This is a genomic window from Caballeronia telluris, assembly GCF_001544495.1.
Lineage (GTDB): Bacteria > Pseudomonadota > Gammaproteobacteria > Burkholderiales > Burkholderiaceae > Caballeronia > Caballeronia telluris.
In genome coordinates, this window is record NZ_FCNZ02000008.1 from 170,160 (window position 1) to 263,697 (window position 93,538).

The 93,538-nt window shown below is 64.8% G+C and carries 92 protein-coding genes and 4 tRNA genes (1 of these 96 running past the window's edge); 36 read left to right on the forward strand and 60 right to left on the reverse strand.

Annotation, left to right across the window (positions count from 1 at the left end; genetic code table 11):
* Window positions 1–811, forward strand: the 3' portion of a protein-coding gene (locus tag AWB66_RS12675) for a cytochrome c oxidase assembly protein (protein WP_087630636.1). It extends 47 nt beyond the left edge of the window; 811 of the gene's 858 nt are visible here — the last part of the coding sequence; its start codon lies beyond the left edge, outside the window; the stop codon is at window positions 809–811.
* Window positions 812–845: 34 nt separating this feature from the next.
* Here the strand turns inward: AWB66_RS12675 and AWB66_RS12680 are convergent, their stop codons facing one another.
* From AWB66_RS12680 to ltrA, 7 genes are all read right to left on the reverse strand, one after another.
* A complete protein-coding gene (locus tag AWB66_RS12680) occupies window positions 846–1,328 on the reverse strand; it encodes a GNAT family N-acetyltransferase (RefSeq protein WP_087630637.1) in 483 nt (160 codons plus the stop codon).
* A gap of 173 nt (window positions 1,329–1,501) precedes the next feature.
* Window positions 1,502–1,575 (reverse strand) — tRNA-Cys (locus tag AWB66_RS12685).
* 92 nt (window positions 1,576–1,667) lie between these two features.
* Window positions 1,668–1,743 (reverse strand) — tRNA-Gly (locus AWB66_RS12690).
* A gap of 59 nt (window positions 1,744–1,802) precedes the next feature.
* Window positions 1,803–1,878, reverse strand: a tRNA-Gly gene (locus AWB66_RS12695).
* Window positions 1,879–2,005: 127 nt separating this feature from the next.
* On the reverse strand, window positions 2,006–2,602 hold the full coding sequence (pgsA, locus tag AWB66_RS12700) for a CDP-diacylglycerol--glycerol-3-phosphate 3-phosphatidyltransferase (RefSeq protein WP_087630638.1): 597 nt from the start codon (window positions 2,600–2,602) through the stop codon (window positions 2,006–2,008).
* A 104-nt stretch (window positions 2,603–2,706) separates the two neighbouring features.
* Window positions 2,707–4,818: an excinuclease ABC subunit UvrC gene (uvrC, locus tag AWB66_RS12705; protein WP_087630639.1), complete on the reverse strand. Its 2,112-nt coding sequence runs from the start codon at window positions 4,816–4,818 to the stop codon at window positions 2,707–2,709.
* Between the two features lie 197 nt (window positions 4,819–5,015).
* Complete coding sequence (ltrA, locus tag AWB66_RS12710; protein WP_087630640.1) at window positions 5,016–6,716, reverse strand: group II intron reverse transcriptase/maturase; 1,701 nt, start codon at window positions 6,714–6,716, stop codon at window positions 5,016–5,018.
* A gap of 1,142 nt (window positions 6,717–7,858) precedes the next feature.
* Here ltrA and earP point away from each other — a divergent pair.
* The 4 genes from earP to AWB66_RS12730 all read left to right on the forward strand — a co-directional run bounded on the left by earP (window position 7,859) and on the right by AWB66_RS12730 (window position 11,969).
* Complete coding sequence (earP, locus tag AWB66_RS12715; RefSeq protein WP_087630641.1) at window positions 7,859–9,061, forward strand: elongation factor P maturation arginine rhamnosyltransferase EarP; 1,203 nt, start codon at window positions 7,859–7,861, stop codon at window positions 9,059–9,061.
* A 183-nt stretch (window positions 9,062–9,244) separates the two neighbouring features.
* Window positions 9,245–9,802: an elongation factor P gene (efp, locus tag AWB66_RS12720; protein ID WP_062633534.1), complete on the forward strand. Its 558-nt coding sequence runs from the start codon at window positions 9,245–9,247 to the stop codon at window positions 9,800–9,802.
* A gap of 261 nt (window positions 9,803–10,063) precedes the next feature.
* The gene (locus tag AWB66_RS12725) at window positions 10,064–10,399 is read left to right on the forward strand and encodes a BON domain-containing protein (RefSeq protein WP_087630642.1); all 336 of its coding nucleotides are present in this window, start codon (window positions 10,064–10,066) and stop codon (window positions 10,397–10,399) included.
* A 184-nt stretch (window positions 10,400–10,583) separates the two neighbouring features.
* On the forward strand, window positions 10,584–11,969 hold the full coding sequence (locus tag AWB66_RS12730) for a sigma-54-dependent transcriptional regulator (protein WP_087630643.1): 1,386 nt from the start codon (window positions 10,584–10,586) through the stop codon (window positions 11,967–11,969).
* Window positions 11,970–12,031: 62 nt separating this feature from the next.
* Here the strand turns inward: AWB66_RS12730 and nagZ are convergent, their stop codons facing one another.
* The 22 genes from nagZ to AWB66_RS12840 all read right to left on the reverse strand — a co-directional run bounded on the left by nagZ (window position 12,032) and on the right by AWB66_RS12840 (window position 31,949).
* A complete protein-coding gene (gene nagZ, locus AWB66_RS12735) occupies window positions 12,032–13,060 on the reverse strand; it encodes a beta-N-acetylhexosaminidase (protein WP_087630644.1) in 1,029 nt (342 codons plus the stop codon).
* A 22-nt stretch (window positions 13,061–13,082) separates the two neighbouring features.
* Entirely contained in the window at window positions 13,083–13,487 is a 405-nt protein-coding gene (gene acpS / locus AWB66_RS12740; protein ID WP_087630645.1) for a holo-ACP synthase, read from the reverse strand.
* Between the two features lie 13 nt (window positions 13,488–13,500).
* Window positions 13,501–14,268 (reverse strand): pyridoxine 5'-phosphate synthase, encoded by a 768-nt coding sequence (gene pdxJ / locus AWB66_RS12745; RefSeq protein WP_087630646.1) that lies wholly within the window; start codon window positions 14,266–14,268, stop codon window positions 13,501–13,503.
* Window positions 14,265–15,137 (reverse strand): DNA repair protein RecO, encoded by an 873-nt coding sequence (gene recO, locus AWB66_RS12750; RefSeq protein WP_087630647.1) that lies wholly within the window; start codon window positions 15,135–15,137, stop codon window positions 14,265–14,267. Before recO ends, pdxJ begins: the two co-directional genes overlap by 4 nt.
* A complete protein-coding gene (gene era, locus AWB66_RS12755) occupies window positions 15,124–16,023 on the reverse strand; it encodes a GTPase Era (protein ID WP_087630648.1) in 900 nt (299 codons plus the stop codon). The genes recO and era overlap by 14 nt, the downstream gene beginning before the upstream one ends.
* A 55-nt stretch (window positions 16,024–16,078) precedes the next feature.
* Window positions 16,079–17,197, reverse strand: coding sequence for a ribonuclease III (gene rnc, locus AWB66_RS12760; RefSeq protein WP_087630649.1), 1,119 nt, complete (start codon window positions 17,195–17,197; stop codon window positions 16,079–16,081).
* Between the two features lie 166 nt (window positions 17,198–17,363).
* Window positions 17,364–18,257 carry a signal peptidase I gene (lepB, locus tag AWB66_RS12765; protein WP_087630650.1) on the reverse strand — a complete coding sequence of 298 codons (894 nt, stop codon included), beginning with the start codon at window positions 18,255–18,257 and terminating at the stop codon, window positions 17,364–17,366.
* 66 nt (window positions 18,258–18,323) lie between these two features.
* Complete coding sequence (gene lepA / locus AWB66_RS12770; RefSeq protein ID WP_087630651.1) at window positions 18,324–20,114, reverse strand: translation elongation factor 4; 1,791 nt, start codon at window positions 20,112–20,114, stop codon at window positions 18,324–18,326.
* A 150-nt stretch (window positions 20,115–20,264) separates the two neighbouring features.
* On the reverse strand, window positions 20,265–20,522 hold the full coding sequence (locus tag AWB66_RS12775; RefSeq protein ID WP_087630652.1) for a glutaredoxin family protein: 258 nt from the start codon (window positions 20,520–20,522) through the stop codon (window positions 20,265–20,267).
* A gap of 10 nt (window positions 20,523–20,532) precedes the next feature.
* Window positions 20,533–22,098, reverse strand: a complete 1,566-nt coding sequence (locus AWB66_RS12780) for a DegQ family serine endoprotease (protein WP_087630653.1) — start codon at window positions 22,096–22,098, stop codon at window positions 20,533–20,535.
* Window positions 22,099–22,114: 16 nt separating this feature from the next.
* Window positions 22,115–23,167, reverse strand: coding sequence for a MucB/RseB C-terminal domain-containing protein (locus AWB66_RS12785; protein WP_087630654.1), 1,053 nt, complete (start codon window positions 23,165–23,167; stop codon window positions 22,115–22,117).
* 3 nt (window positions 23,168–23,170) lie between these two features.
* Entirely contained in the window at window positions 23,171–23,800 is a 630-nt protein-coding gene (locus AWB66_RS12790; protein WP_087630655.1) for a sigma-E factor negative regulatory protein, read from the reverse strand.
* 83 nt (window positions 23,801–23,883) lie between these two features.
* A complete protein-coding gene (gene rpoE / locus AWB66_RS12795; RefSeq protein WP_035925408.1) occupies window positions 23,884–24,483 on the reverse strand; it encodes an RNA polymerase sigma factor RpoE in 600 nt (199 codons plus the stop codon).
* Between the two features lie 96 nt (window positions 24,484–24,579).
* A complete protein-coding gene (locus tag AWB66_RS12800) occupies window positions 24,580–24,969 on the reverse strand; it encodes a hypothetical protein (protein WP_087630656.1) in 390 nt (129 codons plus the stop codon).
* 102 nt (window positions 24,970–25,071) lie between these two features.
* A complete protein-coding gene (gene fabF, locus AWB66_RS12805; RefSeq protein ID WP_087630657.1) occupies window positions 25,072–26,310 on the reverse strand; it encodes a beta-ketoacyl-ACP synthase II in 1,239 nt (412 codons plus the stop codon).
* 146 nt (window positions 26,311–26,456) lie between these two features.
* Complete coding sequence (gene acpP / locus AWB66_RS12810) at window positions 26,457–26,696, reverse strand: acyl carrier protein (protein ID WP_004197638.1); 240 nt, start codon at window positions 26,694–26,696, stop codon at window positions 26,457–26,459.
* A gap of 232 nt (window positions 26,697–26,928) precedes the next feature.
* Entirely contained in the window at window positions 26,929–27,669 is a 741-nt protein-coding gene (fabG, locus tag AWB66_RS12815) for a 3-oxoacyl-ACP reductase FabG (RefSeq protein ID WP_062633563.1), read from the reverse strand.
* A 37-nt stretch (window positions 27,670–27,706) separates the two neighbouring features.
* Complete coding sequence (gene fabD, locus AWB66_RS12820; protein ID WP_087630658.1) at window positions 27,707–28,639, reverse strand: ACP S-malonyltransferase; 933 nt, start codon at window positions 28,637–28,639, stop codon at window positions 27,707–27,709.
* 77 nt (window positions 28,640–28,716) lie between these two features.
* Window positions 28,717–29,706: a beta-ketoacyl-ACP synthase III gene (locus AWB66_RS12825; protein ID WP_087630659.1), complete on the reverse strand. Its 990-nt coding sequence runs from the start codon at window positions 29,704–29,706 to the stop codon at window positions 28,717–28,719.
* Window positions 29,706–30,872, reverse strand: a complete 1,167-nt coding sequence (gene plsX, locus AWB66_RS12830; protein ID WP_087630660.1) for a phosphate acyltransferase PlsX — start codon at window positions 30,870–30,872, stop codon at window positions 29,706–29,708. The genes AWB66_RS12825 and plsX overlap by 1 nt, the downstream gene beginning before the upstream one ends.
* A 129-nt stretch (window positions 30,873–31,001) precedes the next feature.
* Window positions 31,002–31,181, reverse strand: a complete 180-nt coding sequence (rpmF, locus tag AWB66_RS12835; protein ID WP_062633572.1) for a 50S ribosomal protein L32 — start codon at window positions 31,179–31,181, stop codon at window positions 31,002–31,004.
* Window positions 31,182–31,304: 123 nt separating this feature from the next.
* Entirely contained in the window at window positions 31,305–31,949 is a 645-nt protein-coding gene (locus AWB66_RS12840; RefSeq protein WP_087630661.1) for a DUF177 domain-containing protein, read from the reverse strand.
* A gap of 314 nt (window positions 31,950–32,263) precedes the next feature.
* Here AWB66_RS12840 and AWB66_RS12845 point away from each other — a divergent pair, with 314 nt between their 5' ends.
* Together AWB66_RS12845 and AWB66_RS12850 are read left to right on the forward strand one after the other, a co-directional pair.
* A complete protein-coding gene (locus tag AWB66_RS12845) occupies window positions 32,264–32,872 on the forward strand; it encodes a Maf-like protein (RefSeq protein ID WP_087630662.1) in 609 nt (202 codons plus the stop codon).
* Entirely contained in the window at window positions 32,869–33,588 is a 720-nt protein-coding gene (locus tag AWB66_RS12850; RefSeq protein ID WP_087630663.1) for an SAM-dependent methyltransferase, read from the forward strand. The genes AWB66_RS12845 and AWB66_RS12850 overlap by 4 nt, the downstream gene beginning before the upstream one ends.
* 51 nt (window positions 33,589–33,639) lie before the next feature.
* On the opposite strand, the gene AWB66_RS12855 is transcribed toward AWB66_RS12850, so the two are convergent.
* The 4 genes from AWB66_RS12855 to AWB66_RS12870 are packed head-to-tail and all read right to left on the reverse strand — an operon-like array spanning window position 33,640 to window position 36,715.
* Window positions 33,640–34,641, reverse strand: a complete 1,002-nt coding sequence (locus tag AWB66_RS12855; RefSeq protein ID WP_087630664.1) for a S49 family peptidase — start codon at window positions 34,639–34,641, stop codon at window positions 33,640–33,642.
* Window positions 34,642–34,679: 38 nt separating this feature from the next.
* On the reverse strand, window positions 34,680–35,057 hold the full coding sequence (locus tag AWB66_RS12860; RefSeq protein WP_087630665.1) for a Rieske (2Fe-2S) protein: 378 nt from the start codon (window positions 35,055–35,057) through the stop codon (window positions 34,680–34,682).
* Window positions 35,054–35,713: an HAD-IIIA family hydrolase gene (locus tag AWB66_RS12865; RefSeq protein WP_087630666.1), complete on the reverse strand. Its 660-nt coding sequence runs from the start codon at window positions 35,711–35,713 to the stop codon at window positions 35,054–35,056. The genes AWB66_RS12860 and AWB66_RS12865 overlap by 4 nt, the downstream gene beginning before the upstream one ends.
* A 3-nt stretch (window positions 35,714–35,716) precedes the next feature.
* Window positions 35,717–36,715: an RluA family pseudouridine synthase gene (locus AWB66_RS12870; RefSeq protein ID WP_087630667.1), complete on the reverse strand. Its 999-nt coding sequence runs from the start codon at window positions 36,713–36,715 to the stop codon at window positions 35,717–35,719.
* A gap of 932 nt (window positions 36,716–37,647) precedes the next feature.
* On the opposite strand from AWB66_RS12870, the gene AWB66_RS12875 reads away from it, so the two are divergent.
* From AWB66_RS12875 to AWB66_RS12900, 6 genes are all read left to right on the forward strand, one after another.
* Entirely contained in the window at window positions 37,648–41,055 is a 3,408-nt protein-coding gene (locus tag AWB66_RS12875) for an Rne/Rng family ribonuclease (RefSeq protein ID WP_087630668.1), read from the forward strand.
* 191 nt (window positions 41,056–41,246) lie between these two features.
* Window positions 41,247–42,356, forward strand: a complete 1,110-nt coding sequence (gene moaA, locus AWB66_RS12880; RefSeq protein WP_087630669.1) for a GTP 3',8-cyclase MoaA — start codon at window positions 41,247–41,249, stop codon at window positions 42,354–42,356.
* A 70-nt stretch (window positions 42,357–42,426) separates the two neighbouring features.
* Window positions 42,427–42,981 (forward strand): molybdenum cofactor guanylyltransferase MobA, encoded by a 555-nt coding sequence (mobA, locus tag AWB66_RS12885; RefSeq protein WP_327354413.1) that lies wholly within the window; start codon window positions 42,427–42,429, stop codon window positions 42,979–42,981.
* 130 nt (window positions 42,982–43,111) lie between these two features.
* The gene (gene moeA, locus AWB66_RS12890; RefSeq protein ID WP_087630670.1) at window positions 43,112–44,413 is read left to right on the forward strand and encodes a molybdopterin molybdotransferase MoeA; all 1,302 of its coding nucleotides are present in this window, start codon (window positions 43,112–43,114) and stop codon (window positions 44,411–44,413) included.
* Window positions 44,414–44,461: 48 nt separating this feature from the next.
* Window positions 44,462–44,737 (forward strand): hypothetical protein, encoded by a 276-nt coding sequence (locus AWB66_RS12895; RefSeq protein WP_087630671.1) that lies wholly within the window; start codon window positions 44,462–44,464, stop codon window positions 44,735–44,737.
* On the forward strand, window positions 44,737–45,216 hold the full coding sequence (locus AWB66_RS12900; protein WP_087630672.1) for a GNAT family N-acetyltransferase: 480 nt from the start codon (window positions 44,737–44,739) through the stop codon (window positions 45,214–45,216). Before AWB66_RS12895 ends, AWB66_RS12900 begins: the two co-directional genes overlap by 1 nt.
* A 5-nt stretch (window positions 45,217–45,221) precedes the next feature.
* On the opposite strand, the gene rmuC is transcribed toward AWB66_RS12900, so the two are convergent.
* The 5 genes from rmuC to pncB form a co-directional block, all read right to left on the reverse strand.
* Window positions 45,222–46,691, reverse strand: coding sequence for a DNA recombination protein RmuC (gene rmuC, locus AWB66_RS12905; protein ID WP_087630673.1), 1,470 nt, complete (start codon window positions 46,689–46,691; stop codon window positions 45,222–45,224).
* The gene (locus tag AWB66_RS12910) at window positions 46,688–47,668 is read right to left on the reverse strand and encodes a 2-hydroxyacid dehydrogenase (protein ID WP_087630674.1); all 981 of its coding nucleotides are present in this window, start codon (window positions 47,666–47,668) and stop codon (window positions 46,688–46,690) included. Before AWB66_RS12910 ends, rmuC begins: the two co-directional genes overlap by 4 nt.
* A 9-nt stretch (window positions 47,669–47,677) precedes the next feature.
* On the reverse strand, window positions 47,678–49,084 hold the full coding sequence (locus tag AWB66_RS12915; RefSeq protein ID WP_087630675.1) for a sodium:proton antiporter: 1,407 nt from the start codon (window positions 49,082–49,084) through the stop codon (window positions 47,678–47,680).
* Between the two features lie 5 nt (window positions 49,085–49,089).
* Window positions 49,090–49,761 (reverse strand): LutC/YkgG family protein, encoded by a 672-nt coding sequence (locus AWB66_RS12920; RefSeq protein WP_087630676.1) that lies wholly within the window; start codon window positions 49,759–49,761, stop codon window positions 49,090–49,092.
* Window positions 49,762–49,934: 173 nt separating this feature from the next.
* On the reverse strand, window positions 49,935–51,125 hold the full coding sequence (pncB, locus tag AWB66_RS12925) for a nicotinate phosphoribosyltransferase (protein WP_087630728.1): 1,191 nt from the start codon (window positions 51,123–51,125) through the stop codon (window positions 49,935–49,937).
* A gap of 324 nt (window positions 51,126–51,449) precedes the next feature.
* On the opposite strand from pncB, the gene fdxA reads away from it, so the two are divergent.
* Together fdxA and AWB66_RS12935 are read left to right on the forward strand one after the other, a co-directional pair.
* On the forward strand, window positions 51,450–51,773 hold the full coding sequence (fdxA, locus tag AWB66_RS12930; protein ID WP_062633607.1) for a ferredoxin FdxA: 324 nt from the start codon (window positions 51,450–51,452) through the stop codon (window positions 51,771–51,773).
* A 115-nt stretch (window positions 51,774–51,888) separates the two neighbouring features.
* Window positions 51,889–51,964 (forward strand) — tRNA-Asn (locus tag AWB66_RS12935).
* Between the two features lie 87 nt (window positions 51,965–52,051).
* Here AWB66_RS12935 and AWB66_RS12940 read toward each other — a convergent pair.
* From AWB66_RS12940 to AWB66_RS12950, 3 genes are read right to left on the reverse strand one after another with little or no spacing between them, the layout of a single operon-like run.
* Entirely contained in the window at window positions 52,052–52,636 is a 585-nt protein-coding gene (locus AWB66_RS12940; protein WP_087630677.1) for a LutC/YkgG family protein, read from the reverse strand.
* Window positions 52,633–54,024: a lactate utilization protein B gene (locus AWB66_RS12945; protein WP_087630678.1), complete on the reverse strand. Its 1,392-nt coding sequence runs from the start codon at window positions 54,022–54,024 to the stop codon at window positions 52,633–52,635. The genes AWB66_RS12940 and AWB66_RS12945 overlap by 4 nt, the downstream gene beginning before the upstream one ends.
* Window positions 54,021–54,764 (reverse strand): (Fe-S)-binding protein, encoded by a 744-nt coding sequence (locus AWB66_RS12950; protein WP_087630679.1) that lies wholly within the window; start codon window positions 54,762–54,764, stop codon window positions 54,021–54,023. The genes AWB66_RS12945 and AWB66_RS12950 overlap by 4 nt, the downstream gene beginning before the upstream one ends.
* Before the next feature lie 142 nt (window positions 54,765–54,906).
* On the opposite strand from AWB66_RS12950, the gene AWB66_RS12955 reads away from it, so the two are divergent.
* From AWB66_RS12955 to AWB66_RS12980, 6 genes are all read left to right on the forward strand, one after another.
* The gene (locus AWB66_RS12955; protein WP_087630680.1) at window positions 54,907–55,653 is read left to right on the forward strand and encodes a FadR/GntR family transcriptional regulator; all 747 of its coding nucleotides are present in this window, start codon (window positions 54,907–54,909) and stop codon (window positions 55,651–55,653) included.
* A 268-nt stretch (window positions 55,654–55,921) separates the two neighbouring features.
* Entirely contained in the window at window positions 55,922–56,410 is a 489-nt protein-coding gene (locus AWB66_RS12960; RefSeq protein WP_125469719.1) for a CreA family protein, read from the forward strand.
* An 82-nt stretch (window positions 56,411–56,492) separates the two neighbouring features.
* Window positions 56,493–57,314 (forward strand): helix-turn-helix transcriptional regulator, encoded by an 822-nt coding sequence (locus AWB66_RS12965; RefSeq protein ID WP_087630681.1) that lies wholly within the window; start codon window positions 56,493–56,495, stop codon window positions 57,312–57,314.
* 171 nt (window positions 57,315–57,485) lie between these two features.
* Window positions 57,486–58,154, forward strand: coding sequence for an AzlC family ABC transporter permease (locus tag AWB66_RS12970; RefSeq protein ID WP_087630730.1), 669 nt, complete (start codon window positions 57,486–57,488; stop codon window positions 58,152–58,154).
* Window positions 58,151–58,501 carry an AzlD domain-containing protein gene (locus AWB66_RS12975; protein WP_087630682.1) on the forward strand — a complete coding sequence of 117 codons (351 nt, stop codon included), beginning with the start codon at window positions 58,151–58,153 and terminating at the stop codon, window positions 58,499–58,501. Before AWB66_RS12970 ends, AWB66_RS12975 begins: the two co-directional genes overlap by 4 nt.
* Window positions 58,502–58,630: 129 nt before the next feature.
* Window positions 58,631–59,395: a DUF4088 family protein gene (locus AWB66_RS12980; RefSeq protein WP_087630683.1), complete on the forward strand. Its 765-nt coding sequence runs from the start codon at window positions 58,631–58,633 to the stop codon at window positions 59,393–59,395.
* A gap of 18 nt (window positions 59,396–59,413) precedes the next feature.
* On the opposite strand, the gene AWB66_RS12985 is transcribed toward AWB66_RS12980, so the two are convergent.
* The 3 genes from AWB66_RS12985 to AWB66_RS12995 form a co-directional block, all read right to left on the reverse strand.
* Window positions 59,414–61,582 (reverse strand): ATP-dependent helicase, encoded by a 2,169-nt coding sequence (locus AWB66_RS12985; RefSeq protein ID WP_087630684.1) that lies wholly within the window; start codon window positions 61,580–61,582, stop codon window positions 59,414–59,416.
* Between the two features lie 102 nt (window positions 61,583–61,684).
* Window positions 61,685–61,939, reverse strand: a complete 255-nt coding sequence (locus AWB66_RS12990; RefSeq protein WP_087630685.1) for a hypothetical protein — start codon at window positions 61,937–61,939, stop codon at window positions 61,685–61,687.
* Between the two features lie 79 nt (window positions 61,940–62,018).
* Window positions 62,019–62,426, reverse strand: coding sequence for a hypothetical protein (locus AWB66_RS12995; RefSeq protein WP_087630686.1), 408 nt, complete (start codon window positions 62,424–62,426; stop codon window positions 62,019–62,021).
* Window positions 62,427–62,733: 307 nt separating this feature from the next.
* Here AWB66_RS12995 and AWB66_RS13000 point away from each other — a divergent pair, with 307 nt between their 5' ends.
* The 4 genes from AWB66_RS13000 (at window position 62,734) to fumC (ending at window position 68,073) form a co-directional block, all read left to right on the forward strand.
* On the forward strand, window positions 62,734–62,955 hold the full coding sequence (locus AWB66_RS13000) for an RNA-binding S4 domain-containing protein (RefSeq protein WP_087630687.1): 222 nt from the start codon (window positions 62,734–62,736) through the stop codon (window positions 62,953–62,955).
* 222 nt (window positions 62,956–63,177) lie between these two features.
* Window positions 63,178–64,608 carry an MATE family efflux transporter gene (locus tag AWB66_RS13005; protein WP_087630688.1) on the forward strand — a complete coding sequence of 477 codons (1,431 nt, stop codon included), beginning with the start codon at window positions 63,178–63,180 and terminating at the stop codon, window positions 64,606–64,608.
* Window positions 64,609–65,085: 477 nt separating this feature from the next.
* The gene (locus tag AWB66_RS13010; protein WP_087630731.1) at window positions 65,086–66,651 is read left to right on the forward strand and encodes a phospholipase D family protein; all 1,566 of its coding nucleotides are present in this window, start codon (window positions 65,086–65,088) and stop codon (window positions 66,649–66,651) included.
* Between the two features lie 15 nt (window positions 66,652–66,666).
* A complete protein-coding gene (gene fumC / locus AWB66_RS13015; protein ID WP_087630689.1) occupies window positions 66,667–68,073 on the forward strand; it encodes a class II fumarate hydratase in 1,407 nt (468 codons plus the stop codon).
* Window positions 68,074–68,137: 64 nt separating this feature from the next.
* Here the strand turns inward: fumC and AWB66_RS13020 are convergent, their stop codons facing one another.
* From AWB66_RS13020 to AWB66_RS34025, 3 genes are all read right to left on the reverse strand, one after another.
* Window positions 68,138–69,685, reverse strand: coding sequence for a class I SAM-dependent methyltransferase (locus AWB66_RS13020; RefSeq protein WP_159462905.1), 1,548 nt, complete (start codon window positions 69,683–69,685; stop codon window positions 68,138–68,140).
* A gap of 180 nt (window positions 69,686–69,865) precedes the next feature.
* Window positions 69,866–70,399 (reverse strand): acyl-CoA thioesterase, encoded by a 534-nt coding sequence (locus AWB66_RS13025; RefSeq protein WP_087630691.1) that lies wholly within the window; start codon window positions 70,397–70,399, stop codon window positions 69,866–69,868.
* Between the two features lie 110 nt (window positions 70,400–70,509).
* Window positions 70,510–70,662, reverse strand: coding sequence for a hypothetical protein (locus AWB66_RS34025; RefSeq protein WP_200818980.1), 153 nt, complete (start codon window positions 70,660–70,662; stop codon window positions 70,510–70,512).
* 150 nt (window positions 70,663–70,812) lie between these two features.
* Between AWB66_RS34025 and AWB66_RS13035 the strand changes: the two genes are divergently transcribed.
* Both AWB66_RS13035 and AWB66_RS13040 read left to right on the forward strand, forming a co-directional pair.
* Complete coding sequence (locus AWB66_RS13035) at window positions 70,813–71,559, forward strand: ArsR/SmtB family transcription factor (protein WP_087630693.1); 747 nt, start codon at window positions 70,813–70,815, stop codon at window positions 71,557–71,559.
* A gap of 178 nt (window positions 71,560–71,737) precedes the next feature.
* The gene (locus tag AWB66_RS13040) at window positions 71,738–74,230 is read left to right on the forward strand and encodes a DUF6600 domain-containing protein (protein ID WP_200818981.1); all 2,493 of its coding nucleotides are present in this window, start codon (window positions 71,738–71,740) and stop codon (window positions 74,228–74,230) included.
* A gap of 78 nt (window positions 74,231–74,308) precedes the next feature.
* On the opposite strand, the gene AWB66_RS13045 is transcribed toward AWB66_RS13040, so the two are convergent.
* Window positions 74,309–75,280, reverse strand: a complete 972-nt coding sequence (locus AWB66_RS13045) for a thymidylate synthase (RefSeq protein ID WP_087630694.1) — start codon at window positions 75,278–75,280, stop codon at window positions 74,309–74,311.
* Between the two features lie 148 nt (window positions 75,281–75,428).
* Window positions 75,429–76,817 carry a sigma-54 dependent transcriptional regulator gene (locus tag AWB66_RS13050; protein WP_087630695.1) on the reverse strand — a complete coding sequence of 463 codons (1,389 nt, stop codon included), beginning with the start codon at window positions 76,815–76,817 and terminating at the stop codon, window positions 75,429–75,431.
* Window positions 76,818–77,324: 507 nt separating this feature from the next.
* Between AWB66_RS13050 and AWB66_RS13055 the strand changes: the two genes are divergently transcribed.
* Together AWB66_RS13055 and AWB66_RS13060 are read left to right on the forward strand one after the other, a co-directional pair.
* Entirely contained in the window at window positions 77,325–77,660 is a 336-nt protein-coding gene (locus AWB66_RS13055; protein WP_087630696.1) for a hypothetical protein, read from the forward strand.
* A 139-nt stretch (window positions 77,661–77,799) separates the two neighbouring features.
* Window positions 77,800–78,297, forward strand: coding sequence for a dihydrofolate reductase (locus AWB66_RS13060; protein ID WP_087630697.1), 498 nt, complete (start codon window positions 77,800–77,802; stop codon window positions 78,295–78,297).
* 75 nt (window positions 78,298–78,372) lie between these two features.
* Here AWB66_RS13060 and pmbA read toward each other — a convergent pair whose 3' ends face one another.
* The gene (gene pmbA / locus AWB66_RS13065; protein ID WP_087630698.1) at window positions 78,373–79,743 is read right to left on the reverse strand and encodes a metalloprotease PmbA; all 1,371 of its coding nucleotides are present in this window, start codon (window positions 79,741–79,743) and stop codon (window positions 78,373–78,375) included.
* Between the two features lie 241 nt (window positions 79,744–79,984).
* Between pmbA and yjgA the strand changes: the two genes are divergently transcribed.
* Both yjgA and mog read left to right on the forward strand, forming a co-directional pair.
* Window positions 79,985–80,605 carry a ribosome biogenesis factor YjgA gene (gene yjgA / locus AWB66_RS13070; protein WP_087630732.1) on the forward strand — a complete coding sequence of 207 codons (621 nt, stop codon included), beginning with the start codon at window positions 79,985–79,987 and terminating at the stop codon, window positions 80,603–80,605.
* Entirely contained in the window at window positions 80,586–81,209 is a 624-nt protein-coding gene (mog, locus tag AWB66_RS13075; protein ID WP_087630699.1) for a molybdopterin adenylyltransferase, read from the forward strand. Before yjgA ends, mog begins: the two co-directional genes overlap by 20 nt.
* Here the strand turns inward: mog and orn are convergent.
* Complete coding sequence (gene orn, locus AWB66_RS13080; protein ID WP_087630733.1) at window positions 81,206–81,829, reverse strand: oligoribonuclease; 624 nt, start codon at window positions 81,827–81,829, stop codon at window positions 81,206–81,208. The two genes, mog and orn, sit on opposite strands and share 4 nt — an antisense overlap.
* A 145-nt stretch (window positions 81,830–81,974) precedes the next feature.
* On the opposite strand from orn, the gene AWB66_RS13085 reads away from it, so the two are divergent.
* From AWB66_RS13085 to AWB66_RS13095, 3 genes are read left to right on the forward strand one after another with little or no spacing between them, the layout of a single operon-like run.
* Complete coding sequence (locus tag AWB66_RS13085) at window positions 81,975–83,243, forward strand: M48 family metallopeptidase (protein WP_087630700.1); 1,269 nt, start codon at window positions 81,975–81,977, stop codon at window positions 83,241–83,243.
* Entirely contained in the window at window positions 83,240–84,172 is a 933-nt protein-coding gene (gene rsgA, locus AWB66_RS13090; protein ID WP_087630701.1) for a ribosome small subunit-dependent GTPase A, read from the forward strand. The genes AWB66_RS13085 and rsgA overlap by 4 nt, the downstream gene beginning before the upstream one ends.
* A 28-nt stretch (window positions 84,173–84,200) precedes the next feature.
* Window positions 84,201–84,524, forward strand: coding sequence for a putative signal transducing protein (locus tag AWB66_RS13095; RefSeq protein WP_087630702.1), 324 nt, complete (start codon window positions 84,201–84,203; stop codon window positions 84,522–84,524).
* A 10-nt stretch (window positions 84,525–84,534) separates the two neighbouring features.
* Here AWB66_RS13095 and AWB66_RS13100 read toward each other — a convergent pair whose 3' ends face one another.
* The 6 genes from AWB66_RS13100 to rpsP all read right to left on the reverse strand — a co-directional run bounded on the left by AWB66_RS13100 (window position 84,535) and on the right by rpsP (window position 88,780).
* Complete coding sequence (locus tag AWB66_RS13100) at window positions 84,535–85,473, reverse strand: CobD/CbiB family protein (protein WP_087630703.1); 939 nt, start codon at window positions 85,471–85,473, stop codon at window positions 84,535–84,537.
* A gap of 124 nt (window positions 85,474–85,597) precedes the next feature.
* Entirely contained in the window at window positions 85,598–86,299 is a 702-nt protein-coding gene (locus tag AWB66_RS13105) for a CoA pyrophosphatase (protein ID WP_087630704.1), read from the reverse strand.
* An 88-nt stretch (window positions 86,300–86,387) separates the two neighbouring features.
* Window positions 86,388–86,774: a 50S ribosomal protein L19 gene (gene rplS, locus AWB66_RS13110; protein ID WP_087630705.1), complete on the reverse strand. Its 387-nt coding sequence runs from the start codon at window positions 86,772–86,774 to the stop codon at window positions 86,388–86,390.
* Window positions 86,775–86,915: 141 nt separating this feature from the next.
* A complete protein-coding gene (trmD, locus tag AWB66_RS13115) occupies window positions 86,916–87,686 on the reverse strand; it encodes a tRNA (guanosine(37)-N1)-methyltransferase TrmD (protein ID WP_087630706.1) in 771 nt (256 codons plus the stop codon).
* A 30-nt stretch (window positions 87,687–87,716) separates the two neighbouring features.
* Complete coding sequence (gene rimM / locus AWB66_RS13120; RefSeq protein WP_087630707.1) at window positions 87,717–88,427, reverse strand: ribosome maturation factor RimM; 711 nt, start codon at window positions 88,425–88,427, stop codon at window positions 87,717–87,719.
* A gap of 98 nt (window positions 88,428–88,525) precedes the next feature.
* Window positions 88,526–88,780 carry a 30S ribosomal protein S16 gene (gene rpsP, locus AWB66_RS13125; RefSeq protein WP_008342343.1) on the reverse strand — a complete coding sequence of 85 codons (255 nt, stop codon included), beginning with the start codon at window positions 88,778–88,780 and terminating at the stop codon, window positions 88,526–88,528.
* A gap of 278 nt (window positions 88,781–89,058) precedes the next feature.
* Here rpsP and AWB66_RS13130 point away from each other — a divergent pair, with 278 nt between their 5' ends.
* Complete coding sequence (locus AWB66_RS13130; protein ID WP_087630708.1) at window positions 89,059–89,565, forward strand: NINE protein; 507 nt, start codon at window positions 89,059–89,061, stop codon at window positions 89,563–89,565.
* A gap of 6 nt (window positions 89,566–89,571) precedes the next feature.
* On the opposite strand, the gene AWB66_RS13135 is transcribed toward AWB66_RS13130, so the two are convergent.
* Window positions 89,572–90,720 carry a PA0069 family radical SAM protein gene (locus tag AWB66_RS13135; RefSeq protein ID WP_087630709.1) on the reverse strand — a complete coding sequence of 383 codons (1,149 nt, stop codon included), beginning with the start codon at window positions 90,718–90,720 and terminating at the stop codon, window positions 89,572–89,574.
* Between the two features lie 68 nt (window positions 90,721–90,788).
* A complete protein-coding gene (locus tag AWB66_RS13140) occupies window positions 90,789–91,277 on the reverse strand; it encodes an Lrp/AsnC ligand binding domain-containing protein (RefSeq protein ID WP_087630710.1) in 489 nt (162 codons plus the stop codon).
* A gap of 153 nt (window positions 91,278–91,430) precedes the next feature.
* Between AWB66_RS13140 and AWB66_RS13145 the strand changes: the two genes are divergently transcribed.
* The gene (locus AWB66_RS13145) at window positions 91,431–92,723 is read left to right on the forward strand and encodes a D-amino acid dehydrogenase (RefSeq protein WP_087630711.1); all 1,293 of its coding nucleotides are present in this window, start codon (window positions 91,431–91,433) and stop codon (window positions 92,721–92,723) included.
* A gap of 209 nt (window positions 92,724–92,932) precedes the next feature.
* Here the strand turns inward: AWB66_RS13145 and AWB66_RS13150 are convergent.
* A partial coding sequence (locus tag AWB66_RS13150; RefSeq protein WP_200818982.1) for an electron transfer flavoprotein subunit alpha/FixB family protein occupies window positions 92,933–93,538 on the reverse strand: 606 nt, incomplete at its 5' end.

Genomic DNA, 93,538 nt, shown 5'->3' on the forward strand with positions numbered 1-93,538 from the left:
GACGGTCGTTATCGCCGTGCTGGTCGCGGCGATTCTGTTCGCGCGCGGCGCGCGGCATGCGCGGGTGTCGTTCGCGCGGCGCCTCGCGTTCTGGCTGGGTTTGGCGGGCATCTACGTCGCGCTGCATACGCGGCTCGATTACTTCTTCGAGCACGAGTTCTTCATGCATCGCTTGCAGCATCTCGTGCTGCATCACCTCGGGCCGTTCCTGATCGCGCTGTCGTACCCGGGCGCGGCGCTGCGTGCGGGCATCCCGTTTCGCTGGCGGCAGCGCTGGCTGATTCCCGCGATGAACACGCGCAGCGCGCGCGTCATGGCCGATGTGCTGTTCCATCCGGCGATCGCGGTGACGCTCTTCGTCGGACTGATCTATTTCTGGCTGCTCTCGCCGATCCACTTCAAGGCGATGCTCGACTGGCGGCTCTATCGCGTGATGAACTGGAGCATGGTGCTCGACGGGCTGTTGTTCTGGTGGCTCGTGCTCGATCCGCGACCCGCGCCGCCTGCACGCCTCGCGCCGGGGCGGCGCATCCTGCTCGTGATCGCCGCGATTCCGCCGCAGATCCTGCTCGGCGCATACATTTTCTTTACGCCGCACGAGCTGTATCCGATCTATTCGATCTGCGGCCGCGCGTTCACCTGGATCAGCCCGATGCGCGATCAGCAGGTCGGCGGCCTGTTGCTGTGGATTCCGGGATCGATGATGAGCGTGATCGGCGCGCTGATCGCGCTGCGTCACTGGCTGCGGCTGTCGGCGCGGGCGCGTCTGCGTGAGACGCGCGCGTCGCCTCTGACACCGCTCGAAGCTTAGTGAGTGAATTAATGACGTGAATCACGGACGTGAATCACGGACGACGCATCCAGACGTGCGGAATGTCGTCTTCGTCGTGGACATCGGAGATGGGCTCGAAGCCGAACGCCCCGTAAAACTTTTGCAGATGCGCTTGCGCGTGCAGCCGGATCGGCTGTTGCGGCCACTGCGTCAGGATATGGTCGAGCGCGCGTTCGAGCATGGCGTTGCCGAGCTTCATGCCGCGAAAGCCGGCGGTCGTCAGCACGCGGCCGATGCGGACGTCGGTCTCCGATGCATCCGGGTGCCCCGGCAAAAGGACGCGCAGATAGCCGGCGAGCGCCGGGCGCTTTTCGCCTGCGCCGTACGCGAAGAGATGCCAGGCGTCGAGGTCGAGGCCATCGACGTCGCCATAGACACAGTTCTGCTCGACGACGAACACGGCACTGCGCGCGCCGAGCATGTCGTAGACCTCGGTGGCCGAGAGTTCGCTGAATGGCTTCCAGCGCCAGTCGAATCGGGAAAGGGAGTCGGTCATGATGGGCTGCGGGACGGGCGTGCGGCACGTGGCCGCGAGTGGAAAATCCTGCGATTATGCCGCGCGATGCCAGCGCACGGACACCGGCACGGGCACGCATGCAAAATGGGACGTGCAAAAAGCGGACACGCAAAGCAAAAAGCCCCGACCGCGAGGTCAGGGCTTTTTTTACTTGGAGGCGCGAACCGGAGTCGAACCGGTCTAAACGGCTTTGCAGGCCGCTGCATAACCGCTTTGCTATCGCGCCGTAAGCGGTGTTGGTGCCGGTTGCGCTTCGAAGTGTTCTGAAGCATCAGTCCGGGCCACCAAACAAAAAGGGAAGCTCGGCTTCCCCTTGATTGGAGCGGGAGACGAGTCTCGAACTCGCGACCTCAACCTTGGCAAGGTTGCGCTCTACCAACTGAGCTACTCCCGCATTGTCCTGCACTTTCCTGCTGCATCGCCGCTGCGCCATACAGCGACGACTTCAAAACCTGGAGCGGGAGACGAGGCTCGAACTCGCGACCTCAACCTTGGCAAGGTTGCGCTCTACCAACTGAGCTACTCCCGCATGCTGCTTCTTTTTTGCCTTCGTTTTGCGCTTTGTTTCAGCGCTCACTCGACAGAAACGAGATTATGTAGAACCCTCGAAGCGGTGTCAATAGTTTTGTATGCACCCTTTTACGCTTCGACGCAATTTATAACGTGCCGCCACGTTCGCGGATCTGCGGCCACGCGAGTTTCATGTAGTAGAGCATCGACCAGACGGTCAGGAACGCCGCGACATAGATGAGCCACAGGCCCCAGACGCGCGTATCGATGACGAACTGCGTCCCGTAGATGCGCAGCGGCCCGTAGAAAAGCAGCATCGGGATGGCGACCATCTGGCACACGGTCTTGAACTTGCCGAGCTGATTCACGGCGACGCTCTTCGACGCCCCGATCTGCGCCATCCATTCGCGCAGCGCCGAAATGGTGATCTCGCGTCCGACGATCACGAGCGCGATCACCGCGTTCAGGCGCATCAGCTGCACGAGCACGAGGAGCGCGGCGGTGACCATCAGCTTGTCGGCGACGGGATCGAGAAACGCCCCGAACGACGACGTCTGGTTGAGCTTGCGCGCGAGAAAGCCGTCGAACCAGTCGGTGAGCGCGGCAAGCACGAAGATGACCATCGCGAGCAGGTTGCGGTGCTCCGGGCTCATCATCACGTCCGGCAGGTAGAAGATGCCCACGACGAGCGGAATCAGCACGATTCGCAGCCACGTCAGAAAGATCGGTAGGTTGAACGGCATCGGCTCAGGCGCAGCAACGTGTAAGGGAGGTGCCATTGTGCCGCTTGACACCTCATGTCACAAGGCAAGCGCCACGGCCGCCCCCGGCGGCCCGGCGCGGCGCTTCAGTGCAACTGCTTGTAGATCTGCTCGGCGAGCGCGTGCGAGATGCCTTCGACGCTCGCCAGGTCCTCGACGCTCGCCGCCTGCACGCCGCGCAATCCGCCAAAGCGCGACAAGAGCCGCTGGCGCCGTTTCGCGCCGACGCCTTCCAGTTCTTCCAGCCGCGACGTCTGGCGCGCCTTCGCGCGCTTCGCGCGCATGCCGGTGATCGCGAAGCGGTGCGCTTCGTCGCGGATCTGCGCGACGAGCATCAGCGCCGCGCTTTCCTTGCCGAGTTCGAGCGGCGCGCGGTGATCGGCAAAAACCAGCGTTTCCAGCCCGACCTTGCGCCCTTCGCCCTTCGCGACGCCCACCAGCATGCCACGATCGAGCCCGAGTTCCGCGAACACCTGCCGCGCGATTTCGACCTGACCCTTGCCGCCGTCGATCAGCACGATGTTCGGCAGGAGACCGCCCGCAGCCACCGGTTCGGCTGCATCGGGCGTGACGTTGGGATCGGCGGCGTCTTCGGGTTGCAGCGTCGTGGCTTCGTCGGCGGCGTTGGCTGCGGCCTGCGCGACCATCTTCTCGTAGCGGCGCGTCAGGACCTGGCGCATCGCGGCGTAGTCGTCGCCGGGCGTGATGCCGGTGATGTTGTAGCGCCGGTATTCGGCCGACTGCATCTTGTGATGGTGATACACGACGCACGACGCCTGCGTCGCCTCGCCCATCGTATGGCTGATGTCGAAGCACTCGATGCGCAGGTGCGCGAGGTCGTCCATTTCGAGGCTGAGCGTGTCGGCGAGCGCGCGCGTGCGGGCCTGTTGCGAGCCTTGTTCGGAGAGCAGACGCGCGAGCGCGAGCTTCGCGTTCTGTTCGGCCATCGAAAGCCAGACGCGCTTTTGTCCCTGCGGCTGGCGCAGGAGCGTGACCTTGTGCCCGGCCTGTTCGATCAGCAGATCGAGCAGTTCGCGGCTCGCCGGCGCGTGGCTCACGACCAGCACGGGCGGCACGCGGTTGCCGATGTAATGCTGCGCGATGAACGCTTCGAGCACTTCCGATTCGAGCGCGCCTTCGCGGCTCGCGGCCGGTTCGGGCTCGGACATCGCCTCCTGCTCGGGCTCGTCCGCCGCGACGCCAGGCAGCAACGCCGACTCCCCGACCCCGACTTCCTCGACGACGATTGGCGCCACGCCCTCGATCAGTTCGAGGTCGTCCGGGTTCTCGGCCTCCGCGGCGGTTTCGTCGCCGATGTCGAGCGCCGCTTCGACGTGCGCCGGGAAATACGCCTTGTCGCCGAGATGACGGCCGCCGCGCACCATCGCGAGATTCACGCAGACCTTCCCGCCCAGCGCGACAACCGCGAGGATATCGACGTCGTTGTCGCCGCCGACTTCGATCGCCTGCTGATGCAGCACGGTCGACAGCGAACTCATCTGGTTGCGCACGGCGGCGGCCTGCTCGAATTTCAGCTCGGCGGCAAAGCCGTGCATCTTCTGTTCGAGCTCCTTCATCACTTCGCCCTGCCGCCCGAGCAGAAAGCGCGACGCGTTGGCGACGTCGCGCGCGTAATCCTCCTCGCCGATCGCCCCGACGCACGGCGCGGTGCAGCGCGAGATCTGATGCAGCAGGCACGGCCGCGTGCGGTTGGTGAACACGGAATCCTCGCAGGTGCGCAACTGGAACACGCGCTGGAGGATCTGGATGCTCTCGCGCACCGCCCACGCGCTCGGAAACGGGCCGAAATACTGGTTTTTCTTGTCGACCGCGCCGCGGTAGTACGCCATGCGCGGAAACTGATGGCCGGTCAGCTTCAGATACGGATAAGACTTGTCGTCGCGAAAAAGGATGTTGTAGCGCGGCGCGAGCGCTTTGATGAGATTGTTCTCAAGCAACAGCGCTTCGGCCTCGGAACGCGTGACGGTCGTTTCGATCTTGCGGATGCGCGTGACCATCATCGCGATGCGCGGCGAATGCAGCGTCTTCGTGAAATAGCTCGACACGCGCTTTTTCAGGTTGCGCGCCTTGCCGACGTACAGCACGGCGCCGTCGGCGTCGTAGTAGCGATACACGCCGGGCAGGTTCGGCAACTGGGCGAGAATCTTCTTGGGGTCGAATGCGTCGGTGTCTGTCATGCAGCTAAACGAAGCGGAAAGTGCGCGGCGAGCGGGCCATGCCTGCCGTGAAACGGCTCTAGATCGGCGGTGGTCGGATGTGAAGCGATCGGCGCTGTCTGTCGGGTAGCCCGACTTTCTTGCGAAAGCCGGGCCCCCCGAGAACCGTACGTGCGAGTTTCCCCGCATACGGCTCAAATCTACAAACAAAGTTCTGTCTACGACAGAACCGGCTTAGTTACAACTAGTTTTCCAGCGTGCACTTGCCGGTGGCAGTGCGGGTGAAGCAGCGCCCGGTTGGACAAGGCGTCGGTGCCGCCATGCATCCGATATTCCAGATGATGGTCGTGCCAACCCGTCTCGTCCGTCAAGGCACAGCCACAATGCGCGCATAGCCCGCTTTGTGACATATATAGCGCGGCCCACTGCTTCCGGTAACGCATCCGTTCCCACATGCGCCCCTGCCGCAATGTCTCGCCATACTGCTCCCACTTCGGATCAAAAGGATTGAACTCGCCCTTGATCCTCGTGTGCCGTTTGATAGCTGTACCGCTAAGCTGGTACAACTCTTTCAGCCCCCAACTACCGTCCTCGCGCTCCGTGCGAACGGCAAACACCCAATTCCGGGCACCGACAGAGTGAAAGTACTTCTGCTTCACCCATACAGCGCTCTTCTGCGGATGCCTCCGCTTCGACCACCGCCAGAGCTTCCGGAAAATCAGATGCTCCATCCGGCTGTACGTCTGCTTGGCCGAGACCGGACGGTGATACTGCGCCCATCCGCGCAACATCGGGTTCAGCAGTTGGACTAGATCCTCCTGCTTTACCGTTTTGTTGCCGCTGATCGTTTCCGCCACCTTGCGATAAAACGCTTGCGCGTTTTTCTTGCTCGGCTTGATGAGCAGCTTTCCCGAGTACTTCCGGAAATTCCACCCAAGGAAATCGAAGCCTTCGTCAATGTGGGTGATCCGCGTTTTCGCCTCTGACAGTTGCAAGCCTCGAACAGCAAGGAATGCTTCCACCCAAGGCCTGACCTCGTTTTCCAGAATCTCTTTCGAGTCGCCGGTGATAACGAAGTCATCCGCGTATCGCACCACATTCACTTTCAGCTTCTTTGCCTTTGCGATCCCGAATTTCGCACCGAGGTGCGCAATCAGTTCACGCTCCAGCCCGTTCAGCGTCACGTTTGCTAGCGTCGGGGAGATGATGCCTCCCTGCGGCGTACCGGCTTCAGTCGCCTGTAGCTGCCCCTTGTAAATCAGGCCAGCCTTCAACCACTTCCGGAGGATTTCCCTGTCCATGGGGACATGGTTTTCCAGCCAATCGTGGTTGATGTGGTCAAAGCAGCCTTTGATATCCGCTTCCAGTACCCATCGGGACGAATTCCTCCGGGACGTGCAAGCTCGTACCTGACCCATAGCGTCAGCCGTTGAACGATTGATCCGGAACCCATACGAGTTCGGGTCGCTCGTCGACTCTGCTACCGGCTCCAAAGCCAGCAGATACAAGGCTTGCATCGCCCTGTCCCGCATGGTCGGAATGCCCAAAGGACGCTCCTTTCCATTGGCCTTGGGGATAAAAACTCTCCGTAATGGCAAAGGCTTATATCCGCGCCGCTTCAACCTGCCGATGGCTTCCCACCGGCTCTCAGGCGAGTCCCACAGTTCGCAATCGACTCCAGCCGTTCGCGCACCCTGGTTCTGCGTAACACGTCGTATCGCATACAGCTTCGCGGACAACGTGCGAGTCAGCATCCGTTGCAGGGCTTTCACCCTGCGCCAGTCACCTTCCCGCGTCGCCTTCGCAATTCGAATCTGCATCCCTCTCACGTTCCGCTCAACTTTCCGCCAATTGACGGCATTCCAGTTGACAGGCGCGTGGGAAAGCGCAGATCCGGTCTTTCGACCAGATACTTTCATGCTGCTCTCCTACTTGGAAAAAGTCCCCAGGCAGAAGGCGCATCTCCCCAGAGGGGCAGACACACCCCTCTAGGGAACAACAGACACCTCAATAGGAGCGCGTGCGCCCCTATCTCGGACAAACACCTCAGTACGGGCGCATGCACCCGTACCTGACCAAGTTACAGAGGGTAGTCAGCCGCCTTGCGACGGTAGACCAGACGGAAGTCTGCCCGCTTTCGCGTGGGATAATGTCTCAACCCCTATCCGTGCCATTACAGCCCGGCATTCGCTTTTTCCGTCCTCCCATACCCGCATGATCAACAACGTTCCTTACGGTCCGTCTGCCAGCCGTACAGCGCTGGCGACCATACGGGCTTACCACGTTCCCGGCATGTCACACGACTGACGTAGGTTCTGCCTATCCCCCGGTGGTGCTGTAACGACGTAGCCCAAATTCTAAGTGGGCTATCCGACCACGTACCGTTTTGGTTAGAGCCCGATGTTTCAAGCAGCTTTGGCTCCTCACTGGTAACGAGGTTTATCAGCAGTTCACTTACATTAACCTTATCAGCCAGCCTAGCTCCTCAACCCCCTCGCTGCTGGGAGTCTCCGAACAATCCCCTCACGGGAACGGTCCGCCCGATACCTCCGGGGGCTACATTGTCCGAGGAGCTTCACACCCCACCGTTGCCAGTGACGCATGTCCTCGTAGGCTACTGCTGGTCGTACAGCAGGTTCACTGCCCTCCCCCAAACTGCAGGTCGGGCCGAACAATGACATCCCGAGCTTTCGCTCGTATCGTGTAGCGGGTTCACCACACTAGGCGGCGAACGCTGCAAACAACACTCCGCTTTGTCAGCGGAAGTGAAGCCGCTGACTGGGCGGAATCTGGTGGTAACCAGACTAATGCAACACGTTCCACGGCCAAGCTGCGCCGCGGTTCGTTCCAACCAGGAAGTGGCCGAAACCACCCCTACTACAAGGGCGCGGCCCACAAGGGGGCCGCCTGCGGAGGGTAGAGCGACCAAGACCGAAGTCTCAGGCGATATCCCTCTAGTCGATGCCTCTTAACGCGAGGCCCACGGACACGAGCGTGCGTGTCGCACTAGAATCGCCAGTTTAGATCACTACGCGGCTCGTTCGCCGCGCGAGGCGCGTCCATGGTCACAGCCGCTCACTCCCCGCAAATCGCCTGCGACGTTTTCTGCGCGGTCATCGACAACTTCGGCGACATCGGCGTCTGCTGGCGCCTCGCGCGCCAGCTCGCCGATGAGCACGGCTGGCAGGTGCGCCTCTTCGTCGACGATCTGCGGGCTTTTCACGCGCTCTGCCACGCCGTCGATCCGGCCCTCGCGCGGCAGGAGGCGGCCGGCGTCGTGATCGAGCACTGGCACGAGCCGTCGCACGCGGGCGAAGTCCTGCAGATCGCCGATGTCGTGATCGAGGCGTTCGGCTGCGAACTGCCGCCCGTGTACGTCGCGGCCATGGCGCGGCGCGCGCGCAAGCCGGTGTGGATCAACCTCGACTATCTGAGCGCGGAAGATTGGGTGGCGGATTTCCATCTGCGGCCGTCGCCGCATCCGCGCTTCGCGCTCGTGAAGACGTTCTTCTTTCCGGGCCTCGGTCCCGGCACCGGCGGCGTGCTGAAAGAACGCGCGCTCGACGCCGGGCGCGCCGCGTTCGACCGCGATGCCTGGTGGCGCGAGCGCGTCGGCATCGCGCCGCCGGGCCCGGAACGCACGGTCGTATCGCTCTTCGCCTACGAGAATCCCGCGATCGACCCGCTGCTCGCCCAATGGCGCGACGGTGCGTCCCCAGTCGTGCTGCTGGTGCCGCAAGGGCGCATTTCAGGCGCCGTCGCGCGGTTTTTCGGCGGGCCGCAGTTCGCGGCGGGCGACGCCGCGGCGCTCGGCTCGCTCACCGCGCACGCCATCGGTTTCGTCGAACAGCCGCACTTCGATGCGCTCTTGTGGGCCGCCGATGTCAATTTCGTGCGCGGCGAGGATTCGTTCGTGCGGGCGCAATGGGCGCAAAAGCCGTTCGTCTGGCACATCTACCCGCAATCCGACGACGCCCATCTGCCGAAGCTCGACGCCGCCCTCGCCCACTACGCGGGCGGCCTGCCCGACGCCGCGCGCGAATCGGTCGCGCGCTTCTGGCATGCGTGGAACGGGGCAGGAACGCCGGACTGGGCGGATTTCTGGCGACATCGTTCGCTACTCGAAGCGCGCGCGGCGCAATGGGCGGCGGAACTCGCCGCCGTCGGCGATCTGGCCGGCAATCTGGCGGCGCACGCGGTCTCGCATCTCGCTGGCAATCTGCCCGCCGAACTGGCCGAAACCCCAAAAACTCAGTTAAAATAAGCGGTTATCCCACGGCTCGCGTCTTGCGAACTCCGTCAGCGTCGCCGGGCGATGCACAGAAAGCGCAGTTCCGCATCGTGCGGGCCGTCCAGATTTCCAGGCTCCCGCTAATTTGTCAGCGTCCGCAAGCAAAGCTTTGCCAGGCGCTGAAGTATTGAAAGAAACCACAGGACAGTTTTACTTATGAAGACCGCACAAGAACTCCGCGTTGGCAACGTCGTCATGATCGGCAACGATGCCATGGTCGTGCAGAAGGCCGAGTACAACAAGTCGGGCCGCAACTCGGCTGTCGTGAAGATGAAGTTCCGCAATCTGCTGTCGGCGGGGAACATGGAGTCGGTGTACAAGGCCGACGACAAGTTCGACGTCGTGCTGCTCGACCGCAAGGAAGTGAGCTACTCGTACTTCGCGGACCCGATGTACGTGTTCATGGACGCCGACTACAACCAGTACGAAGTCGAAGCCGAAATGATGGGCGACGCGCTCAACTACCTCGAAGACGGCATGCCGTGCGAAGTCGTGTTCTACAACGAGAAGGCGATTTCGGTCGAACTTCCGACCACGGTGGTCCGCGAGATCATCTACACGGAACCGGCCGTCAAGGGCGACACGTCGTCGGGCAAGGTGCTCAAGACCGCGAAGATCAACACCGGCATGGAACTGCAAGTGCCGCTCTTCTGCAGTATCGGCGACAAGATCGAAATCGACACGCGTACCAACGAGTACCGCAGCCGCGCCTAAAGGCGCACGATTCGGCGGCGCCGGCATTGCCCGCGCCGCGCGATGTCGCCGCAGTCCGCGAAGCAAAAAGAAAAGCGCCCGCCCGGGCGCTTTTTCTTTTGCGTGAAGTTTTGGCCTCCTTCAGGCAAACTTTACCGGGATCATCTTGAAAATATGGCGCGGTCGTCCGTCTGAACAACGACACGAGCGCTGTTTTTCCAGACGTTTCTTAATTGGCACGATTCATGCTATATCCATAAATCTCCTACTCGACGACGAACCATGCGAAAACAAAACAACGTCGCCGCCCGGCTTTTGATCGCCGCCGCGCTGGCCGCGCCTGCGATTGCGATTACTGCCGGGTGCTCATCGACATCGACGAGCGAATCAGCCGGCGAGTACTCCTCGGACGCCGCGATCACCGCGCGCGTCAAAGCGGCGCTGCTTGCCGACCCCGGCCTGAAATCGCTGGCGGTCAGCGTCGAAACCTATCGCGGCGTCGTGCAGTTGTCGGGATTCGTGAACTCGGAGGTGCAGATCGAGAAGGCAGTCGCCGTTACCCGCAGCGTGTCGGGCGTTCAGTCCGTGAAGAACGACCTTCATGTGAAACCGCAGTAGCGGGCCTCACTGAACGACGCGTAAAGATACGCGCAGGACGCAGGAGACCGAAGCGGCACTCGCGTGCTCGCAGCCGGATCGGACGTCGCGCCAGTGGGCGAGGACGCCCCGGCTGCCAGCCCGAGCGTCGCGCTGAAGTCCGGTTTCGAGCGATTACAGACCATTTTGATACGTTGTGTCCGCCATGCCACACGCACTGATTGTCGAAGACGATCCCAATAGCCTGTCCGGCCTGTCCGCGATCCTGGCGGCCGACGGCTTTTCCGTCGATACCGCGACGACGCTCGCCGAAGCGCGGGCCGCGCTCACCCGTTTCATCCCCGATGTCGTGCTGATCGACCTGAATCTGCCGGACGGCAGCGGTCTCGATTTGCTGCCGAGCCTGCCCGCGCAACCGCCGGACGGCGCGCTGCCCGTGATCGTGATGACGGGTAACGCGACCGTGGAAAGCGCGATCGAAGGGTTGCGGCACGGCATCTGGGACTATCTGCTGAAGCCCGTCAATATCCCGCGGCTGCGCAGCCTGCTTGCGCGCATCCCGCGTCCGTACGAGCTGACGGAGGAAGTCCAGGTGCTGCGCACCAGGCTGCGCGCGCTCGGCCATTTCGGCGCGATGCTCGGGCGCAGCAGCACGATCCAGCACGTCTACGACCTGATCGAGCAGACGGCGCCGACCGAAGCCGCCGTGCTGATCTGCGGCGAGCCGGGCACCGGCAAGAAGCTTGCCGCGCGCACGCTGCACGAGTTGAGCCGCCGTCGCAAGGGTCCGTTCATCGCGTTCGATTGCGCCATGTCGCGCGACTCCACCCTGCGCTCGATGGACAGCCTGCTGTTCGGCCACGAACGCGGCGCGTTCGCCGGCGCGGAGAATCGCGAGCCGGGTTTGCTCGAACAGTCGGGCGGCGGGACGCTTTTTCTCGAACAGATCGACGCGCTGCCCCACGCGCAGCAGGAAGCGCTCTTGCGCGCGCTCGACTCGCAGACGTTCATGCGCGTCGGCGGCAGCAACCGCATCATGACCGACTTCCGCCTGATCGCCGCGACGCGCACGCCGGTGCGGCAAGCCATCGACGACGGCACATTGCGCGAAGACCTGTATCTGCGCCTGAACGCTTCGTCGATTGCGTTGCCGCCGCTGCGCGACCGCGACGACGACATCGCCCTCTTCGCGGAGCATTTTGTCGAGGAACTGAACCGCGAAAACCATATCGTCGGCGTGACGAGCGGGTCGCCGAAGCGCATCAGCCCGTCGTTCATCCGCGAATGTCTGGCGCAGGAATGGCCCGGCAACGTGCGCGAACTGCGCGAACGCGTGCGGCGCGCGTATCACGCGTCGGGCGATGTGATCGAAACGCTTCACGCCGACGAGCACGGCGGTGCGGGCGGACGCGGCCTGAACGGCAGCAGCGTGCAGGTGACGGTCGGTACGGCGCTCGCGGATGTCGAGGACATGCTGATTCGCGCGACGCTCGACGCCGTCGGCGGCACGCGCCATCGCGCAGCGACGCTGCTCGGCATCAGCCCGAAGACGCTCTACAACAAGTTGCAGCGGATGAAGCTCGAACCCTGAGTGCTGCTGCGTCAGCCAGGAAAAAGCCACGGCATCGCTGCCGTGGCTTTTTTATCACCCGATCAGCCCAATGCGCTTCGCAACAGCGCCTTCGCCTGCTGGTAGTCGACCTGCTTGTGCAGCTTGTCCCAGTGCGGCGCGTTGCCGCGCGGACGCATTTTCTTCAATCGCTGCACCGACGCCTTCGACGGCTCGAAGCGCAACTGGTCGAGCACCTTCTCCGCTTCCTCGGGCTGGTTGCAGACGAGGACCATGTCGCAGCCCGCGGTGAGCGCGGCGTGCGCAGCTTCCGTCAGCGTGCCGCCCGCGCGCGCGGCTTCCATCGAGAGATCGTCGCTGAAGATCGCTCCGTTGAATCCGAGCTTGCCGCGCAGGATGTCCTGCAGCCACACGCGCGAAAACCCGGCGGGCTTCTCGTCGACCTGTGTGTAGATCACATGCGCCGGAATCACCGACGCGAGCGCCATCCCGAGCCAGTCGTAAGGCTTCACGTCGGCGGCGAGGATGTCGTCGAGCGGGCGGTCGTCGGTCGGCAGTGCGACGTGCGAATCCGCCGATGCGAAGCCGTGTCCCGGAAAATGCTTTCCGCAGTTCGCCATGCCCGCGAGCGCGAGCCCGTGATTCAGGCTCTTCGCGAGCATCGCGACGACGCGCGGATCGCTATGCAATGCGCGGTCGCCGATCACCTTCGACTGGCCGTAGTTCAGGTCCAGCACGGGCGTAAAACTCATGTGGATGCCGCATGCGCGCAACTCCGCCGCGAGCACGTAACCGAACGCGGTCGCGGCCTTCGTCGCGAGCAGGACGTCGCGGTCCCACAGTTCGCCGAGCTTGCCCGGCGCGGGCAACACGGTGAAACCGTCGGTGCGGAAACGCTGCACGCGGCCGCCTTCGTGATCGACGGCGATCAGGATGTCCTCGCGAATGTGGCGGATCGCTTCAGTCAGCGCGACGAGCTGCGCGCGGTCCGTGAAGTGGCGCGCGAACAGGATGATGCCGCCCGTCATCGGATGGGCGATGCGGCGGATGTCCGCGTCGGTCAGCGTGGTGCCGACCACGTCGAGCATGACGGGTCCAGGAGTGCGTTTCATCGAGTCCAAATGGGTGGTCTTGTCAGGAGGGGTCGGAAGTTTCGGCGATCACGAACGACACCGCGTAGTCGCGCTCGTCGCTCACGGTCACTTGCGCCGTGATGCCGCGCGCATCGAGCCACGCGGCCAGTTCGCCCGACGCGACGATCTTCGGCTTGCCGCTCGGCTCGTTGAGCGTCTGCAGCGCGCGCCAGGTCATCGGCCAGCGCATGCCGAGGCCGATCGCCTTCGAGAACGCTTCCTTCGCCGAAAAGCGCGTCGCGAGGAACGCGAGGCCGCGCACTTCGGAGCGCGCCTTTCGCGCGTGATAGATGCGCAGTTCGTCGGCGCCGAGCACTTTTTCGGCGAAGCGCCCTTTCGTGCGCTCCATCACCGCCGCGACGCGGCTCACCTGGACCACGTCGGTGCCGATTCCGTAGATCGCCATCGTGCGGCCCCGTTCAGCGTGCGGCCGCGAGGCGCGAGGCGACCATGATCGCCTTCATCTCGCGCACGGCGTTTTCCCAGCCGGCGAAAATCGCATGCGCGACGATCGCGTGGCCGATGTTCAACTCGACGATGCCTTCGAGCGCCGCGATCGGCTGCACGTTCGTGTAATGCAGGCCGTGCCCCGCGTTCACCTTGAGCCCGAGCGAATTGCCGAAGTCGACGCCGCGCGCGACGCGTTCGAATTCGCGCTGCTGCTCGGCTTCTTCGTGCGCTTCGGCGTAGCGGCCCGTATGCAGCTCGATGACCGGCGCGCCGGCTTCGTGCGCGGCGCGGATCTGCGTTTCGTCGGCGTCGATGAAGAGCGAGACGCGCGCGCCCGCGTCGGCCAACTGGCGGCACGCGGCTTTCACGGCTTCGAACTGGCCCGCGACGTCGAGACCGCCTTCGGTCGTCAGTTCCTGGCGCTTTTCCGGCACGAGGCAGACGTCGTGCGGCTTGATCGCGCACGCGATGTCGAGCATTTCCTTCGTCACCGCGCATTCGAGGTTCATGCGCGTCTTGAGGAGCGGGCGCAGCGTCTTCACATCCGCGTCGACGATATGACGGCGGTCCTCGCGCAAGTGCAGCGTGATGGCGTCGGCGCCGGCCTCCTCGGCCATGAGCGCGGCGCGGATCGGATCGGGATAGTTCGTGCCGCGCGCGTTGCGCAGCGTAGCGACGTGGTCGATATTCACGCCGAGATCGATCACATTCGACGATGACGACAGAAAGAAGCTCATAGATTTTGCAGGTCGATCAGGATCTGACGGGTGGCGAGCGGCGTACCGCCCAGATAGACGTTGAGCAAAAAGCGCATCAGCGTCTTGCTTTGCGCCGCCGTTTGCGGGCGGCTGTAGTCGTCCTCTTCCATGTCGAGGAGCGTCTGGCCGGCAATCACCGGCCATTGCGGCGGCACCTCGTCCGACGCCTCGCGCACGCCACGCTCGGGATCGAAGACGTATTTGCGCTCGGCCATGACCGGCTGACGCGTGATCGTGCGGTCGAGCGCCATCGCGTAGCCGGTTTCGCGCAACAGCACGCGCTCGAACGAACGCAGCACCTGCACGGGCGGCTCGTCGTGCGCGAGGCGCGAGAGCGTCAGCACATAGTGATTGAAAAGCGCGGGATGCGCGTCTTCGCGCGCGCAGAACTTGACCAGCAGTTCGTTGACGTAAAACCCGCACAGTAGCGCATCGCCCGCGAGCGGCAGCATGCCGCCGACCCATTCGGCCGTCGTCAGCGTGCGGACTTCGCCTCGGCCGGTCCACGAAAGCCCGAGCGGCTGGAACGTCTGCAGCACGCCGCGCAGCGCGGAATGCGGGCGCTTCGCGCCCTTCGCGACGAGCGCGACGCGGCCGTGATCGCGCGAAAACACGTCGATGACGAGGCTCGTCTCGCGATACGGATAGCTGTGCAGCACGAAGCCGGGCTGCTCGGCGATGCGAAAGTCGGAACGCGGCGCGGCGCGCGGACGTTTGGTTTCGGCGGACGAAGACGGCGAACGCCGTTTTTTAGGCGCCGCAGGCTTGGGCTCGGCGTCGAACGTGCCTTCTTCGAGCCGGTCGGAAGAGTCGGGGTTGCGGGTCACCCACGCCTCATTCGTACCCATAGGCGCGCAATCCTGCCTCGTTGTCCGCCCAGCCGCTCTTCACCTTGATGAAGGTTTCGAGATACACCGGGCCGTCGAAGAGCCTTTCCATGTCGAGCCGCGCCTCGGTGCTGATCTGCTTCAGCTTCGCGCCCTTCTGGCCGATGATCATCGCCTTGTGGGTGTCGCGTTCGACCATGATCGTCGCGAAGATACGGCGCAGGCGACCTTCGGTCTCGAACTTGTCGATGAGCACCGTGCTCGTGTACGGCAGTTCGTCGCCGGTCCAGCGGAACACTTTCTCGCGCAGGATTTCGGCGGCGAGAAAGCGCTCGCTGCGATCGGTCAGGTCGTCTTCGCCGTAGATCGGCTCGCCTTCGGGCAAGTACGGCTTCACGACGTCCATGAGGCGCTTGATGTCGTCCGGATTCTTCGCCGACATCGGCACGATCTCGCGGAAGTCGAAGAGCGCGCCCATCTTCTGCATGAACGGGAACAGCGTGTTCTTGTCGCTCACGTGGTCGAGCTTGTTTGCGATCAGGAGCGTAGGCGTGCCCTTCGGAATGAGATCGAGCACCTTCTGGTCGTCCGGGCCGAAACGGCCGGCTTCGATCACGAAGAGGATCGCATCGACGGACGTGAGCGTCGACGTCACCGCGCGGTTCAGCGAGCGGTTCAGCGCGCCGCTGTGGCGCGTCTGGAAACCGGGCGTATCGACGAAGATGTACTGCGCGTCGTCGAGCGTATGAATGCCGGTGATGCGGTGACGCGTCGTCTGCGCCTTGCGCGAGGTGATGCTGACCTTCTGGCCGACGAGCGCATTCATCAGCGTCGATTTGCCGACATTCGGCCTACCGACGATCGCGACCATGCCGCAGCGAAAACCAGTGGGAGTGGAAGCGTTCATATGTGTGTGCGGCAAATTCGTGAGGCGCATGTGTGCGCCGGGGCTCGGGGCGGCGTCAGTGGCCGGTGTCGGCGGCGCGCGCGACCTGATGCGTCTCGTGGCTGTCCTGCGTTTCGTGATTCGATTGCGCTTCGGTGGATTCGGCCGCCTGCTGATTCGCGGACGCAGGAGCGGCCTGCGGCTCGGCAGGCTTGTCTGCGGCCTTGTCCGTGGCTTTCTCGCTGGTCTTTTCCGATCGGTGGATGACGGCGCGCTCGGGCCGCTCCGCCCCAGCGTAAGCATTCGCCGACGGCTCGACGTGCGCCGCGCGGATCACGGCAAGAGGCGCGGCGAGAGGCGCGGCGAGAGGCGCGGATTCGGCTGCGCGCAACCGCTCGCGTTCCTTCCTGTCGGGCGAACGCAGATCGAGCGCCGTCTGCACGCCGGTCACGCCCGGCACGACTTCCTCCGCCAGCTTCGCCGCGCGCGCGCCCTTGCGCTTCGGCTTGACGGCGAGCGCGGGCGCGGCGGCCATCACTTCGTCGAGCGCCATCTTCGCCGCCGCCTGCTCGGCCGCACGGCGGCTCGCGCCCGAACCCGACACCTTCACGTCGAGCTTCGGCACGGTGCATTCCACTTCGAATTGCTGGTTGTGCGCGGCGCCGTGCGTCGCGACCACGGTGTAAGTCGGCAGCGCGATCTTGTGGCCTTGCAGATATTCCTGGAGGAGCGTCTTGGCATCCTTGCCGATGGTGCGCGGATCGATGTGATCGAGAATCGGCGCGTAAAGACGCTTGATGACCGTATGCGCCGCGTCGAATCCGCCATCGAGGAAGACCGCACCGAAGATCGCTTCGAGCGTATCCGCCAGAATCGACGGACGACGAAAACCGCCGCTGCGCAGTTCGCCTTCGCCGAGGCGCAGCGCCTCGGAGACGTTCAGCGCCTGCGCGATTTCATACAGCGACTGCTGTTTGACGAGATTGGCGCGAACACGGGAAAGATCGCCTTCGTCGAGTTTTCCGAATCGTTGGAACAAAAGCGCCGCTACCACGCAATTTAGAACGGAATCGCCGAGAAATTCGAGCCGTTCGTTGTGCGTGGCACTGTGACTGCGGTGGGTCATCGCCTGGCGCAGCAATTCCGCATTGCGAAATTCGTACCGCAGCCGGCTTTCCAACGGAGATGAGGGCATGGACAGAGTATAACGCGGCGCCGGGAGCGGAGATTCCGGCCGGAAAACGGGGGAAAGCGCGTGAAGATGCGACCTTAGCCGCGCTTCTTCACGCCGTTTCGAAGCGATGCGCGTCGAGCGGAACAGGCGGCCGGGCTCGCCGCGTGTTCACTCGATCGAAGGCGTATCACTGAAACGAACCGATGCGCTTCAGGTTGCTGAAGTTCATCCAGATGAAGAACGCGCGGCCGACGACGTTCTTGTCCGGCACGAAGCCCCAGTAGCGGCTGTCCGCGCTGTTGTCGCGGTTGTCGCCCATCATGAAGTAGTGGCCCGGCGGCACCTTGCACGTCACGCCCTGCGCGTTGTAGACGCAGTTGTCGCGGAACGGGAAGTCGTCCGCGCCGATCACGAACGGCGGCACCTGCGGATTGTTCAGAATGGCGTTCCTGCGCCCACCGAGGTCTTCGACGAACTGCTTCGCGTAGCCGATGCGTTCGTCGTCGAAATAGTCCGGCTGCGCGGTTTCGGGAACCGGCTTGCCGTTGATGGTCAGCTTCTTGTCTTCGTAGGCGACGGTGTCGCCCGGCAGGCCGATCACCCGCTTGATGTAGTCGACCGATTCGTCTTTCGGATAGCGGAACACGACCACGTCGCCGCGCGTGAGCGGCTTGCCCTCGGTCAGCTTCGTGTTGCTGATCGGCAGACGCAGACCGTATTCGTACTTGTTCACGAGGATGAAGTCGCCGACCAGGAGCGTCGGCACCATCGAGCCCGACGGAATCTTGAACGGCTCGACCACGAACGAGCGCACGACGAACACGACCAGGATCACCGGAAAAAAGCTCGCCGTGTATTCGAGCCACCACGGCTGACGCAGCTTGTCGTCGCGCAGTCGGGCGCGCGTCCCGGCCGCGTTCTCATCGGCGAAACGCTCGCCGATGCGTTCCTGCTGCCGGTCGAATTCGGAGACTGCGGCATCGGCGGCGCGGCGCCGCTGCGGCAGGAAAACGAGCTTGTCCAGCACCCACGCAATACCCGTCAAGATGACGAGAATCAAAAGAATCAACGCAAAATTCATCAATCGTATCCGGTTGTTATCGCCGTTTTTTCGTTATGGACTGCGCGCGGTAGAACGGCGCGGCGCTCAGTCGTCGACGCGCAGGATGGCGAGGAACGCCTCCTGCGGAATCTCGACGGAGCCGACCTGCTTCATCCGCTTCTTGCCCGCTTTCTGTTTCTCGAGCAGCTTCTTCTTACGCGAGATGTCGCCGCCGTAGCACTTCGCGAGCACGTTCTTGCGCAGCGCCTTGATGTTCTCGCGCGCGATGATGTTCGCGCCGATGGTCGCCTGGATCGCGACGTCGTACATCTGGCGCGGAATCAGTTCGCGCATCTTCGACGCCACCTCGCGCCCGCGATGCTGGCTCTGCGAACGGTGCACGATGACCGACAGCGCGTCGACCTTGTCGCCGTTGATCAGCATGTCGACCTTCACGACGTCCGCCGCGCGGTATTCCTTGAACTCGTAGTCCATCGACGCATAGCCGCGCGAGGTCGACTTCAGGCGGTCGAAGAAGTCGAGCACGATTTCCGCCATCGGGATTTCGTACGTGAGCTGCACCTGGCGGCCGTGGTATTGCATGTTGATCTGCTGGCCGCGCTTGGTCGTACACAGCGTGATGACCGAGCCGACATACTCCTGCGGCATGTACAGGTTGACGGTCACGATCGGCTCGCGCACTTCCTCGATCTTCGGCGGGTCCGGCATCTTCGCGGGATTCTCGACCTGGATCACGCTGCCGTCGCGCTGCACGACCTCGTAGACGACTGTCGGCGCGGTCGTGATGAGGTCCATGTCGAATTCGCGTTCCAGCCGCTCCTGCACTATCTCCATGTGCAGCAAGCCGAGGAAGCCGCAACGGAACCCGAAACCGAGCGCCTGCGACACTTCCGGCTCGTATTGCAGCGAGGCGTCGTTCAGCTTCAGCTTTTCGAGCGATTCGCGCAGCGCGTCGTACTGGTTCGCTTCGACCGGATAGAGACCCGCGAACACCTGGGGCTTCACTTCCTTGAAGCCCGGCAGCGGTTCGGGCGCGGGCTTGGCCGCGAGCGTGACCGTGTCGCCGACCTTCGCCGCCGTCAGTTCCTTGATGCCCGCGATGATGAAACCCACCTGCCCCGCCGACAGCGACGCCAGACTGGTCGATTTCGGCGCGAACACGCCGAGGCTTTCTACCGGAAACTGCGCGCCGGTCGCCATCAGCTTGATCTTGTCCTTCGGACGCAGCGTGCCGTTCACGATACGCACGAGCATCACGACGCCGACGTAGTTGTCGAACCACGAATCGATGATGAGCGCCTGCAGCGGCGCTTCCGGGTCGCCCTTCGGCGCCGGCACCTTGGCGATCAGCGCTTCGAGCACGTCCTGCACACCGAGACCCGTCTTGGCGCTGCAATGGACGGCGTCGGTGGCGTCGATGCCGATCACGTCCTCGATTTCCTCGATCGCGTTCTCGGGGTTCGCCGCCGGCAGGTCGATCTTGTTCAGCACCGGCACGACTTCCACGCCGAGTTCGATCGCCGTGTAGCAGTTGGCGACGGTCTGCGCCTCGACGCCCTGGCTCGCATCGACGACGAGCAGCGCGCCTTCGCACGCCGACAGCGAGCGGCTGACTTCGTAGGAGAAGTCGACGTGGCCCGGGGTATCGATGAGATTCAGGTTGTAGACCTGGCCGTCGCGCGCCTTGTAGCTGAGCGCAGCGGTCTGCGCTTTGATCGTGATGCCGCGCTCGCGTTCGAGATCCATCGAGTCGAGAACCTGCGCTTCCATTTCACGGTCGGACAAGCCGCCGCACAACTGGATGATGCGGTCGGCGAGCGTCGATTTGCCGTGGTCGATGTGCGCAATGATCGAAAAGTTGCGAATATGATTCATTCAGTGCCGATCAAGCGAAAAAGGCGCGCCCTGACTAAACGCGGGACACGCCTTGAGAATGGGGGAAAACCTCAGCATTTTAGCCGAAACGGGGTTCGGCCGGCGTTTTTTGCGGCGCCCGCCTCCGTTGCCCGGCCGCTCCGGCCGATTTCAGGAGGCCGCGAGGCGCGCTTCGAGCGCCGCGCGCACGCGGGGCGCGTCGAGCCGGTAATGGCAAAGCTCGACGCCATCGAGCACCAGAACCGGCACGATTTCGTCGTAACGGGCTGCAAGAACCGGATCGGCGTCCGTGTCGATGTCGATCCATTCGATCGCAGCGCCGAATTGCGCCGCCACCGGTTCGAGTTCGGCGCGCATCTCGTCGCACAGATGGCACCACGCGCGCCCGTAGAGCGTGAACGATGCCATCGTGCCTTCCTTACTTTTGCGGCTGCACGCGCGGGCGCAGCGGCACGAACTGCGTGTTGTCGCCGCGCCGCACGAGCACCGCGACCATCTTGCCCGGATCGGCATTTTGCGCGACCGCCTCGAACTGCTTCGCGCTCGTGATGTCGGTGTCGCCGATGCGCAGAATGATGTCGCCCTTCTGGAAGCCCGCGCGCGCCGCCGGCCCTTCCACCGCATCGACCAGCACGCCGTTCGTCAGCTTCAGCGCCTTCTTCTGGTCGGCGGAAATGTCGCTGACGGCCATGCCGAGCGAATTGCTCGCGCGTTCCTTCGGCGCGGGCGGCTTCTTCTGCTCGGTCTTCGCGACCTTGTCCGGCTGCATTTCGGCGATCGTGATCGGCAGGTCGCGCGTCTGGCCCTTTCGCCACACGGTGACGGTTGCTTTCGCCCCCGGCTTGCTGTCGCCGACCATGCGCGGCAGATCGGTCGCGGTCTCCACGTTGTGGCCGTTGAACTTCAGGATGATGTCGCCCGGCTGGATGCCTGCCTTGTCGGCCGGGCCGTTCGGTTCGACGCTGGAAACCAGCGCGCCCTGCGCCTTCGGCAGCCCGAGCGATTCGGCAACATCCTTGGTCACCTCGCCGATCGCGACCGCGATCCGGCCGCGCACGACCTTGCCGACGGTCTTCAGTTGATCGGCGACGCGCATCGCCTCGTCGATCGGAATCGCGAACGAGATGCCCATGAAACCGCCCGTGCGGCTGTAGATCTGCGAGTTGATGCCGATGACTTCGCCCGCCATGTTGATGAGCGGGCCACCCGAATTGCCCGGGTTCACGGCGACATCGGTCTGGATGAACGGCAGGTAGTCGCCCGTATCGCGCCCTTTCGCGCTGACGATGCCGGCCGTCACCGTGTTGTCGAGCCCGAACGGCGAGCCGATCGCGAGCACCCATTCGCCGACGCGCACCTTGTTCGAATCGCCGATGGTGATCGCCGGCAGGTTCGACGCGCTGATCTTCACGACCGCGACGTCCGTGCGCTCGTCCACGCCGACGAGTCGGGCCTTGAACTCGCGCTTGTCGGTGAGCGTAACGTAGATGGTGTCGGCGTCGTCGACGACGTGGGCGTTCGTCATCACGTAGCCGTCCGTCGAGAGAATGAAGCCGGAGCCGACGCCGCTGCTCTGCTCGGCGTTGTCCTGACTGTCGTCGGGGAGCGCGCCGCGCCCGCCGCCACCCTTGCCGCCGTCGCTTCCGCCACCCTGGCCGCCCCCTCCGCCACCGCCGCCACCACCACCGCCACCACCACGCGGTGCGCCCGGCTGGCCCGGCATCGGAATGCCGAAAAAGCGCCGGAAGAATTCGGACATGTCGCCTTCGTCGAGGCCGGGCGGGAGTCCGCGCAGATCGCTGCTCGTGCCGACGCGCGATGTCGTGCGGATATTCACGACCGACGGCCCCACGCGGTCGACGAGGGTCGCGAAATCGGGCAAGGTCACTGTCGGCGTCGGCGCGGCTACCGCGTTCGAAACGAACGGCAGGCAGACCGCGAACGCCGCGGCCGCGAGAAAGCTGCGCAGCGAGGAGTTGCTCATATCGGAGGCCGGGGGATTACTTGGAAGGCTTGTATTCTATGGCAGAAGCGAATTGCTGCAACGTGGCTTGCGGCACTTCCCCCAGCAAAGTAATCCAGAAATCGCCGCGGCGCTTGACCAGAACGTGCGTCGCGCCGGTATTACCCGCGCCTTCCTTGCGCGAATTCTTCTCGACCGGCTCCACGAAGATGGAGATGGCGGCGAGGCCGTCGGAGAACACGGCCTGATCGACCGGGATCGGCGGCTGGCCCTCTTCGCGCGACGCCATCGGCCGGCGCAGTTCGCGAATCTTCCTGAAACCGGCAATATTCGGCGTCAACTGCCAGCCTTGCGCTTCCATGTCGACCGGCTGAACCGGCGGACGCACGACTGTCCAGCCCGACGTATTGCGGATGCCGTTCGCGATCGCGGCCTTGTCGACCGGTCCGCCGATGCGCACTTGCGAAAACGAAAGCTGTTCGAGCACCTGACCGTCCGGATCGAGCGTCTGCGCGCGCAGCAGCAGGCCCGTTTTGGCATCGGCCCAGAGCTTGTAGGCGAAACGATAGGAATCTTTCGGATCGAGTTCAATGACCTGACTGTCGATGCCCGCGACGCGGTCCGCTCCGAGCATTTTCGGCTCGTAGACCGACAGCACCTGATCGCCGCTCGTGGCGAGCAGCGCGGGAAACGAATCCTTGTTCTGCCGCTTCTCGACGACGCACAAATGCCGCTCGGGGACGAACGTGTACATGTCGTCGTCGTGGCGGAGCATGCGGCGCGGCTTGCCGTCGAGACTTTCGAGCGACTCGTATTCGCCGTCGCCGCGCGCGGCCACATGCGTGATGCGCGACGACTGCACCGTCGCGCCGCGCTGATAGACGAACGTGCCCTCGTAATTCTGCTGCTGCGCCGCTTCGTGGATGCGGTTGAGCAGTTCCGCGGCGGCGCGGCGCGTGGCGACAGGGTCGTCGCCCTGCGCGAAAGCACCCGATGCTGCGGTCAACAACGCGGCTGCACAGAACATCAATGCCGGCAACCGCCCCCAATATCCCCGATAGGTCGTCTTGTTCAACCGCAATCTTTGCATCGATTATTGGCCTTGCGTGGTGGCGGCTGCGCGAATCAGAGGCATCGAGCCGGGCACGACGGGCTGTTGCGAGAATTGCTGATGCGCTTCGAGATACTGATCGAGACTGGCGTCGCGGATGATGTTCGCCTCGACGACCGCCGGACGCGCCGTGGCCGCCGGAATCGACGCCATGGCTACGCGCTGCATGGAGTCCGGGGCGACGCTCGCGATCTGCGCGCCGCCGTGGCTGTCGACGCCCTGCAACTGCGGCACGACGATCCACGTCAGCGTGGCCGCTGCGGCGGCCACCGCGAACGCCGGTATAACGCGACGGCGCAGCATGCGTGCGCGCGACTTCGTGGAACCCAGCACAGACAGCGCGGCGGGCGCGAGCACATGCACTTCCGCCTCGAAGCGTTGCGAGAACGACGCCATGAACGCGCTGCTGGCGGCAGGACGGACCGCCAGATCGTCGGAACGCAGCGCGTCGCCGATCAGGTGGTACGCGGACCACGCGGCGCGGTCCTCGTTCTTCAAATCCGCCAGAAACTGACTGATGTTCCCAAGCTCGTCGAGCGATTCCCCGTCAACGAACGCCGACATACGCTCGCTACGCGAGCCCGCTTGCGATTGCATCGAGACCGACCCCATGATGCTCCCCATCCTTTGACTACACCCCGTAGTGACACCAACTAACCCAGATATTGCGTCCTTGTCCCGAGCGAATTCGCCGCTTACCAGCGCTTGCCTTCGGGAGTGTCCAACAACGGACGCAATTTTGCCGCAATGGCTTCGCGAGCACGGAAAATTCTCGATCTGACTGTGCCGATCGGGCACCCCATCATTTCGGCGATTTCCTCGTAGCTCAGTCCTTCGATTTCTCGAAGGGTGATGGCGGTGCGCAACTCTTCCGGTAAAACCGCCATCGCAGCGTTGACCGTTTGTGCGATCTGCTTGCTCATCAACATCGACTCCGGCGTGTTGATATCCCTTAGTTGGTCCGCGTCGGAGAAAGTTTCCGCTTCTTCTGCGTCTGCCTCGGTAGAAGTTGGAGCGCGGCGGCCCTGGGTGGCAAGGTAGTTCTTTGCGGTGTTCACCGCAATCCGGTAAAGCCACGTATAAAACGCCGATTCGCCGCGAAATTGCGGCAACGCCCGGTAAGCCTTGATAAAGGCGTCCTGGGCGACGTCCTCGACCTCGGCGGGGTCTCGCACGAGGCGCGAGATCAGTCGAATGATCTTGCGGTGGTATTTGGCGACCAGTAGCTCGAACGCTGCCTTGTCGCCTTTCTGCACGCGTTCGACCAGAACCTGGTCGATTTCTTTTTCGCTCACCTGGGAAATCCGTTAACTTTTGGGGTGCTTCGCGGACGGTTATTGTAGCGTTCCCGCCGATGCGCCACGGCGGGTGCTCATGAGCCGTTACAGTCGTTACAGAACGGCGTGGGCACCACGGCGCGAGCGCACGGAAAGCTCGCGGAAGACGTCGCGCTCGACGGCATCGGCGGCGATCAGGACGCACGACTCGCATCCGTCGACCGAGAGCAGCGTCAGCGCGAGCAGGCGGTCGCTCCATTGCGCGCAGCCGATGATCTGCGCATATTGTGCCGTTCCGGCCCGATTCCAAGTGGTGAGGCCACCGGACGCGAACCGGAACGCGACCGGCTGGCGCCGCGTCCAGGCGCGCGCGGCCAGACTCAGAACGGAGAGAGAAACGATCGCCGCCACGACGCCATCGAAGCAACCGGACCGCGCCGCGACGCACTGAAACACCGACGCCACCGCGACGCCGATAAACCCGGCCGTCGCGGCGCGCAGCATGCGCGAAGCGTGCAGAACGTGGCGGCCCGCTGCGTGGCCGCTGTGACGAGGTTCGAAAGCGCCCGGCAACGACTTTCCCCGACGATACCGAGCGCCAGTCGCTCAGTGACGCTTGAACACGAGCGAACCGTTCGTTCCGCCGAAGCCGAACGAGTTCTTTACCGCCACGTCGATCTTCATCTCCCGCGCGGTGTTCGCGCAGTAGTCCAGGTCGCATTGCGGGTCCTGGTTGAAGATGTTGATGGTCGGCGGCGATACCTGATGGTGGATCGCGAGCACGGTGAACACCGATTCCAGACCGCCCGCGCCGCCGAGCAGGTGCCCGGTCATCGACTTGGTGGAATTCACCACGACCTTCTTCGCGTGATCGCCGAGCGCGCGCTTGATGCCCGTCGTTTCAGCGATGTCGCCAAGCGGCGTGGACGTGCCGTGCGCGTTCACATAATGGACTTCGTCCGGATTGATCTTCGCGTTTTTCATCGCGTTGACCATCGCGCGGCGGCCGCCGTCTCCGTCTTCGGGCGGCGCGGTCATGTGGTACGCGTCGCCGCTCATGCCGTAACCCGACACTTCCGCGTAAATCTTCGCGCCGCGCGCCTTCGCGTGCTCGTACTCTTCGAGCACCATCACGCCCGCGCCTTCGCCGAGCACGAAGCCGTCACGGTCCTTGTCCCACGGACGGCTCGCCGTCGCCGGATCGTCGTTGCGCTGCGACAGCGCACGCGCCGCCGCAAAGCCGCCGATGCCGAGCGGCGAAACCGTCGCTTCCGCGCCGCCCGCGATCATCACGTCGGCATCGCCGTATTCGATCAGGCGCGACGCCTCGCCGATGCAGTGCAGCCCGGTCGTGCAGGCGGTGACGATCGCGAGATTCGGGCCCTTCAGGCCGAAGCGGATCGACAGATGGCCGGAGATCATGTTGATGATCGACGCCGGCACGAAGAACGGCGAGATGCGGCGCGGACCGCGGTTGAGCAGTTCGGTCTGCGTGATTTCGATCATCGGCAACCCGCCGATGCCCGAGCCCACGATCACGCCCACGCGCTCCGAGTTCTCCTCGCTGATTTCGAGGCCGCTGTCCTGCATGGCCTGTACACCGGCGGCGATGCCGTAATGGATGAAGGTATCCATATGGCGCGCTTCCTTGCCGGGCATGTACTCCTCGACATTGAAGCCCTTCACCTCGCCCGCGAAGCGCGTGGAAAAGTTCGACGCGTCGAACTTCGTGATCTCGGCGATGCCGGACTTGCCCGCCACCAGATTGGCCCAGCCGTCGGCAACGGTATTGCCGACAGGCGAAATCAGCCCAAGGCCTGTAACAACAACACGACGACGGCTCACGGTAACCCCTTATCCATAGATGACAATAAAGCAAAAGCCACAGCGGCCACAGGAACTTGCCCTGTTAGCCCTGTGGCTGTTATATCGGTCTCGGTCGCGACAGAGCGTCAAGCCCGCGTGCGATGAGGTGCTGGCGCGTCCGGGCCTTAGGCCTTGACGTTCGCGCGAGCGTAGTCGATCGCCTGCTGGACGGTCGTGATCTTCTCGGCTTCTTCATCGGGAATTTCCATGCCGAATTCGTCTTCCAGAGCCATCACCAGTTCGACGGTGTCGAGCGAGTCAGCGCCCAGATCGTTGACGAACGACGCTTCGTTCTTGATTTCGGCTTCGGCGACGCCCAGTTGTTCCGCGACGATCTTTTTCACGCGCTGTTCGATATTGTCCATGCAGCCCTCCGAGGGAAAATAAGTTCAAAAATGCGAGTGCGCGCATTTTATCAGGTTTGTACCTGCAAAAAGCGGCGCTTCGGTTTCATGCTTTCGACGCGCGACCCTTGCTCGGGGCCGGTCACGCGCGATCCATCGACTTCGTTCATTACAGCGCATTTTGCGGGCGCGCGCGATGCTCCGGTGAGCATTTCGCGTTCCGCCCGCGGCGCGGATATTAAACGAACGCCTATTACATGTACATGCCGCCATTCACGTGCAGCGTCGTTCCGGTAATGTAGCCCGCGAACGGCGAGGCCAGGAAAGCCACAGCATGCGCGATATCGTCCGGGCTGCCCAGTCGGCCGAGTGGTATCTGGGCGGTGAGCGCGGTGCGCTGCTCTTCGGGCAGAACCTTGGTCATGTCGGTGTCGATGAAGCCCGGCGCGATGCAGTTCACCGTGATGCCGCGGCTGCCGATCTCGCGCGCGAGCGCGCGCGTCATACCCGCGACGCCGGCCTTCGCGGCCGCGTAGTTCGCCTGCCCCGGATTGCCCGACGATCCCACCACCGACGTGATGTTGATGATCCGGCCGCCGCGCGCCTTCATCATCGGACGCAGCACGGCGCGCGAGAGGCGGAACACGGCGCGCAGGTTGGTATCGATGACGGCGTCGAATTCGTCGTCCTTCATGCGCATCGCGAGCTGGTCTTTCGTGATGCCCGCGTTGTTCACCAGCACGCTGAGGCCGCCGAATTCCTTCACGGTGGCGTCGATGAACGCGTCGGCCGCGGCCGCGTCGTTCACGTTCAGCACCGCGCCGCGGCCCTTCAGACCGGCCTGTTCGAACGCTTCCGTGATGCCGGCCGCGCCGCTTTCGCTCGTCGCCGTGCCGATGACGGTCGCGCCCTGGCGCGCGAGTTCCAGCGCAATCGCCCGCCCGATGCCGCGCGATGCGCCCGTGACGATGGCTACCTGCTTGTCCAAGTTCATGTCGTTGTCCTTGCTCTTCGTTTTTATCCGGCGCGCTTTATCCGGCAATCAGCTTGCGCGCTTCGTCCAGCGACGCCGGATCGAACACGGACGCGCCGACGAGCGTTCCGTCGATGCGCTTTGTCAGTCCCGCGAGCACCTTGCCCGGGCCGCATTCGATCACGTGCGTCACGCCGTCGCGGGCCATCGCCTGCACGCATTCGACCCAGCGCACGGGGCCCGCCGCCTGGCGCACGAGCGCATCCTTGATCGCGGCGGGGTCGTCGGTGATCGCGACGTCGATGTTATTGATCAGCGGAATCCGCGGCGCCTTCACGTCGACTTGGGCCAGATAGTCGCGCAGTTGATCCGACGCGGGCTTGAGCAGCGACGAGTGGAACGGCGCCGACACCGGCAGCGGCAGCGCGCGCTTTGCGCCCTTCGCCTTCGCGATTTCGCACGCCTTCTCGACGCCCGCCTTCGCACCCGCTATCACGACCTGCGACGGCGCGTTGAAATTCACCGCTTCGACCACGCCCGCTTCCGACGCTTCGGCGCAGACTGCGCGCACGGTGTCGTCGTCGAGACCGAGGATCGCGGCCATGCCGCCGACGCCGACCGGCACTGCGTTTTGCATCGCCTGGGCGCGAAAACGCACGAGCGGCACGGCGTCCGCGAACGCGAGCGCGCCGGCCGCGACGAGCGCCGTGTATTCCCCGAGGCTATGCCCCGCGACGATCGCGGGCTTTACGCCGGCTTCCTGTTCCCACACGCGGTAAATGGCGTAGGCGGCCGTCAGCATGACGGGCTGCGTATTAGTGGTGAGATTGAGTTCTTCCGCCGGACCTTCGGCGATCAGCTTCGCGATGTCCTGGTTGAGCGCGTCGGACGCCTGCTGCAACGTCTCGCGCACCACGGCGTGATCGGCGAATGCGTTCAGCATGCCGACCGATTGCGAACCCTGTCCGGGAAAAACGAACGCAAATTTCATATCGTCCTCGATGAATTGGGATGGCTGGCGCGCTCGGCGCGGGCGATCGGGGCGCGATGCCACGCGCCCCTCGACGGTCAGTAGCGAAAGACCGACGCGCCCCAGGTGAAGCCGCCGCCGACGCCTTCGATCAGCACGTTCTGGCCGCGCTTGATGCGGCCGTCGCGCACGGCGACGTCGAGCGCGAGCGGAATCGACGCCGCCGACGTGTTGCCATGCTCGCCAACCGTCACGACCATGCGCTCCTGCGGCAGCCGCAGCTTGCGGCAGGTGCTCTGCATGATGCGGATGTTGGCCTGATGGGGAATCAGCCAGTCGACGTCTTCGGCGGAAAGCTGCGCTTTGTCGAGCGCTTCGACCGCGACCTTTTCCAGCACGTTGACGGCGAGCTTGAACACCGCCTGGCCGTCCATGTGCAGGAACGCGCTGCCCGCGACCACGCCGCCGTTCACGTTGCCCGGCGTGCAGAGAATGTCGGAATAGCTGCCGTCCGCGTGCAGTGCGCTCGCGAGCACGCCCGGTTCCTCGGATGCCTGCAGGATGATCGCGCCCGCGCCGTCGCCGAACAGCACGCAGGTCGTGCGGTCGCTGAAGTCGAGAATGCGCGAGAAGGTTTCCGCGCCGACGATCAGCGCCGTGCGATGCGCGCCGCTGCGAATCAGGCTGTCGGCGACCGCCACGGCATACGCGAAACCCGAGCAGACGGCCTGGACGTCGAACGCCGCGCCGTTGTTCTTGATGCCGAGCTTGTTTTGCAGCAGACACGCCGTGCTCGGGAACACGAAGTCCGGCGTGGAAGTCGCGACGATGATCAGGTCGATCGACTGCGGATCGACGCCGGCCGCTTCGATCGCCTTATTCGACGCGTGAAGGGCGAGATCGCTCGTGGTTTCGTCGGGCGCCGCGAAATGGCGGGCGTGAATGCCGGTGCGCGCCACGATCCATTCGTCGCTCGTCTCGACGCCCTGCTTTGCCAGACGGTCTGCCAGATCCTGATTCGTGACGCGGTCGGCCGGCAGATAGCTGCCCGTGCCGAGCACGCGTGAGTAGAGATTGGATTGAGCCATTATGCCTTCGAGGGTAGCGCGGCACCGGGTTCGTCCGGCGCGCTCGGGGGTGGCGGATTAGGCCGACCGGCCGCGACGCCGTTCTCGAGTGCTCCGGCCGCATTGGGTTCGGCGGCCGTGCCGTTTGCGAGACCGGCGCCCTGGGCCGCCTGCCGCATGGGTGCGGCGTTTTCTTCCATCGCGCGCACGAGGCGTTCGAGCACGCCATTTTTGACGGCATCATACCCGCGTTTGATGGCCCACTCAAACCCGTAGGCCTCGGCCGATCCGTGGCTCTTGATGACGAGCCCGCGCAGGCCGAGCAAGGCGGCGCCGTTGTACTGGGCCGGGTCGACGCGTCGCTTGAAACGCTTGAGCACCGGCATCGCGACGACCGCCATCAGCTTCGTGGCGAGCGAGCGGCCGAACTCTTCCTTGATGATGTCGGTGAGCATTTTCGCGAGACCTTCGGAGGTCTTCAGCGCGACATTGCCGACAAAACCATCGCAGACGACGACATCCGTCGTGCCTTTATAGATGTCGTTGCCTTCCACGTTGCCGTAGAAGTTGAGCGTGCTCGCGCGCAGCAGTTCGCCCGCGCGCTTGATGGTTTCGTTGCCCTTGATGACTTCTTCGCCGATGTTGAGCAAGCCGATGGTCGGCCGCTCGCGCCCTTCGATCGCGGAGACGAGCGCGTGGCCCATCTCGGCGAACTGCAAGAGGTGCTGCGGCTCGCAGTCGACGTTCGCGCCGAGGTCGAGCACGGTGGTGTAGCCGCGCTGACTCGGCATCGCGAAGGCGATCGCCGGCCGCTCGATACCAGCGAGCGTCTTGAGAACATAGCGGGAAACGGCCATCAGCGCGCCGGTGTTGCCGGCGGAGATGCAGGTCTGAGCCTCGCCTTCCTTAACGAGATTCAGCGCGACGCGCATCGACGAATCTTTTTTCTTGCGCAGCGCGACTTCGACGGGATCGTCCATCGCGACGACTTCCGTCGCGGGAACGACGGTCAGGCGCGCCTCGTCGGCGGCCTTGCACTTCTTGAGCTGCGCGCGGATCGCGGGCTCGATGCCCACGAGCAGCAGATGTGCGTCCGGGTGCGAACGCACGAAATTGACGGCAGCGGGAACCGTCACGGCCGGGCCGTGGTCGCCTCCCATGCAGTCGATGGTGATCTTTACAGTCATGGAGTGCGACGAATTTCAGGCACAAAAAAGCGGCAGTGAAATGCCGCCTTCTTGTCGTACCGAGGAAATGTCAAGCGCGAGCGACCGTAATTCAAAACGGTGACGCGAGACGCAGCAAGCGTCGTACGCTTAGTCGTTCTTCGTCTTGATGACTTTCTTGCCACGGTAGTAGCCGTTCGGGCTCACGTGGTGACGCAGATGCACTTCACCCGTGCTCGGCTCAACGGCCAGCGGCGCTGCGTTGAGGAAATCGTGCGAACGGTGCATGCCGCGCTTCGACGGCGACTTCTTGTTTTGCTGAACTGCCATGATAACTCCAGAAAAATTTTGCGAATTCTAACACAGCCCGACGTGCCGGCGACCGCTGGCCGAAAGGCCAGTCAAGGTGCGGAAAACGTAAACTCACGTAAACTCGGCTTATCGCGCTACCAGTTAATGCTTCTTGTCGTCGCCGGGGCCGCCCTGCTTGAGCTTTTCGAGCGCGGCGAACGGGTTGGGCCGCGCGGGTTCGTCACCCGATGCGCCTTCACCCCCGTCGATCTCGCCATCGACCCCTTCCGCGCCCTCGCCCGAAACCAGGCTTTCGTGCACTTCCGGACACACATCGTGCTTGGGCACGAGCGGCAAGGCCAACAACAACTCCTCCTCGATCAAGTCGACGAGATCGAATTGGCGCGAACCCACGATCACTTCGACTTCATCGTCGTCGAGCGGAAACTCGTCTGCTTCTTCCTCCGTGTCCACGATGCGATAGGTTGCATCGACATCGAGGTGCTGCGAATACGGCGAAAGACAGCGCTGACACTCGATCCACACCGACCCGTGCACCGCAAGCCGCAGATAGGGCTGCGGCGCCTCGGTGCCGTCGTCCTGCAGTTCGGGCTGAGTCGAGCCTTCGGCTTGCCAGGTGAACGCGGTATCGCGGTCTGGCGCATCTGCCGGCACTTCGTTTAACATGCGCGGCAGTTGCGGGACGCGCACGGCGCCGGCGGCTTGCCGGCCGCTCTGCGCGAATTCGTAGATGTCGAGCGCGCGCAGATCGGCGGGGCTCGCAGGTTTGCCAGGATTCTGAGTCATGTGCGCTCCTGCATGTGCCGCGTTAGGACGGATGTTTCGTCCGGATGTTTCGTCCGGATGTTTCGTCCGGTGTTTTCTTCATCTCGCCAGTATGCACCGCGCCGCCTGCTCCGACTGGTGTGGTTTGCCCGGATTCTGCAACCGCCATTTCCGGACCCGCTTTCGAAAAGGCCTGACGCCGATCCGTCGCGCCCACGGCAAGGACATACCGATGAAAAGCCCAAAATCATATCGGTTTTGTCTTTACGCGTCAAATACTTAAGGGGCGATTTGTCACCGCCCCTCTTTCCAACGCTTATCCGCCGATTCCACTCATGTCCGACGTCCTCCACCCGCCGCCGCGCCTCGTTCTCGCGTCGAGTTCGCGCTATCGCCGCGAGTTGCTCGACCGCCTGCGCGTTCCCTTCGACGTGATCGTGCCCGATATCGACGAAACGCCGCTCGACGGCGAAACGCCCGAAGCAACCGCCCTGCGCCTCTCGCTCGCGAAGGCGCGCGCCGCCGCCGTGAAAGCGCCCGGCGCGCTCGTGATCGGCTCAGATCAGGTTGCGACCTTCGACGGCCGTCAGATCGGCAAGCCCGGCACGCACGAGAACGCGGTCGCGCAACTGCGGGCGATGCGCGGGAAGAACGTCGCGTTTCACAGCGCACTGTGCCTCTTCGACAGCCGTTCGGGCGGGGCGCAATCGGCGGACGTCGTCACGCGCGTGCAGTTCCGCGCCCTGTCGGACGCCGAAATCGAAGCCTATCTGCTGGCCGAAACGCCCTACGACTGCGCCGGCAGCGCGAAATCCGAGGGGCTCGGCATCGCGCTGCTCGACGCGATCGATTCGAACGACCCGACCGCGCTCGTCGGCCTGCCGCTGATCGAACTGTCGCGGATGCTGCGCGCGGCCGGCTTTCCGTTGCTGGAGGCGCGATGAGCGGCGTCCTGTACCTGATCCCCAATACCCTCGGCGAAGGCGACGCCGACGCGCTCGCTCAAGTCCTGCCGGCGCCGGTCCGCGCGCAGGCCGCCGCGCTCTCCTACTACATAGGCGAAAACGCGAAAACGACGCGCGCATTCCTGAAAAAAGTCGGCACCGAGCGGCCGATTCAGGAAATCGAAGTGCGCGAACTGAACGTGAACACGCCGCCAGGCGAAGTCGAAAAGCTGCTCGCGCCGATTCTCGCGGGCACCGACGCCGGGCTCGTCTCCGAAGCGGGCTGCCCCGCCGTCGCCGATCCGGGCGCGCTGCTCGTGCGGCGCGCGCACGAACGCGGTGTGAAGGTCGTGCCGTTCGTCGGGCCGAGTTCGATTCTGCTCGCGCTGATGGCGTCCGGCATGAACGGCCAGAGCTTCGCGTTCAACGGCTATCTGCCCGTCGACGCGAGCGAGCGCGCGAAACGTCTGCGCGAACTGGAGCAGCTGTCGCGCAAGGCGAACCAGACGCAAATTTTCATCGAGACGCCGTACCGCAACCGCGCGCTGCTCGACACGCTGATCGCGACCTGCGCGCCGTCGACGCTCGTGTGCGTCGCCGTCGACCTGACGCTGCCCGCCGAAACGATCGTCACGCGCACGGTCGCCGACTGGAAGAAGAAGCCCGCGCCCGATCTGCACAAGCGGCCGGCGATCTTTCTGCTGCTCGGCGCCTGAAGGCAAAACGCCACGGTGATCCGTGGCGTTTTGCATAGAACGCGGGCGAACTCAGCGCAACTGCATCTTTCCGCCGACAATCAGCGTATGCATCGCGGCATTGCCGACCGCCGCGCCGAACTTGCGCGCCACACGCTCGCTGATGCTCTCCTTCTGCGTGTAATCGACGATGTCCGGCTGCTTGATGATCTCGCGCGCGACGTAGTCGGCGTCGCCGAAACCGTCGGCGAGACCGAGCGCCACGCCCTTTTCACCCGTCCAGAACATGCCGGAGAAGAGTTCCGGGTCGTTCTTCAGACGCGTGCCGCGGCCCTGTTTGACGGCATCGATGAATTGCGTGTGGATCTGATCGAGCATCTCCTGCGCGTGCGCCGTCATTTGGGGCGTTTCCGGCGAAAACGGGTCGAAGGCGCCCTTGTTTTCGCCCGAAGTGTGCATCCGGCGCTGGACGCCGAGTTTGTCCATCAGGCCCGTGAAGCCGAAACCGTCCATCAGCACGCCGATCGAGCCGACGATACTGGCACGATCGACGTAGATCTTGTCGGCGGCGGCGGCGACGTAGTAGCCGCCCGACGCGCACATGTCGTCGACGACCACGTAGAGCGGCTTCGACGGATATTTCGCGCGCAAGCGCTTGATTGCGCGATAAATAATGCCCGCCTGCACCGGCGAACCGCCCGGACTGTTGATGCGCAGGATCACGCCGGCCGTGCCGTTGTCCTCGAAGGCGCTTTGCAGCGCCGCGTTGATGTTGTCGGCGCTCGCGTTGCTGTTCGCGGCAATTTCGCCTTCCAGTTCGACGAGCGCGGTGTGGCGCGCGGTTTTCGACACTTTCTCGCCCGTGAAATCGAACGCGCCCCAGACGAGGAGCGCGAGCACCCCCAGCGCGACGAAGCGAAAGAAGATTTTCCAGCGCCGCGCGGCGCGCTGCTCGTTGATCGCTGCCATCGCGATGCGTTCGAGCGCGGCACGTTCCCAGTTTTCACCGGCGGGCGGCGGCGTGCGCTTCGGGTTGTCGGGACTGGCGGGATCGTTCGGATATTGGTCGGACATGCGGCGTCTGTTTGGGGAGTCGATGGAGAGTGGAATATTCAGGCGGGGCGAAGCGCGTCGTCCGGGATCCAGAAGACGGCGCGGCCTTCGGGTGTGTCGCGCTCCTCGACCTGAAGCTGGCGCAGACGCGCGCCGCGGCACGGCCCGCCGACGCACTTGCCGCTATCCGGCTCGTAGATCGCGCCGTGCGTGGCGCACATCAAGTATAGGCCCGAGCTTTCGAAGAACTGACCCTCGTTCCAGTCGAGTTCCATCGCGACGTGCGCACAGCGGTTCAGATAGCCATACGGCTTGCCGTCGAAACGCACGAAAAACACGACCGATTCGCCGCCCGACTTCTCGACGGCGTTGCGACGAACGCCCATCCCGCCATCGACGAGTTCGTCCGCCGCGCAAATCCGAACGGCTACGCTCATGCGTGCTCCCGCAGCCAGCCGACGAGCGACGCGACGCTGTCGGCGCAGAATTTCGGCTCCAGTGCCACGAGCGAATCGGCCGGATGCGCGCCGTAGCCCACGCCGATGCCCGCCGCGCCCGCGTTGATCGCCATTTGCAGGTCGTGCGTCGTGTCGCCGATCATCACCGTGCGCGCCAAATCCTGGCCGAGTTCGCGCGTGAGTTCGTGCAGCATCGCCGGATGCGGCTTCGAGAACGTTTCGTCGGCGCAGCGCGTGCCGTCGAAAAGGCTCGTGAGCCGCGACTGGTCGAGCGCGCGATTCAGCCCGACACGGCTCTTGCCCGTTGCCACGCCGAGCAGATAACCCTCGTCGCGCAGTTCCTGGAGCATGTCGCGCACGCCGTCGAAGAGTTCGGTGTGCTGGTCCTTCACCAGATAGTGAAAGCGGTAGCGCTCGGCGAGCCGCGGATAATCCGCCGGATCGAGCGTGGGCGCGGCGATCTGGAGCGCGTCGCGCAGGCCGAGGCCGATCACGTAGCTCGCGGCCTCGTTCGACGGAACGGGCAGACCCAGATCGCGGCAGGCCGCCTGGATGCTGCGCGTGATGTGCGCCGTGGAATCCATCAGCGTGCCGTCCCAGTCGAAGACGATCAGATCGAATTGCTGCCGCGCCATTTATTAGGTCTCGCTTGAATGCTTCAATTGATCGATGAAACGCCGGCATTCGACGGGCAGCGGCGCTTCGAGCTGAAGCGGTTCGCCCGTCGCCGGATGCGTGATTTTCAGCCGGTAAGCGTGCAAAAACATCCGTTTGAGCGACGGTTTCGCGTTCGGCCGCGCCAGATTCTTGTTCAGCGCGAAGTCGCCGTACTTGGCGTCGCCCGCGATCGGCAGGCCGAGGCTCGCCATGTGGACGCGAATCTGATGCGTGCGCCCCGTCTTCAGTTCCGCCTCGACCCACACGTAATCCGTCCAGCGCTCGATCAGGTTGAACACCGTATGCGACGGCAAGCCGTCTTCCTGAATCCGCACGCGCCGTTCGCCGTCCCCCGCCACGTACTTGTGCAGCGGCGCCTTCACGATGCGCCGGCGGCCCCAGTCGCTCGCCCAGTCGCCGTGACCGACCGCGTAATAGCGTTTATCGACGCGGTTTTCGCGAATCTGCTCATGCAGATGGACGAGCGCCGAGCGCTTTTTCGCGAGCATGAGCACGCCGGACGTCTCGCGGTCGAGCCGGTGGACGAGTTCCAGGAACTTCGCGTGCGGCCGCGCGTTGCGCAACTGCTCGATCACGCCGAACGCCACGCCGCTGCCGCCATGCACGGCGACGCCCGACGGCTTGTCGATAACGATCAGGTGGTCGTCTTCGAACAGGATCGGGAATTCGGCGGCCGGCGCGTTCGACGAAACCGGCGTTTCGTCGGGCTGCGCCACGCGAATGGGCGGCACGCGCACGAGATCGCCGAGTTCGAGACGATAAGCCGCGTCGATCCGCCCCTTGTTCACGCGCACTTCGCCGCTGCGAAGAATGCGATAAATATGGCTTTTCGGCACGCCTTTACAGACGCGCAGCAGGAAATTGTCGATGCGCTGCCCGGCGGCTCCTTCGTCGATCTCGATCATCGAGACCTGCTCGCTTGCGACCTTTTTATGGGATGTTTTGCCTAACTCATTCATTATGAATATAATTTGCGAGCAATCTGAAAAAAGGCGAAAAATCTCGCCACGATTCGTCAGACTGTACAGGTGCAAGCGATAAACCATCATTTTACTTGCGCCCAGGGACGGTTGCTCGCCCGGAAAATCGAGCAACGAGTTGCACGCACGGCGATATCGCACGGCAAGGACGGTGCCCACAGGCGCGTTCGGTCGGGTCGATCGCTGATCGGTAACGGAAGTTTGGTAAAAAAGAATTTTTTCGGCGAGAGGCGAAGGCGTCCGGTTTGATGATCGGAGGCCGCCGCGCCCGGCTCGGGTATCAAGAGTATCGAGCGGGACGGAAAATACGCAGCTCGCCGATTGCGAATAACGTCGACGTGAAACGCTGCTGCGCTGAAATCTGCGAAGCGCGCCGAACGTCGCACATGAGGCGAGACACCCAAAGGCAGGTCGCCGGGAGCTTTCGACGCCCACGATCTGCCGCCGCGGCCTGGCCGCAGCTTCGACGTCGTCGGTCATCCGTCATTCGCGCGTGGTTCGCGCGGGCCGCCTTCGCAGAAGCCGCATCAGGAGGAACACGGCTCGGTCGAGCACGGCTCCTGGCACATCGGGGCGCGCGTCCGGTCGCAACGGACGTGAAGCCGGATGATCCCGGAATGGCGTGCCGTCCGGGCCGCGAGCCGCGTCGGATGCATGGCGTGTCGAAGCCGCGTGTGCAAGCCGTTTTCGCATGTGCCCCGGAGCTTGGCCGCCGCGACGCCGTTCGTCGTTTCGTCGCGAACACGGCCGATGTCTCTTCTCAGGCAATTCTCCCGCCAGACTTCCCGCTCCCGCGTGCTTTGTGACAACACACAAAGAAGCGCGGCGTGCCCGCCCTCTTCGCTTTGCGCGCCTGACAACCGCGCGAATTCGCCAGACGAGGGACGGCATAGCCGCTCTGGAGCCGTTCAATGAAACGCATGCTGTTTAATGCGACGCAGCAAGAAGAACTGCGCGTCGCCATCGTCGATGGGCAAAAACTCATCGACATCGACATCGAAACCGCCGGGCGCGAACAGCGCAAAGGCAATATCTACAAGGGAGTCGTGACCCGCATCGAGCCGTCGCTCGAAGCCTGTTTCGTCAACTACGGCGAGGACCGCCACGGTTTTCTCCCGTTCAAGGAAGTGGCCCGCCAGTATTTCCGCGACGGCGTCGACATGCGCTCCGCGCGCATCCAGGACGCGCTGCGCGAAGGCCAGGAACTCATCGTCCAGGTCGAAAAGGAAGAGCGCGGCAACAAGGGCGCGGCGCTCACCACGTTCATCTCGCTTGCCGGACGCTATCTCGTCCTGATGCCGAATAACCCGCGCGGCGGCGGCGTGTCGCGCCGGATCGAAGGCGACGAGCGGCAGGAACTGCGCGAGACGATGGCGCAGCTCGAACTGCCGGAAGGCATGAGCATCATCGCGCGCACGGCCGGCATCGGCCGCTCCGCCGAAGAACTCCAGTGGGACCTGAACTACCTGATGCAACTGTGGCGCGCGATCGAAGCGGCGTCGCAGAGCGGCGTCGCCGGCACGCCGATGCTGATTTATCTCGAATCGAGCCTGGTCATCCGCGCGATTCGCGATTACTTCCAGCCGGACATCGGCGAAATCCTCATCGACACGACCGAAATCCATGACCAGGCGCGCGCCTTCATGGACATCGTGATGCCCGACAACCTCCCGAAGGTGAAGCGCTATCACGACGACGTGCCGCTCTTCTCGCGCTTCCAGATCGAGCATCAGATCGAAACCGCGTACTCGCGCACGGTGCCGCTGCCCTCGGGCGGCGCGATCGTGATCGACCACACGGAAGCGCTCGTCGCCATCGACGTGAACTCGGCGCGCTCGACCAAGGGCGCGGACATCGAGGAAACGGCCACGCGCACGAACCTCGAAGCCGCCGACGAAGTCGCGCGCCAGTTGCGTCTGCGCGACCTGGGCGGGCTGATCGTGATCGACTTCATCGACATGGAGTCGGCCAAGAGCCAGCGCGAAGTCGAACAGCGTCTGAAAGATGCGTTGAAGCACGACCGCGCGCGCGTCCAGATGGGCAAGATTTCGCGCTTCGGGCTGATGGAACTGTCGCGTCAGCGGCTGCGTCCGGCGTTGTCGGAAGGCAGCCACGTGACGTGCCCGCGCTGCAACGGCACGGGCCACATCCGCGATACCGAATCGTCCGCGCTGCAAGTGCTGCGGATCATTCAGGAAGAAGCGATGAAGGAAAACACCGCGGCGATCCATTGTCAGGTGCCGGTCGAGGTGACCGCCTTCCTGTTGAACGAAAAGCGTAGCGAAATCAACAAGATCGAGTCGCGCTTCAAGGTCAACGTCGTCCTGATCCCGAACAAGCATCTGGAGACGCCGCACTACAAGCTGGAGCGCCTGCGTCACGACGACGCGCGCCTCGACGAGCCGCGCGCCTCCTGGAAGATGGCCGTGGAAGCGGCGACCGAACTGGAATCGGAAACCGGCTACAGCAAGCGCACCGAAGAAGTGAAGCCGAAGCAGGAAGCGGCGGTGAAGGGCATCACGCCGGCATCCCCGGCGCCGAGCGCGCCCGTGAAGCCGGCGCCCGTCGAAGCCGTCGCACCGGTCGCACCGGTGGCACTGGCTCCGCTGCCGGCTGGCGGCGGATTCATCGGCTGGCTGAAGAACCTGTTCGGCATGCAGCCGCAAGCGCAGCCCGCACCGGCTCCGGTCGAAACGACGCCGCCCGCGCGCCCGACGCGCGAGCGCGGCGAACGCACGGAGCGCGGTGAGCGTCCGGGCGGCGACCGCAATCGCAACCGACGCAGCGGCGCAGCCGCACGCGACAGCGCAACCGCGGGTGCAAACGGTGCCAACGGCGCCACGGGCAGCCGCCAAGGCGGGCGTCGCGAGGAACGCGAGCCGCGCGAAGCACGCGCCGGACGCGAAGGCCGTGAAGGTCGTGAAACGCGCGAGCCGCGTGAAGCCCGCGAAGGCCGTGAGCCGCGCGAGGCCCGCGAGCCGCGTGAAGCACGCGAGCCGCGCGAAGCCCGTGAAGGCCGCGAACCGCGTGAGGGCCGCGAGCGCGGCGATCGCGCCCAGGAACGCGGTGCCGAACGCGCGGAGCGTCCGGAAGCGGCTGAGCGTCAGGAGCGTCGCGAACGTCCGGATCGTCCGGAGCGCGCCGAACGTGGCGAGCGCAAGAAGCCGCAGCCCGAAGCCGCCGTCGAAGCACTGACGCAAGGCGAAACCGTGGCATCGGAGATCGTCGAGACACCGGAAGCGCAATTCGTCGGCATAGATGCCGCGCAAGGCGATCAGTCGGCTGCGGCGCGTGAAGGCGAAGAGCGCCGCCGCCGTCGTCGCGGCCGCCGTGGTGGCCGTCGCGAGCGTGACGAGGAAGGCGTGACGGTGAATCACGCAGCCGACGTCGCGGAAAGCGAAGGCGCCGCTGAAAGCATGACCGCGCAAGCCGGCGTGTTCGACACGAGTTCGTCGCAGGAACCGGGCGAGCATCGCGAAACGCGTCCGGCCGCACCGGTGGCCGCAGTCGCTGTGCCGGTCGCGGCAGCCGCCATCGGCGTGACGGAACTGCGCGAAGAAGTACGTGAAGAAGCGCGCGAGCAAGCCGCCGAAACGTCGCAGCCGGCGAGCGCCGAACGCGTCGAAGCGCCGGCGGAGGCCAAGCAGGAAGAGCCCGCTCCGACGCCCGATCTGTTCGCGAAGCCGGCAGCGCCTGAGCCGGTCGAGAACCCGTTCGGCGCGGAACCGAAGCTCGCGAAGACGGAGCCGGCCGACCCGTTCGCTCCTGCGTCTGCGCCTGCCGCACAAGCGCCGACAGCACCCGAGCCCGTGCAGGTCGCCGAAGCGGTCGAGACGACGCAAGCCGCCAAGCCCGTCGAAGCACCGGAACCGGTGAAGGCCGAAGCAGCGCCGCAGGCGGTCGTCGCCGAGCCGGTCAAGCCGGCGCCCGTCGCGGCAACGCCCGCGTCGGACATCGTCGAAACGAACGCGGTGGCGGAGCCGGTCGCGACGCCCGCTCCCGTCGAATCGGAACCGGTCAAGACGTTCGAACCGGCGGCTGTCGAACCGGTTGCCTCGGCAGCGCCCGCAGCCACGCCCGAGGCCGCACCGGTCAAAAGCGTTGCGCTGAAGGAAGAAGCGCTCAAGCCGATGCTGGAAACGGCGGGCCTCGTCTGGGTGAACACCGACGCCGACAAGCTGCGCGCAGCAAGCGCCGCCGCCGAGCAGGCGGAAGCCCCGAAACGGGTGGCGCGCGAGCGCAAGCCGCTTCCGCCGGTCGATTCCGCGCCGATGGAGCAAGTCGAAACGGGCGGGAACGCCCATTCGGACGCGCACTGAGCGCATGAACCGCCTGCGCCGCAACCGCGGTGCGGGCGGCGAAGCGCGTGACGATGCACCGAGCGCCACCGGCGAAAGCCGCGTGGCGCTTTTGCTATGTGCCCAAAGGGTCTACGGGTTTCACGTGCTTACATCCGTTAAAATGATTGGATAGCCTCAAAAAACAGAGCGCAGTCCTCGATAGAGCCGCCATGTCCCGACGCATCATTCCCGTAGCCGATGTCAGCGCGATTCCGGATTTCTCCGGCGTCGCGACGCCGCCGTCGGGGCTCCTCACCGATACGCTGTCGCGGCCGCTGCGCGATCTGCGCATTTCGGTCACGGATCGTTGCAATTTCCGCTGCGTCTACTGCATGCCGCGCGAAGTCTTCGACAAGAACTACCAGTTCCTGCCGCACGCCGCGTTGCTGTCGTTCGAGGAAATCGAGCGGCTCGCGCGCATTTTCGTCGCGCACGGCGTCGAGAAAATCCGGCTGACGGGCGGCGAGCCGCTCTTGCGCAAGAACATCGAATTCCTGATCGAGCGGCTCGCGTGTCTCACGACGCCCGAAGGCCGCCCGCTCGACATCACGCTGACGACGAACGGCTCGATCCTCGCGAAGAAGGCGCGTTCGCTCGCAGACGCCGGTTTGTCGCGCGTGACGGTCAGCCTCGACGCCCTCGACGACGCCCTCTTCCGCCAGATGAACGACGCGGATTTCGCGGTCGCCGACGTGCTCGAAGGCATCGATGCCGCGCACGCCGCCGGACTCGCGCCGCTCAAGGTGAACATGGTCGTCAAGCGCGGCACGAACGACCAGGAAATCGTCCCGATGGCGCGCCACTTCAAGGGCAGCGGCACCGTGCTGCGGTTCATCGAATACATGGACGTGGGCGCGTCGAACGGCTGGAACATGACCGAAGTGCTGCCCTCCGCCGACGTGGTCGCGCGCATCGCCGAGCAATTCCCGTTGCGACCGCTCGAAGCGCATACGGCGGCCGAAACCGCCCAGCGCTGGGGTTATGTCGACGGCGACGGCGAGATCGGCGTGATTTCCAGCGTGACGCGCGCGTTCTGCGGCACGTGCACGCGCGCGCGGCTCTCGACCGAAGGCAAGCTCTACCTGTGCCTGTTCGCGAACCACGGCCACGACCTGCGCGCCCTCGTGCGCAACGGCGCGAGCGACGACACCATCGCCACCGCGATCGCCCGCATCTGGGAGCGGCGCGCCGACCGCTATTCGCAACTGCGCGGCAGCAACGCCCTGCCGGTTCCCGATCCCGACGCGCCGCGTGTCGAGATGTCGTACATCGGCGGCTGATTTGTCTTCGTCCGTCATCGCGCTTTCCGACATCACGGGCGTCGTGCTCGCAGGCGGACGCGGTTCGCGCATGGGCGGCATCGACAAGGGCTTGCAGCCGTTTCTCGGCGTTCCGCTCGCGCTCCATGTGCTGCGGCGTCTCGCGCCGCAGGTCGGCGCGATGCTGATCAGCGCGAATCGCAGCATCGACGAATACACGCGCCTCGGCGAGCCTTTCGACGCGAAGATCGTCGCGGATGCGCTTCCCGACTATCCCGGCCCGCTCGCCGGCATCGCGTCCGCGATGCGCGCGGCAGAGACGCGGTACGTGCTTACCGCGCCCTGCGATGCCCCCTACGCCGACGAGCATCTCGCCCGCACGCTCGCCGATGCGCTCGCGGCGGAGCAAGCCGACATCGCGACTGCGGTCGTCGTGGAGGCAAACGGCCAGCGCGACCTGCATCCGGTGTTCGCGCTCTTGCGCGCGTCGCTTGCCGACGACCTCGAAGCCAGCCTGCGCGCGGGCGAGCGCAAGGTACGCGCGTGGTACGCGCGCCACAAGACGGTGGAAGTGACATTCCCCGATGTGCACGCGTTTTACAATGTCAACGATTTGCAGCAGCTAGCCGAGCTGGAGCGCCGATAGCGAACCGGCGTCTTTGAACGCGACGAACCCGCTCAGGCGCACTCATCTCCCGGCCGTGCAACGAGCGCACCGGCATCGCGAGACCTCCAGATCCAATCGCCCGACTCCGGTCGCGACCCGCCCCGATTCAATGACCACGTCCAAGCCCTTTCCCGGTTGCATCGCCCAGTACGATCCGAACGCCCTGCCCGTCGGCGCGGCGCAGGAGATCGTGCGCCAGTGGGCGACGCCGCGCGGGCACGATGCGCCGGTCGAGCGCGTGGGCCTCTTCGACGCACTGGATCGCGTGCTGGCCGAGGACGTCGTCTCGCCGATCGACGTGCCGTCGCACGACAATTCCGCGATGGACGGCTACGCGTTCGCCGGCGCTTGCCTCGATGGCGCGCGCGAGATCGATCTGAGCGTGATCGGCGCGGCGCTCGCGGGACAGCCGTTTCTCGATACACCGGGCGCCGCGCAGTGCGTGCGCATCATGACGGGCGCGCTCATTCCGCCCGGTTGCGACACCGTCGTGCCGCAGGAACTCGTCGCGCGCGAAGGCGACGCGATCCGCTTCGCAGCCAGCGCCGTGCAGCCGGGCCAGAACCGGCGCCTCGCGGGCGAGGATCTCGCGAAGGGCCGGCCGGCGCTCGCCGCGGGCCGCATCATGCGCGCATCGGACCTGGGCTTGCTGGCGTCGCTCGGCATCGCGCAGGTCGCGGTGCGGCGGCGTCTGCGGGTCGCGTTCTTTTCGACTGGCGACGAACTGCGTTCGGCCGGCGAAACGCTGAGCCCGGGCAGCGTCTACGACAGCAACCGTTACACGCTCTACGCGATGCTGCGCCGGCTCAATGTCGAACCGGTCGATCTGGGCGTGGTCCGCGACGACCGCGCCTCGCTCGACAAGGCGCTGCGACGCGCGACCGAAGCAGCCGACGTCGTCATCAGTTCGGGCGGCGTCTCGGTCGGCGATGCGGACTTCACGCGCGAGCTGATGAATTCGCTCGGCGACGTCGCGTTCTGGAAGATCGCGATGCGCCCGGGCCGTCCGCTCGCGTTCGGCCGGCTGTGGTCTGGTCCGCGCGCGGGCGAAGGCGAATCCGCGCTCTTTTTCGGCTTGCCGGGCAATCCGGTCGCGGTGATGGCGACGTTCTATTTCATCGTGCGCGAAGCGTTGCTCGCGATGTCCGGCGCGACGCGCGAAACGTTGCCGCTGATCCAGGCGGTCAGCCCGCAACCGATCCGGAAACGCGCGGGCCGCACCGAGTTCCAGCGCGGCATCGCGCGCCGCGACGACCAGGGACGCTTCGTCGTCGTGACGACGGGGCCGCAAGGCTCGGGCGTGCTGAGTTCGATGAGCGAAGCGAACTGCTTCATCGTGCTCGAACACGATCGCGCGGACGTCGACGCTGGCGAAACGGTCGACATCCTGCTTTTCGCCGGACTCATCTGAAACACGCAACAGGCTCTTGAAACACCGACAGACGGGGATTTTCCTTCAATGAAAAAGCAGATTTCCTTCATCGCGCCGGGACAAACGGCAAAGGCGCTGATCCTCGTGTACCTGACGTTCAGCGTGCCGATCGTGCTGCTGGGCGTGTTGGTCGCGTTCTTTCGCTTCGGCTCGGTCGAACTCAGCACGGTGACGAGCGCGCTCCTGCTCAACGCGATCCTCGGCTTCGTCCTTCTGTGGATCGCGTGTCACGCGTACAACTGGGTGGCGTCGCGCTTCGGCGGCATCGAGATCACCTTGTCCGACGCGCCGGAAGAAGCGTGATGAGCGCGCTGATCCGCACGGCCACGCCCGCCGACATCAGCGCGATCTTCGCGCTGATGCTTGAACTCGCCGAATTCGAGAAGCTCACGCATCTCTTTATCGCCACCGAAGACGGCGTGCGCGACGCGCTGTTCGGCGCGCGGCCCGCCGCCGAAGCGCTCGTGGCGGAAGAGAGCGGCGCGGTGGTCGGCTATGCGCTCTTCTTCCACAACTTCTCGACCTTCCTCGGCAAACGCGGCCTCTACCTCGAAGACCTATACGTGCGTCCTCATCTGCGTGGCAGCGGTCTCGGCACGAAGATGCTGCGCGCGCTCGCGGCACTCGCCGTCGAGCGCCAATGCGGCCGCTTCGAGTGGTCGGTGCTCGACTGGAACCAGCAGGCCATCGACTTCTACGAAAAGATGGGCGCCACCGTGCTGCCCGACTGGCGCATCGTGCGCATCACGGGCGACTCGCTCGACAAGCTGGCTCACGGCTGACTGGTTTATCCGGCGTCGTCGGGGTCTTCACCCGGCGACGCCCCGAGCATTCCCGCCGCCTGCTCGCCCGGCAACGCCTCGACATCGCGCAGCTTCTTGTTCATCTGGCGCGTGCGCGTCTCCGCCGCTTCGATCGACCGCGTCACGGTTTCCAACTGGCGTTTGGTCGTTGCGAGCACATCGCCGAACCGGCGGAATTCCGTCTTCACTGCACCGAGCACCTGCCACACCTCGCTCGAGCGCTTCTCGATGGCGAGCGTCCTGAAGCCCATTTGCAAGCTGTTGAGCAGCGCGGTCAGCGTCGTCGGCCCCGCGACGCTCACGCGGTACTCGCGCTGCAGCAGGTCCGTGAGCCCCGGACGCCGCAGGATCTCCGCGTACAAGCCTTCGGTCGGCAGGAAAAGCAGCGCGAAGTCGGTGGTGTGCGGCGGCGCGACGTACTTCTCCGCGATCGTCTTCGCCTCCGCGCGCACGCGCCCTTCGAGCGCCCGCGACGCTTCTTCCACCGCGACGGAATCGCCGCGTTCCTGCGCGTCGATCAGACGCTCGTAGTCCTCGCGCGGAAATTTCGCGTCGATGGGCAGCCACACAGGCGTCGCGATGCTGCCCGCCGTGCCAGGCGTGTCGTGCCGCCCGGGCAGCCTGATCGCGAACTCGACGCGCTCGTTGCTCTGCGGAATCGTCGCGACGTTCTTGGCATATTGCTCGGGCGTAAGCACTTGTTCGAGCAGCGACTCGAGTTGCACTTCGCCCCACGTTCCCCGCGTCTTGACGTTGGTCAGCACTTTCTTGAGATCGCCGACGCCCGCGGCGAGCGTCTGCATCTCGCCGAGCCCGCGATGCACCTGCTCCAGCCGGTCGGACACGAGCTTGAACGATTCGCCGAGCCGCTGTTCCAGCGTCGCGTGCAGCTTTTCGTCGACGGTACGGCGCATTTCTTCGAGCTTCGCCGCGTTGTTCGCCTCGATGTCCTTCAGCCGCGCTTCCAGCGTCTCGCGCACTTCGGCGAGGCGCCGGTCGTTGCTCTCCGACAGTTGCGCGAGTTGCAGCGTGAGCGCGTCGCCGAAGCGCTTCAACGCATTGCCCTGCTCGTCGCGCGCGTGCTGGAGTTGCAGCGCGTTGCTCTCCGTGAGCTTCACGAGCTGCTGGGCGAAACCTTCGATCTGCGCGTTCTGTACGGTCGCCATGCTCGCAAGCTGCGTGGCGAGCGTCTGCTGGAACTGCGCGAAACCGCTGCTCGCCTCGGCGCGCGATGCACGCGAACTCTCCGTGATGTCGCTGCGCAAGCCGCGTTCGAGCCGCTCCTGCGCGCGCGCATGCGCCTCGCCCATGTCGTTGATGCGATCGGTCAGCGCGGCGAATTCCTCGTCGATGTCGCCGTGCGCGTTGCGGCGCGCGAGCACGAAGAGCGCGATCGAGACAATGACGAGCGCGATCGCCAGCAAAGCGACCGCGCTGGGCAACAGCATGGTCATTTCTTCAGCACGTCGGGGTTGATCGGATTGGGCGGGTTGCCGGCGCGCGGCCCTTCGCCCAGGCCGGCGATGAGATTGTCGGCGGCGAGATTCGCCATCGCGCGGCGCGTCGCTTCGCTCGCGCTCGCGATGTGCGGTGTCAGCACGACGTTCGAGAGCGTCAGAAAATCGCGGTTGAAATTCGGCTCGCCTTCGAAGACGTCGAGACCCGCGCCCGCGATCTGGCCGCGCCGCAATGCATCGATCAGCGCCGCGTCGTCGACGATGCCGCCGCGCGCGATGTTGGTCAGCGTCGCCGTCGGCTTCATCAGCGCGAGTTCGGCGTGGCCGATCGTGTGATGGCTCGCGCTGCTGTACGGCACGACGAGCACGACGTGGTCGGCGCGCTTGAGCAAGTCCTCTTTCGTCGCATATTCGGCATTCAATTCGGCTTCGATCTCGGGCGCGACGCGCGAGCGGTTGTGATAGATCACGCGCATGCCGAAGCCCTTCGCGCGCCGCGCGAGCGCCTGACCGATGCGCCCCATGCCGATCACGCCGAGCGTCGAGCCGTAGATGTCCGAGCCGGTGAACGCGTCATACGACCATTCCTTCCACTTGCCAGCGCGCAGATAGTGCTCGGATTCGGTGATGCGGCGCGCCGTCGCCATCATCAGCGCCCAGCCGAAATCGGCGGTGGTTTCGTTCAGCACGTCGGGCGTGTTGGTGCCGAGCACGCCGTGCGCGTTGAACGCCTGCATGTCGAAGTTGTTGTAGCCGACCGCCATGTTCGACACCACTTTCAGGTTCGGCGCGCCTTCGATCGCCTTTGCGCCGACCGGGTCGCCCGCGATGAACGCGCCGTCCTTGTCGGCGAGCCGCGCGGCGATCTGATCGGCGGGCAGCGCCGGGCCGTCGTGGGCATCGACTTCGAAATACTGCTTCAGGCGCTCGATCACGTCGGGGAAGATGGGACGCGAGACAAAAACCTTCTTCATCGGTTGCTCCTAGAAAAATAGCCAGCCAGTGATGATGAAAATGGGCAGCAGCACGATCGCGGACCAGCCGAGATAGCCGAAGAAACTCGGCATGCGCACACCGCGCGACTCGGCGATCGCCTTGACCATGAAGTTCGGCGCATTGCCGATGTAGCTGTTCGCGCCCATGAAGACGGCGCCCGCAGAGATCGCGGCAAGCGTCGATGCGCCGCTGGTCATGAGCGTTTGCGCGTCGCCGCCCGCGAGATTGAAGAAGACGAGATAGGTCGGCGCGTTGTCGAGGAACGACGAGAGGATGCCCGTCGCCCAGAAGTAGGCGATGTCGACCGGCTGGCCGTGCGCGTCCGTGACGAGATGCACGATGCTCGCGAACGCGCCCGACTCGCCCGCGCGCAGGATCGTGATGACCGGCACGATCGTGATGAAGATCGCGGCGAAGAGCTTCGCGACTTCCTCGATCGGCGCCCAGTTGAACGCGTTGCCACGACGCGCGCTTTTTGGCGTGAGCGCAAGCGAAGCCAGCGCGACGACGACGAGCAGCACGTCGCGCACGGCGTTCTGCAACGCCACATGCGTGCCGAACACATCGAATTCGATGCCCGGCTTCCAGACGCCGCTCATCAGCACGAGCGCGATCACCGCGCCGAGCAGCAGGAAGTTGATCTTGCCCTCGATGCCGAGCGGCGGCGAATCGGGCGTCGGATCGAGGAACGCGCTGCGCGCCTCTTCCTTCATGCGGAAATAGTAGGTGTCGAGCGCGTAGAACAGCGCGAGCAGCACGACGCAGATGAAGAGCATCGGCAGCGCGAGATGGACCGTCGTCCAGAAAAAGCTGACGCCGTTCAGGAAGCCGAGGAACAGAGGCGGATCGCCGAGCGGCGAGAGCGATCCGCCCGCATTCGCCACCAGGAAGATGAAGAACACGACCACGTGGACGACGTGCTTGCGGTTGTCGTTCGCGCGCAGGAGCGGCCGGATCAGCAGCATCGCGGCGCCGGTCGTGCCCATGATGCTCGCGAGCACGGTGCCGAGCGCGAGGAGTGCCGTGTTCAGGCGCGGCGAGCCGTGCAGGTTGCCGCGCACGCAGATGCCGCCCGCGACCGTATAGAGCGCCGCCAGAAGAATGATGAACGGCAGGTATTCTTCGAGCATCGCGTGCACGAAGGCGCCGAACGCGACGCCCGCGCCGAAGGAAAACGCGAACGGCACGAGAAAGGCCACCGCCCAGGCGGCCGAAATCTTGCCGAAGTGGTGATGCCAGAACCTGGGCGCGATCAGCGGAAAGACGGCGATGGACAGCAGGATGCCGATGAACGGAACGCCCCAGAGCGCGGACAGCGTGGCGCCGTCGAGTGTGGCCGCGGACGCGCCGAGCGGCAGCGCGGCGAGCGCGCCGCCGAAGATCAAACGTCGCATCGTGCTCAGGCCTCCCGCACGACGATCACATGCACGCGATACGGCCCGTGCGCGCCGAGCACGATGGTCTGCTCGATGTCGCCGGTACGCGACGGCCCCGACACGAAGTTCACCGCTCGCGGCAACTCGCCCCGCTCCGCGCGCATCAGCGCGAAGGCGTCCTCGTGAGCCGCGACGATGCGCGACGCCGGCACGATTGCGATGTGGGTCTGCGGCAGCAGCGCGCCCGATGCAGGCGTGTCAGGACCGGCGAGCAGCACGAGCGAGCCCGTTTCGGCCGTCGCGCAGAAGCATCCCGTAATGCCGACGAGATCCGCGTCGACGGGCTTGCGCATCTGCACCTGCATGCCGGCCGTCGCCCACCGCAAGTCCGCGAGCGAAGGCCACGCGACCGCCCCGGTGCCGAGGTTCAGCGACTGAAGATAACGAAGGGCTTCGACGGGCGCGTCGCCGGGCGACTGCACTTGCGCGACGGTGGTGGAAAGGCGTTCAGCTTCGAGCGTGAAGCGCGCAATCAGCTCGGCTTGCGTCGAGGGCAACTCGGGGCGCGGACCAGCGGGATGGCGAGCGAGATACTCTTCGACAGCGGCGCGTTCGGCATCCGTCGGCGCGAGCGGCCTGCCCTGCGCGCTGCGAATCCGCGCAAGAATGTTGCGGCGAGCAGCCGATGTGTCCATGTCGAGGTCCTCGTTAGCCTGTGTCGATGCGCTTCGTCGATGCGCTTCGTCGATGCGCTTCGTCGATGCGCTTAGTCGATGTCGAAGCGATTATAGCGACCGGTCCGCGAGGCCCGCCCCTTGGCCGAATGGCTAACGCGGCGTCCGCTCGCTCCCGAAACGCGCGCGGGCGGTTACGCTTCTTCCTGCGGCTGATCGATGCCGAACACCTGACGCAGATACGCGAGATACGCCTTGTCGTCGCACATGTTCTTGCCCGGCGAATCGGAGAGTTTAGCTACCGGCTGGCCGTTGCAGCGAACCATCTTGACGACGATCTGAAGCGGCTGGTAGCCGAGATCGTTCGTCAGGTTCGTGCCAACGCCGAAGGCGAGCTGGCAGCGTCCGCGAAAACGCTCGTAGAGTTGCAGGACCTTGGGAATGTCGAGCGCGTCGGAGAACACGAGCACCTTCGTGCGCGGGTCGCAGCGGTTCTCTTCATAGTGCTTGATGAGCCGCTCGCCCCAGTCGAACGGGTCGCCGGAATCGTGACGGGCGCCGTCGAAGAGCTTGCAGAAGTACATGTCGAAGTCGCGCAGGAACGCCTTCATGCCGTAGACATCCGAGAGCGCGATGCCGAGGTCGCCGCGATATTCCTTCGCCCACATCTCGAAGCCGAAGGTCTGCGAGTCGCGCAGGCGGGGCCCGAGCGCCTGGCACGCCTGCAGGTATTCGTGCGCCATCGTGCCGAGCGGACGCAAGCCGTGCTTCATCGCGTAGAAGACGTTGCTCGTGCCCGCGAACTGTTCGCCGAGCCCTTCTTTGAGCGTGAGCGCGACTTCCTCGTGCCACTGCTTCGAGAAGCGGCGCCGGGTGCCGTAGTCGGCGATCTTGCAGTCGGAGAATTCGGGCGGCGCGGCGAGCAGCTTGATCTTGTCGCGCAGACGCTCGCGGCCGATCGCGTAGTCGGGCTTGCCCTGCGTGTTGCGAAAGTAGACCTCGTTGACGATCGCCAGAACCGGAATCTCGAACAGGATGGTATGCAGCCACGGACCGTCGATCACGATGTCGATCTCGCCGTTTTTCTTCGGCGAAGGCGCAATGACGATCGACTTTTCATTCAGATGAAAGAGCGCGAGGAAATCGATGAAATCGCTCTTGATGAAGCGCATGCGCCGCAGATAGTCGAGTTCCTCTTCCCTGAAGCGCAGGTTGCAGAGCTGGCGCACTTCGTCGCGTATTTCGTCGATGTAGGGCACGAGGTCGACGTTCGGCGTGCGGCAGCGAAAGCGGTACTCGACATGCGCCGCCGGAAAGTGATGCAGGACCACCTGCATCATCGTGAACTTGTAGAGGTCGGTATCGAGCAGCGAATTGATGATCATGATTGTCGGTCGAACATCGATGAAAAGCGTGCACATCCCGGGCGCATTCGCGGAGCGCCGCAGGAGCCGCACCACGTGGCCTTCTGCGCCCCATGTTACCCGAATGCGCGCGCCGTCACGGGGAGCGCAGACCCCTCGCGCCATCCCATAAACACATCACGAAACGATATAAAGGCCGCCCCGTGGGGCTCGCGCTGAAATTTACCGGTACGCTACAATATTGGTTTTGGCAGGCCCGGCTGCACACATCAGAGAAAGACTCGAGTGCATGGCCCAAGTAGCCGCCGGCCGCCGCCCCCACGAATTCCGCATGCAGGAGCCTGAATGACTCACGTTGTGACCGAAAGCTGCATCAAGTGCCGCTATACCGATTGCGTCGACGTGTGCCCGGTGGATTGCTTCCGCGAAGGTCCCAACTTTCTCGCGATCGATCCGGACGAGTGCATCGACTGCGCCGTGTGCGTGGCCGAATGTCCGGTGAACGCAATTTACGCCGAAGAAGACGTGCCGGGCGACCAGCAGCATTTCACAGAACTGAACGCCGAACTCGCGCGCAACTGGCCGAGCATCACGAAGACCAAAGCGCCGCTTCCCGAAGCCGACGAGTTCAAGGACGTGAAGGAAAAGCTCGACCTGCTCGAGCGCTGATGCGTTTGATCGGTGCCCCGCGTCACTCGGATAGAAAAATTTTTATCGAGATGAACGCAGGGTGTTGACAGGGTACGAAACCCTTCATATAATTTCATCTCTCTGCTGTTGATGTTCCCCGATAGCTCAGTTGGTAGAGCGCCGGACTGTTAATCCGTAGGTCCCTGGTTCGAGCCCAGGTCGGGGAGCCAAAAAGTTTCGAAGCGAAAAGCCCAATCAAATGATTGGGCTTTTTGCTTTTCGGCGTCTGGCTTTTTGCCCGTGCGCGCTGCTAAAGCCTACGCGCCGAGCCACACCACGGTCAGCGAGCGCACGCCTTGCGCGCCCCGAATCAGCACGCCTTCGATATCCGCCGTCGCGGACGGCCCGGTCACGAGCACCGCATAGCGCGCCGACCCAAAATCGTCCCGCCGATACACTTCCTGCAAGCCGTCGACGAGTTGCGCCGGATCGAGCAGCACGACGAGATGCTGCACGAGATAGCCGATCGAATTCACGATGTACTCGGCTTCGCTGAACCACACCGAACCCGTTTCCGCGACCCCGAAGCGTCCGCGCACCACGCCGACATCGACATCCTGAAGCGAAGCCGGCGGCGTATCGGCTGCGAGCGGGCGATTGCCCTCGATCCCGTCCACCGCGGATGCCACCACCGCATTCGATCCGAACCGCTCGGCCAGCATCGCGCGGACGTCGTCGAGATGCTGCGCTTCGATGCACGTGCCACCCATCATCGCGAGCGCGGCCGTGAAGCGTGCGCGCCGGTCGCCTTCGGGTACGTCGAACAGCGGCACGTCGGGACGCGGCCTTGGCGCCGGCTGCGCTGCGCGGATTCGGTCGAGAAAGGCGTCGCGAGTCGTCATTTCGGTTGCTTCCGGTTTTTTCGATACCACTCGTGGAACGTCTCGGCGGGCGCGTCGGGCAAGTCGCGCTGACGCCCCCAGATGTTCAGCGGGTTGTAGAGCACGAAGTTCGGCAGACGCTTGAGCGCGCCGCCGAGCGAGGCGACCGTCGCGCGATACAGCGTCGGGCTCGCCAGCAGCCGTCCCGCCATCTTCAGCACTTCCTTCTTCACGAACGGCACTTCGTGCCGCTCGGCGATCACCTCGCGCCACTTGTAGATCTGCTCGTGGATGTTCACGCGCACGGGACACACGCTCGTGCAACTGCCGTTCATCGTCGAGGCGAACGGCAGGCTGCTGTAGCGCTTCAGGTCGAAGGTCGGATTGATGATCGCGCCGATCGGCCCCGAGTACGTGCCGCCGTACGACAGCCCGCCGCTTCGCCGGTACACCGGGCAGGTATTCATGCACGCGCCGCAGCGGATGCACTTGAGCGAATACCAGAAGTCGTCCATCGCGAGGCGCTCGGAGCGGCCGTGATCGACGAGGATGTAGTGCATCTCCGTGCCGGGGCGCGGCGCGCGAAAGTGCGACGTGTATTGCGTGATCGGCGAGCCGAGCGCGCTGCGTGAAAGCATCCGCACGAAGACGCCAAGATCGGACACCTTCGGGATCAGCTTCTCGATGCCGATCGACGCGATGTGCAGCGGCGGCACGTTCGCGGAAAGATCGGCGTTGCCCTCGTTCGTGCAAACGACCACCGTCCCCGTTTCCGCCACCGCGAAGTTGCAGCCCGTCATGCCGGCCGTCTTTTCGCGCACGAAGTACGGCCGCGTGTGCATGCGCTGGCTTTCGGCGAGATAGTGGATGTCGCTGTTCGCGGGATCGGTGCCGATCGTGCGGCCGAAGAGTTCCGCGACGTCCGCGCGCAGCTTGTGCACGGCCGGCACGACCATGTGGCTCGGGTCTTGATGATCGAGCTGCTGGATGCGCTCGCCGAGATCGGTCTCCATCACCGCGATGCCGCGCGGTTCCAGGAATTCGCGCATCTTGCATTCGTCGGTGAGCATCGACTTGCTTTTGACGAGCGTCGTCATGCCGCGCTCGCTCATCAGCCGATGCACGATCGCGTTGTGCTCGTCCGCGTCCGCCGCGAAATGCACGACGACGCCGTTCTGTTCCGCCTGCGCGATGAACTGCTCGATGTAGTCGGCGAGATGCGAGAGCGTGTGCTCCTTGATCCCCGACGCGAGATCGCGCAGCGTCTCCCATTCCGCGATGCCGTGCGCCTGCGCATCGCGCTTCGTGCGCAAATCCCACAGGCGTTTGTCGTGAAACGCGACGTGATCCGCCTTCTGCAAGAACGCGCCGGCGGCCTTCGCGTGGTCGATACGGACGGTCTTCGTCATCCGCGTGCTCCGTTCAGAATCTGCGCGATGTGGATGAAACGCGCATCGAGCTTCATGCGTTCCGCGCATCCTTGCTGATGCATGAGACACGACATGTCGCCGGACACAATGTACTGCGCGCCCGCCCCGACGTGATCGCGCACCTTGTCCTGGCCCATTCGCACCGATACGGCTTCCTCGGTCACGGAGAACGTGCCGCCGAAGCCGCAGCATTCGTCGGGCCGCGCGGGCGCGACGAATTCGATGCCCTTCACGCGTTCGAGCAGCGCGCGCGGCTTGGAGAACGCCGGCTCGGCAATTTCCGACGCCGAGCTTTCGCGCAGATGCCGGATCGCGCTGCAACTGTTGTGCAACCCCACGCGATGCGGGAACTCGGCCCACGGGAAGTCGCGCACGTTGAGCACGTCGTGCAGGAATTCGGTCAGTTCGAACGCACTCGCACGCACCTTGCGCACGGCCGCCGTCTGCTCGATCGCGGTGAAATGCTGACGCACATGATGGATGCAACTCGCCGACGGCCCGACCACGTAGTCGTAGTCGGCGAAGTTGCGCGCGAATACGCGCTCCGCGCCCGCCGCGTCTTTGTGCGCGCCGCTGTTCGCCATCGGCTGACCGCAACAGGTTTGCGCCTCGGGGTAGTCCACGTCGAGGCCCAGCCGCTCGAGCAATTCGAGCGTCGCAATGCCGACTTCCGGATAGAAGGCGTCGATGAAACAAGGAACGAACAGGGCAACTTTCATGGCTTCAAGAGGCGTGGGACGTCGATGCGGGGCGCTGGCGCCAGCTTTGGTCAGCTTGGTCTGACCACGACTTTAAAGTTTGCGATCTTTCGTGTCAAACTAGGGAAATCCGCCAGCCTCAAGAAATCGAAAGCGACGACCGATGACCTTCCAGCCCGTTCATTCCTATTCGCGCGTGCGTTTGTCCGATGTCGTCTCGGGACAAATCCGCGCGCTGATTTCGAGCGGCACGCTGCTGCCCGGCCAGCGACTGCCCGCCGAACGCGATCTCGCCGAGCAGTTGAACGTGTCGCGGCCGTCGCTGCGCGAGGCGTTGATCCGGCTCGAATCGGACGGGTTCATTCGCGCCGTCGCGCGCGGCGGGTTCATCGTGTCGGACGTGACGGCGCCGCTCGTGTCCGATCCGCTCGCGGCGCTCCTCGAACAGCATCCGAACGCGAGCGCCGACGTGCTCGAACTGCGGCACGGGCTCGAAACGCTTTCGACCGCCTATGCCGCCGAGCGCGCGACCGACGCGGACTTGCAGCGCATCGCCGCGGCCTTCGACGCGTTGCAGTCCGCGTCCGCCGAACCGAAGCGCACGCGCATCGCGGAAAAGGACGCGGCGTTTCACCTGGCGATTGCCGACGCGACACACAACGTCGCGCTCGCGCACGTGATGCACGGGCTGCACGAGCTGATCCGCGAATCGATGCTGACTTCGCACCGTCTCGTCGATTACGACGACGAGGTTGAAGCCAGGCTCCTCGCGCAGCATCGCGCGATCTTCGATGCGATCGTCGCGCGCGATCCGCAGCGCGCCCGCGAAGCGGCCGGCGCGCATCTCGATTACGTGCAGACGCTTTATCGCGACCGGCCGCCGAGGCAGGCGCGCGCCGGTTCCGTCTGAGCATAGCAACGCATAGGACAGCGCCTACACGCGTTTCGGACATCCCCGGATTTTTCTCAATCGACGCGCAGACGATACTGAAACCGTCCAATCAGAAAACGAACGGAGGAACCCCAAATGCCTTATCTGCTCGGCTGGCTACTCGGCGTACCGGTGATCGTGCTCGTCATCCTGTATTTGATTTTTCATTGATTGCGCGGCAAGACGCGCGTCATCGCGAAAGGCGTCGTTACAATACGACGCCTTTTCTTTTTTCCGAAGGAATCCGATGAAACGCGCCCGTCATCAAGCTCGCTCAGCCGGCGTGCTCGCCGCCCTCGCCATCGGCTGCCTGCCGTTCGCGCAGGCCGAAGAAATCGCGAGCGTCAACACCAACTTCCGCTTCACGGGCTCGGATCGCGTGAGCGTCGAAGCCTATGACGACCCGCTCGTCACCGGCGTGACGTGTTACGTGTCGAGGGCGCGCACGGGCGGCGTGAAAGGCACGCTCGGCATCGCCGAAGATCCGACGGAAGCGTCGATCGCCTGCCGCCAGGTCGCGCCGATCAAGATCGTCGAGCCGCTCAAGCAGAAGGCGGATGTGTTCTCGGACCGCATGTCGTTCATCTTCAAGACACTGCACGTCGTGCGGATCGTCGATGCGAAGCGCAATACGCTCGTCTATCTGACCTACAGCGACCGCATCGCGACCGGCAGCGCGAAAAACAGCGTGACGGCCGTGCCAGTCCCCGCCGGCACGGCGATTCCGGTCAAATGAGCGCGCCGGCGCTGTCCGGCAGCCGCTGAAAAGCGCGTGGCGTGTAAGATCGTCGGCTCGACCCTGAAAAGCCCTGCCCGTCATGACCGTCAACCGATTCAGCGATTCCGCGCGCTACTGGCGCTCGCCGCTCGCGCCCGGCGCGGACATGCTGACCGCCGAGTACCACGACCACGCGTTCACGCCGCACTGGCACGACGCGTACACGGTGCCCGTGATCGAGGCGGGCGCCGAATGCTACGACTATCGCGGCTCGCACTATGTCGCCGAGGCCGGTTCGGTGCCGGTCATCAATCCGGGCGAGCTGCACACGGGCGCGCGGGCGGTCGATGCGGGCTGGCGGTATCGCGTGTTCTATCTGCCGGTGGAATTCGTGCAGTCGATCGCGAGCGAAGTCTCCGGCCGCGCGGAGCCCTTGCCGTGGTTTCCCGCCGACATCATCCGCGACGGCGATCTCGCGCGCCGTCTCGTACTCGCGCACCGCGCGCTCGAAACGAACGCCGATCCGCTTCACGCCGAGACCGCGCTCCTCGATGCACTCTCGACGCTCCTCGCGCGGCACGCGGGCGAGCGCCCGGCGCTTGCCCGCATGGGCAGCGACGCGGTGCGCGTCGAAGCGATGAAGGCGCGCCTGACCGACGACCTCACCGCACCGGTCACGCTGGCGGAACTCGCGCAGAGCGTCGGCTTGTCGACGTTTCATGCGGCACGGCTCTTCACGCGCGAGACCGGCCTCGCGCCGCACGCCTGGCGCAACCAGATGCGGCTTACGCGCTCGCTCGGCGCGTTGCGCGCGGGCGTCCCGGTGACGGAAGTCGCGGCGGCGAGCGGTTTCACCGATCAAAGCCATTTCACGCGGCATTTCAAGCGCGCGTTCGGCGTGCCGCCGGGGCGCTGGCGATAGAAGCGCGCGACGCAACCGCAACGCCCTTCCTTTGACGAACCGCAAGAACGTACAAGCGCGCCTGTGTCCGCTGCCTTATCCTCGCTGCCACAGGAGGACATCTTGAAAGCACCACCCGGCAACAGCACGACCCTCGGCGAACTCGCCGCGGGCGCCCGCGACACCATCCCGATGATGGTCGGCGCCGCGCCTTTCGGCGTCATTTTCGGCACGCTCGTGACCGCGAGCCCGCTCAGTCTGTGGCACGGTCAACTGATGTCGCTCGCGGTCTTCGCGGGCTCGGCGCAGTTCATCGCGGTCGGACTGATCGCGGGACATGCGAGTTTCGCCGTCATCTGGGCGACGACGCTCATCGTCAACCTGCGCCACATCCTCTACTCCGCGACGCTTGCGCCCTATGTCGCGCACCTGCCGGCGCGCTGGCGCTGGACGCTCGGCGCGCTGATGACCGACGAGGTGTTCGCGGTCGCCTACGCGCACTATCAAAAGCGCCCGCCCGGCGAGACCGGTCCGCATTACTTCTTCGGCTCCGGCCTCGCGATGTACCTGAACTGGCAGTTGTGGACGCTCGTCGGCCTCGTCTTCGGCGCCGCGTTTCCCGGCCTGCAGTCGCTTGGCCTCGATTTCGCGATGGTCGCCACGTTCATCGCGATCATCGTGCCGCAACTCGTCGCGCTGCGGTTCGTGGCGGCGTCGCTGGCGGCCGGTGTGCTGTCGTTCGCGTGGCAGGGCTGGCCGTACAAGCTCGGCCTGCTCGCGGCGGTGGTCGTGGGCGTCGCGGTGGGGATGCTGCTGACGATGCTCGAAGGACGCCTTCATCCGCAGGAGCGCACGCAATGACGTCGATCGCGCAAACCTCATCGGCGAGCTATGTCGTGCTGATTCTCGGCATGGCGCTCGTGACTTACCTGATCCGTGCGGCCGTCTTCGTGCTCGGCGAGAAGCTCGCGTTTCCGCCCGTCGTGCGCACGGCGCTCTCGTTCGTGCCCGTCACGGTGCTGACCGCGATCATCGTGCCGATGACCGTCTCGCCGCACGGCAACGGCGCCGAACTGAGCTGGCGCAATTCGCAACTGGTCGCGGCGGTGGTCGCGATCGGCGTGTGCGTCGCGACGCGGCGGCCGTTGCTGACGATCGCCGTGTCGCTCGCGGTGTTTTTCTTCTGGCAACTCGTCGTGGTCGCCTGACAGCCGATTCTAAAATCCTCAAGTTCCCGGCCAGCGCGCCGTAATAAGAGACGAATGGCCTTCGCCCTCGTGGCCGGCCGACTGTACTCCCGCCATCAGCATCTCTGACGCGCGGAACCGGGAACCATCATGCGTCAAATCACCCTTTCGTTTCGCGACGAGACCGTCGCTTCGCTGCATCGCGACTTCGAATCGTTCGTTCGTCTTTCGCTCAAGATCGATCCGCACTTCTTCACGCCGACGTTCGAGGACTTCCTGCGCGCGAAACTCCTCGACAATCCGACGCCGCTCACCGAGCAGGCCGTGCAGCACATGCTGCAAAACGGCCAGTACGCGTGGGCGAAGCGCACGCTCGACAAGGAGTTTCCGGAGGTCGTCGAGATTCTGATCCAGCAGGCGGCCGAGCATGGTTTCAGTTTCGCGATCCGCTCGGACTGGACGGCCGAGGATCTCATCATGGCGTCGCGCGCGTGGGCGATGGCGATCGTCACGGAGGCCAAGGGCGACGCGTCGCAGGTCGACGCGCTCGCGTCGCAGATCAAGTCGGCGGCGATGGACGTCCGCGAAGTCGAGGAAAAGATGCAGACGCCGGCCTGGCGTCTCGCGGATTCGCTGCGTCAGCGCGTGTACGACACGAAGATCGCGGTGGAGCACAGCGTGGGGTCGAGCGCGCGGGAAAAGTTGGGCGAATTGCGGTGCCTGCTGCGGCTCGGGATCTCCTACGGGTCGATCCAGAAGCACGAAGCGCAGCAGGTGCTGGAATACCTGCGGTCGATGCGACCGGAACTGTTTATCGAAGAGCCTTACGACGGGTTCACGCGCTTTGCCAACTGGCTGCGCAGCGTCTTCGCGCCGACGGAGAGGGTGCCGAGGGCGTCGCGGGCGCAGCGCTGAACGGCGCCGAGGAGCGCCCTACTCCCACATCCCCTTCAGCCGCGCCGCGATATCGATTTTCGCCTTCGCGGCGGCGGCAAGCCCGGCCGCCGTCGGCGGCGCCGCGACCGGCACGGGCGGCCACGCCGCCGCTTCGAACCGGTCCATCAGTTGCGCGGGAATGAAGCGCGTTCTCGACGCCCACACGTGCCGGTCGCCCATGTGCGTCTGGTTGTGCACGTAGAACCGCTGCGGCGTGACGATGTGCAAATCCTCCTTCGCCCGCGTCATCGCGACGTAGAGCAGCCGCCGCTCTTCGTCGATTTCCTCGTCGCTGCCGGTGCCGAGATCCGACGGAATGCAGCCGTCCACGCCATTGAGCACGAACACGTTGCGCCACTCCTGCCCTTTCGCCGAGTGGATGGTCGAGAGGATCAGATAGTCCTCGTCGAGCATCGGCACGCCGGATTCGTCGCTCGTCGCGTCGGGCGGATCGAGCGTCAGTTCGGTGAGAAAGCGCTCGCGCGTCGGATAAGTCGACGCGATGCTCTCCATTTGCAGCACGTCGCCGTGACGGATCGCGGCGTCCTCGTGATTGCGCTCCAGATGCGGCTCGTACCAGCGGCGGATCATCTCGAATTCGGCCGGCCAGCCGGTTTCGCGCCCGCAGACTTTCGCCATCAGCGCGACGAATTGCGGCCAGTCTTCGCTCGCCCGAGCCGGCGCCGCGAACGACGCCAGCGCGTTCGCCGTCGCGCCGCCCGACACCTGATCGAGCACGCGTCCAGCGATCGCCGGCCCGATGCCCGGCAGCAGTTGCACGACCCGAAACCCCGCGACGCGATCGCGCGGATTCTCGGCCCAGCGCAGCACCGCGAGCACGTCCTTGACGTGGACGGAGTCGAGAAACTTCAGCCCGCCGAATTTCACGAACGGAATGTTGCGCCGCGTCAGTTCGATCTCCAGCGCCGCGCTGTGATGCGCCGCGCGAAACAGCACGGCCTGCGATTTCAGCGTCATGCCGCCCTCGTGCGCCTCCAGCACCTTCTCGACGACATAGCGCGCCTGATCGGCCTCGTCCGCCACCGACACGACGCGCGGCTTCTGCGCACACGCCTTGTCGGTCCAGAGGTTCTTCGTGTAGCGCTCGGACGCGAGCCCGATCACCGCATTCGACGCTTCGAGAATCGGCTGCGTCGAGCGGTAGTTGCGCTCGAGCGTCACAGCGCGCGCGGGTGGATCGAAGTGATTCGGGAAGTCGAGAATGTTGCGCACGGTCGCGCCGCGAAACGAATAGATCGACTGCGCATCGTCGCCGACGACGGTCAGGCCGCGCCCGTCCGGTTTCATCGAAAGGAGGATGGACGCCTGCAGCTTGTTCGTGTCCTGGTACTCATCGACGAGGACGTGATCGAAGCGGCTCGACAGATCGGCGGCGATGGAAGGCTCGGCGGCGAGATGCGACCAGTAGAGCAGGAGGTCGTCGTAATCGAGCACGCTTTGCGACTGCTTGGCGTTCACGTAGGCGGCGAAAAGCCGGCGCAGGTCCGGCTCCCACTCGCGGCACCACGGGAACGCCTGATCGAGCACGGTCGCGAGCGGCGCGCCTGTGTTCACGACGCGCGAGTAAATGGCGAAACACGTCGATTTCGCGGGAAAGCGCTTTTCCTTCGACGACAGACCGAGTTCATGCCTCACGAGGTTCATGAGATCGGCGGAATCTTCGCGGTCGTTGATGGTAAACGACGGCGACAGGCCGACGAGATCCGCGTAATCGCGCAGGAGCCGCGCGCCGACGCCGTGAAACGTGCCCGACCAGGTGAGACCCTGCGCGATCGCGCTTTTCGCGCCCAGCGCGCCGATCGCGATGCGCGTCACGCGGCGCGTCATTTCGAGCGCGGCGCGGCGCGAAAACGTCAGGAGCAGGATGCGATGTGGATCGGCGCCCTTGACGAGCAGATGCGCGACGCGATGCGCGAGCGTATTGGTCTTGCCCGAACCCGCGCCCGCGATCACGAGCAGCGGGCCGCCCGGCGAGCCGGACGCATCGGTGCCGAATTCGACGGCCTCGCGCTGCGCCTCGTTGAGCTTCGCGAGGTAGGTGGCGACCTGACTGGCGACGTCGGTATCGGAAGCGGCGGGAATCTCGTCGGTTATCAGCACGGGCGATGGTTTGAGCGGGCAAAGTGACGCACACTGTATATCCATACAACCCGCGCGCGCAAGTGCCTGTCGCGCCGCGCTTTTGGCCCCAAAAAAGAAGAAGCCCCGCATGCGGGGCTTCTTCGCTACGATCTTAAAAAACGACGGCTATTGCGCCTTCTTCGCGTTCTTCAGGTTCGCATCGGCGGCGGCTTCGTGCGCCTCCGACTGGGATTCGGTCTTCTTCTTGTCGGCCTTCGCCTGCGCGACGGCGGCATCCTTGTCGGCTTCGGCCTGCTTTTTGGCGGCCTTCTTGTCGGCGTGGGTCGCCGGGGCGTCGGGGGTCGTCTGCGCGAACGAGGCCGCGGCCGTCGTCGCCAGGACGCCCGCGATAAGCGCTGCTGCGAGTTTGTGCGTGGTCATGAGGTGCTCCTGGTGTTGTTATCGATGCGGCCGCCCGCGCTCTCGGCGCGCGGCGGCCTGTCCTGCCTGGCCGTCCGGCTTAGTGCTGGAGGCCGCTGTCCTTCGGCGTCGACGGTTCGGCCGCGTTCAGTTCATCCTTCGCGGTTTGCTTGTCGGCCTTCTGGTTGATCTTGGCGTTGCGCACTTCTTCCTTGTATTGCGCCTTCGCTTCCTTGTTCGTCGCCTTCAGTTCTGCCTTGGAGGCCTTCTTCGACGCGCGATATTCCGCGTTCGCCTTGGCAGTGGCATCGCGCTTCTGGACGAGCGGGTCGGTCGACGCCGGGGCGACCACGTTCTGCGGCGGCGGCGTCACGCCGGGCGCGCCCTGCATTTGCGCGGACATCTGGGAACCGTTCGCCGGCGCGGGTTGCGCGGTCTGCGCGAACGCAGAAGTCGAAGCGATTGCAGCGAGAGCCGAGCCGATCAGCAACGTTTGAATCTTATTCATGAGTCTTTCCTCTCTTGTTGGTGTCCCGGACGAAGCGATGAAACCCAGTGAAGCGCCGCCTGCCCGAATTCTTCGATTGATGAACAGCGACCGAAAACGCATCGATCACACGGTCAGACCCCGGGTCCGTTCAGCGAGTTCGCGCAAATCAGTCATTGTTACCGACCGTTTCACTTGGCTACATTTGCACACTTACCCGATAACGACCGTTTTCCGCCCGCGCTGTCGAAACAGCACGGGCTGTGCCTGCGTGGTTTATCATGGGCGCCCTTCCCACATTCCAGAGCGCACGCCGCGCGCCGTCACCATGCCGCCACTCGAATTCACACTGACGGGCGAGTTCATCGAACTGCACAATTTGCTCAAGCTGATGGGACTCGCGGACAGCGGCGGCTCGGCGAAGGCGCGCGTCGCGATGGGCGACGTGAAGGTCGATGGCAAGGTCGAGTTGCGCAAGACGGCGAAGATCCGCGCGGGACAAAAAGTGTCGCTCGACGGATCGACGATCAAGGTGCTCAAGGCCGTCTGACGCTCAGGCGCGTATCCGGGCGCCGCGTCGTCATCGACATGCCACAGGTCAGGCAATAAGCTAGGCGTCTTTCGTCCAGATTTCGAATGCACGGACGAGCGGGCGGTCAGCGGCTCCGGTCAGGAACCGCCGACCGCCCGCTGGCGTTTTCCGTCCAGTTTCCGTTTTCGTTTCCGGCCGCGTCGGCACCCGAGCGCGGCGGTCTCTTCTCACCGATCCGACATGCAACCCGGCTTCACACGCGCGGCGAGCCCGCCGCCCAGCTTTTCCCGTCACGCCGTCGATACCGCGCGGCTTGCCGCGCCGCTCGCGATCGCGCAGCTTTCGCAGATGGCGATGGGCGTCACCGACACGATCCTGCTCGGCTCGCTCGGCCCCGACGCGCTCGCGGCCGGCGGCCTCGGCGCCAATCTCTTCTTCGTCGTGGTCACGCTGCTGCAGGGCGTGCTGACGTCGGTGAGCGTCTCGGTGGCGCACGCGCGCGGCGCGAATGCCGACGACCGCGTGCCGCACATCTACTGGACGGGCTTCGTGCTGTCGCTGCTGCTCGCGATTCCCGCGTTCGTGCTCTTGAGCTACGCCGAGCCGCTGCTGCTCGCGTTCAACGAGCCCGCGACGCTCGCGAGGAACGTCGGCGAATACTGCGCGGTGCTGCGCTGGGGCACGCCCGGCAGCCTGATCGGCGTCGGCATGATGCGCGCGTTCCTGCCGGCGATCGGCGCGGCGCGGCGGCTCTTGTGGGTGTCGATCGGCGGCATTTTCGTCAACGGTTTTCTCAACTACGGGCTGATCCACGGTGCCTACGGCCTGCCGAAATACGGGTTCCTCGGCTCGGCGGCGGCGACCTCGATCACCGTCTGGGCGATCGCGTTCGCGCTCGTCGCTTTCTTGCACCTGCGCCCGCGCTACCGGCACTTCGTCGCCCGCGCGCGCGTGCGCCTGCCGCTGATGGGCGAACTGTTCGGCATCGGCTGGCCGGTCGCGATCACCTACGGCGTCGAATCGACGCTCTTTCTCGCCACCGGCATGATGGTGGGCCTGCTCGGCGAAGCGCCGCTCGCCGCGCACCAGATCGCGCTGAACGTGGCGTCGGTGGCGTTCATGGTGCCGCTCGCGATCGGCCAGGCGGCCAACGTGCGCGTCGGCTACTGGATCGGCGCGGGCGTGCCGGTGGCGGCGCGCCACGCGGGCTTCGTCGCGATCGCACTGGGCGTCGGCTTCATGATGCTGTCGGGGATCGTGCTGATCGTGGCGCCGCATGCGATCGTCGGCCTTTACCTGAATCTCGACGATCCCGCCAACGCGCACACTGTCGCGCTCGCGACGTCGCTGCTCGGCGTCGCGGCCGTGTTCCAGATCGTCGACGGCATGCAGACGGTCGGCTCGGGCTGCCTGCGTGGCCTGAAGGACACGCGCGTGCCGATGCTCGCCGCCGCGTTCGGCTACTGGGGCATCGGCTTTCCGACCGGTTACGTGCTCGCGTTCCACTTCGGGGCGGGCACCAAGGGACTCTGGTGGGGTCTCGCCGCCGGTCTCGCGAGCGTCGCCGCGCTGATGACGCTGCGTTTTCACCGGATGAGCCGGCGCATCGTCGAACGCGGGGTCGTGGAAAGCGCCGCGCGCGAGACGGCGAGCGCGCGCCGCAACGCATGAGCATCGAACGCCAAGCGCCATAAGCAAAGCACGCATCGTTGGTTGGAGCGGCCGGGACCGGCGGTTAGGATGAAATCGTCTCCTCCTTGAGGGACTCCAGTGACAGGGGTATTGAGCCCGCCGCGACGGCGGGCTTTTTTTCGTCTGTGCTGTGGCGCGCACGCCGCCGGTCAAGCGCATCGGCAACTCCCCGCATCAGCAACTCCCCTATTGCTTGCCCGCGTTCCATTTCCCCTAGAATGTTTCAGAGATGGCGTCCCGCGCGCACGTTCCTTGCTAACCTCGCGAAGACAACGCGCCGCGCATCGTCGCCATGCTGTGCCGCAGACCAAAAAAAGAGGAAAGCACGTGTCGGAATGCAGGGGAACGTCAGTCGCAGCACCCGTCATACACGCGGCATCGCGTGACATCCAGGAAAGAGCCAACAGGCGCCGAAGCCGGTCGCGAAGAATCGCCTCGGCCGCCGTGGCCGCGCTCATGCTCGCGGGCTGCGCCGCGCGTCCGCCCGCCACCGCGTTCGACCGCTACGTCACCCGCGCGCTCTCCCCGACCATCCCGACGCCGCTCCAGACCGCGCTCGCGCCGCTCGAAGCGGCGCATCCGGATCAGTCGGCGGTGCGCCTTTTGCCGAGCGGCACCGACGCGCTGCAAGCGCGCATCGCACTCGCGCGCGCGGCGACGAAGACGCTCGACATGCAGTACTACATCGCCAACGAGGATGAAACCGGCAAGCTGCTGCTCGGGGCGGCGCTCTATGCGGCGGATCGCGGCGTGCGGGTGCGGATGCTGGTCGACGACCTGAACTTCAAGGACATCGACCAGATCATGGCGGCGCTCAATTCGCACGAGAACATCGAGATCCGCGTGTTCAACCCGTTCGGCAGCGCGCAGCAGAGCTTCGCCGAGCGCACGCAGAACCTCTTGACGCAGATCGGCCATTTCACGCGCCGGATGCACAACAAGTCGATGATCGCGGACAACCAGATCGCGATCGTCGGCGGCCGCAATCTCGGCGACGAATACTTCAGCGCGAGCCCGACGCTGCAATTTCGCGATCTCGACGTGTTCACGGCAGGCCCGGTCGCGCACAAGATTTCATCGAGCTTCGACGACTACTGGAACAGTTCGCTCGCCTATCCGCTGCGCGTGCTGAACAAGCAGAAGTTCGATCCCGCCGATCTCGACAAGACCCGCGACGACCTGCGCCACCACTGGCGCACGAACGCCGAGCCGCTCAACGCGAAGCCGCTGAACGCGACGCCGCTAGCCCAGCAGATCGCGCGCGGCGAAATGGGCCTCGTCTGGGCGCCGACCGAATTCGAGGCCGATTCGCCGTCGAAGATCGAACATCCGAGCGACGACTACAAAAGCCCGCCGATGGAGCGTCTCGCCGAGCTCGTCAAGCAGGCGCAGCGCGAATTTTTGATCCTGTCGCCGTATTTCGTGCCGCACGAAGTCGGCGTGAAGGCGCTCTCGGCGCTCACGCAGCGCGGCGTGCGCGTCGCGGTGCTGACCAATTCGCTCGCCGCTACCGACGCCGTCGCGGTGCAGGCGGGCTACGCGCCGTACCGCGTGCCGCTCCTGAAAAACGGCGTCGATCTGTACGAATTCAAGCCGATGCAGGCCGAAGGAGAAGACCGTCCGAACGCGAGTCTGTTCGGTTCTCAATCGCGCGCGAGCCTGCATGCGAAGGCGTATGTCATCGATCGGAGTATTCTCGTGATCGGCTCGATGAATCTCGATCCGCGCTCGGCGCTGCTGAACACCGAACTCGCACTCGTGATCCACAGCCAGCCGGTCGCCGACGAAGCCGCGCAGTTGTTCCAGCGCAGCATCCGGCCGGAGTCGAGCTATCGTGTCGAACTGGCGTCGCCGGACACGCTTGCGCGGCTCGCTTCGACCGGCTCGCCGCTTTCGCCGCTCGTCTGGACGACCGTCGAGCGCGAGGGCGCCGTGACCTACAACTTCGATCCGCAAGCGGGCTTCTACCGTAACGCGATGACGGGTCTTTTCACGTTGCTGCCCGTCGACGGGCAGCTTTGAAGGAGCTTTCAAGCCATGACCGAGCAAGCGAAGGGCGATGTGCGGCTGGAAAAGGACACCTTCGGCGAAATCGCCGTGCCGAATCACAAGTTGTGGGGCGCGCAGACGCAGCGTTCGCTGCAGAACTTCAAGATTTCGTCCGAGAAGCAGTCGCCGGAACTGATCACCGCGCTCGCCATCGTCAAGCGCGCCGCCGCCGAGGTGAATCTCGAACTGAAAGTGCTCGACGAGAAGAAGGCGCGCGCGATCATTCAGGCCGCCGACGAGATCATCGATGGAAAGCATCCGGACGAATTCCCGCTCGCCGTCTGGCAGACGGGCTCGGGCACGCAGACCAACATGAATCTGAACGAAGTGATCGCCAATCGCGCGAGCGAGTTGATGGGCGGCCAGCGCGGCGAAGAGCGCCTCGTGCATCCGAACGACGACGTGAATCGCGGACAGTCGTCGAACGATGTTTTCCCGACCGCGATGCACGTCGCCGCGGCCTACGCGATCGTCAAGCATCTGGTGCCGTCGCTCAAGGTCCTGCGCGAGACGCTCGACGAGAAAGCGAAGGCGTTCGATCACATCGTGAAGATCGGCCGCACGCACTTGCAGGACGCAACGCCGCTCACGCTCGGGCAGGAGTTTTCGGGCTACGTCGCGCAGCTCGACCAGGGCGTGCGCCATGTCGAGGCAACGCTGCCGCATCTCTACCAGCTCGCGCAGGGCGGCACGGCGGTCGGCACGGGCCTGAACGCGCATCCGGCGTTCGCGGCGAAAGTGGCGCAGGCAATCGGCAAGCTGACCGGCCTGCCCTTCGAGACCGCGCCGAACAAGTTCGAAGTGATGGCCGCCGCCGACGCGCTCGTCGCCGCGCACGGCGCACTCAAGACCGTCGCGGCCAGCCTGATGAAGATCGCGAACGACATCCGCTGGCTCGCGAGCGGTCCGCGCTGCGGTCTCGGCGAACTGTCGATTCCGGAGAACGAGCCGGGCAGTTCGATCATGCCGGGCAAGGTCAACCCGACGCAGTCCGAAGCCGTCACGATGCTCTGCTGCCAGGTGTTCGGCAACGACGTCGCGGTGAACTTCGGCGGCGCGAGCGGCAATTTCGAGCTAAATGTGTTCCGGCCGATGATCGCGCACAACATGTTGCAGTCGGTGCGCCTGCTCGCCGACGGCGCGCAGAGCTTCAACGACAACTGCGCGGTCGGCATCGAGCCGAACGAAAAGCGCATCGAAAGCCTGCTGAACGAATCGCTGATGCTCGTGACGGCGCTCAATCCGCATATCGGCTATGACAAGGCCGCGCAGATCGCGAAGAAGGCGCACAAGGAAGGCACGACGCTGAAGGCGTCCGCGCTTGCGCTCGGATATGTGACCGAAGCGCAGTTCGACGAATGGGTGAAGCCGGAGGAGATGGTCGGGAAGCGCTGACCAGACGTTGAAACAAACGCGGCGGCTAGAAAGCCGCCGCGCTTTGCGGTGTTACTGCGTTCGATCAGGCGTCGCTGGCGGGCCAGAGATCGTTTTGATCGCACAGGGCGACGAGTGCCGGACCGGACGTGTTGAAAATGTTGCGGATCGCGGCCGGCATTTCTTCACGCGTGGTCGCGCGCGAGCCGACGTTCAGGTGCAGGCCGCTATTGGTGAGCGAGCGCTCGGCGCGTGCGACGAGTTCGTCGATATCGCTCGTGAGCGCCGCTTTCGGATCGCGTTTCATGCGCAACGGCGCGATCAGCAACTGGTCGAGCAAGCCGACCGGCACGCCGCCCGCGAATTTCGGCGACGCAAGCGCATCCCACTTTTCGCCGCGTTCCGCGCGATCCAGCAGCACGGTGTTCAGGCGATCGGCGGCGGCGCGCGGTGCGACGTCGCCATAACGGATCGACGTCTCCCCCGCCGCGAGCGAAAAGCGCACGAGCTGCATGATCGAGTCGATGCCGAATCCGGCGAGTCCGGGCGCGTCGAAGAGTTCGTCGAGCGTCGTTTCGGGCTTGCTGCGCAGCAGGTCGAAGAGCGGCCGGTGAGCATCCTCGCTGCGATTGACGCTCGCGTGCTCGAGCGTCACCGCCGGCTGGTATTCCGCCTTCGGATTCGCCCACAGATGCACGCGCTTCGCGTGCTCGCGCAGACGCACGTCGTTGAGCGGCGCACGGCCGCGCACGAAGACGTCGGAACGGAACGACCGGTTGCAGAAATAATCGCGGACTTCTTCCGCGAACATCGGGTCCTTGATCGAATTGATCACGTCCGACTGTTCGTTCGTGAGCCACGACACCGGCGACATCTGCACGTAACGCGCGCTGCCTGCGTACACGAGCTTGGCGTTGGCGAGTTCGTTCGCCATGTCGGTGAAGTGAAACGGCGTCCATTGTTCGTGCATGTACTCGTGCACGAGATAGCGCTGGTCGGCGGCATCGAACGACTTCACGCGTGCGGCCGCGTCGGGATTGCGCTGGAAGTGGAGCGCGTTCGTGTCGAGCAGTTGCCGTGCGAATGCCGCCGCGCCCGCGAAGTGTTCGCCCCGGTTGCCGGCATGCAGCGTCAGCAGGCGTTGCAGCGGCTGGACCTGCGCGCACGCGGCCATCGCGTTGTAGCTGATCTGCACGACGCCGCCCGGCTTCAGATAGCGCGCGAGAAAGCGCACGATCTGCGCGCGCGTTTCGTTCGACACCCACGAAACGATGCCGTGCAGCGTCACGAAATCGAACATCGGCAGGTCGACCTGGCCGTCGGCCAGTTCGCCGAAGCTGTTTTCGAGCAGCGTGAGATTGGGCAACTGCGCGTCGTCGCGAATGGACGATGCCGCGATCACGTGCAGCGGGTTGAAGTCGCACGCGTAGAAGTCGCCTTGCGGATGCGTCGCCGCCAGGATCAGCGACGTCAGGCCCTGTCCGAAGCCGAGTTCGCAGTAGGTGAACTTGCCCTCGGCGGGCGGGGCGACGCGCTGCATCACGAGCGCGGCCTTGAGCCACGTCGGGCTCTGTTCCTGGTAGTAGCCGGTCGTGTATTCGACCGAATTGTTGTAACCCGCAGCCCAGCTCATGCTTGCTCCCTTCATCGATGTTCAAGTGTCGGCGTCGCGCGGCGCGTCAGACGCGCTGGCGCGAGTGCGCTGCACTATGCCCGTCGAGGACGGGTCGATGAATGAGATGCTTCTGATTTGTTACGTGAAACGAGCCGATCGGCGCAAGTTTTCTGCGCATTGCCGGCAATTATCGAGCGATCAGACCTTGCCGGCCGCCACTTCCTCTGGCTTCAGTTCGACGATCGCATCGAGCGCGTCCTTCACGTCCATCGCGTATTTGGCGAGGCGCTTCTGCTCCTCGGTGACCGGAACGAAAGCGGGCACGGGCGCCGGCCGCCCTGCTTCGTCGACGGCGACGAACACGACGAGGCAATCGGTCGTCTGCTGGAGTTCGCCGCCCTTCGGATCGCCCGCGTGAACGGAGATGTGCAGGTGCATGCTGGTGCGGCCCGTCGCGACGACGCGTGCGCGCAGTTCCACCAGATTGCCGACGAGAATCGGCCGCCTAAAGCGGATGTTGCCGACGCTCACCGTCACGCAATAGCGGCCGGACCACATCGCGGCGCAGGCGTAACCGGTTTCGTCGATCCATTTCATCAGCGCGCCGCCGTGGACCTTGCCGCCGAAATTCACGGAAGTCGGCTCGGCGAGAAAGCGGAAGGTGGTTTCGGAGCGCTCGGGCGCGGGGGTATCGGTTTGAAGCGACGCGGGCGACGGGGTCGGCGTGGTCATGGCGGCTCGCGGTGCGGGAGGTTCCCGCGACAGGGATGGGGTAAGAACGAGTATAGGGGCGGCAAAAAGCCCCGGGGCCGCGCCTGCCCGAACGACAGCGTGCGAGCGCCTTACTTGCGGATCGTCACGCCTTCGTCGATCGTGCCGTACATCGTGATGCCGCTCGATCCGCCCGACGACGACGACGACGATCCCGCCATCCCCGAGCACCCGGCGCACAGCAGCAAGGCGGCGACGAGCGCCGCGACAGCAACCTTGGACATGATATTTCCTTGCAACGGCATGAATACGCGAATCGTCATTCTAGCCCCGCGCCTCGGGCGCACGCGCATCGACGTTTCAGCCGCGCGTGAAACATCGGATGCCGGCAGCGTTTAAAGTGGACGCATCTTGTATCGGGAGCAGGAGACGCCATGACACTCGCCCACGACGACCCCGACGCCCGCGCGCGCCATTTTCCGGGCCTCTCGCGCATCGGGGCGCTGCTCGCCGATCCGGGGCGCGCCGCGATGCTCTGGTCGCTGATGGACGGCACCGCGCGGCCGGCCGGCGAACTGACGATGATCGCGGGACTGTCGCCCTCGGCGGCGAGCGCGCATCTCGCGCGGCTGACCGAGGGCGGACTGCTCGCGCTCGAAGTGAGCGGCCGCCACCGCTACTACCGGATCGCGACGCCCGACATCGCCGCGGCCATCGAAGCGCTCGCGAACCTCGCGCAGGCGAGCGCCCCGCAGCGCTCGGCGCCCGAGCGGCCGCCGTCCGCCGTGCCGCTCGACATGCGCTACGCCCGCACCTGCTACGACCATCTGGCGGGCGAACTGGCGGTGCAGCTCTTCGACCGGATGCTCGCGCGGCGCTGGCTCGCCGCCGCCAGCCGCGCGGACAACGGGCCGACCACCCTCGAACCGACGCCCGAGGGCGCCAGCGAATTCGCGCGTCTCGGAATCGACATCACCGCACAACGCGCGCGGCGACGGCGCTTCGCCTGCACCTGCATCGACTGGAGCGAGCGGCGGCCGCATCTGGGCGGCGCGCTCGGCGCGGCATTTCTCGACCGTTGCGCCGCGCACGGCTGGCTCGAAGCCACGACGAAGCGCCGCGTGCTGCGCGTGACGCCGTCCGGGCGCGCGCATTTCGAGCGCTTTCTCGCCGACCGCTGACGAGCGCTGACGAGCGCTGACGAGCGCTGACGACCGTCCGCGCCTGCAAAGCTTTGTTACGCCGCGACGCCGCCGCTTACAAACGACAGCGCCCTGATACAGGCGCGGAAGGTACATTGGATCGACAGGCCGCGTCGGCCTTCACAACAACAACTCGACGCCGCCCCGGGAGATCCACATGCGCGTCCATCGTCTTACCCGAATCGCCACGGCCACACTCTGCGCCTGCTCGCTGCTGCTCGGACCGGCGGCCGTCTCGCTCGCGCAAACGGCGCAATCGACGCAATCGGCTCCCGATATCGCGGCCGCCCCCGCCGACGCCGATCCGCCCGGGCGCGTCGCGCGCCTGAACTACATGGCCGGCACCGTGACGAGCGAGCCGGCCGGCGGCGCAGACTGGAGCTACGCGCAGATCAACCGGCCGCTCACGACCGGCGACCAGCTCTGGAACGATGAGAACGCGCGCTCGGAGCTGCATATCGGCTCGACGGCGGTGCGGCTCGGGTCGTCGACGAGTCTCGACATTCTTTCGCTCGACGACGCCAACGCGCAACTCAAGGTCGCGCAGGGAACGCTCTCGACCCGCGTGCGCTCGGTGCCGCCGGGCAGCGCCTACGAAATCGATACGCCCAACGCGGCGCTCGGCATTACCTCGCCGGGGGACTATCGCGTCGACGTGGCGCCGGACGGCAGCCGCACGACCGTCACCGTGCGAAGCGGCAGCCTCACGGCATACGGCGACGGCGGCGCGGCGCCGATGCGCGCCGGCCAGCAGATCACCTTTGCCGGCACCGCGTTGCAGCAGGTCGCGGCGAGCGGCGTGCCGGCGGCCGACGGCTTCGACCAGTGGGCCGCCGACCGCGACGCGGCCGAGGACCGGTCGGTCTCGGCGCGCTATGTGTCGCGCGACGTCCCCGGCTATCAGGATCTCGATGCCAATGGCAACTGGCAGCACGATCCGTCGTACGGCGACGTGTGGGTGCCGAACGCGGTGCCGGCGGACTGGGCGCCGTATCGGCAGGGACACTGGGCATGGCAGGCGCCGTGGGGCTGGACCTGGATCGACGACGCGCCCTGGGGCTTCGCGCCTTACCACTATGGCCGCTGGGCCTACGCCGGATCGCGCTGGGCGTGGGTGCCGGGACCGCTCGTCGAGAGCGCGCCGCCCGCGTATGCGCCGGCGCTGGTCGCGTTCGTCGGCGATGGCGGCGGCGGCGTCGACTGGAACGTGAACCTCGCGATCGGCGGCGCGGCGGCGGCGGGCGTGGCGTGGTTTCCGCTCGGCCCGGGCGAGCCGTGGCGCGGACATCGCAACGGCTGGAGTCCGCGCTATGACGAGCGGGTGAACCGCAACGTGTACGTCGACCAGTCGGTGCACATCCGCAACGCCTACGTGAACTATCGCGCACCGGGCGCCGTGACCGCCGTGCCGGCGACGGCATTCGTCCACGGACGGCCCGCCGGACGCGAAGCCGTGCGCGTGGACCCGGAGCGCTGGCGCAATCCCCGCTTTACCGAAGGCGGCCCGGGTATCGCGCCGACGCGCGAGAGCTTCGGACCGGGTCTGCGACGCGCCGATTACCGGCCGCCGCAGGGCGCGTTCGGTCGCCCGGTCGTCGCGACCCGCGCCCCGCTTGCGCCCCCCTCGTTTCACGACACCTATGCGCGGCGACTGGCGGCCGGTCCGGGCGCGCGCGTCACGGGCGCGGGGAATCCGGCGGTACGTTTCGCGCCCGACGCCGATGGCGCGCGAACCTCAAGGGGCAACACGCGGGGCAATGCGCCGCCGATGCCGAACGGGCGCGAGAACATTCATCTCGTCGCGACGCACGGGCCGGCGCGTTCCCTGGAAGACGCGGCGATCGCGGCGCGCGGCGGTGCACGGCCGGTCAATCCGAGCGTCGCCGGGGCGCAGACGCCGCGCGGCGGCTCGCAGGCAGGCCATCCCCCCGGCGACGGACGCAACGGCGGCGTCCCGCGACCGCCTCAGACGGTGCAATGGGGCAACGGTCAGCCACCTTCCGATGCCAACCGACAACCGGGGCTCGTCCAGCACGGACCGCAATGGTCCGGTAACGACGGTCAGCAGCACGTCGGCCGAAATTCGCCTGCGATGCAGGCCGACCGCCAGCAGCAGCGCAACGCCTCGCCGCAAGAGCGTCCAGCCGGACAACCGCCTCGCCAGAATGGCGCGTTCGCGGCAAATGGCCCGCAGCAACGGGACGCAGCTGCGGTTCCGCATCCGCCGATGCAGCATGCCGATCAACGCATCCCGCCGCCGATGCCGCAGGCCGCGCCGATGCGCAACGACCAGCGGTCCGCGTCGGCGCAACCGCCGCAGATCTTCCGCGGCGCTCAGCAGCCGCAAGCGCAGCCACCGGCGCATCAACAGCAGGTGCAGAACCAGAACGCGCGCGAGCCGCGACAGGACTTCCGTCCGCCGCAGACCCAGCCGATGCCCCGCCCCGAGGTTCACGCGCCGCAGGCCCAGCAGATGCCCCGCCAGCAGGTCCACGCGCCGACACCGCAGCAGATGCCGCCGCCGCAACCGCAAGCCCGTCAGGAGCCGCGTGCGCAACCGCAGCAGCCCTCGCAGCAGCACCAGGCTCCGCCACATCAGGAGCAGCCGCACACGGCCGGCGGCAACGGCGACCCGCATCACCGGGGCTAAAGCGTCTCGCCCGGTCCGAAAAAAGCAAAACGCGCGGTCAGGGCCGCGCGTTTTGCTTGAGCATCAGGAGGCGCAAAACTACACCGCCATCGGCGCCTTGAGCGCCTCGTGATGCCGATATCCCTCCAGCGCGAAATCCGCCGGCTCGATTTTCTCCAGCCACTCCGGTTCATAACGGTTCGTCACGGCGTAGTCGGGCACGCGATCAGAGAGGACCAGTTGCGGACTGGCGAACGGCTCGCGCGTGAGTTGCTCGTTGAGCATGTCGAGCTGGTTCTCGTAGATGTGCGCGTCGCCGATGAAATACGTGAACCAGCGCGGCGCATAGCCCGTCAACCGTCCGACGAGATGCAAGAGCGCCGCGCCTTCGGTCAGGTTGAACGGCGTGCCGAGGCCGACGTCGTTACTGCGGATATACAGGCACAGCGAGATTTCCCGCTTCGCCGCGTTCGGAATGAACTGATACAGCAGATGGCACGCGGGCAGCGCAATCTCGTCGAGTTTCGCCGGGTTCCATGCATGAAACAGAATGCGCCGGTCGGTCGGGTTCTCGACGATCGTATCGAGGCATTGCCGCAACTGGTCGATCGCCTTGTAGAGCAGCACCTTCTCGCGCCCGCCTTCGACGAAGCTCGTCACGACCTGATAGCCGCGATGGGTGGCATCGGCGATCTGGTCGCCTGCGTTGGCATCGATCACCTTGTAGGCCGGCCACTGGCGCCATTGCACGCCGTACACGTCGCCGAGATCGTCGGGGCCCTCGCGATACGGGTTCGCGAGCCACTGCGGATTTTCGTTCGCGTTGGCGTCCCACACCTTGCAGCCGAGCGCGCGAAACTCCGCCGCGCTCCTCGACGCCCGCAGGAAACCGATCATCTCGCCGATCGCCGACTTGAATGCGAGTTTCTTCGTGGTGACGGCCGGGAAGCCCTGCTGCAAATCAAAGCGCAGCATGGCGCCGGGCATGCCGATGGTGCGGATTCCCGTGCGGTTTTCCTGCCATGTGCCGGTGTCGAGGATCGTGCGGACGAGCTCGAGATACTGTTTCATGCGATTTCCTTCGACGCGCCTACACGGCTCGCTCTATATGGGCAGAAAGACGTGATTTTACCAAGCGCGGCAAGGCAATGCCGGACCGGAGCCGAGAGAAAATGAAGCGAAACTGGCAGGCGCGCGAACGGCGCCCGCCGATGATTGTTCAACCGCGCGTCGCGTGTTCCGTGGGCGCGTCGACTTCGATGTGACGCATACCGTGCGCGCTCAACAGACGATACAGCGTCACGCGCGAGATCCCGAGTTCGTGGGCGGCGTCGCCGAGGCGTCCACGATGACGCAAAAGCGCCAGTTCGATCGCCTGCCGCTCGGCCGCTTCGCGTGCCTGCGCAAGCGACACCGGCGCCACTTCGACGTATTCGCCCAGTTCGAGATCGCGCGCGGTGATCTGCCGCCCTTCCGACATCACGATCGCACGCCGCACGCGGTTGATCAGTTCGCGGACGTTGCCCGGCCAGCCGTAGTTGTGGATCGCCGCGATCGCGCACGGCGAGAAGCCGCGCAGACGCCGGCTCGCGTCCTTCTTGAAGCGGTCGAGCATGTGCTTCGCGAGCAACTCGATGTCCTTGCCGCGCGCGCGCAGCGGCGGCTCGTCGATCTGCAACACGCACAGACGGTGATACAGGTCGGCGCGAAAGCGCCCTTCGATCATCGCCGTCTGCATGTCGACGTGGGTCGCCGAAATGATGCGCACGTCCACAGGCGTCGAGCCGTGGCCGCCGAGACGTTCCACCTTGCGCTCTTGCAAAAACCGCAGCAGGCTCGCCTGGCTTTCGAGCGGCAGGTCGCCGATTTCATCGAGGAACAGCGTGCCGCCATTGGCCGCTTCGACGCGCCCGATCTTGCGCTGGTTCGCGCCGGTGAACGCGCCGCGCTCGTAGCCGAAGAGTTCGGATTGCAGCAAATGCGCCGGAATCGCGCCGCAATTGATCGCGACGAACGGTTCGCTGCGCCGCGCCGAGCGCTCGTGAATCGCGACGGCGGTGAGTTCCTTGCCGGTGCCCGATTCGCCGGAGATGAAGACGGGCGCATCGGTCATCGCGACCTTGCGGATCGAACGGAAGAGCGCGAGCATCGCGTCGCACGAGCCCACCATTTCGCCCTCGGCGCGGCCCTCGCCGCCCGCCGCGCGCGCGTCGTTCGACGCCGAGTCGTGCAGCGACACCATGCCGTACGCGTGGCCGACCGCATCGACGATACGATCGTTCGACGTCGGCAACGTGACGTAATCGAAACAATAATCGCGGATGAGACGGCGCACGGCCGCGTCTTCGAGCTGGCCCGTGACAGTGGCCGCCACCCAGCCGACGTTCGTCAGCGTGAGCGACGCCTCGAACGCCGCGAGTTCGTGCGATTCGAACCGGCTCGACAAGTCGAGCAGGCCGCCTGTCGCCAGGTCAGTGCGCAGCGACTTGCGCGCATCCCGCGCGCTCGCCACGACTTCAATATGCCATCCGCGCTCCTCGAATCGCGCGCACAGCGCCTCGCTTGGATCGCGAGTGACATAGATGAGTTGCCGCCGAGCGACTTCCATTATTCAGATCCTTTCTTCAACGGTAGCTGAAAAGGTCGCGTAGTTCAGGCCCTCGGTACATCGATACACAGACGATTGCAGGGATACTCACTACCGTGCAATTCTTTCAAACACCGTGACCCCGAACTGCAGATATTACTGAGCGCGCTTTTCCTCCGTTACCTTTTGTCTGATTGTGTGCTTTTGAGAGACTACTATAACGCAGAACCTTCGAAAACAAATATCCATAAAAGCTCTCTGCACGCTATTCGGACCCTTATCGGACGGGCCTCCTGCGGCTTTGTCGCCTGTCTGCTGAAAGTTGTTTCACCGTAATTAACGAGAGAAAAATTTGTACACGTATTTACCCGATTTTCCGCTTTTTCGGCGTCCCGTTTCACGCGTGAAACGTTTTCGCCGATTTTTTATGCGGCTTTCTTCGCCAATCTGAGCACGCTCCATATCCGGCAAGGGATTGCACACGATGGCATAAATCTGGCTAAAAGGAGAATGTGACAGGAGTAAGAGATGCGTATTACGGCACGTACGTTCGCACAAATCACTTCGGATTCAGCGCTCGCATCAAATAATACGAGCGTCGCGCTTTCGGCCGTTTCGCTTGCAACGGCCGACGTCGTTGCCGAGGTTCCGAACGCTTCGTGCGCCGCGCCGGACGCCCCGATTTGCGCCGAAGCCGCGCCGGTCGCGCTCGTCGCGCAAAGCGGCATGTCCATCACGCTGTGGGACGAGATCACGTCGCCCACGCCCGTCGTTCCCGGCCAGGCTCAGACACCTTTGCCGCAGCCGGCTCCGGTGCCCGTCCCCGTCGACGCGGGCCGCGACGCGGGCACCGTCAGCGCCTGAGCGTTCCGCCGTCCCTCGGAGCCACGTCACACCGACCGTTTCGCGCAGTCGGTTAGAATTGGGCCCCCGCCGCGACCGCCGCCCGCTGTTTCGGCCTGCGAACTCCGGCGCAAGCCTGCTTAAACCCACTTCCGCTTACATGACGACGCTGACCCTGATCGTCGCCCGCGCGCGCAATGGCGTGATCGGACGCGACAACGACCTGCCCTGGCGCCTGCCCGAAGACCTCGCGTTCTTCAAGCGCACGACGATGGGCTCGCCCATCATCATGGGCCGCAAAACGCACGAATCGATCGGCCGGCCCTTGCCGGGGCGGCGCAATATCGTCGTCTCGCGCGACGCGGCGCGCCGCTTCGAAGGCTGCGACACCGTCGCGAGTCTCGACGACGCGCTCGCACTCGCGGTCGCCGACGACGCGCGCGAAGCGTTCGTGATCGGCGGCGCGCAGTTGTATCGCGAGGCGATCCGCCACGCCGGCAAGCTGATCGTCACCGAAATCGACGCCGACTTCGAAGGCAACACGAAGCTCGACGCGTTCGATCCGGACGAGTGGATCGAACAATCGCGCGAGCGGCATCGCGCCGCCGCGCCGAACGACTTCGACTACGCGTTCGTCGTGTATCGGCGCCGCGACTGAAACCGCGCGCCAAATGAAAAGCCCCGGATGACGTTGCGTCATCCGGGGCTTTTCATTACCCGCGGGAAAAAGCGCCTACTGCCCCGCGATCGTCATCTTCTCGATCAGCACCGAACCGATTTCCTTGGTCCCGCGCACGACGGTATCCGCGCCGATCGCCTCGATGTGGCGGAACATCTCCTGCAGCGTGCTCGCGACCGTGATTTCCTCGACCGGATACTGGATCTTGCCGTTCTCGACCCAGAAGCCCGACGCGCCGCGCGAATAATCGCCCGTCACGTAATTCACGCCCTGCCCCATCAGTTCGGTCAGCAAGAGGCCCGTGCCGAGCTTCTTCAGCATCGCTTCGAAATCGTCTTCCGGCTTCGTGAGCGAACTGCGCAGCGTCAGGTTGTGCGAGCCGCCCGCGTTGCCGGTCGTCTTCATGCCGAGCTTGCGCGCCGAATACGTCGACAGGAAATAGCCCTGCACGACGCCATCCTCGACAACGCTGCGGCGCTGCGTGCGCACGCCTTCTTCGTCGAACGGCGCGCTGCCCATGCCGCCGCGCACGTGCGGGTCTTCAACGACCTGGACGTGCGGCGCGAACACCGGCTTGCCGAGGCTGTCGACGAGGAACGTGGTCTTGCGATACAGCGCGCCGCCGCTCACCGCCTGCACGAACGCGCCGAGAATGCCGGCCGCGAGCGGCGCTTCGAACAGCACGCGGCACTTGCGCGTGTCGAGGCTGCGCGCGCCGATGCGCGACAGCGCGCGCTCGGCTGCGTATCGTCCGACGGCTTCCGGGTCGGCCAGATCGGCGGCGTCGCGCTTGGAGGTGTACCAGTCGTCGCGCTGCATGTTGCGGCCGCTGCCGGCGATCGGCGCGCACGAGATGTAGTGGCGCGAGTACGGATAACCGGCCAGGAAGCCGCGCGACGTCGCGAGCACGAACTGCGAATGCTGCGCCGAAATGCTCGCGCCTTCCGAATTCTTGATGCGCGGATCGACGGCGAACGCGGCATCTTCCGCGCGCCGGGCGACGTCGGCGGCTTCTTCGGCGTCGATGTGCCACGGGTGATAGAGATCGAGATCCTGCGGCGACTTTTCGAGCAGCTCTTCTTCCGCGAGGCCGGCGGCGCTGTCTTCAGCCGTGAAGCGCGCAATGTTGTACGCGGCCGCGACCGTGTCCTTCAGCGCCTGACGCGTGAAGTCGGCGGTGCTGGCATTGCCGCGCTTCTTGCCGATGAACACCGTCACGCCGACCATCTTGTCGCGGTTATGCTCGATCGTCTCGACTTCGCCGCGCCGCACGCTGACCGACAGGCCGTCGCCCTCGGAGATTTCGGTGGCCGCGTCGGTGGCACCGAGTTCCTTCGCGTGACGCAGGATATCGGACGCGATTTCCTTCAGCTCGTCCTGGGTATGCGGGAAAAAGCGTTGTTTGACGTCCATGTCTGCTGCCATTTTTCGTTGCCTTGAGGGTCGGGCCGAACTGAGGGCCCGCGTGTTCGTTGCATGGGTTCGCGCCTGCTGCTGCGCGCGATGCCCGGTCGCAGCGAGCGCTGCCGGCGCACCGCGTGCTTCGAGCGCATCACGCGATCATAGCAAGGTCGGCGCGCATTCACTCGTCAACGTCGAAGGACTTCGGGGCATGCTCGCGCGTGCCCGGGAAATCACCGGGAGGCCGGCAAGCTACAATATCGCGATGAACCGAAAAACCCGCATTCAACCGATCGAAAACGCGTCCGCCGCCGAGCAGGACGCGAACGACAACGGTTACGACCGTCCCAGCAAATCCCAGTTGAAGCGCGACATGCACGCGCTGCAGGATCTGGGCGAGGCGCTCATCGCGCTGCCGAAAGATGCGTTAAAACGCATGCCGATGCCCGAAAGCCTGGGCGACGCCGTGCGCGAAGCGCGCCGCATCACCGATCACGAGGGCAAGCGCCGTCAGGTGCAGTACGTCGGCCGCGTGATGCGCTCGCTGACCGACGACGAAACCGCGCTGATCCGCACCGCGCTCGACAGCTATCGCGGCGTGAACCGCGCCGAGACGGCGAAGCTGCACTGGATCGAGCGCGCCCGCGAAAAGCTGCTCGCCGACGACGCCGCGCTGACCGAATTCATCCGCGAGCATCCGGGCGTCGATGCGCAGGAAGGCCGCACGCTGATCCGCAATGCGCGCAAGGAACGCGAGCAGCAGAAGCCGCCGCGCTATTTCCGCGAGCTGTTCCAGTGGATCAAGAACGCGGCGGGCGTGGAAGCAGACGAAGACGACGCTGACGACGAACGGGCCGACGACGACGATGACGAAACCCACGCGTAATCATCCGGATGAAGTGCTGATCGGGCTCGTGTCGATCAGCGATCGGGCGTCGCAGGGCGTCTACGAAGACAAGGGCATTCCGTCGCTTCAAACGTGGCTGGGCGTTGCGCTCGCGACGCCGTGGCGCACGGAAACGCGCCTGATCCACGACGACGCCGCGACCATTTCCGCGACGCTCGTCGAACTGGTGGACGTGATCGGCTGCGATCTCGTGCTGACGACGGGCGGCACCGGCCCCGCGCGGCGCGACGTCACGCCCGAGGCGACGCTCGCCGTCGCGACGAAGCCGATGCCGGGCTTCGGCGAACAGATGCGCCAGATCAGCCTGAATTTCGTGCCGACGGCGATTCTGTCGCGGCAGGTCGCGGTGATCCGCGAAACGGAAGATCACGCCGCGCTCATCATCAATCTGCCCGGCCAGCCGAAGTCGATTCGCGAAACGCTCGAAGGGTTGAAAGACGCCGACGGCAAGACCCAGGTGCCCGGCATCTTCGCCGCGGTGCCCTACTGCATCGACCTGATCGGCGGACCGTACATCGAAACGCGGCCGGAAGCGGTTGCCGCGTTCCGGCCGAAGAGCGCGATCCGTCCGGCGAAAGCTTAAGTCGCGTCGCTCGCCGACGCGACGGACGCGCCCGGAATCAGGAAGTGCTCGCGGTAATACTTCAGTTCGTCGATGGACTCGTGGATGTCGGCGAGCGCGGTGTGCATCGCGCGCTTCTGGAAACCCTTGTAGATCGCGGGCTGCCAGCGGCGGCACAATTCCTTCAGCGTGCTGACGTCGAGATTGCGATAGTGGAAGAACGCTTCCAGTTCGGGCATCCAGCGCGCCATGAAGCGGCGGTCCTGACAGATCGAATTGCCGCACATCGGCGACTTGCCCGGCGGCACGTACTGGCCGAGAAACTCGCGAATCTGGCGCGTGGCTTCGGCTTCATCCACCGTCGACGCCCGCACGCGCTCGGTCAGTCCGGAGCGGCCGTGCGTGTTGCGGTTCCATTCGTCCATCTTGCCGAGCGCTTCCTCGTCCTGATGAATCGCGAGCACCGGCCCTTCCACCAGCTTGTCGAGCGTCGAATTCGTCACGACGACCGCGATCTCGATGATGCGGTCGTTGTCGGGTTCGAGGCCCGTCATCTCCATGTCGAGCCACACGAGGTTCATGTCGCTGCGCACGAGGACGGCGGAGTTCGCCGGTTCGGAAGGATCGAGTATGTCGGTCATGGAGAACGCCTGGAATGGGAGACGGGCCGCGCTCGCGTGTATGCTGGCGCCGAAGCCGGAAAGCGCCGGCTGAAACCGGCGCATCGAGCGGCGCCAGCGCGGCCAAGAACCTATAATTCTCGCATAGTCCAATCGGAATCCCCGGATGTCCAATCTCAATCTCGTCGTCTCGGTCGTGTTCGTCGTCGCTCTCGTCGCGATGGTCGGAACCAAGCTCTGGCTGGCTTCGCGCCAGATCCGCCATGTCGCGGCGAACCGCAACCAGGTGCCGCAGCAGTTCACCGGCACGATCGCGCTCGCCGCGCACCAGCGCGCCGCCGACTATACCGTCGAGCGCACGCGCCTCACCATGATCGAAGTGGTCGTGAGCGCGGCCGTGCTCGTCGCGCTGACGCTGCTCGGCGGCGTGCAGCAACTCGATCTCGCGATCAGCGACTGGCTCGGCCGGGGCTACCTCGGGCAGATCGCGCTCGTCGCGTCGGTGATCGCGATCACGAGCCTCGTCGACCTGCCGTTCGACTACATCCGTCATTTCGTCGTCGAAGAGAAGTTCGGCTTCAACCGCATGTCGAAGAAGCTCTTTTTCGTCGATCTCGTGAAGGGCGTGCTGCTCGGCATCGCAATCGGCCTGCCGCTGCTGTTCGTCACGCTCTGGCTCATGAATCGCGCGGGGCCGCTCTGGTGGCTCTGGACGTGGATCGTGTGGGTGGCGTTCCAGCTGCTCGCGATGATCATTTATCCGACTTTCATCGCGCCGCTCTTCAACAAGTTCGAGCCGCTGAAGGACGAAGCGCTGCGCGCGCGCATCGAAAACCTGATGTCGCGCACCGGCTTCGCGGCGAAGGGCCTTTTCGTGATGGACGGCAGCCGCCGCTCCGCGCACGGCAACGCGTATTTCACGGGATTCGGCGCGGCGAAGCGCATCGTCTTCTTCGACACGCTCCTCGCGCGCCTCTCCGGCAGCGAAATCGAAGCGGTGCTCGCGCATGAACTCGGGCACTTCAAGCGGCGCCACGTGCTGAAACTGCTCGTCGTCATGTTCGCGATCAGCCTCGCGATGCTCGCGCTGCTCGGCTGGCTCGCGCAGACGGTCTGGTTCTACGAAGGTCTGGGCGTGCGCCCGTCGCTCGTCGGCAGCAACAACGGGCTCGCGCTCGTGCTGTTCATGCTCGCCTTGCCGGTGTTCATGTTCTTCGTGACACCGCTCGGCAGCTTAAGCTCACGCAAGCACGAATTCGAAGCTGACGCCTTCGCCGCCAGCCAGACCGATCCGAAGGATCTCGTCAACGCGCTCGTGAAGCTGTATGAAGACAACGCGTCGACGCTCACGCCCGATCCGCTCTATACCGCGTTCTATTACTCGCATCCGCCGGCGTCGCAGCGGATCGATCGCCTGATGCAGCACGCCGCATGACGGCGCGCGCCGGCAAACCGACGCGCACGTCCGGTGCGCGCATCGAAGGGACGGTGATCGCGGCGCACGGACGCCATTACCTCGTCGCGCCCGCCGACGGCAGCGCGATGCTCCAGTGCTTCCCGCGCGGCAAGAAAAGCGAAGTCGCCGTCGGCGATCGGGTGATCTACGAGCAGTCGTCGGCGGATCAGGGCGTGATCGTCGAGATTGGGGAGCGGCGCAATCTGCTCTATCGATCCGACCAGTTCAAGTCGAAGCTCTTCGCGGCGAATCTGGACCAGTTGCTGATCGTGCTCGCCACCGAACCGCATTTCAGCGAGGACCTGCTCGGACGCGCGCTGATCGCCGCCGAGGCGCACGGACTCGAACCGCTGATCGTCCTAAACAAGATCGACGTCGAAGCGGCGCTGCCGCTCGCGCGCGAGCGGCTCGCGCCGTATCGCGCGCTGGGCTACACGGTGGTGGAACTGTCGGCAAAGCTCGCGCCGGGCGCCGTGCATCCGCAGCTCGACGCGCTGCTCAAATCCCGCGCGACGATCCTGCTCGGCCAGTCGGGCATGGGCAAATCAACGCTCGTCAACATTCTCGTGCCGGAAGCCGAAGCGGCGACCCGCGAAATCTCGACGGCGCTCAACAGCGGCCGTCACACGACGACGTTCACGCGCCTCTATCCGTTACCGGGCGGCGGCTCGCTGATCGATTCGCCGGGATTTCAGGAGTTCGGGCTGCATCATCTGTCGGAAGGACAACTGGAGCGCGCGTTCGCCGACTTCCGGCCTTTTCTCGGCAAATGCCGCTTCTACAACTGCCATCATCTGCAAGAGCCGGGCTGCGCGATTCTGGACGCCGTCGATGACGGCAAAATCAGGCCGGAGCGACACGCGCTCTACGCGCAACTCGTGCACGAAGCCAGCCAGATCGTGCGATGAACGCGTGCTTTCGTGACGGCATATCGGCATGAAAAGGCTCACGCGCGCGCCGAACCTGATCACGGCCCAGCATTGGGTGAACGTGCTGGCGACCGCGGGCGTGCCGTGCGAATTGCACAACCGCTATCTGAATGGCGCGTTGGGGGAAATTCCGGCGGATCAATGCGCGCCGGAAATCTGGATCGTCGACGATCGCGACGAGGCGCTGGCGTGGCGGTTACTGGAGCGCGCGAAGAGCGGGCCGGCGTCGGACGCGCGGCCGTGGCGTTGCGCGAATTGCGGGGAAATGCTCGAAGCTCAGTTCACCGTCTGCTGGCAGTGCGGCACGGCGCGCAATCCGCTCGACGACTGATTACCGCGCCTTACGCGAGCCACACCGCGATGGTGAGCATCAGCAAGAGCAGCATCCACAGGATCACGGCGCGCCACACGAGCCCGACCGCCGATTGCAGCGTGCGGGGCGTGCAGTCGTCGCCGACGGGCAACGGGCTTGCATCGCCGACTGCCAGCGCCTCGACACTCAACGGCTCGGCCAGCGGCCCGGCCAGTCGCGCGCCGAGCGCACCGCTGCCGGCCGCGAGCAGCACGCCTTCGTTCGCGTCGGGCCACTGCTTCGCGTGGTTGCGCCAGGCGTAGATCGCATCCTCGAAATTGCCGACGATCGCGAACCCGAGCGCCGTCAACCGCGCCGGCACCCAGTCGATCACGAAAAACGCCTGTTTCGCAAACGTCGTGAACGCGACCGAGCGCTCTTCGGCGGGCGTCGCCCACGTGCGGGCCAGATATTCGGCGATGCGGTAGAACACCGCGCCGGCCGGACCGATCGGAATCAGGAACCAGAAGAACACGCCGAATACATGCCGATGCGACGCAACGACCGCATAGACCAGCGTATGCCGGACGATCTCGCTCACCGGCATGTCGATGGTATCGAGGCCGGTCCACTCGGCGAGCACTTCGCGGGCGCGCGGCACGTCGTCGTTATTGAGCGCGAGGTGGATATCGGTGAAGTAGTGGCTGAACTGCCGGAAACCGAGCGTGAAGTACACGATCACCACGTTCCACAGGAACGCGAGCACGAAGTTGATCCGGTACAGCACGTAATAGACGAGCCCGACGGCGAGCGTCCACGGCACCACGACCACCAGCCACGCGAGGATGCCATGCTTCGGCTTGCCGGCATCGAACCCGTGCGCCGTCGATTCCGCATGATATTTGAGCAGCGCCGACACGGGATTGTGCGGCGAAAGCGCGCGCACCTGCTCGATGATGAGGGCCAGCAATACGGAGAAAAAAGTCATGCGATGCGCCGAGACATTCGAGTTTTACGAATTTCGCGTAACGATAGCACAGCGTCGCACGCGTTTAGCGCGCTAAGCATTTCGCGCAATAAGCGACGACTGTGGCTCGCGCGCTCGCGATCGCTCAAGCCGCGAGGAAGCGATAGAAATTGCGTAACATGCCGGCCGTTGCGCCCCAGATGAAATACGGAGCCTTCTTTTCGCTCGCGACGTAGGGCATCGCAAAAAAACGACGCTCGCCGCCTTCCCACTTGAAGAGCCTCACTTCGTGATGGGCCGGGTTCATCAGAAAGGCGAGCGGGACTTCGAAGATATCGGCGACTTCGAGCGTGTCGGCCGTCAGCGTAAACGGCGGATGAACCAGCGCGACGACCGGCGTCACGCGAAAACCGGTGCCCGTCAAATAGTCCGGCATCGCGCCGAGCACTTCCACGCGTTCCGGCGCGAGCCCCACTTCCTCGTGCGCCTCTCGCAAGGCGGTGGCGGCGGCATCGGCGTCTTCCGGCTCGCGGCGGCCGCCGGGAAAACTGATCTGCCCCGCGTGGTCCGACAGATGATCCGCGCGCTGAGTCAGCAGCACGGAAAGCCCGTGATCGCGCACCACGAGCGCCACCAGCACCGACGCCACGCGCGGATCGCCGCCGATCGCCTTGATCCGCGCTTCGGGCGCTTCCTGCGACCAATCGAGCGTCTCCTTGAAGCGAGCGCGCAGGCCGTCGGGCGTCAGGCGCGCGGCGGGAATGGGCGGCAGATTCGCGCCGGTCGACACGACGGGCAGAAGTTCGGGCTCGAGGATGCGCGGAGTCGATTGCTTGCTGGGGGACACGGAGGGAAAGAATCGAGGCGGAAAACCAATTTGAACACATCAAAGAAAAAAGCACCCGGATGGGTGCTTTTTCTGGGTAGCGCAGCTCTTATGCCTTGGAAGCAGCACGGTCCTTCGAGACCAGCTTTTCCTTGATTCGAGCCGACTTGCCCGAGCGCTCGCGCAGGTAGTACAGCTTTGCACGACGCACGTCACCGCGACGCTTCACGACGATGCTCGCGAGCAGCGGCGAGTACGTCTGGAAGGTACGCTCGACGCCTTCGCCCGACGAAATCTTGCGGACGATGAAATTCGAGTTGAGACCGCGGTTGCGCTTTGCGATCACCACGCCTTCGTAAGCCTGGACACGCTTGCGCGTACCTTCGACCACGTTGACGCTAACGATGACCGTATCGCCGGGGGCGAATTCGGGGATGGACTTATCGCCGAGTGCGCGCGCGATTTCTTCCTTCTCGAGTTGTTCAATCAGATTCATTACTGACTCCTGGTGCCATCTTGCCGAAGTTGTGTGCCCGCTTCGCGTGGCCTCGGTAGAGGATGGATTCACATCTGACGCCGTCCACGAATGGCCGGCGCCGCCTTTGCGCCTCGCTCGATCAGCCGAAAGCTCGAATTGCTACTGCGCTTTCGATGCCTCTTTCGCGAGACTTGCGAGCCATGCCTCGTCGGCACGGCTCAACATCTTGTTCCTGCGCGCCCGCGCGATCAGATCGGGGCGCTTTGCCAGCGTGTTCTTCAGCGACTCGCGCCGCCGCCACGCCTCGATTTCCTTGTGATGGCCGCCGAGCAGCACATCGGGCACGCGCATGCCTTCGTATTCTTCGGGCCGCGTGTAATGCGGACAATCGAGCAGCACATCGACGAAACTGTCCTGCACCGCCGACTGCGCGTCGTTCAGCACGCCCGGAAGCTGCCGCACGACTGCGTCCATCAGCGCCATCGCCGGCAGCTCGCCGCCGGAGAGCACGAAGTCGCCGAGGCTAATTTCCTCGTCGACGACCCGCTCGATCAGGCGCTGGTCGATCGCCTCATAACGTCCGCACAGCAACACGAGACCGGGTTCCTGCGCAAACCGCATCACGCGATCGTGATCGAGCGTCGCGCCTTGCGGCGACATCATCACCACCCGCGTGCTCGCGATGCCCTGCTCCGCCTGCGCGGCTTTCGCCGCGGCGATCGCGTCTTCCAGCGGCCGCGCCAGCATGACCATGCCGGGACCGCCGCCATACGGACGATCGTCGACGGTCCGATAGTTGTCGGTGGTGAAATCGCGCGGATTCCACGTGCGCAGACCGAACCGTTCCTGCTTCACTGCCCGGCTGGTGATGCCCCAGTCGGTCAGCGCGCGAAACATGTCGGGGAAGAGCGTTACGACATCGAACTGCATCGCTCTCTCCCCTTGCTGTTCATGACAGATTTAATAGTCGGCGTCCCAGTCGACGACGATTTTCTTCGCCGCCTGATCCACCGTTTTGACGTACACGCCGACGAATGGGATCAGCCGCTCGCCGTTGACCGGCTTGCCTTCTTTCGAGGTAGCCGGATATTCGACGCGCATGATGGAGTGCGCGCCGTTGTCGATCATGTCGGCGACGCGGCCCAGCGCCACGCCCGCTTCGTTCTCGACAAAGAGGCCGATCAGATCGACCCAGTAGAATTCGTCTTCGCCGTCGAGTTTCGGGAAGTCGCCACGCCCGACATGCACCGTGTGACCGCGCAGCGCGAGCGCCGCGTCGCGGTCGTCGCAGCCGGAAAGCCGCGCGACGATGGTGCCGCTGTGTACCTTCGACTGTACGCACCGCGCCGATTTCAGGTCGCTGCCTTTCACGAGCCACCAGCGTTTCGCCGACAGCATCGCGTCGCCGCCGTGCCCCGCGTTCGCGTGCGGCACGACCTTGACCCAGCCCTTCAGGCCGTAAGCATCGACGATTGCGCCGACTTCGATCGCATCGTCCGGCAGGCTTTCGACCGGCTCGATGCGCGTCTCGTCGCCCGAAGCCTCAGCGGCCACGCGACGCGCGGCCGGCTTGCGCACGAACGCACCGAACGTGGCAGCGTCCTTTTGCTCCGGCTTCGACTCCGAACGCACGTCGTGTGTCTGACCGGAAGCCGAATCACGCGATGACATCGACGACCTCTCGAGCAAACTTCAACCGAACCTCGGCAGCGAATATCGACCGGACGATGCGCGCCGGTTGGCGGCGCACGTCACCGTCGATTTTCACCTTAGGCAGCCGGTTGAGCTTGTTGCGCTTGCTTGACCAGACGCTCGACGGTCGGCGACAGTTGCGCGCCCACGCCTTGCCAGTAGGTCAGGCGGTCCTGCGCGATACGCAGCGATTCGCCCTTCGTGGCGACCGGGTTGTAGAAACCAACGCGCTCGATAAAGCGGCCGTCACGGCGGCTACGCGAATCGGTTGCGACGATGTTGTAAAAGGGGCGCTTCTTCGAGCCGCCACGAGCCAAGCGGATGATGACCATGCTGAAATCCTTGAAAAACCGGGGTTCGGAACTACCAAAACACGCGATTATAGCGGGAAAGCGGAGCCTTAACAAACACTTAACCGGATAAATCGGGATGGCGCGAGTCGGACGGCGCAGGGAAGACGGCAAACCAACGTCTTCTGCCGCGACGCAGACGTGAATTCTAACGCGCCGCGCCGGCGACCCGGTCGGTCGCGAACCGATGCGGGGGCGTAGAATGCGGCGTCGGGCGCGCGGCGCCCTCGCTTCCGGTCCACCGCTTTCACCCATCGCCGATGAATCCCTCGCCTTCCGCCACGAAACCGTCCGTCTCCAGCACGTCCAGCCGTCCCGCCGCCGGCCGTTTCCGCTCGAAAACGCTGACCGCCGCGCTCGCCTTCCTGCTCGGCAGCATCGGCGCGCATCGCTTCTATCTATATGGAATGCGCGACAAGTTCGGCTGGGCGCATATCGTCGGCATCGTGCTCGGCGCGCTCGGCTTCATGTTGCTCGCCTCGACGGAGCGCGCGTCGCTGCTCGGCTGGGTGCTCGCGTTTCCCGGCGCCGTCTCGCTGCTCGCCGCGTTTCTCTCCGCGATCGTCTACGGACTGCGCCCCGACGCGAAATGGGACGCGCAGTTCAACGCAAACACCGGCCAGCATAGCCGCTCAGGCTGGACCGTGATCTTCGTCGTGATGTTTTCGCTGCTGATCGGCGCATTTCTCCTGATGACGGGGCTTGCGCTGACATTTCAGACTTATTTCGAAGGCCAGGTGCAGGCGGCGAAGGCGCTTTCGCAATAACGCGGTTCAAAAAAGCTTCAACTGGACGCTATCGGCCGCCTTTGCGGGAGCGCTCGGCGCGTCCGGCCGTCGAAATCCCGACATATCGAGAATCCCGCGCTGCCGCGCGTTCAGGCCGAGTCGTTTCGTCGCTTTCTGGAAACGCTGCTTCAGCATGTCGGCCCATAGCCCTTCTCCCTTCATCCGCGTCGCGAAGTTCGAGTCGTAGTCCTTGCCGCCGCGCATGTCGCGCACACGGCTCATCACGCGATCGGCGCGATCCGGAAAATGCGCCGCCAGCCAATCCTTGAAAAGCGGCGCGACCTCCCACGGCAGACGTAGCACGATATAGCTCGCGCTCGTCGCGCCCGCCTCGGCGCACGCCTCCAGCACCCGTTCCATATCCGGCTCCGTCACGAACGGAATCACGGGCGCGATGCTGACACCCACCGGAATCCCCGCCTCGCTCAGCGCGCGAATCGTGCGCAGCCGCCGCGACGGCGTGGCCGCGCGCGGCTCCAGCGTGCGCGCGATGTCGGCGTCGAGCGTCGTCACGGTGATCGCCGCCATGACCTGTCCGCGTTCAGCCATCGGCGCGAGCAGGTCGATGTCGCGCTCGATCAGCGAAGACTTCGTGATCGCCGCGAACGGATGCCCGCGCTCGTGAAGGATTTCGATTACCCGGCGCGTGAGACGCAAATCGCGTTCGACAGGCTGATACGCGTCGGTATTCACGCCGAGCGCGATGGGTTCCGGCTGATAGGACGGTTTCGACAACTCCCGTTCGAGCAGTTCGCCCGCGTTGACCTTGGCATAAATGCGGCTCTCGAAGTCGAGACCCGGCGAAAGCCCCAGGTAACTGTGCGTGGGCCGCGCGAAACAGTAGATGCAGCCATGCTCGCAACCGCGATACGGATTCAGCGAAACGGTGAACGGAATATCCGGCGACGCGTTGCGGGTCAGGATGCTCTTCGCGCGCTCTTCGAAAACCTGCGTGCGCAAAACCGGCGAGTCTTCGCCGTCTGCTGCGTCGGTGTGCAACCAGCCGTCGTCGATACGCTCGCGTTCGTCCTTCTCGTAGCGCCCTTGCAGATTCGTAACCGCGCCGCGCCCTTTCAGCGGCGTCGGCGGCGCGATTGGGAATTCGAGGGGATCGGTGGGTTCATCGGGCGACATTGCGGCTGACCATCAAGCGTTGCGATACTGTATAAATATACAGTATCGCACGCCGACCGCAAGCTGAATCAGACGTCGACGAGGATCGTCAGCGTCTCTTTAATCTCTTCCATCACCACGTAGCTTTTCGATTGCACCGCGCCCGGCAACTGCAAAAGGATGTCGCCGAGCAGCTTTCGGTAGTCGGCCATTTCGCCGATGCGCGCCTTGATCAGATAGTCGAAATCGCCGGAAACGAGATGGCACTCGAGCACTTCGGGAATGCGCTGCACCTCGCGGCGAAACTGCTCGAACATGTTGCCGCTCTTGTGATCGAGTGTGATCTCGACGAAAACCAGCAGCGCCGCGCCCAGCTCGGCCGGATTCACGCGCGCGTAGTAACCGGTGATCACGTGGTCGCGCTCCATGCGCTTGACGCGTTCGATGCACGGCGTAACTGACAGTCCAACCTGCTCCGCCAGGTCCTTCATCGCCATCCGGCCGTCCTGCTGGAGCAGGTTCAGGATCTTGTGATCGAGCTTGTCGAGCGTGCGAATCGGATTGCGCTGGGTTCTCATGTGTTTTTACTAAAAATCGAGCAAATACGATAACAAAAACTAGTCTTACATCAATAGTATAGGCGATAACACTGGACACACCGTCAATCCTGGCTTCGATTCCTCTTTCGAAAGCGCGCGAGTGGCGACCATCGGAATCTCACGGAAAAACTCATGCGAATCGTCATTCTGGGAAGCGGCGTTGTCGGCATCACGAGCGCCTATTATCTCGCGCGCGCGGGCCACGAAGTCACGGTCATCGACCGTGAGGCTGGCCCCGCTCTCGAAACGAGTTTCGCCAACGCGGGCCAGATTTCGCCGGGATACGCATCGCCGTGGGCAGCACCGGGCGTGCCGCTCAAGGCCGTCAAGTGGATGTTCGAGAAGCACGCGCCGCTCGCCATCCGGCTCGACGGCACGGCGTTCCAGTTGCAGTGGATGTGGAAGATGCTGCAGAACTGCACGCAGGATCGCTACACGGTCAACAAGGGCCGCATGGTGCGCCTCGCGGAATACAGCCGCGACTGTCTGCAGGCGTTGCGCGCCGATACGGGCATCCAGTACGAAGGACGCACGGGCGGCACGCTGCAGGTGTTCCGCACGCAGCAGCAACTCGACGGCGCCGCGAAAGACATCGCCGTGCTGAAGGAAGCGAACGTGCCGTTCGAACTGCTCTCGCCTTCCGAACTCTTCAAGGCCGAACCCGCGCTCGCGGCCGTGTCGCACAAGCTGACGGGCGGCCTGCGCCTGCCGAACGACGAGACCGGCGACTGCCAGAAGTTCACCACGCGCCTGGCCGCGATGGCCGAAGCGCTCGGCGTGAAATTCCGCTACAACACGCCGATCGACGCGCTCGCCATGGCGAACGGCCGCATCGCCGGCGTGCAATGCGGCAGCGAACTCGTGCGCGGCGATTCCTACGTCGTGGCGCTCGGCTCGTACTCCACCAAGCTGCTCGGCGATCTCGTGAAGATTCCGGTCTATCCGCTGAAGGGCTATTCGATCACCGCGCCGATCGTCGACGCGAACGCCGCGCCGGTGTCGACCGTGCTCGACGAAACGTACAAGATCGCGATCACCCGTTTCGACGACCGGATTCGCGTCGGCGGCATGGCGGAGATCGTCGGTTATGACAAGTCACTTAAACAGGCGCGCCGCGAGACGCTCGAAATGTGCGTGAACGACCTGTTCCCCGGCGGCGGCGACACGTCGAAGGCATCGTTCTGGACGGGCCTGCGCCCGATGACGCCGGACGGCACGCCGATCGTCGGACGCACGCCGGTGCCGAACCTGTTTCTCAACACGGGACACGGCACGCTCGGCTGGACGATGTCGTGCGGCTCGGGACAGTTGCTCGCCGATCTGATGTCGGGCAAGCAGCCGGCGATCCAGTCGGACGATCTGTCGGTGCATCGCTATTTCGGCGACACACGCGTGAACACGCGGCCGTCGTACGCACGGGCCTGACGCGCCGCGTTCGCGCACGCGATGAAACTGAAACGGCGCCCGAGGGCGCCGTTTTTCGTTGCTGCCGCGTCGGTCAGAACTGATCTGCGTGCAATGCCAGCATGTCCTTCACGGGCGCTGAGTAACTCATGTCTCCTCCTGCGGCAGATGTGCAAAGGGGCGCCGACTTTCGTCGCGCCCCTTGTTCGTACTGCGTGCGTCTTGGCGGATCAGCCGAGTTCTTTCACCAGCTCCGGCACGACCGTGAACAGGTCGCCGACGAGGCCGTAATCGGCGACACCGAAGATCGGCGCTTCAGCGTCCTTGTTGATCGCGACGATGACTTTCGAGTCTTTCATCCCGGCCAGATGTTGAATCGCACCCGAAATGCCGACCGCGACATACAACTGCGGCGCGACGATCTTGCCGGTTTGACCGACTTGGTAATCGTTCGGGACGAAGCCCGCATCGACGGCTGCGCGCGATGCGCCGAGTGCTGCGCCGAGCTTGTCAGCCAAAGGTTCGAGCACCTTCGTGTAGTTCTCGCCGTTGCCCAAGCCGCGTCCGCCGGAGACGATGATCGACGCGGACGTCAGTTCCGGACGGTCCAGCTTCGTGAGTTCACGCGACACGAACTTCGAAATGCCCGCGTCCGCTGCCGCTTCGATCTTCTCGATCGATGCGCTGCCGCCTTCGGCTGCGACCGGATCGAAACCCGTCGAACGCACCGTGATGACCTTGATCGGATCGCTCGATTGCACCGTCGCGATGGCGTTGCCCGCGTAGATCGGACGCTCGAAGGTGTCGGCGCTGTCGACTGCGGTGATGTCGCTGAT

What these genes read in the sequence shown, in the direction of transcription:
- AWB66_RS12780 (WP_087630653.1), bottom strand. Translation starts at nt 22,098, where the DNA reads ATGAGCAACTCCTCGCTGCGCAGCTTTCTCGCGGCCGCGGCGTTCGCG.
- AWB66_RS13045 (WP_087630694.1), bottom strand. Translation starts at nt 75,280, where the DNA reads ATGAAACAGTATCTCGAGCTCGTCCGCACGATCCTCGACACCGGCACA.
- fabD (WP_087630658.1), bottom strand. Translation starts at nt 28,639, where the DNA reads ATGAAATTTGCGTTCGTTTTTCCCGGACAGGGTTCGCAATCGGTCGGC.
- AWB66_RS12910 (WP_087630674.1), bottom strand. Translation starts at nt 47,668, where the DNA reads ATGAAGAAGGTTTTTGTCTCGCGTCCCATCTTCCCCGACGTGATCGAG.
- rplS (WP_087630705.1), bottom strand. Translation starts at nt 86,774, where the DNA reads ATGAATCTGATTGAACAACTCGAGAAGGAAGAAATCGCGCGCGCACTC.
- AWB66_RS12985 (WP_087630684.1), bottom strand. Translation starts at nt 61,582, where the DNA reads ATGGATATACAGTGTGCGTCACTTTGCCCGCTCAAACCATCGCCCGTG.
- AWB66_RS13025 (WP_087630691.1), bottom strand. Translation starts at nt 70,399, where the DNA reads ATGACCACGCCGACCCCGTCGCCCGCGTCGCTTCAAACCGATACCCCC.
- AWB66_RS12875 (WP_087630668.1), top strand. Translation starts at nt 37,648, where the DNA reads ATGAAACGCATGCTGTTTAATGCGACGCAGCAAGAAGAACTGCGCGTC.
- AWB66_RS12900 (WP_087630672.1), top strand. Translation starts at nt 44,737, where the DNA reads ATGAGCGCGCTGATCCGCACGGCCACGCCCGCCGACATCAGCGCGATC.
- AWB66_RS13095 (WP_087630702.1), top strand. Translation starts at nt 84,201, where the DNA reads ATGAAAAGGCTCACGCGCGCGCCGAACCTGATCACGGCCCAGCATTGG.
- trmD (WP_087630706.1), bottom strand. Translation starts at nt 87,686, where the DNA reads ATGCAGTTCGATGTCGTAACGCTCTTCCCCGACATGTTTCGCGCGCTG.
- AWB66_RS12680 (WP_087630637.1), bottom strand. Translation starts at nt 1,328, where the DNA reads ATGACCGACTCCCTTTCCCGATTCGACTGGCGCTGGAAGCCATTCAGC.
- AWB66_RS12870 (WP_087630667.1), bottom strand. Translation starts at nt 36,715, where the DNA reads ATGAATGAGTTAGGCAAAACATCCCATAAAAAGGTCGCAAGCGAGCAG.
- lepA (WP_087630651.1), bottom strand. Translation starts at nt 20,114, where the DNA reads ATGAATCATATTCGCAACTTTTCGATCATTGCGCACATCGACCACGGC.
- AWB66_RS12965 (WP_087630681.1), top strand. Translation starts at nt 56,493, where the DNA reads ATGACCGTCAACCGATTCAGCGATTCCGCGCGCTACTGGCGCTCGCCG.
- rnc (WP_087630649.1), bottom strand. Translation starts at nt 17,197, where the DNA reads ATGCCCTCATCTCCGTTGGAAAGCCGGCTGCGGTACGAATTTCGCAAT.
- AWB66_RS12970 (WP_087630730.1), top strand. Translation starts at nt 57,486, where the DNA reads ATGATGGTCGGCGCCGCGCCTTTCGGCGTCATTTTCGGCACGCTCGTG.
- AWB66_RS12940 (WP_087630677.1), bottom strand. Translation starts at nt 52,636, where the DNA reads ATGACGACTCGCGACGCCTTTCTCGACCGAATCCGCGCAGCGCAGCCG.
- AWB66_RS12725 (WP_087630642.1), top strand. Translation starts at nt 10,064, where the DNA reads ATGCGAAAACAAAACAACGTCGCCGCCCGGCTTTTGATCGCCGCCGCG.
- lepB (WP_087630650.1), bottom strand. Translation starts at nt 18,257, where the DNA reads ATGAATTTTGCGTTGATTCTTTTGATTCTCGTCATCTTGACGGGTATT.
- AWB66_RS13140 (WP_087630710.1), bottom strand. Translation starts at nt 91,277, where the DNA reads ATGAGAACCCAGCGCAATCCGATTCGCACGCTCGACAAGCTCGATCAC.
- fdxA (WP_062633607.1), top strand. Translation starts at nt 51,450, where the DNA reads ATGACTCACGTTGTGACCGAAAGCTGCATCAAGTGCCGCTATACCGAT.
- moaA (WP_087630669.1), top strand. Translation starts at nt 41,247, where the DNA reads ATGTCCCGACGCATCATTCCCGTAGCCGATGTCAGCGCGATTCCGGAT.
- fumC (WP_087630689.1), top strand. Translation starts at nt 66,667, where the DNA reads ATGACCGAGCAAGCGAAGGGCGATGTGCGGCTGGAAAAGGACACCTTC.
- rsgA (WP_087630701.1), top strand. Translation starts at nt 83,240, where the DNA reads ATGACGGCGCGCGCCGGCAAACCGACGCGCACGTCCGGTGCGCGCATC.
- AWB66_RS12850 (WP_087630663.1), top strand. Translation starts at nt 32,869, where the DNA reads ATGAGCGGCGTCCTGTACCTGATCCCCAATACCCTCGGCGAAGGCGAC.
- pncB (WP_087630728.1), bottom strand. Translation starts at nt 51,125, where the DNA reads ATGATCATCAATTCGCTGCTCGATACCGACCTCTACAAGTTCACGATG.
- uvrC (WP_087630639.1), bottom strand. Translation starts at nt 4,818, where the DNA reads ATGACAGACACCGACGCATTCGACCCCAAGAAGATTCTCGCCCAGTTG.
- AWB66_RS13100 (WP_087630703.1), bottom strand. Translation starts at nt 85,473, where the DNA reads ATGACTTTTTTCTCCGTATTGCTGGCCCTCATCATCGAGCAGGTGCGC.
- AWB66_RS13050 (WP_087630695.1), bottom strand. Translation starts at nt 76,817, where the DNA reads ATGGAAGTCGCTCGGCGGCAACTCATCTATGTCACTCGCGATCCAAGC.
- mog (WP_087630699.1), top strand. Translation starts at nt 80,586, where the DNA reads ATGACGAAACCCACGCGTAATCATCCGGATGAAGTGCTGATCGGGCTC.
- AWB66_RS12855 (WP_087630664.1), bottom strand. Translation starts at nt 34,641, where the DNA reads ATGTCCGACCAATATCCGAACGATCCCGCCAGTCCCGACAACCCGAAG.
- rmuC (WP_087630673.1), bottom strand. Translation starts at nt 46,691, where the DNA reads ATGACCATGCTGTTGCCCAGCGCGGTCGCTTTGCTGGCGATCGCGCTC.
- AWB66_RS13130 (WP_087630708.1), top strand. Translation starts at nt 89,059, where the DNA reads ATGAATCCCTCGCCTTCCGCCACGAAACCGTCCGTCTCCAGCACGTCC.
- AWB66_RS12840 (WP_087630661.1), bottom strand. Translation starts at nt 31,949, where the DNA reads ATGACTCAGAATCCTGGCAAACCTGCGAGCCCCGCCGATCTGCGCGCG.
- earP (WP_087630641.1), top strand. Translation starts at nt 7,859, where the DNA reads ATGGTCACAGCCGCTCACTCCCCGCAAATCGCCTGCGACGTTTTCTGC.
- rimM (WP_087630707.1), bottom strand. Translation starts at nt 88,427, where the DNA reads ATGTCATCGCGTGATTCGGCTTCCGGTCAGACACACGACGTGCGTTCG.
- AWB66_RS13010 (WP_087630731.1), top strand. Translation starts at nt 65,086, where the DNA reads ATGCTCGCGGGCTGCGCCGCGCGTCCGCCCGCCACCGCGTTCGACCGC.
- ltrA (WP_087630640.1), bottom strand. Translation starts at nt 6,716, where the DNA reads ATGAAAGTATCTGGTCGAAAGACCGGATCTGCGCTTTCCCACGCGCCT.
- AWB66_RS13040 (WP_200818981.1), top strand. Translation starts at nt 71,738, where the DNA reads ATGCGCGTCCATCGTCTTACCCGAATCGCCACGGCCACACTCTGCGCC.
- mobA (WP_327354413.1), top strand. Translation starts at nt 42,427, where the DNA reads ATGGGCGGCATCGACAAGGGCTTGCAGCCGTTTCTCGGCGTTCCGCTC.
- pmbA (WP_087630698.1), bottom strand. Translation starts at nt 79,743, where the DNA reads ATGGCAGCAGACATGGACGTCAAACAACGCTTTTTCCCGCATACCCAG.
- AWB66_RS13035 (WP_087630693.1), top strand. Translation starts at nt 70,813, where the DNA reads ATGACACTCGCCCACGACGACCCCGACGCCCGCGCGCGCCATTTTCCG.
- era (WP_087630648.1), bottom strand. Translation starts at nt 16,023, where the DNA reads ATGAACGCTTCCACTCCCACTGGTTTTCGCTGCGGCATGGTCGCGATC.
- AWB66_RS12955 (WP_087630680.1), top strand. Translation starts at nt 54,907, where the DNA reads ATGACCTTCCAGCCCGTTCATTCCTATTCGCGCGTGCGTTTGTCCGAT.
- AWB66_RS12975 (WP_087630682.1), top strand. Translation starts at nt 58,151, where the DNA reads ATGACGTCGATCGCGCAAACCTCATCGGCGAGCTATGTCGTGCTGATT.
- AWB66_RS12865 (WP_087630666.1), bottom strand. Translation starts at nt 35,713, where the DNA reads ATGGCGCGGCAGCAATTCGATCTGATCGTCTTCGACTGGGACGGCACG.
- AWB66_RS12980 (WP_087630683.1), top strand. Translation starts at nt 58,631, where the DNA reads ATGCGTCAAATCACCCTTTCGTTTCGCGACGAGACCGTCGCTTCGCTG.
- fabG (WP_062633563.1), bottom strand. Translation starts at nt 27,669, where the DNA reads ATGAACTTGGACAAGCAGGTAGCCATCGTCACGGGCGCATCGCGCGGC.
- moeA (WP_087630670.1), top strand. Translation starts at nt 43,112, where the DNA reads ATGACCACGTCCAAGCCCTTTCCCGGTTGCATCGCCCAGTACGATCCG.
- AWB66_RS12945 (WP_087630678.1), bottom strand. Translation starts at nt 54,024, where the DNA reads ATGACGAAGACCGTCCGTATCGACCACGCGAAGGCCGCCGGCGCGTTC.
- AWB66_RS12785 (WP_087630654.1), bottom strand. Translation starts at nt 23,167, where the DNA reads ATGCAAAGATTGCGGTTGAACAAGACGACCTATCGGGGATATTGGGGG.
- AWB66_RS12995 (WP_087630686.1), bottom strand. Translation starts at nt 62,426, where the DNA reads ATGAATAAGATTCAAACGTTGCTGATCGGCTCGGCTCTCGCTGCAATC.
- AWB66_RS13055 (WP_087630696.1), top strand. Translation starts at nt 77,325, where the DNA reads ATGCGTATTACGGCACGTACGTTCGCACAAATCACTTCGGATTCAGCG.
- AWB66_RS13145 (WP_087630711.1), top strand. Translation starts at nt 91,431, where the DNA reads ATGCGAATCGTCATTCTGGGAAGCGGCGTTGTCGGCATCACGAGCGCC.
- acpP (WP_004197638.1), bottom strand. Translation starts at nt 26,696, where the DNA reads ATGGACAATATCGAACAGCGCGTGAAAAAGATCGTCGCGGAACAACTG.
- yjgA (WP_087630732.1), top strand. Translation starts at nt 79,985, where the DNA reads ATGAACCGAAAAACCCGCATTCAACCGATCGAAAACGCGTCCGCCGCC.
- orn (WP_087630733.1), bottom strand. Translation starts at nt 81,829, where the DNA reads ATGACCGACATACTCGATCCTTCCGAACCGGCGAACTCCGCCGTCCTC.
- AWB66_RS12950 (WP_087630679.1), bottom strand. Translation starts at nt 54,764, where the DNA reads ATGAAAGTTGCCCTGTTCGTTCCTTGTTTCATCGACGCCTTCTATCCG.
- AWB66_RS13005 (WP_087630688.1), top strand. Translation starts at nt 63,178, where the DNA reads ATGCAACCCGGCTTCACACGCGCGGCGAGCCCGCCGCCCAGCTTTTCC.
- rpmF (WP_062633572.1), bottom strand. Translation starts at nt 31,181, where the DNA reads ATGGCAGTTCAGCAAAACAAGAAGTCGCCGTCGAAGCGCGGCATGCAC.
- AWB66_RS12730 (WP_087630643.1), top strand. Translation starts at nt 10,584, where the DNA reads ATGCCACACGCACTGATTGTCGAAGACGATCCCAATAGCCTGTCCGGC.
- efp (WP_062633534.1), top strand. Translation starts at nt 9,245, where the DNA reads ATGAAGACCGCACAAGAACTCCGCGTTGGCAACGTCGTCATGATCGGC.
- AWB66_RS12895 (WP_087630671.1), top strand. Translation starts at nt 44,462, where the DNA reads ATGAAAAAGCAGATTTCCTTCATCGCGCCGGGACAAACGGCAAAGGCG.
- recO (WP_087630647.1), bottom strand. Translation starts at nt 15,137, where the DNA reads ATGGGTACGAATGAGGCGTGGGTGACCCGCAACCCCGACTCTTCCGAC.
- AWB66_RS12775 (WP_087630652.1), bottom strand. Translation starts at nt 20,522, where the DNA reads ATGGCATCGTTCACGCTCTACGGGCGCGCGTGGTGCCATCTGTGCGAC.
- rpsP (WP_008342343.1), bottom strand. Translation starts at nt 88,780, where the DNA reads ATGGTCATCATCCGCTTGGCTCGTGGCGGCTCGAAGAAGCGCCCCTTT.
- AWB66_RS12915 (WP_087630675.1), bottom strand. Translation starts at nt 49,084, where the DNA reads ATGCGACGTTTGATCTTCGGCGGCGCGCTCGCCGCGCTGCCGCTCGGC.
- AWB66_RS13085 (WP_087630700.1), top strand. Translation starts at nt 81,975, where the DNA reads ATGTCCAATCTCAATCTCGTCGTCTCGGTCGTGTTCGTCGTCGCTCTC.
- AWB66_RS13000 (WP_087630687.1), top strand. Translation starts at nt 62,734, where the DNA reads ATGCCGCCACTCGAATTCACACTGACGGGCGAGTTCATCGAACTGCAC.
- AWB66_RS12800 (WP_087630656.1), bottom strand. Translation starts at nt 24,969, where the DNA reads ATGCTGCGCGCCGCGACGGCCGGGTTTATCGGCGTCGCGGTGGCGTCG.
- AWB66_RS13060 (WP_087630697.1), top strand. Translation starts at nt 77,800, where the DNA reads ATGACGACGCTGACCCTGATCGTCGCCCGCGCGCGCAATGGCGTGATC.
- AWB66_RS12790 (WP_087630655.1), bottom strand. Translation starts at nt 23,800, where the DNA reads ATGGGGTCGGTCTCGATGCAATCGCAAGCGGGCTCGCGTAGCGAGCGT.
- AWB66_RS12990 (WP_087630685.1), bottom strand. Translation starts at nt 61,939, where the DNA reads ATGACCACGCACAAACTCGCAGCAGCGCTTATCGCGGGCGTCCTGGCG.
- AWB66_RS12825 (WP_087630659.1), bottom strand. Translation starts at nt 29,706, where the DNA reads ATGGCTCAATCCAATCTCTACTCACGCGTGCTCGGCACGGGCAGCTAT.
- AWB66_RS13135 (WP_087630709.1), bottom strand. Translation starts at nt 90,720, where the DNA reads ATGTCGCCCGATGAACCCACCGATCCCCTCGAATTCCCAATCGCGCCG.
- AWB66_RS13020 (WP_159462905.1), bottom strand. Translation starts at nt 69,685, where the DNA reads ATGAGCTGGGCTGCGGGTTACAACAATTCGGTCGAATACACGACCGGC.
- nagZ (WP_087630644.1), bottom strand. Translation starts at nt 13,060, where the DNA reads ATGAAACGCACTCCTGGACCCGTCATGCTCGACGTGGTCGGCACCACG.
- AWB66_RS12960 (WP_125469719.1), top strand. Translation starts at nt 55,922, where the DNA reads ATGAAACGCGCCCGTCATCAAGCTCGCTCAGCCGGCGTGCTCGCCGCC.
- plsX (WP_087630660.1), bottom strand. Translation starts at nt 30,872, where the DNA reads ATGACTGTAAAGATCACCATCGACTGCATGGGAGGCGACCACGGCCCG.
- pdxJ (WP_087630646.1), bottom strand. Translation starts at nt 14,268, where the DNA reads ATGAGCTTCTTTCTGTCGTCATCGTCGAATGTGATCGATCTCGGCGTG.
- AWB66_RS12845 (WP_087630662.1), top strand. Translation starts at nt 32,264, where the DNA reads ATGTCCGACGTCCTCCACCCGCCGCCGCGCCTCGTTCTCGCGTCGAGT.
- AWB66_RS12920 (WP_087630676.1), bottom strand. Translation starts at nt 49,761, where the DNA reads ATGGACACATCGGCTGCTCGCCGCAACATTCTTGCGCGGATTCGCAGC.
- AWB66_RS12860 (WP_087630665.1), bottom strand. Translation starts at nt 35,057, where the DNA reads ATGAGCGTAGCCGTTCGGATTTGCGCGGCGGACGAACTCGTCGATGGC.
- AWB66_RS34025 (WP_200818980.1), bottom strand. Translation starts at nt 70,662, where the DNA reads ATGTCCAAGGTTGCTGTCGCGGCGCTCGTCGCCGCCTTGCTGCTGTGC.
- pgsA (WP_087630638.1), bottom strand. Translation starts at nt 2,602, where the DNA reads ATGCCGTTCAACCTACCGATCTTTCTGACGTGGCTGCGAATCGTGCTG.
- acpS (WP_087630645.1), bottom strand. Translation starts at nt 13,487, where the DNA reads ATGGCGATCTACGGAATCGGCACCGACGTGGTCCAGGTGAGCCGCGTC.